This window comes from Escherichia sp. E14S1 (assembly GCF_004211995.1).
In the GTDB taxonomy this organism is placed as follows: Bacteria; Pseudomonadota; Gammaproteobacteria; order Enterobacterales; family Enterobacteriaceae; genus Escherichia.
Genome location: NZ_RHJQ01000004.1, coordinates 1 through 115,343, shown reverse-complemented (window position 1 = coordinate 115,343; position 115,343 = coordinate 1). Strand labels below are relative to the sequence as shown.

Annotated in this window: 102 protein-coding genes and 1 pseudogene (1 of these 103 running past the window's edge); 54 read left to right on the top strand and 49 right to left on the bottom strand. The window is 53.2% G+C overall.

Annotation, left to right across the window (positions count from 1 at the left end; genetic code table 11):
• The 10 genes from phnG to phnP form a co-directional block, all read left to right on the top strand.
• On the top strand, positions 1 to 196 hold the 3' portion of the coding sequence (gene phnG, locus D9734_RS05235) for a phosphonate C-P lyase system protein PhnG (protein WP_130205889.1). It extends 257 nt beyond the left edge of the window; the window shows 196 of its 453 coding nt (coding positions 258-453); its start codon lies off the left edge, out of view; the stop codon is at positions 194 to 196.
• On the top strand, positions 193 to 777 hold the full coding sequence (phnH, locus tag D9734_RS05230) for a phosphonate C-P lyase system protein PhnH (RefSeq protein WP_130205887.1): 585 nt from the start codon (positions 193 to 195) through the stop codon (positions 775 to 777). The genes phnG and phnH overlap by 4 nt, the downstream gene beginning before the upstream one ends.
• Complete coding sequence (gene phnI / locus D9734_RS05225) at positions 777 to 1,841, top strand: alpha-D-ribose 1-methylphosphonate 5-triphosphate synthase subunit PhnI (protein ID WP_130205885.1); 1,065 nt, start codon at positions 777 to 779, stop codon at positions 1,839 to 1,841. The genes phnH and phnI overlap by 1 nt, the downstream gene beginning before the upstream one ends.
• Positions 1,834 to 2,679, top strand: coding sequence for an alpha-D-ribose 1-methylphosphonate 5-phosphate C-P-lyase PhnJ (phnJ, locus tag D9734_RS05220; protein ID WP_000002284.1), 846 nt, complete (start codon positions 1,834 to 1,836; stop codon positions 2,677 to 2,679). The genes phnI and phnJ overlap by 8 nt, the downstream gene beginning before the upstream one ends.
• Positions 2,676 to 3,434 (top strand): phosphonate C-P lyase system protein PhnK, encoded by a 759-nt coding sequence (gene phnK, locus D9734_RS05215; protein ID WP_097750848.1) that lies wholly within the window; start codon positions 2,676 to 2,678, stop codon positions 3,432 to 3,434. The genes phnJ and phnK overlap by 4 nt, the downstream gene beginning before the upstream one ends.
• A gap of 110 nt (positions 3,435 to 3,544) precedes the next feature.
• Entirely contained in the window at positions 3,545 to 4,225 is a 681-nt protein-coding gene (gene phnL, locus D9734_RS05210) for a phosphonate C-P lyase system protein PhnL (protein ID WP_130205883.1), read from the top strand.
• The gene (gene phnM / locus D9734_RS05205) at positions 4,222 to 5,358 is read left to right on the top strand and encodes an alpha-D-ribose 1-methylphosphonate 5-triphosphate diphosphatase (protein WP_130205881.1); all 1,137 of its coding nucleotides are present in this window, start codon (positions 4,222 to 4,224) and stop codon (positions 5,356 to 5,358) included. Before phnL ends, phnM begins: the two co-directional genes overlap by 4 nt.
• Positions 5,358 to 5,915, top strand: coding sequence for a ribose 1,5-bisphosphokinase (gene phnN, locus D9734_RS05200; RefSeq protein WP_130205879.1), 558 nt, complete (start codon positions 5,358 to 5,360; stop codon positions 5,913 to 5,915). Before phnM ends, phnN begins: the two co-directional genes overlap by 1 nt.
• Entirely contained in the window at positions 5,902 to 6,336 is a 435-nt protein-coding gene (phnO, locus tag D9734_RS05195; protein ID WP_130205877.1) for an aminoalkylphosphonate N-acetyltransferase, read from the top strand. The genes phnN and phnO overlap by 14 nt, the downstream gene beginning before the upstream one ends.
• Position 6,337: 1 nt before the next feature.
• A complete protein-coding gene (gene phnP, locus D9734_RS05190) occupies positions 6,338 to 7,096 on the top strand; it encodes a phosphonate metabolism protein PhnP (protein ID WP_130205875.1) in 759 nt (252 codons plus the stop codon).
• A gap of 26 nt (positions 7,097 to 7,122) precedes the next feature.
• On the opposite strand, the gene yjdP is transcribed toward phnP, so the two are convergent.
• The 3 genes from yjdP to D9734_RS05175 form a co-directional block, all read right to left on the bottom strand.
• The gene (yjdP, locus tag D9734_RS05185; protein WP_130205873.1) at positions 7,123 to 7,452 is read right to left on the bottom strand and encodes a DDRRRQL repeat protein YjdP; all 330 of its coding nucleotides are present in this window, start codon (positions 7,450 to 7,452) and stop codon (positions 7,123 to 7,125) included.
• A gap of 68 nt (positions 7,453 to 7,520) precedes the next feature.
• Positions 7,521 to 8,153 carry a GNAT family N-acetyltransferase gene (locus D9734_RS05180; RefSeq protein ID WP_130206094.1) on the bottom strand — a complete coding sequence of 211 codons (633 nt, stop codon included), beginning with the start codon at positions 8,151 to 8,153 and terminating at the stop codon, positions 7,521 to 7,523.
• 112 nt (positions 8,154 to 8,265) lie between these two features.
• Positions 8,266 to 10,530 (bottom strand): hybrid sensor histidine kinase/response regulator, encoded by a 2,265-nt coding sequence (locus D9734_RS05175; protein ID WP_130205871.1) that lies wholly within the window; start codon positions 10,528 to 10,530, stop codon positions 8,266 to 8,268.
• A 113-nt stretch (positions 10,531 to 10,643) separates the two neighbouring features.
• Between D9734_RS05175 and D9734_RS05165 the strand changes: the two genes are divergently transcribed.
• From D9734_RS05165 to D9734_RS05140, 6 genes are read left to right on the top strand one after another with little or no spacing between them, the layout of a single operon-like run.
• Positions 10,644 to 12,164: a sugar ABC transporter ATP-binding protein gene (locus D9734_RS05165; RefSeq protein WP_130205869.1), complete on the top strand. Its 1,521-nt coding sequence runs from the start codon at positions 10,644 to 10,646 to the stop codon at positions 12,162 to 12,164.
• The gene (locus D9734_RS05160; RefSeq protein ID WP_021557441.1) at positions 12,161 to 13,135 is read left to right on the top strand and encodes a hypothetical protein; all 975 of its coding nucleotides are present in this window, start codon (positions 12,161 to 12,163) and stop codon (positions 13,133 to 13,135) included. The genes D9734_RS05165 and D9734_RS05160 overlap by 4 nt, the downstream gene beginning before the upstream one ends.
• A 30-nt stretch (positions 13,136 to 13,165) precedes the next feature.
• Entirely contained in the window at positions 13,166 to 14,107 is a 942-nt protein-coding gene (locus D9734_RS05155; RefSeq protein ID WP_130205867.1) for an ABC transporter substrate-binding protein, read from the top strand.
• Positions 14,108 to 14,161: 54 nt separating this feature from the next.
• Positions 14,162 to 14,845 (top strand): D-lyxose/D-mannose family sugar isomerase, encoded by a 684-nt coding sequence (locus D9734_RS05150; RefSeq protein WP_130205865.1) that lies wholly within the window; start codon positions 14,162 to 14,164, stop codon positions 14,843 to 14,845.
• A 14-nt stretch (positions 14,846 to 14,859) separates the two neighbouring features.
• On the top strand, positions 14,860 to 15,720 hold the full coding sequence (locus D9734_RS05145; RefSeq protein ID WP_130205863.1) for a ketose 1,6-bisphosphate aldolase: 861 nt from the start codon (positions 14,860 to 14,862) through the stop codon (positions 15,718 to 15,720).
• A complete protein-coding gene (locus D9734_RS05140) occupies positions 15,717 to 16,718 on the top strand; it encodes a carbohydrate kinase family protein (RefSeq protein ID WP_130205861.1) in 1,002 nt (333 codons plus the stop codon). The genes D9734_RS05145 and D9734_RS05140 overlap by 4 nt, the downstream gene beginning before the upstream one ends.
• On the opposite strand, the gene D9734_RS05135 is transcribed toward D9734_RS05140, so the two are convergent.
• Entirely contained in the window at positions 16,715 to 17,422 is a 708-nt protein-coding gene (locus D9734_RS05135; RefSeq protein ID WP_130205859.1) for a response regulator transcription factor, read from the bottom strand. The two genes, D9734_RS05140 and D9734_RS05135, sit on opposite strands and share 4 nt — an antisense overlap.
• Positions 17,423 to 17,712: 290 nt before the next feature.
• Here D9734_RS05135 and yjcS point away from each other — a divergent pair, with 290 nt between their 5' ends.
• From yjcS to yjcO, 7 genes are all read left to right on the top strand, one after another.
• Positions 17,713 to 19,698, top strand: coding sequence for an alkyl sulfatase YjcS (yjcS, locus tag D9734_RS05130; protein ID WP_130205857.1), 1,986 nt, complete (start codon positions 17,713 to 17,715; stop codon positions 19,696 to 19,698).
• A gap of 208 nt (positions 19,699 to 19,906) precedes the next feature.
• Complete coding sequence (locus D9734_RS05125) at positions 19,907 to 20,182, top strand: YtcA family lipoprotein (protein WP_001308208.1); 276 nt, start codon at positions 19,907 to 19,909, stop codon at positions 20,180 to 20,182.
• 18 nt (positions 20,183 to 20,200) lie between these two features.
• Positions 20,201 to 21,232 carry a multidrug efflux transporter periplasmic adaptor subunit MdtN gene (mdtN, locus tag D9734_RS05120; RefSeq protein WP_000446357.1) on the top strand — a complete coding sequence of 344 codons (1,032 nt, stop codon included), beginning with the start codon at positions 20,201 to 20,203 and terminating at the stop codon, positions 21,230 to 21,232.
• Positions 21,232 to 23,283 carry a multidrug efflux transporter permease subunit MdtO gene (gene mdtO, locus D9734_RS05115; protein WP_130205855.1) on the top strand — a complete coding sequence of 684 codons (2,052 nt, stop codon included), beginning with the start codon at positions 21,232 to 21,234 and terminating at the stop codon, positions 23,281 to 23,283. The genes mdtN and mdtO overlap by 1 nt, the downstream gene beginning before the upstream one ends.
• On the top strand, positions 23,280 to 24,746 hold the full coding sequence (gene mdtP, locus D9734_RS05110; protein ID WP_130205853.1) for a multidrug efflux transporter outer membrane subunit MdtP: 1,467 nt from the start codon (positions 23,280 to 23,282) through the stop codon (positions 24,744 to 24,746). Before mdtO ends, mdtP begins: the two co-directional genes overlap by 4 nt.
• A 197-nt stretch (positions 24,747 to 24,943) precedes the next feature.
• Positions 24,944 to 27,091, top strand: coding sequence for a formate dehydrogenase subunit alpha (gene fdhF, locus D9734_RS05105; protein WP_130205851.1), 2,148 nt, complete (start codon positions 24,944 to 24,946; stop codon positions 27,089 to 27,091).
• Between the two features lie 93 nt (positions 27,092 to 27,184).
• The gene (yjcO, locus tag D9734_RS05100; RefSeq protein ID WP_130205849.1) at positions 27,185 to 27,874 is read left to right on the top strand and encodes a Sel1 family TPR-like repeat protein YjcO; all 690 of its coding nucleotides are present in this window, start codon (positions 27,185 to 27,187) and stop codon (positions 27,872 to 27,874) included.
• A 192-nt stretch (positions 27,875 to 28,066) separates the two neighbouring features.
• On the opposite strand, the gene gltP is transcribed toward yjcO, so the two are convergent.
• The 8 genes from gltP to nrfA form a co-directional block, all read right to left on the bottom strand.
• Positions 28,067 to 29,380, bottom strand: coding sequence for a glutamate/aspartate:proton symporter GltP (gltP, locus tag D9734_RS05095; RefSeq protein ID WP_130205847.1), 1,314 nt, complete (start codon positions 29,378 to 29,380; stop codon positions 28,067 to 28,069).
• Between the two features lie 339 nt (positions 29,381 to 29,719).
• On the bottom strand, positions 29,720 to 30,316 hold the full coding sequence (gene nrfG, locus D9734_RS05090; protein WP_130205845.1) for a heme lyase NrfEFG subunit NrfG: 597 nt from the start codon (positions 30,314 to 30,316) through the stop codon (positions 29,720 to 29,722).
• A complete protein-coding gene (nrfF, locus tag D9734_RS05085) occupies positions 30,313 to 30,696 on the bottom strand; it encodes a heme lyase NrfEFG subunit NrfF (RefSeq protein ID WP_130205843.1) in 384 nt (127 codons plus the stop codon). The genes nrfG and nrfF overlap by 4 nt, the downstream gene beginning before the upstream one ends.
• Entirely contained in the window at positions 30,689 to 32,407 is a 1,719-nt protein-coding gene (locus D9734_RS05080; RefSeq protein ID WP_130205841.1) for a heme lyase CcmF/NrfE family subunit, read from the bottom strand. The genes nrfF and D9734_RS05080 overlap by 8 nt, the downstream gene beginning before the upstream one ends.
• A 19-nt stretch (positions 32,408 to 32,426) precedes the next feature.
• Complete coding sequence (gene nrfD, locus D9734_RS05075) at positions 32,427 to 33,383, bottom strand: cytochrome c nitrite reductase subunit NrfD (RefSeq protein ID WP_130205839.1); 957 nt, start codon at positions 33,381 to 33,383, stop codon at positions 32,427 to 32,429.
• Positions 33,380 to 34,051 (bottom strand): cytochrome c nitrite reductase Fe-S protein, encoded by a 672-nt coding sequence (nrfC, locus tag D9734_RS05070; protein ID WP_130205838.1) that lies wholly within the window; start codon positions 34,049 to 34,051, stop codon positions 33,380 to 33,382. The genes nrfD and nrfC overlap by 4 nt, the downstream gene beginning before the upstream one ends.
• Positions 34,048 to 34,614: a cytochrome c nitrite reductase pentaheme subunit gene (nrfB, locus tag D9734_RS05065; RefSeq protein ID WP_001295391.1), complete on the bottom strand. Its 567-nt coding sequence runs from the start codon at positions 34,612 to 34,614 to the stop codon at positions 34,048 to 34,050. Before nrfB ends, nrfC begins: the two co-directional genes overlap by 4 nt.
• Before the next feature lie 44 nt (positions 34,615 to 34,658).
• Positions 34,659 to 36,095 carry an ammonia-forming nitrite reductase cytochrome c552 subunit gene (gene nrfA, locus D9734_RS05060; RefSeq protein WP_130205836.1) on the bottom strand — a complete coding sequence of 479 codons (1,437 nt, stop codon included), beginning with the start codon at positions 36,093 to 36,095 and terminating at the stop codon, positions 34,659 to 34,661.
• 393 nt (positions 36,096 to 36,488) lie between these two features.
• Here nrfA and acs point away from each other — a divergent pair, with 393 nt between their 5' ends.
• The 3 genes from acs to actP all read left to right on the top strand — a co-directional run bounded on the left by acs (position 36,489) and on the right by actP (position 40,607).
• Entirely contained in the window at positions 36,489 to 38,447 is a 1,959-nt protein-coding gene (gene acs, locus D9734_RS05050) for an acetate--CoA ligase (RefSeq protein WP_130205834.1), read from the top strand.
• A gap of 199 nt (positions 38,448 to 38,646) precedes the next feature.
• Entirely contained in the window at positions 38,647 to 38,961 is a 315-nt protein-coding gene (locus tag D9734_RS05045; protein WP_001337746.1) for a DUF485 domain-containing protein, read from the top strand.
• The gene (gene actP / locus D9734_RS05040; RefSeq protein ID WP_000832550.1) at positions 38,958 to 40,607 is read left to right on the top strand and encodes a cation/acetate symporter ActP; all 1,650 of its coding nucleotides are present in this window, start codon (positions 38,958 to 38,960) and stop codon (positions 40,605 to 40,607) included. The genes D9734_RS05045 and actP overlap by 4 nt, the downstream gene beginning before the upstream one ends.
• Positions 40,608 to 40,689: 82 nt before the next feature.
• On the opposite strand, the gene D9734_RS05035 is transcribed toward actP, so the two are convergent.
• The 3 genes from D9734_RS05035 to soxR all read right to left on the bottom strand — a co-directional run bounded on the left by D9734_RS05035 (position 40,690) and on the right by soxR (position 44,847).
• Positions 40,690 to 42,339 (bottom strand): Na+/H+ antiporter, encoded by a 1,650-nt coding sequence (locus D9734_RS05035; RefSeq protein ID WP_130205832.1) that lies wholly within the window; start codon positions 42,337 to 42,339, stop codon positions 40,690 to 40,692.
• Between the two features lie 149 nt (positions 42,340 to 42,488).
• Positions 42,489 to 43,838: a guanine/hypoxanthine transporter GhxP gene (gene ghxP, locus D9734_RS05030; protein WP_130205830.1), complete on the bottom strand. Its 1,350-nt coding sequence runs from the start codon at positions 43,836 to 43,838 to the stop codon at positions 42,489 to 42,491.
• A gap of 544 nt (positions 43,839 to 44,382) precedes the next feature.
• A complete protein-coding gene (soxR, locus tag D9734_RS05025) occupies positions 44,383 to 44,847 on the bottom strand; it encodes a redox-sensitive transcriptional activator SoxR (RefSeq protein WP_000412432.1) in 465 nt (154 codons plus the stop codon).
• An 85-nt stretch (positions 44,848 to 44,932) separates the two neighbouring features.
• On the opposite strand from soxR, the gene soxS reads away from it, so the two are divergent.
• On the top strand, positions 44,933 to 45,256 hold the full coding sequence (gene soxS / locus D9734_RS05020) for a superoxide response transcriptional regulator SoxS (protein ID WP_000019357.1): 324 nt from the start codon (positions 44,933 to 44,935) through the stop codon (positions 45,254 to 45,256).
• Positions 45,257 to 45,258: 2 nt separating this feature from the next.
• Here the strand turns inward: soxS and D9734_RS05015 are convergent, their stop codons facing one another.
• Positions 45,259 to 46,845 carry an EAL domain-containing protein gene (locus D9734_RS05015; protein ID WP_130205828.1) on the bottom strand — a complete coding sequence of 529 codons (1,587 nt, stop codon included), beginning with the start codon at positions 46,843 to 46,845 and terminating at the stop codon, positions 45,259 to 45,261.
• A 439-nt stretch (positions 46,846 to 47,284) separates the two neighbouring features.
• Between D9734_RS05015 and D9734_RS05010 the strand changes: the two genes are divergently transcribed.
• Positions 47,285 to 47,566, top strand: a complete 282-nt coding sequence (locus D9734_RS05010; protein ID WP_130205826.1) for a YjcB family protein — start codon at positions 47,285 to 47,287, stop codon at positions 47,564 to 47,566.
• A gap of 99 nt (positions 47,567 to 47,665) precedes the next feature.
• Here D9734_RS05010 and ssb1 read toward each other — a convergent pair whose 3' ends face one another.
• Complete coding sequence (ssb1, locus tag D9734_RS05005; RefSeq protein WP_000168309.1) at positions 47,666 to 48,202, bottom strand: single-stranded DNA-binding protein SSB1; 537 nt, start codon at positions 48,200 to 48,202, stop codon at positions 47,666 to 47,668.
• A gap of 252 nt (positions 48,203 to 48,454) precedes the next feature.
• Between ssb1 and uvrA the strand changes: the two genes are divergently transcribed.
• Complete coding sequence (gene uvrA / locus D9734_RS04995; RefSeq protein ID WP_130205822.1) at positions 48,455 to 51,277, top strand: excinuclease ABC subunit UvrA; 2,823 nt, start codon at positions 48,455 to 48,457, stop codon at positions 51,275 to 51,277.
• A gap of 48 nt (positions 51,278 to 51,325) precedes the next feature.
• Positions 51,326 to 51,433: pseudogene (locus D9734_RS23690) on the top strand (hypothetical protein); the annotation flags it as partial.
• A gap of 51 nt (positions 51,434 to 51,484) precedes the next feature.
• On the opposite strand, the gene D9734_RS04990 reads toward D9734_RS23690, so the two are convergent.
• The 7 genes from D9734_RS04990 to D9734_RS04955 all read right to left on the bottom strand — a co-directional run bounded on the left by D9734_RS04990 (position 51,485) and on the right by D9734_RS04955 (position 58,524).
• Positions 51,485 to 51,841 carry an MmcQ/YjbR family DNA-binding protein gene (locus D9734_RS04990; RefSeq protein ID WP_130205820.1) on the bottom strand — a complete coding sequence of 119 codons (357 nt, stop codon included), beginning with the start codon at positions 51,839 to 51,841 and terminating at the stop codon, positions 51,485 to 51,487.
• A 3-nt stretch (positions 51,842 to 51,844) separates the two neighbouring features.
• Positions 51,845 to 52,261 carry a secondary thiamine-phosphate synthase enzyme YjbQ gene (locus D9734_RS04985; protein WP_130205818.1) on the bottom strand — a complete coding sequence of 139 codons (417 nt, stop codon included), beginning with the start codon at positions 52,259 to 52,261 and terminating at the stop codon, positions 51,845 to 51,847.
• Between the two features lie 110 nt (positions 52,262 to 52,371).
• The gene (aphA, locus tag D9734_RS04980; protein WP_130205816.1) at positions 52,372 to 53,085 is read right to left on the bottom strand and encodes an acid phosphatase AphA; all 714 of its coding nucleotides are present in this window, start codon (positions 53,083 to 53,085) and stop codon (positions 52,372 to 52,374) included.
• 339 nt (positions 53,086 to 53,424) lie between these two features.
• Positions 53,425 to 54,618, bottom strand: a complete 1,194-nt coding sequence (gene tyrB, locus D9734_RS04970; RefSeq protein WP_130205814.1) for an aromatic amino acid transaminase — start codon at positions 54,616 to 54,618, stop codon at positions 53,425 to 53,427.
• Between the two features lie 253 nt (positions 54,619 to 54,871).
• Positions 54,872 to 55,951: an alanine racemase gene (gene alr / locus D9734_RS04965; protein ID WP_130205812.1), complete on the bottom strand. Its 1,080-nt coding sequence runs from the start codon at positions 55,949 to 55,951 to the stop codon at positions 54,872 to 54,874.
• A 52-nt stretch (positions 55,952 to 56,003) separates the two neighbouring features.
• On the bottom strand, positions 56,004 to 57,419 hold the full coding sequence (dnaB, locus tag D9734_RS04960; RefSeq protein ID WP_130205810.1) for a replicative DNA helicase: 1,416 nt from the start codon (positions 57,417 to 57,419) through the stop codon (positions 56,004 to 56,006).
• 70 nt (positions 57,420 to 57,489) lie between these two features.
• A complete protein-coding gene (locus tag D9734_RS04955; RefSeq protein ID WP_130205808.1) occupies positions 57,490 to 58,524 on the bottom strand; it encodes a LacI family DNA-binding transcriptional regulator in 1,035 nt (344 codons plus the stop codon).
• Between the two features lie 255 nt (positions 58,525 to 58,779).
• On the opposite strand from D9734_RS04955, the gene D9734_RS04950 reads away from it, so the two are divergent.
• The 5 genes from D9734_RS04950 (at position 58,780) to D9734_RS04930 (ending at position 65,566) form a co-directional block, all read left to right on the top strand.
• A complete protein-coding gene (locus D9734_RS04950; protein WP_130205806.1) occupies positions 58,780 to 60,351 on the top strand; it encodes a CoA-transferase in 1,572 nt (523 codons plus the stop codon).
• On the top strand, positions 60,344 to 61,123 hold the full coding sequence (locus tag D9734_RS04945) for an enoyl-CoA hydratase/isomerase family protein (RefSeq protein WP_130205804.1): 780 nt from the start codon (positions 60,344 to 60,346) through the stop codon (positions 61,121 to 61,123). The genes D9734_RS04950 and D9734_RS04945 overlap by 8 nt, the downstream gene beginning before the upstream one ends.
• Positions 61,124 to 61,200: 77 nt before the next feature.
• Entirely contained in the window at positions 61,201 to 62,430 is a 1,230-nt protein-coding gene (locus tag D9734_RS04940; protein WP_165383269.1) for an Nramp family divalent metal transporter, read from the top strand.
• Positions 62,431 to 62,440: 10 nt separating this feature from the next.
• Positions 62,441 to 64,477 (top strand): FAD-binding protein, encoded by a 2,037-nt coding sequence (locus tag D9734_RS04935; protein WP_130205800.1) that lies wholly within the window; start codon positions 62,441 to 62,443, stop codon positions 64,475 to 64,477.
• Positions 64,478 to 64,582: 105 nt separating this feature from the next.
• Positions 64,583 to 65,566, top strand: a complete 984-nt coding sequence (locus D9734_RS04930) for a quinone oxidoreductase (protein WP_130205798.1) — start codon at positions 64,583 to 64,585, stop codon at positions 65,564 to 65,566.
• 163 nt (positions 65,567 to 65,729) lie between these two features.
• Here the strand turns inward: D9734_RS04930 and pspG are convergent, their stop codons facing one another.
• Positions 65,730 to 65,972 carry an envelope stress response protein PspG gene (pspG, locus tag D9734_RS04925; RefSeq protein WP_000891404.1) on the bottom strand — a complete coding sequence of 81 codons (243 nt, stop codon included), beginning with the start codon at positions 65,970 to 65,972 and terminating at the stop codon, positions 65,730 to 65,732.
• A 133-nt stretch (positions 65,973 to 66,105) separates the two neighbouring features.
• Positions 66,106 to 67,101, bottom strand: a complete 996-nt coding sequence (dusA, locus tag D9734_RS04920; protein WP_130205796.1) for a tRNA dihydrouridine(20/20a) synthase DusA — start codon at positions 67,099 to 67,101, stop codon at positions 66,106 to 66,108.
• A 155-nt stretch (positions 67,102 to 67,256) separates the two neighbouring features.
• Here dusA and zur point away from each other — a divergent pair, with 155 nt between their 5' ends.
• Positions 67,257 to 67,772 carry a zinc uptake transcriptional repressor Zur gene (zur, locus tag D9734_RS04915; protein WP_130205794.1) on the top strand — a complete coding sequence of 172 codons (516 nt, stop codon included), beginning with the start codon at positions 67,257 to 67,259 and terminating at the stop codon, positions 67,770 to 67,772.
• Positions 67,773 to 67,813: 41 nt separating this feature from the next.
• Here zur and D9734_RS04910 read toward each other — a convergent pair whose 3' ends face one another.
• From D9734_RS04910 to dgkA, 4 genes are all read right to left on the bottom strand, one after another.
• On the bottom strand, positions 67,814 to 68,023 hold the full coding sequence (locus D9734_RS04910) for a CsbD family protein (protein ID WP_001030602.1): 210 nt from the start codon (positions 68,021 to 68,023) through the stop codon (positions 67,814 to 67,816).
• A 115-nt stretch (positions 68,024 to 68,138) separates the two neighbouring features.
• Positions 68,139 to 69,464, bottom strand: coding sequence for an MATE family efflux transporter DinF (gene dinF / locus D9734_RS04905; protein ID WP_130205792.1), 1,326 nt, complete (start codon positions 69,462 to 69,464; stop codon positions 68,139 to 68,141).
• Between the two features lie 72 nt (positions 69,465 to 69,536).
• Positions 69,537 to 70,145: a transcriptional repressor LexA gene (gene lexA, locus D9734_RS04900; protein WP_130205789.1), complete on the bottom strand. Its 609-nt coding sequence runs from the start codon at positions 70,143 to 70,145 to the stop codon at positions 69,537 to 69,539.
• 109 nt (positions 70,146 to 70,254) lie between these two features.
• On the bottom strand, positions 70,255 to 70,623 hold the full coding sequence (gene dgkA, locus D9734_RS04895; protein ID WP_000002907.1) for a diacylglycerol kinase: 369 nt from the start codon (positions 70,621 to 70,623) through the stop codon (positions 70,255 to 70,257).
• 170 nt (positions 70,624 to 70,793) lie between these two features.
• On the opposite strand from dgkA, the gene plsB reads away from it, so the two are divergent.
• Positions 70,794 to 73,217, top strand: coding sequence for a glycerol-3-phosphate 1-O-acyltransferase PlsB (gene plsB, locus D9734_RS04890; RefSeq protein WP_130206092.1), 2,424 nt, complete (start codon positions 70,794 to 70,796; stop codon positions 73,215 to 73,217).
• Positions 73,218 to 73,371: 154 nt separating this feature from the next.
• On the opposite strand, the gene ubiA is transcribed toward plsB, so the two are convergent.
• The 5 genes from ubiA to malK form a co-directional block, all read right to left on the bottom strand.
• Positions 73,372 to 74,244 (bottom strand): 4-hydroxybenzoate octaprenyltransferase, encoded by an 873-nt coding sequence (ubiA, locus tag D9734_RS04885; RefSeq protein WP_130205787.1) that lies wholly within the window; start codon positions 74,242 to 74,244, stop codon positions 73,372 to 73,374.
• Between the two features lie 12 nt (positions 74,245 to 74,256).
• On the bottom strand, positions 74,257 to 74,754 hold the full coding sequence (gene ubiC, locus D9734_RS04880) for a chorismate lyase (RefSeq protein ID WP_064525550.1): 498 nt from the start codon (positions 74,752 to 74,754) through the stop codon (positions 74,257 to 74,259).
• 178 nt (positions 74,755 to 74,932) lie between these two features.
• The gene (malM, locus tag D9734_RS04875) at positions 74,933 to 75,853 is read right to left on the bottom strand and encodes a maltose operon protein MalM (RefSeq protein ID WP_130205785.1); all 921 of its coding nucleotides are present in this window, start codon (positions 75,851 to 75,853) and stop codon (positions 74,933 to 74,935) included.
• Positions 75,854 to 76,094: 241 nt separating this feature from the next.
• On the bottom strand, positions 76,095 to 77,435 hold the full coding sequence (gene lamB / locus D9734_RS04870) for a maltoporin LamB (protein WP_130205783.1): 1,341 nt from the start codon (positions 77,433 to 77,435) through the stop codon (positions 76,095 to 76,097).
• Positions 77,436 to 77,506: 71 nt separating this feature from the next.
• On the bottom strand, positions 77,507 to 78,622 hold the full coding sequence (gene malK / locus D9734_RS04865; RefSeq protein ID WP_130205781.1) for a maltose/maltodextrin ABC transporter ATP-binding protein MalK: 1,116 nt from the start codon (positions 78,620 to 78,622) through the stop codon (positions 77,507 to 77,509).
• 364 nt (positions 78,623 to 78,986) lie between these two features.
• Between malK and malE the strand changes: the two genes are divergently transcribed.
• The 3 genes from malE (at position 78,987) to malG (ending at position 82,870) form a co-directional block, all read left to right on the top strand.
• Positions 78,987 to 80,177: a maltose/maltodextrin ABC transporter substrate-binding protein MalE gene (malE, locus tag D9734_RS04860; protein ID WP_130205779.1), complete on the top strand. Its 1,191-nt coding sequence runs from the start codon at positions 78,987 to 78,989 to the stop codon at positions 80,175 to 80,177.
• A 244-nt stretch (positions 80,178 to 80,421) separates the two neighbouring features.
• The gene (gene malF / locus D9734_RS04855) at positions 80,422 to 81,966 is read left to right on the top strand and encodes a maltose ABC transporter permease MalF (RefSeq protein WP_130205777.1); all 1,545 of its coding nucleotides are present in this window, start codon (positions 80,422 to 80,424) and stop codon (positions 81,964 to 81,966) included.
• Between the two features lie 13 nt (positions 81,967 to 81,979).
• Positions 81,980 to 82,870 (top strand): maltose ABC transporter permease MalG, encoded by an 891-nt coding sequence (gene malG / locus D9734_RS04850; RefSeq protein WP_001252058.1) that lies wholly within the window; start codon positions 81,980 to 81,982, stop codon positions 82,868 to 82,870.
• Positions 82,871 to 82,975: 105 nt separating this feature from the next.
• Here malG and psiE read toward each other — a convergent pair whose 3' ends face one another.
• Complete coding sequence (psiE, locus tag D9734_RS04845; protein WP_000202902.1) at positions 82,976 to 83,386, bottom strand: phosphate-starvation-inducible protein PsiE; 411 nt, start codon at positions 83,384 to 83,386, stop codon at positions 82,976 to 82,978.
• Positions 83,387 to 83,598: 212 nt separating this feature from the next.
• On the opposite strand from psiE, the gene D9734_RS04840 reads away from it, so the two are divergent.
• A complete protein-coding gene (locus D9734_RS04840) occupies positions 83,599 to 83,877 on the top strand; it encodes a hypothetical protein (protein ID WP_024212568.1) in 279 nt (92 codons plus the stop codon).
• A 46-nt stretch (positions 83,878 to 83,923) separates the two neighbouring features.
• Here the strand turns inward: D9734_RS04840 and D9734_RS04835 are convergent, their stop codons facing one another.
• From D9734_RS04835 to pgi, 5 genes are all read right to left on the bottom strand, one after another.
• Positions 83,924 to 86,020 carry a YjbH domain-containing protein gene (locus tag D9734_RS04835; RefSeq protein WP_130205775.1) on the bottom strand — a complete coding sequence of 699 codons (2,097 nt, stop codon included), beginning with the start codon at positions 86,018 to 86,020 and terminating at the stop codon, positions 83,924 to 83,926.
• Positions 86,020 to 86,757, bottom strand: a complete 738-nt coding sequence (locus tag D9734_RS04830) for a capsule biosynthesis GfcC family protein (protein ID WP_130205773.1) — start codon at positions 86,755 to 86,757, stop codon at positions 86,020 to 86,022. Before D9734_RS04830 ends, D9734_RS04835 begins: the two co-directional genes overlap by 1 nt.
• Entirely contained in the window at positions 86,754 to 87,392 is a 639-nt protein-coding gene (locus tag D9734_RS04825) for a YjbF family lipoprotein (protein ID WP_130205771.1), read from the bottom strand. The genes D9734_RS04830 and D9734_RS04825 overlap by 4 nt, the downstream gene beginning before the upstream one ends.
• Positions 87,393 to 87,483: 91 nt before the next feature.
• Complete coding sequence (gene yjbE, locus D9734_RS04820) at positions 87,484 to 87,726, bottom strand: exopolysaccharide production protein YjbE (RefSeq protein ID WP_000757333.1); 243 nt, start codon at positions 87,724 to 87,726, stop codon at positions 87,484 to 87,486.
• Positions 87,727 to 88,223: 497 nt separating this feature from the next.
• Positions 88,224 to 89,873, bottom strand: a complete 1,650-nt coding sequence (gene pgi, locus D9734_RS04815) for a glucose-6-phosphate isomerase (RefSeq protein ID WP_000789986.1) — start codon at positions 89,871 to 89,873, stop codon at positions 88,224 to 88,226.
• 293 nt (positions 89,874 to 90,166) lie between these two features.
• On the opposite strand from pgi, the gene lysC reads away from it, so the two are divergent.
• A complete protein-coding gene (lysC, locus tag D9734_RS04810; RefSeq protein WP_130205769.1) occupies positions 90,167 to 91,516 on the top strand; it encodes a lysine-sensitive aspartokinase 3 in 1,350 nt (449 codons plus the stop codon).
• Positions 91,517 to 91,553: 37 nt separating this feature from the next.
• Here the strand turns inward: lysC and D9734_RS04805 are convergent, their stop codons facing one another.
• Positions 91,554 to 92,342: a nucleotidyltransferase domain-containing protein gene (locus D9734_RS04805; protein WP_130205767.1), complete on the bottom strand. Its 789-nt coding sequence runs from the start codon at positions 92,340 to 92,342 to the stop codon at positions 91,554 to 91,556.
• A 303-nt stretch (positions 92,343 to 92,645) separates the two neighbouring features.
• Here D9734_RS04805 and D9734_RS04800 point away from each other — a divergent pair, with 303 nt between their 5' ends.
• Positions 92,646 to 92,918 (top strand): DUF3811 domain-containing protein, encoded by a 273-nt coding sequence (locus tag D9734_RS04800; RefSeq protein WP_001207629.1) that lies wholly within the window; start codon positions 92,646 to 92,648, stop codon positions 92,916 to 92,918.
• On the opposite strand, the gene rluF is transcribed toward D9734_RS04800, so the two are convergent.
• A complete protein-coding gene (gene rluF / locus D9734_RS04795) occupies positions 92,919 to 93,791 on the bottom strand; it encodes a 23S rRNA pseudouridine(2604) synthase RluF (RefSeq protein WP_130205765.1) in 873 nt (290 codons plus the stop codon). It abuts the gene before it with no gap.
• 348 nt (positions 93,792 to 94,139) lie between these two features.
• Here rluF and D9734_RS04790 point away from each other — a divergent pair, with 348 nt between their 5' ends.
• The 9 genes from D9734_RS04790 to pepE all read left to right on the top strand — a co-directional run bounded on the left by D9734_RS04790 (position 94,140) and on the right by pepE (position 101,654).
• The gene (locus D9734_RS04790) at positions 94,140 to 95,087 is read left to right on the top strand and encodes a sugar-binding transcriptional regulator (protein WP_130205763.1); all 948 of its coding nucleotides are present in this window, start codon (positions 94,140 to 94,142) and stop codon (positions 95,085 to 95,087) included.
• 70 nt (positions 95,088 to 95,157) lie between these two features.
• A complete protein-coding gene (locus D9734_RS04785; protein WP_130205761.1) occupies positions 95,158 to 95,964 on the top strand; it encodes an SDR family oxidoreductase in 807 nt (268 codons plus the stop codon).
• Between the two features lie 9 nt (positions 95,965 to 95,973).
• Positions 95,974 to 96,381 (top strand): mannose/fructose/sorbose PTS transporter subunit IIA, encoded by a 408-nt coding sequence (locus tag D9734_RS04780; protein ID WP_130205759.1) that lies wholly within the window; start codon positions 95,974 to 95,976, stop codon positions 96,379 to 96,381.
• Complete coding sequence (locus tag D9734_RS04775; protein WP_130205757.1) at positions 96,381 to 96,875, top strand: PTS system mannose/fructose/N-acetylgalactosamine-transporter subunit IIB; 495 nt, start codon at positions 96,381 to 96,383, stop codon at positions 96,873 to 96,875. Before D9734_RS04780 ends, D9734_RS04775 begins: the two co-directional genes overlap by 1 nt.
• Before the next feature lie 65 nt (positions 96,876 to 96,940).
• Positions 96,941 to 97,738, top strand: a complete 798-nt coding sequence (locus tag D9734_RS04770; protein ID WP_000406332.1) for a PTS mannose/fructose/sorbose transporter subunit IIC — start codon at positions 96,941 to 96,943, stop codon at positions 97,736 to 97,738.
• Positions 97,739 to 97,748: 10 nt separating this feature from the next.
• Positions 97,749 to 98,573 (top strand): PTS system mannose/fructose/sorbose family transporter subunit IID, encoded by an 825-nt coding sequence (locus D9734_RS04765; RefSeq protein ID WP_130205755.1) that lies wholly within the window; start codon positions 97,749 to 97,751, stop codon positions 98,571 to 98,573.
• A 51-nt stretch (positions 98,574 to 98,624) separates the two neighbouring features.
• Positions 98,625 to 99,854, top strand: coding sequence for an L-sorbose 1-phosphate reductase (sorE, locus tag D9734_RS04760; protein ID WP_130205753.1), 1,230 nt, complete (start codon positions 98,625 to 98,627; stop codon positions 99,852 to 99,854).
• Positions 99,847 to 100,659 carry a shikimate 5-dehydrogenase gene (locus tag D9734_RS04755; protein WP_130205751.1) on the top strand — a complete coding sequence of 271 codons (813 nt, stop codon included), beginning with the start codon at positions 99,847 to 99,849 and terminating at the stop codon, positions 100,657 to 100,659. Before sorE ends, D9734_RS04755 begins: the two co-directional genes overlap by 8 nt.
• 305 nt (positions 100,660 to 100,964) lie before the next feature.
• Positions 100,965 to 101,654, top strand: coding sequence for a dipeptidase PepE (gene pepE, locus D9734_RS04750; protein WP_097752848.1), 690 nt, complete (start codon positions 100,965 to 100,967; stop codon positions 101,652 to 101,654).
• A 76-nt stretch (positions 101,655 to 101,730) separates the two neighbouring features.
• Here pepE and D9734_RS04745 read toward each other — a convergent pair whose 3' ends face one another.
• Together D9734_RS04745 and metH are read right to left on the bottom strand one after the other, a co-directional pair.
• The gene (locus tag D9734_RS04745) at positions 101,731 to 103,362 is read right to left on the bottom strand and encodes a Na/Pi cotransporter family protein (protein ID WP_130205749.1); all 1,632 of its coding nucleotides are present in this window, start codon (positions 103,360 to 103,362) and stop codon (positions 101,731 to 101,733) included.
• A gap of 219 nt (positions 103,363 to 103,581) precedes the next feature.
• Positions 103,582 to 107,265 carry a methionine synthase gene (gene metH / locus D9734_RS04740; RefSeq protein ID WP_130205747.1) on the bottom strand — a complete coding sequence of 1,228 codons (3,684 nt, stop codon included), beginning with the start codon at positions 107,263 to 107,265 and terminating at the stop codon, positions 103,582 to 103,584.
• Positions 107,266 to 107,464: 199 nt separating this feature from the next.
• Here metH and iclR point away from each other — a divergent pair, with 199 nt between their 5' ends.
• A complete protein-coding gene (gene iclR, locus D9734_RS04735; protein ID WP_000226403.1) occupies positions 107,465 to 108,289 on the top strand; it encodes a glyoxylate bypass operon transcriptional repressor IclR in 825 nt (274 codons plus the stop codon).
• 15 nt (positions 108,290 to 108,304) lie between these two features.
• Here the strand turns inward: iclR and aceK are convergent, their stop codons facing one another.
• The 4 genes from aceK to metA form a co-directional block, all read right to left on the bottom strand.
• A complete protein-coding gene (gene aceK, locus D9734_RS04730) occupies positions 108,305 to 110,029 on the bottom strand; it encodes a bifunctional isocitrate dehydrogenase kinase/phosphatase (RefSeq protein ID WP_130206090.1) in 1,725 nt (574 codons plus the stop codon).
• Between the two features lie 488 nt (positions 110,030 to 110,517).
• Positions 110,518 to 111,822: an isocitrate lyase gene (gene aceA, locus D9734_RS04725; protein ID WP_000857847.1), complete on the bottom strand. Its 1,305-nt coding sequence runs from the start codon at positions 111,820 to 111,822 to the stop codon at positions 110,518 to 110,520.
• 29 nt (positions 111,823 to 111,851) lie between these two features.
• Entirely contained in the window at positions 111,852 to 113,453 is a 1,602-nt protein-coding gene (gene aceB, locus D9734_RS04720; protein WP_130205745.1) for a malate synthase A, read from the bottom strand.
• A 268-nt stretch (positions 113,454 to 113,721) separates the two neighbouring features.
• Entirely contained in the window at positions 113,722 to 114,651 is a 930-nt protein-coding gene (gene metA, locus D9734_RS04715) for a homoserine O-succinyltransferase (protein WP_130205743.1), read from the bottom strand.
• Between the two features lie 156 nt (positions 114,652 to 114,807).
• Here metA and D9734_RS04710 point away from each other — a divergent pair, with 156 nt between their 5' ends.
• Positions 114,808 to 115,251, top strand: a complete 444-nt coding sequence (locus D9734_RS04710) for an acetyltransferase (protein ID WP_130205741.1) — start codon at positions 114,808 to 114,810, stop codon at positions 115,249 to 115,251.
• Positions 115,252 to 115,343 lie beyond the last annotated feature (92 nt).

Genomic DNA, 115,343 nt, shown 5'->3' with positions numbered 1-115,343 from the left:
GCGTGATAAACAGCATGCCGAACGCTGCGCGCTGATTGACGCGCTGATGCAGCAATCTCGCCACTTTCAAAACTTATCAGAAACCCTTATTGCCCCGCTGGACGCTGACCGTATGGCACGCATTGCCGCACGCCAGGCCGAAGTGAACGCCAGCCGGGTCGACTTCTTTACGATGGTTCGCGGAGACAACGCATGACCCTGGAAACCGCTTTTATTCTTCCTGTGCAGGATGCCCAGCACAGTTTTCGTCGCCTGTTAAAGGCCATGAGCGAGCCGGGCGTGATTGTCGCCCTGCATCAGCTCAAACGCGGCTGGCAACCGCTGAATATCGCCACCACCAGCGTGCTGCTGACGCTGGCCGATAACGACACGCCGGTGTGGCTTTCCCAGCCATTAAGTAACGATATCGTCAGCCAGAGCCTGCGTTTTCATACCAACGCGCCGCTGGTCAATCAGCCGGAACAGGCGACCTTTGCGGTGACGGATGAGGCGATTTCCAGCGAACAGCTCAACGCCCTTTCCACCGGCACCGCCGTTGCACCAGAAGCGGGCGCGACGCTGATTTTACAGGTCGCCAGCCTGAGCGGCGGGCGCATGTTGCGTCTCACCGGCGCGGGCATTGCCGAAGAACGGATGATTGCCCCGCAGCTGCCGGAGTGCATTCTGCACGAACTCACCGAGCGCCCGCACCCGTTCCCGCTCGGCATCGACCTGATCCTGACCTGCGGCGAGCGCCTGCTGGCTATTCCGCGAACCACTCATGTGGAGGTGTGCTGATGTACGTTGCCGTGAAAGGGGGCGAAAAGGCGATCGACGCCGCCCACGCCCTGCAAGAAAGCCGACGCCGGGGCAATACCGATTTGCCTGAACTGAGCGTCGCCCAGATTGAACAGCAGCTTAACCTTGCGGTGGATCGCGTGATGACCGAAGGCGGCATTGCCGACCGCGAACTGGCGGCGCTGGCGCTGAAACAGGCCAGCGGCGATAACGTTGAAGCGATTTTCCTGCTGCGCGCCTACCGTACGACGCTGGCAAAGCTGGCGGTAAGCGAGCCGCTCGACACCACCGAGATACGCCTCGAACGGCGTATTTCGGCGGTTTATAAAGACATTCCCGGCGGCCAGCTGCTTGGCCCAACCTACGACTACACCCATCGCCTGCTCGATTTCACTCTGCTGGCAAACGGTGAAGCGCCGACGCTAACCACCGCCGACAGCGAACAACAACCGTCGCCGCACGTTTTCAGCCTGCTGGCGCGTCAGGGGCTGGCGAAGTTTGAAGAAGATAGCGGCGCACAGCCGGACGACATCACCCGCACGCCGCCGGTTTACCCCTGCTCGCGTTCTTCCCGTTTGCAGCAGTTAATGCGCGGCGACGAAGGCTATTTGCTGGCGCTGGCCTACTCCACCCAGCGCGGTTACGGGCGCAATCACCCGTTCGCAGGCGAAATCCGCAGCGGCTATATCGACGTGTCGATTGTGCCGGAAGAGCTGGGATTTGCGGTGAACGTCGGCGAACTGCTGATGACTGAGTGTGAAATGGTCAACGGTTTTATCGACCCGCCGGATGAGCCGCCGCATTTTACACGCGGCTATGGGCTGGTGTTCGGCATGAGCGAGCGCAAAGCGATGGCAATGGCGCTGGTTGACCGCGCTCTGCAAGCCCCGGAATACGGCGAGCACGCGACAGGCCCGGCGCAGGATGAAGAGTTCGTGCTGGCGCATGCCGATAACGTCGAAGCCGCAGGCTTTGTCTCGCACCTCAAACTTCCGCACTACGTCGATTTCCAGGCCGAACTGGAGCTACTCAAACGTCTGCAACAGGAGCAGAACCATGGCTAATCTGAGCGGCTACAACTTTGCGTACCTCGACGAGCAGACCAAACGCATGATCCGCCGCGCCATCTTAAAAGCGGTGGCGATCCCCGGTTATCAGGTGCCGTTTGGCGGGCGCGAAATGCCGATGCCGTACGGCTGGGGAACCGGCGGCATTCAGCTCACCGCCAGCGTGATTGGCGAAAGCGACGTGTTGAAGGTGATTGACCAGGGCGCAGACGACACCACCAACGCCGTGTCGATCCGCAACTTCTTTAAGCGCGTGACCGGGGTAAACACCACCGAGCGCACGGACGATGCGACGCTTATCCAGACGCGCCATCGCATCCCCGAAACGCCGCTGACCGAAGATCAGATCATTATTTTCCAGGTGCCGATCCCGGAACCGCTGCGCTTTATCGAGCCGCGCGAAACGGAGACCCGCACCATGCACGCGCTGGAGGAGTACGGCGTGATGCAGGTGAAGCTGTATGAAGATATCGCCCGCTTCGGTCATATCGCCACCACCTATGCCTATCCGGTGAAAGTGAACGGACGCTACGTGATGGACCCGTCGCCGATCCCGAAATTCGATAACCCAAAAATGGACATGATGCCCGCCCTGCAACTGTTCGGCGCGGGGCGCGAAAAGCGCATCTATGCGGTGCCGCCGTTTACCCGCGTGGAAAGCCTCGATTTCGACGATCACCCGTTCACCGTCCAGCAGTGGGATGAGCCATGCGCCATCTGCGGATCGACCCACAGCTATCTTGATGAAGTGGTGCTGGATGACGCCGGAAACCGCATGTTTGTCTGCTCCGATACCGATTATTGCCGCCAACAGAGCGAGGCGAAAAGCCAATGAATCAACCGTTACTTTCGGTCAATAACCTGACTCATCTTTACGCGCCGGGCAAAGGCTTCAGCGATGTCTCTTTTGATTTATGGCCGGGGGAAGTGCTGGGCATTGTCGGGGAATCCGGCTCCGGGAAGACCACGCTGCTGAAATCAATCTCCGCCCGCCTGACGCCGCAACAGGGGGAGATTTACTACGAGAACCGTTCCCTCTATGGCATGAGCGAAGCCGACCGCCGCCGCCTGCTGCGCACCGAATGGGGCGTGGTGCATCAGCATCCGCTCGACGGCCTGCGCCGCCAGGTCTCGGCGGGCGGCAATATCGGCGAGCGGCTGATGGCGACCGGGGCGCGTCATTACGGCGACATTCGCGCCACCGCGCAGAAGTGGCTGGAAGAGGTGGAAATTCCCGCCAACCGGATCGACGACCTGCCGACCACCTTTTCCGGCGGCATGCAGCAACGTTTGCAGATCGCCCGCAACCTGGTGACGCATCCGAAGCTGGTGTTTATGGACGAGCCAACCGGCGGGCTGGATGTGTCAGTGCAGGCACGCCTGCTCGACCTGCTGCGCGGCCTGGTGGTGGAGCTGAATCTGGCAGTGGTAATTGTTACCCACGATTTAGGCGTCGCCCGCCTGCTGGCGGACCGTTTGCTGGTGATGAAACAGGGGCAAGTGGTGGAGAGTGGGTTAACCGACCGCGTGCTCGACGACCCGCATCACCCGTATACCCAATTGCTGGTGTCATCGGTTTTGCAGAATTGAGCCGGTGCCGGATGCGGCGTAAACGCCTTATCTGGCCTACAAATGCGCTCCCAGTAGGTCGGATAAGACGCATCAGCGTCGCATCCGACACCCGAACCACGAGGCGAAAAATGATTAACGTACAAAACGTCAGTAAAACCTTCATCCTGCACCAGCAAAACGGCGTGCGCCTGCCCGTCTTACAACGCGCCTCGCTCACCGTCAACACGGGCGAATGCGTGGTGCTCCACGGCCACTCCGGCAGCGGCAAATCAACCCTGCTGCGCTCGCTGTACGCCAACTATCTACCCGACGAAGGGCAAATCCAGATCAAACACGGTGACGAATGGGTAGACCTGGTCACTGCACCAGCGCGCAAAGTGGTGGAAATCCGCAAAACCACCGTCGGCTGGGTGAGCCAGTTTCTGCGCGTCATCCCGCGTATTTCGGCGCTGGAAGTGGTGATGCAGCCGCTGCTCGATACTGGCGTTCCGCGTGAAGCCTGCGCCGCTAAAGCCGCGCGTCTGCTCACGCGCCTGAACGTACCGGAACGCCTGTGGCACCTTGCGCCATCAACCTTCTCCGGCGGCGAACAGCAGCGCGTCAACATTGCCCGTGGCTTTATCGTCGACTACCCCATTCTGCTGCTCGACGAACCCACCGCCTCGCTGGACGCCAAAAACAGCGCCGCCGTAGTCGAGCTGATTCGCGAAGCCAAAGCCCGTGGCGCGGCCATCGTCGGCATCTTCCATGATGAAGCCGTACGCAATGACGTCGCCGACCGCCTGCACCCAATGGGAGCCTCTGCATGATTATCAATAACGTCAAACTGGTGCTGGAAAACGAGGTGGTGCACGGTTCGCTGGAGATGCAGGACGGCGAAATCCGCGCCTTTGCCGAAAGCCAGAGCCGCCTGCCAGAAGCGATGGACGGCGAAGGCGGCTGGCTGCTGCCGGGGCTGATTGAGCTGCATACCGACAACCTCGATAAATTCTTCACCCCGCGCCCGAAAGTTGACTGGCCTGCCCACTCGGCGATGAGCAGCCACGACGCGCTGATGGTGGCGAGCGGCATCACCACCGTGCTGGACGCCGTGGCGATTGGTGATGTGCGCGACGGCGGCGATCGGCTGGAGAATCTGGAGAAGATGATCAACGCCATCGAAGAGACGCAGAAACGCGGCGTCAACCGCGCCGAGCACCGTCTGCACCTGCGCTGCGAACTGCCGCATCACACCACGCTGCCGCTGTTTGAAAAACTGGTGCAGCGCGAGCCAGTCACGCTGGTGTCGTTGATGGACCACTCACCCGGCCAGCGCCAGTTCGCCAACCGCGAGAAGTATCGCGAATATTATCAGGGCAAATACTCGCTCACCGATGCGCAGATGCAGCAGTACGAAGAGGAACAACTGGCGCTCGCCGCACGCTGGTCGCAGCCGAATCGCGAAACCATTGCCGCGATCTGCCGCACACGCCAGATTGCGCTTGCCAGCCACGATGACGCCACGCACGCCCACGTCGCCGAATCCCACCAGCTTGGCAGCGTGATCGCCGAATTTCCCACCACCTTCGAAGCAGCGGAAGCTTCGCGTAAGCATGGCATGAACGTGCTGATGGGTGCGCCGAATATCGTGCGAGGCGGTTCGCACTCCGGCAACGTGGCGGCAAGTGAACTGGCGCAGCTTGACCTGCTGGATATCCTCTCTTCCGACTACTACCCCGCCAGCCTGCTGGATGCGGCGTTCCGCGTCGCCGATGACCAGAGCAACCGCTTTACGCTGCCGCAGGCGGTGAAGCTGGTGACCAAAAATCCGGCCCAGGCGCTGAATCTTCAGGATCGCGGGGTGATTGGCGAGGGCAAACGCGCCGACCTGGTGCTGGCGCATCGCAAGGGCAATCATATTCATATCGACCACGTCTGGCGTCAGGGTAAAAGGGTGTTCTGATGATGGGAAAGCTAATCTGGTTGATGGGGCCTTCCGGCTCCGGGAAAGACAGCCTGCTGGCGGCGCTGCGCCAGCGGGAACAGGCGCAGTTACTGGTGGCACATCGCTACATCACGCGCGATGCCAGTGCCGGAAGCGAAAACCATATCGCCCTGAGCGAGCAGGAGTTTTTTACCCGCGCGGGGCAAAATCTGTTGGCCTTAAGCTGGCACGCTAACGGTCTGTATTATGGCGTCGGCATCGAGATTGACCTCTGGCTGCACGCTGGATTCGACGTGGTAGTCAACGGCTCACGCGCGCATTTGCCGCAGGCGCGGGCGCGCTATCAATCGGCGCTGCTGCCCATTTGTTTACAGGTTTCGCCGGAGATCCTCCGCCAGCGCCTGGAAAACCGTGGGCGTGAAAACGCCAGTGAAATTAACGCCCGGCTGGCGCGCGCCGCCCGCTATACTCCGCAGGATTGCCATACGCTCAACAATGACGGCAGCCTGCGCCAGTCGGTCGACACGCTGCTGACGCTGATCCATCAGAAGGAGAAACACCATGCCTGCTTGTGAGCTTCGCCCGGCCACGCAGTACGATACCGACGCGGTTTACGCGCTGATTTGTGAGCTAAAACAGGCGGAGTTTGACCATCACGCGTTTCGCGTGGGCTTTAACGCCAACCAGCACGACCCGAATATGCGCTACCATCTGGCGCTGCTGGATAGCGAAGTTGTCGGCATGATCGGCCTGCATTTGCAGTTTCATCTGCATCATGTCAACTGGATCGGCGAAATTCAGGAACTGGTGGTGATGCCGCAGGCGCGCGGCCTGAACGTCGGTAGCAAGTTGCTGGCATGGGCAGAAGAAGAAGCCCGCCAGGCCGGGGCAGAAATGACCGAACTTTCGACCAACGTGAAGCGCCACGACGCGCACCGTTTCTACCTGCGCGAAGGCTACGAGCAGAGCCATTTCCGCTTCACGAAGGCGCTGTAACATGAGCCTGACCCTCACGCTCACCGGCACTGGCGGCGCACAGGGCGTTCCGGCATGGGGCTGTGAGTGCGCGGCCTGTGTAAGAGCGCGACGCTCGCCGCAGTATCGCCGCCAGCCATGCAGCGGCGTGGTGAAGTTTAACGAGGCTGTCACCCTGATCGACGCCGGGCGGCACGATCTCTCCGATCGCTGGTCGCCCGGATCGTTCCAGCAGTTTTTGCTGACGCATTACCATATGGATCACGTGCAGGGGCTGTTTCCACTGCGCTGGGGCGTGGGCGATACGATCCCGGTCTACGGCCCACCGGATGAACAGGGCTGCGACGATCTGTTTAAACATCCGGGCCTGCTTGATTTCAGTCACACGGTAGACCCGTTTGTGGTGTTTGATTTGCAGGGGTTGCAGGTCACACCGCTGCCGCTCAACCACTCAAAACTGACCTTCGGTTATCTGCTGGAAACGTCGCACAGCCGTGTGGCGTGGCTGTCTGACACCGCCGGTCTGCCGGAAAAAACGCTGAAATTTTTACGCAATAACCAGCCGCAAGTGATGGTGATTGATTGCAGCCACCCGCCGCGCGAGGATGCGCCGCGTAATCACTGCGATTTAAACACCGTGCTGGCGCTGAATGAAGTTATCCGCTCGCCGCGCGTGATTCTGACGCACATCAGCCACCAGTTTGATGCGTGGCTGATGGAGAACGCGCTGCCGTCGGGATTTGAGGCGGGGTTTGATGGGATGGAGATTGGGGTAGCGTGATGGGGAGAATGTGCGCACTGGCCCCCTCACCGCCCATACTCATCTTCCATTCTCCGCTCTTCATCTTCCAGTTGCCGACGCTCCCGATCAAGCTGGCGCTGGCGATCGTCCAGCTGCCTGCGGCGATCTTCAAACTGGCGGTGGCGGTCGTCATATTGTCTGCGACGATCGTCGCTCACTTGACGCTGCCAGCCGTCGTCGCGCGAATCTTCATAGTCTCGCCCACGGTCAGGGTTATAAGCGTCGTTAATCGCCTGCTGAATATTGCCAATGGTATCGTCGATAATATCGGCCTGGGCCGGAACGGTGGACAGCGTGAGCAGGGTGAAAAGAAAGAGCGTGGAGTAAGGTTTCATAAGCCAGTCTCTGCAATGGACTGGCTTAACGTTAGTTGAGTGTGAATGAGCGGAGTAGCGGAGTAATCTCAAATTCGGTAAGGCGCAGACTCTTCCATTAGCTGGTTAGCTCGCTGTTTATTTTCCGCCACCAGCACAATGCCATGACATTTTTGATCCGGTGAAATACTCCAGATACGCTCTTCCGGAATGCAACCGCCATCGTAGATCACTTTCGTGCCATCGTAAGGCCAAAATGCCCCTTGTTCAGTGTCTAATACAAACACGGAAATCTGATCGGACTCGCGCGCGATCTTCTGCCAGAGCATCTTCCCGCCATCATATTGATCAAAATCGCTGATTAGCGTGATACCGCATTGCAGAATTAGCGCTTCATACAGCCGAGTTGCCAGCCCCTTATCGCGCTCACCAGGAGAGACACAAATACCTTCCACCTGTACCAGATCCGAGTCTTCCCACCAGCGTTCAACGGCAATGATATCGCTGCCGAACTCTTTTTTACGCTGCAGATCGAGAGCGGCAAGTACCCGATGACGCGGCACGCCTGCAAAAACTTCAATGTCCGCTTCAATGATGGCCGCTCTTGGCGTCTGCTTGTCATAAATTACCTGTAACAAACGTCCAGAAAGCTCGATCTCTTCCACCACGCGAAAAGAACGAGCAACCGTCATAGGGCTATAGGTGGTTGGCATCACGATCATATGTGAATCGCCTCTTGTCAGTACTGGCATAATTCCTTTTATATCCCATTCAGAACAGAATTGCTCACAATAGCAGCACGTTTGCTTCAGGCCTCTTGATAAATTCTGAAAATCATCCCTCTATTTGCCCCAGCGCCTGCGCCAACTGCGCGCGGGTAAAGGGTTTGCGCAGCAGCGCCACGTCGGGCAGCGCGGGGTTATGGCTGGGGCGTAAATCCTGACCACTGATGAGTAGCAGCGTCAGGTGCGGGTAAAGTTTGCGGGCCGCATTGACCACTTCTGCGCCGCTCATGCCGCCGGGGAGCATTAAGTCACTGATAAAAATATCGATTTCTGCTGATGCCGCCAGCAGGTCCAGCGCCTGTTCGCCGCTGCTCGCTTCCAGCGTCAAATAGCCCAGCAGGTGCAACTGCTCGCAGATGGTCTGGCGCACCGCGACTTCATCTTCCAGCACTAACACCAGTTTATCGCCGCTGACGGCTGTCTGCTCTACCACCGCTGGCGATAGGTTTTTCGCCGCCGTCAGCGCGCGGGGAAGCTGTAATCTGACCGTTGTTCCTTGCCCCGGCGCGCTTTCAATTTCCACGCGCCCGCCGGACTGGCGCACGAACCCATAGACCATCGACAAGCCCAGCCCGCTGCCACTGCCCGTCTGTTTGGTGGTAAAGAACGGCTCAAATACCTGGCTTTTCACCGCCTGCGACATGCCGCTGCCATGATCGATGACCTCCAGCGCCACCATATCCTGTCGCTGCCCACTGCTGCGAGTAACGCGCTGATTCCAGGTACGAATTTTGATGATTCCCGTCTGCCCTTCCATCGCATCGCGGGCGTTCACTACCAGGTTGATGATGGCGTTTTCCAGCTGGCTGACGTCAATCCACGCGGGCCACGCCGGAGACTGCGCTTCAATCTCCAGCGCCAGGGTTGCCGGTAAGGAGTGGCGCATTAATTCGCTTAACTCTTCCAGCAGAGTTTTCAGTTCAACGGCTTGCGGATGTAAGGACTGCTTGCGAGAAAACGCCAGTAGCCGCTGGGTCAGTAGCGCCCCACGTTCGGCGGCTTGCAGCGCCCGCTGTATTCGCGGCGCGTCGGGCGAGTCCGTGTTCACCAGCTCCAGGCTGCCAATGATCACCGCCAGCAGATTATTAAAATCATGTGCCAGCCCGCCTGTCAGTTGCCCAACCGCTTTCAACTTCTGGCTGTGCAATAGCGCCTCTTCCAGCCCCTGCCGCTCGGTTTGGGCAATCTCCATCTGCGTGGTTTTCTCTTTCAACAGCCGTGAGGTTCGGTCGAGTGACGCGGTATTGCGGGCGAAGACGTTAAAGGCACGCGCCAGTTCACCCAACTCATCGCGCCGCTGTAGCGCCGGAAAAGTGACGTCCGCTTCGCCGTGCGCCAGGCGGCTCATGGCGCGGGAAATCGCCGTCAGGTTAGAGCCGAGATTGCGATAGATATACCAGCCTGCAAACGCGGTGATCACCACCGCTAACAGAGCGAAAATCATGATCAGCCTCTCGCCGGAGCGCAGATCCTGGTAACTTTGCGCCACCCGCTGACCGGAGAGCGTCGCCACCTGTTCGGCGTAACGGTTAATGTCACTATTGAGGATCGCCACCAGCGCTTTGATGTGGAACATATACCAGCTGATCGCCAGATCGCTTTGCTCCAGAGCTTCCGAAAGTGGCGCCAGATTGCGCAGTTCACGATTAAAATCAGTGAGTAGCGTATTGACCAACGGCGTATCGCTGTGGGTCGGGAATGCAGACATCACCCCGACCAGTTGATGAATAATCGCCTGCGGCGCGGGCGTGGCAATAGCGGCAACAATCAGTCGGTTCATCTCGTTAAGCAAAATGTCATCTTCCGCGTGAGTGACTTTTTGCAAATGCCGCAGATAACTTAAGTTTTGATATAGCGAACTTAACAGCGCGTTACGCTCCAGATGCCGCCTTTGCCCGCGCTCCAGCATTCCGCCGACGCTGGTTTGCAGTTCGTTACTACGCGTGATGATGCGCGCCACTAGCCCGGCGTCCTGCTGCGCTAAAGGCGCGTCCGCCAGTTGCTCAAGCGAGCTTTTTAACGCCCGCTGTGTCTCCTGCAATCGCTCGGCTTCGCCTTTGTATTCCAGCGCACCCACCACCTGTGACAATCGCACCGCCGCCGTCGCCACGTTTGCCGTGTCGCGCGTCAGATTCAGGCTGCCGGTCATATCATCCACCGTTTGCTGCTGCACCTGCTCCTGCATCTGGCTGGCATGGCGAAAGCCCATTACCGCCACGCCGCTGACCATCAGCGTCACCGCCACCACCAGCAAATTTAAAAGCAGCAATCGCCCGCGCGCGCTGGCAAAAAAGTGACGTCCGGGGTGCGCCATATCACGCTCCGTAAAGAAAAATCGCAATATGACAAATATGAACGGCTTCTGACATTTTGCATTTACTTTCCTGTGATGGAGTGCTGATATCGACAACCTCGCAGGAGTCCGCCATGAACAGCACGCCGGTTCTGGAGATGCGCAATATTGCCAAAGCCTTCGGCAAATTTTATGCGCTCAAGGGGGTGGATTTGACGGTTTACCCTGGCGAGATCCATGCCCTGATGGGGGAAAACGGCGCGGGAAAAAGCACGCTGATGAAGGTGCTGGCGGGGGCGTATACCGCCACCAGCGGCGAGATCCTGATTGACGGCAAGCCCTTTCACATTCGCACACCAAAAGATGCCTTAAGCGCCGGTATTACGCTGATTTATCAGGAGATGCAGCTGGCACCGAATCTGACGGTAGCTGAAAACATTTTCCTCGGCAGCGAGCTTTCCCACGGCGGGTTGGTGCAGCGCAAAGAGATGCTGGTGCAGGCGCAAAAAGTGATCGACCGCCTCGGCGCGCAGTTTAACGCCAGCGATAAAGTCATGACGCTGACCATTGCCGAGCAACAACAGGTCGAAATCGCCCGCGCGCTGCATCGCAACAGCCGCATTCTGGTGATGGACGAACCCACCGCCGCCCTCTCCTCACGTGAAACTCACCGCCTGTTTGAATTGATTATGCGGCTGCGCGATGAAGGGATGGCGATTATCTATATCAGCCACCGCATGGCGGAAGTGTATGAGCTTTCCGATCGCGTCAGCGTGCTGCGCGACGGGCAATACGTTGGCAGCCTGACCCGCGATAACCTCAACGCCGCTGAACTGGTACGGATGATGGTCGGCAGGCCGCTGAGCGATCTGTTCAATAAAGAGCGCGATATCCCGCTCGGCAAAGCCCGCCTGAATGTTCACCACCTGACCGACGGTGGCAAAGTCCAGCCGAGTAGCCTGCTGGTGCGTTCCGGCGAAATTGTCGGCCTCGCCGGGCTGGTAGGAGCCGGACGTTCAGAGCTGGCGCAGTTGATCTTCGGCGTACGTAAAGCGACGGGCGGAATGATTGAAGTCGATGGCGAACCGGTGGTGATCCACTCCCCGCGCGAAGCTATCGATCTTGGCATTGGTTTTCTCACCGAAAATCGCAAAGAACAAGGTTTGTTCCTTGAAATGGCGGCAGCCGAAAACATCACCATGGCAACCCTGGAGCGCGATGCCAGCTGGGGAATGCTCAACCGCAAAAAAGCACAAACCATCTCCGATGACGCCATCAAGTTGCTCAACATTCGCGTGCCTCATGCCCAGGTGCGAGCGGGCGGACTTTCCGGCGGCAATCAGCAAAAGCTGTTGATCTCCCGCTGGGTGGCGATTGGCCCGCGTATTTTACTACTCGACGAACCCACACGCGGCGTGGACGTCGGCGCAAAAAGCGAGATCTACCGGATCATGAACGAGATGGCGCGCAAGGGCGTGGCGATCCTGATGATCTCCAGTGAACTGCCGGAGATAGTCGGCATGAGCGATCGCGTTTATGTGATGCGCGAAGGCAGCATTGCCGGTGAGTTAAACGGCAAAAACATCACCCAGGAAAACATTATGACCTTAGCGACTGGCGTCAACGACGCCCATTCCCAGGCGGTGCCCTCATGACGACATCTGCAAAGACCTCTGCCAAAAAAATGCTGATGAGCGATCTGATGCAAACGGTCGGCATTTTGCCGATTCTGATTCTGATCGTGGCGGTATTTGGCTTTATCGCGCCGAACTTTTTTACCGAAAGTAACCTGCTGAATATTACCCGCCAGGCGTCGATCAACATTGTGCTGGCGGCGGGGATGACCTTCATCATTTTGACTGGCGGGATCGACCTTTCTGTAGGTTCAATTCTCGGCACCACGGCGGTAGCGGCGATGGTCGTCTCCCTTAGCCCGGAGTTCGCCATGCTGTCGATTCCAGCGGCGCTGATGCTCGGCCTGCTGCTGGGTTTGTTCAACGGCGCGCTGGTGGCCTTTGCCGGATTGCCACCGTTTATCGTCACGCTCGGCACCTATACGGCGCTACGCGGGGCGGCGTATCTGCTGGCGGACGGCACCACGGTCATCAACTCCAATATTAATTTCGAGTGGATAGGTAATAACTATCTTGGGCCTGTCCCGTGGCTGGTGGTGATTGCCCTCGCAGTGATTGTGCTGTGCTGGTTTATTCTGCGCCGCACCACGCTTGGCGTTCATATCTACGCCGTCGGCGGCAATATGCAGGCAGCGCGTCTTACCGGCATTAAGGTCTGGCTGGTGCTGCTGTTTGTTTATGGCATGAGCGGCCTGCTTTCAGGGCTTGGCGGGATTATGAGCGCCTCGCGGCTGTACAGCGCCAACGGCAACTTAGGCATGGGGTACGAACTGGATGCCATTGCGGCGGTGATCCTCGGCGGCACCAGTTTCGTTGGCGGCATCGGCACCATTACCGGCACGCTGGTTGGGGCGCTGATTATCGCCACGCTAAACAACGGCATGACCCTAATGGGCGTCTCTTACTTCTGGCAACTGGTGATCAAAGGGGCGGTGATCATCATTGCGGTACTGATCGATAAATACCGTACCCGACATCATCAAAGCGCATAACAACAATACCCTACACATGAGGAATACAGCATGAGATTGAAGCCCTTAGTGACCGCGCTCTGTGCAGGCGCGCTGCTGGCCGCAGCACCGTTCGCCCAGGCAAAAGAATTGAAATCGATAGGCGTGACGGTAGGCGATCTGGCAAACCCATTCTTCGTGCAGATCACCAAAGGCGCGGAGCTGGAAGCGCGCAAACTGGCAGGCGATAACGTCAAAGTGACGCTGGTTTCCAGCGGCTACGATCTGGGCCAGCAGGTGTCGCAGATCGACAACTTTATCGCCGCTAACGTCGATATGATCATCCTCAACGCTGCCGATTCAAAAGGGATCGGTCCGGCGGTGAAACGGGCGAAAGATGCCGGGATCGTGGTCGTCGCAGTTGACGTAGCGGCAGAAGGCGCCGATGCCACCATCACTTCCGATAACACCCAGGCAGGCGAAATGGCCTGTAAGTACATCACCGATCGCCTGAAAGGCAAAGGCAACGTGGTGATCATCAACGGGCCTCCGGTGTCCGCCGTGCAAAACCGCGTTGAAGGCTGCCAGACTGAATTTAAACGCCATCCTGACATCAAGGTGCTCTCTGACAACCAGAACGCCAAAGGCAGTCGTGAAGGCGGGCTGGAGGTAATGACCGGACTGCTGGCGGCAAATCCGAAGATCGACGGCGTATTTGCGATTAACGATCCCACCGCGATCGGTGCCGATCTGGCAGCCAAACAGGCACAACGTAGCGAGTTCTTTATTGTCGGCGTTGACGGAAGCCCGGACGCCGAAGAGGCGCTGAAACGTGAGAACTCGTTGTTTGTCGCCACCCCTGCGCAAGATCCCCAGGTGATGGCAGCGAAAGCGGTGGAAATTGGCTACGACATTTTGCAGGGCAAACCCGCGCCGAAAGAGCCGGTGCTGATCCCGGTGACGATGATCGACAAAAACAACGTCGGCAATTACAAAGGCTGGACGGTGAAATAAGTCCACACGCCGGGCGGCGCAGCTGCCCGGCCACCGCTAAGGAGAACGCTTTCGATGAAACGCTCCGCTATAAACGACATTCTCGGCCATACACGGCAATTCTTTTCGCAACATGACGTGCATCTTCCGCCCTTTGCCAGTTTCACGCCTGCCCAATGGCAACAACTCGACTCCACTGCGTGGGAGGAAGTTTTTGAGCTCAAACTCGGCTGGGATGTTACCGCTTTTGGTGGCAACGACTTTGCTGCACAGGGGCTGACGCTGTTTACCCTGCGTAACGGCTCACCAAAAGGAATGCCGTATGTGAAATGTTACGCCGAGAAGATCATGCATGTGCGCGATGCGCAGGTAACGCCAATGCATTTTCACTGGCGTAAGCGTGAGGACATTATCAATCGCGGCGGCGGCAATTTGATTGTTGAACTGTGGAATGCCGATAGCAACGAGCAAACGGTTGATAGCGACGTTACGGTGGTGATCGACGGCTGCCGCCAGAAACATACCGCAGGCAGTCAGTTGCGCCTGTCTCCCGGCGAAAGTATCTGCCTGCCGCCTGGCCTTTATCACAGCTTTTGGGCAGAAGCCGGTTTTGGCGATGTGCTGGTTGGCGAAGTCTCTTCTGTTAATGACGACGACCACGATAACCACTTTTTACAGCCGCTGGACCGCTACAACCTGATTGACGAAGACGAACCGGCCCAGTTGGTGTTGTGTAACGAATACCGCCAGTTCCGCTGAATAAGGAGAACGTTATGCCGTTGATTTCTCTCGCTGAAGGGCTGGCTCATGCCCGCGAACATCACTATGCGTTAGGCGCGTTTAATGTGCTGGACTCACACTTTTTACGCGCGCTATTCGCTGCGGCCAGACTGGAACGCTCGCCGTTTATTATCAACATTGCCGAAGTACATTTTAAATATATCTCGCTGGATTCCCTGGTCGAAGCCGTGAAATTTGAAGCGGCGCGCCATGCCATTCCGGTGGTGCTAAATCTCGATCACGGGCTGCATTTTGAATCGGTGGTGCAAGCGTTGCGGCTGGGATTCAGCTCGGTAATGTTTGACGGCTCCACGCTGGAGTATGAAGAAAATGTCCGCCAGACGCGGGAAGTGGTGAAAATGTGCCATGCCGTTGGCGTATCGGTAGAAGCTGAACTGGGCGCGGTAGGTGGCGACGAAGGCGGTGCGCTTTACGGTCATGCCGATGAATCTCTGTTTACCGATCCGCAACTGGCGCGTGATTTTGTCGACCGTACCGGCATTGACGCGCTGGCCGTGGCGATTGGCAATGCACACGGTAAATATCGCGGCGAACCGAAACTCGATTTCCCGCGTCTCGACGCTATCCGCAAGCAGGCGGCTATCCCGCTGGTGTTACACGGCGGTTCAGGGATTAGCGATGCCGATTTCCGCCGCGCCATCGAACGGGGTATCCACAAAATCAATTTCTACACGGGTATGTCGCAAGCGGCGCTGGCAGCCGTTGAGGCCCGAATGGCGCGCCGTCTGCCGATGTATGACGAGTTTGCCGAGTTACTGCTGGCAGTGGAAGCCGCCATCAGCGATACGGTTGCACAACAGATGCGTATTTTCGGCAGTGCGGGGCAAGCATGATGGAACGTAAAGGGATTATCGCCGCAGGCAATATGCTGGTTGACCACGTCCATCAGATTATCCAGTGGCCAGAGCGCGGCTGGCTGGCGGAAATCACCCACAGCGAACGCTCAACCGGAGGCGCGCCGCTTAACGTCCTGCTGACGCTGGCGAAAATGCGCACCGGGTTGCCGTTACAGGCGGTCGGGCTAATCGGTCAGGACAGCGACGGCGATTACATCATGGCGATGCTTGAGCAATATCACGTCAATCGCCAGCATGTGCAGCGCACCACCTTTGCCCCGACGTCGATGTCGCAGGTGATGACCGACCCCGGCGGGCAGCGCACCTTTTTCCATTCGCCGGGCGCTAACCGACTGCTTGATCTTCCGGCGTTCGATCAGCTTGATAACAGCATGAAGATTTTCCATCTCGGCTATTTACTGTTGCTCGATAGCCTGGATATGCCGGACGATGTTTACGGTACTCGTAGCGCGCGTCTGCTGGCGCAAATGCGTGATAATGGCTTTGAAACCTCGCTCGACCTTGTCTCCCGCAAGGGCGATCCGCGTTATCAGCCGATGGTGCTGCCCGCGTTGCGCCATCTGGATTATCTGATAATTAACGAACTGGAGGCCGGGGAGTTTAGCGGGCTGGAAATTCGCTTACCCAACGGCGAACCGCATATCGTGCATATTGCTGCCGCCGCGCGTGAACTGTTAGATGCGGGCGTACGCCAGCGAGTGGTGATCCACTGCCCGGAAGGTGCCTGGGGAGAGACACCGGAACAGGGCGGCGTGTGGATCCCTTCGCAAAAGTTAGAACAACGGGAAATTATCGGCAGCGTCGGCGCGGGCGATGCATTTTGTGCCGGATTTTTATATGGCTGCCATGAACGCTGGACGCTTACCGAGAGCATCAAACTGGCACACGCCTGCGCGCGGGCAAGCCTGTTATGTGCCAATGCTATCGACGGGGCAAAAACGCTGGAAGAACTACAAACAGAATTGTCGGATTAGTGCACGTCGGCAGCGAAGACATACCCCAGACCGCGCAGAGTTTTAATCAACATCGGCTGATGCGGGTTTAGTTCGATTTTGCGGCGTAAGCGCATGATTAATACGTCGATGGTGCGATCAAACACCTCCACGCTGTCGCTGTGGGTGAACTCCAGCAACTGCTCGCGGCTCAATACCCGACGAGCGTTTTGCGCCAGGGCCAGTAACAAGCCATATTCGCCCTGGGTCAGCTCGACATGTTGTTGTAGCGGATTGTGCAACTGGCAGCGCGTGGTATCGAGATACCAGCCATTGAAAGACAGTCCGGCGTTTTTCTCCTCATTGACCACCAGCGCGCCAACGCGCCGTAGCACCGCTTTTAGTCGCGCGACCACGACCCGTGGGGTAAACGGCTTGCAGATGTAATCATCTGCGCCCATTTCCAGCCCGACCACCACATCAGACTCACTGCCCAGGCCGGTCAGCATCACCACCGGCAGTGCAGGACGCATTTTCTGTAATTGTTGCAATACCCTCAGGCCGTTGGTATCGGGTAGCATCATATCCAGCACCACCAGCGCGATATCAGGATCGCCCTCAACACGTGATATTGCTTCCTGCCCGGTATGGCAGACCGAAACCGTAAAGACATGTTCACTTAACACGTCCTGCAACAGTGCGCAGATAGCCGTGTCATCATCCACCACCAGCACAACAGGTTTCATGGTTATACTCCGAATTATTCACCTGATTAATCATTGTGCGGACTTCTTGCCGAAGTGAAAGAGAAAAGCAATATATATAATAAAAACATAAGTTAGGTCACATTATTGATGACAATAATAAATATGCCGTAATTTTCCCTCTTCAGCACAAATGCCTAATAAAATGGCTCGTTCCGCTCACACTTCCACTTATTAAAGTCGCAAATTCCCAATTATGATAACGCCAGCTTTAAATGACGTATTTTGCATGGATTACATATTTACGACATAAATGATAAATGGAGATTTATATGAATAACTCTCGGTTATTCCGTTTGAGCAGGATTGTTATTGCCTTAACCACCGTCAGCGGCATGATGATAAATACCGCTTACGCAACAGATGAAGCGAAAGGCGCCACTCAATATACCCAGCAGGTTAATCAGAATTACGCCAAATCATTACCGTTTAGCGATCGTCAGGATTTTGACGATGCCCTGCGTGGATTTATCGCCCCGCTGCTGGATGAAGGTATTCTGCGTGATGCGAACGGTAAAGTTTACTACCGCGCGAATGATTACAAATTTGATATTAATGCCGCTGCGCCGGAAACTGTAAACCCCAGCCTGTGGCGTCAGTCGCAAATCAACGGTATTTCTGGCCTGTTCAAAGTCACCGATAAAATGTATCAGGTGCGCGGCCAGGATATCTCTAACATTACGTTCGTTGAGGGCGAGAAAGGCATTATTGTTATCGACCCGCTGGTGACGCCGCCTGCCGCAAAAGCCGCACTTGACCTTTACTTCCAGCATCGTCCGCAAAAACCGATTGTTGCCGTTATCTACACTCACAGCCACGCCGACCACTATGGTGGCGTGAAAGGTATTATCTCTGAAGCCGATGTGAAATCCGGCAAAGTTCAGGTGATTGCCCCAGCTGGTTTTATGGACGAAGCCATCAGCGAAAACGTGCTGGCGGGGAACATCATGAGCCGCCGTGCGCTCTACTCTTACGGTCTGTTACTGCCGCACAACGCGCAAGGCAACGTAGGCAACGGCCTCGGTGTGACGCTGGCAACGGGCGACCCGAGCATTATTGCACCGACTAAAACTATCGTCAGAACTGGCGAGAAGATGATTATCGACGGCCTGGAGTTTGACTTCCTGATGACCCCAGGCAGCGAAGCGCCAGCCGAAATGCACTTCTATATTCCGGCCCTGAAAGCCCTGTGTACCGCCGAAAACGCCACGCATACCCTGCACAACTTCTACACTCTGCGCGGCGCAAAAACTCGCGATACCAGCAAGTGGACCGAGTACCTGAACGAAACGTTGGATATGTGGGGTAACGACGCGGAAGTACTGTTTATGCCGCACACCTGGCCGGTCTGGGGCAATAAGCATATCAATGATTATATTGGTAAATATCGCGATACTATCAAGTACATTCACGACCAGACCCTGCACCTGGCAAACCAGGGCTACACCATGAATGAAATCGGCGACATGATTAAGCTGCCGCCTGCGCTTGCCAATAACTGGGCCAGCCGCGGCTATTACGGTTCTGTCAGCCACAACGCCCGCGCGGTGTATAACTTCTATCTTGGCTATTACGACGGTAACCCGGCTAACCTGCATCCGTATGGTCAGGTGGAGATGGGTAAACGTTATGTGCAGGCGCTGGGCGGTTCTGCCCGTGTCATCAACCTGGCGAAAGAAGCGAACAAGCAAGGTGATTATCGCTGGTCCGCAGAGTTGCTGAAACAGGTGATCGCCGCCAACCCGGGTGACCAGGTCGCGAAGAATCTGCAAGCGAATAACTTTGAACAGCTGGGCTATCAGGCCGAGTCCGCCACCTGGCGCGGTTTCTACCTGACCGGCGCGAAGGAGCTGCGCGAAGGGGTGCATAAGTTCAGCCACGGCACCACCGGTTCCCCGGACACCATTCGCGGGATGTCGGTCGAAATGCTGTTCGACTTTATGTCCGTTCGCCTCGATAGCGCGAAAGCCGCGGGTAAAAATATCAGCCTGAACTTCAATATGAGCAACGGCGATAACCTCAACCTGACGCTGAACGATAGCGTGCTTAACTACCGTAAAACACTGCAACCGCAAGCCAACGCCTCTTTCTACATCAGCCGTGAAGATCTTCACGCCGTGCTGACCGGGCAAGCCAAAATGGCGGATCTGGTAAAAGCGAAGAAAGCCAAAATTATTGGCAATGGCGCGAAACTGGAAGAAATTATTGCCTGTCTGGATAATTTCGATTTGTGGGTGAATATCGTAACTCCAAATTAATGCCACTCGCTTTTGGGGGCGCGTAAGCCCCCAAAAGTATTTATTTTAAAAATACATACAACCAATTAATACATAAAATATATAAGTTATGAATGCGGTGGCTGAATAAAGCTATTTTTATTCATCGAGAAAATAGCCATACTGACGCCTTCAATGGATATTGATATTCACTACAGATATTGTTCGCAGCAGACAGGATGTATTTAATATGCCAACAGTTCTCTCTCGCATGGCGATGCAACTCAAAAAAACAGCCTGGATAATTCCCGTCTTCATGGTTTCGGGATGTTCATTATCTCCGGCAATCCCGGTGATCGGCGCTTATTATCCCAGCTGGTTTTTCTGCGCTATTGCCAGCCTTATTTTGACGCTCATCACGAGGCGAATTATTCAGCGGACAAATATCAATCTGGCATTTGTCGGAATTATTTATACCGCCCTTTTTGCTCTCTACGCCATGCTGTTCTGGCTGGCATTTTTCTAATCTATTTGAGACGCGCTCATGGAAAGTACGCCGAAAAAAGCTCCTCGCAGTAAATTCCCTGCTCTGTTAGTGGTTGCGCTGGCGCTGGTTGCCCTTGTTTTCGTTATCTGGCGCGTAGACAGTGCGCCATCAACTAATGACGCTTACGCGTCAGCAGATACCATTGATGTGGTGCCGGAAGTCAGCGGTCGCATTGTAGAACTGGCGGTCACCGACAACCAGGCGGTGAAACAGGGCGATTTGCTGTTCCGCATCGACCCGCGCCCGTACGAAGCCAATCTGGCGAAAGCTGAAGCCTCCCTCGCGGCGCTGGATAAGCAAATTATGCTCACCCAGCGTAGCGTTGACGCGCAACAGTTTGGTGCCGACTCGGTTAATGCCACGGTAGAAAAAGCCCGTGCCGCTGCAAAACAGGCCAGCGATACATTACGCCGCACCGAGCCATTACTGAAAGAAGGTTTTGTCTCAGCGGAAGACGTTGACCGTGCAAGAACTGCGCAGCGCGCCGCAGAAGCGGATCTTAATGCCGTATTGTTGCAGGCGCAGTCAGCCGCCAGCGCCGTCAGCGGCGTCGATGCATTAGTTGCCCAGCGTGCGGCAGTCGAAGCGGATATCGCGCTGACCAAACTGCATCTGGAAATGGCAACCGTTCGCGCGCCGTTTGATGGCCGGGTCATTTCCCTCAAAACCTCCGTCGGGCAATTTGCTTCTGCCATGCGCCCTATTTTCACCCTAATCGACACTCGTCACTGGTACGTTATCGCCAACTTCCGCGAAACCGATTTGAAAAACATTCATGCCGGTACACCCGCAACGATTCGCCTGATGAGCGACAGCGGCAAAACCTTCGAGGGTAAAGTGGATTCGATTGGCTACGGCGTGCTACCGGATGACGGCGGCCTGGTGCTGGGCGGCCTGCCGAAAGTGTCTCGGTCTATTAACTGGGTCCGCGTCGCCCAGCGTTTTCCGGTCAAAATCATGGTTGATAAACCCGATCCGGAAATGTTCCGCATCGGTGCTTCGGCAGTCGCTAATCTTGAGCCGCAATAATGAGCGCGCTCAACTCCCTGCCATTACCGGTGGTCAGGCTGCTGGCGTTCTTTCATGAAGAGTTAAGCGAGCGGCGACCTGGCCGCGTGCCGCAGACCGTGCAACTCTGGGTAGGCTGCCTGCTGGTGATTCTGATCTCGATGACCTTTGAGATCCCTTTTGTGGCGTTATCGCTGGCAGTGCTGTTTTACGGTATTCAGTCGAACGCGTTTTACACCAAATTTGTGGCGATCTTGTTTGTGGTCGCCACGGTGCTGGAGATCGCCAGCCTGTTTTTGATCTACAAATGGTCCTACGGCGAACCGTTGATCCGATTGATCATCGCCGGACCGATCCTGATGGGCTGCATGTTTTTGATGCGCACCCATCGGCTGGGGCTGGTCTTTTTCGCCGTCGCCATTGTCGCTATTTACGGGCAAACCTTCCCCGCCATGCTCGACTATCCGGAAGTGGTCGTGCGCTTAACGCTGTGGTGTATCGTTGTTGGCCTCTATCCAACCTTGCTGATGACGTTAATCGGCGTGCTGTGGTTTCCCAGTCGTGCCATTACACAAATGCATCAGGCGCTTAATGATCGGCTTGATGATGCCATTGGTCACCTGACAGACAGCCTCGCACCGCTACCCGAAACGCGGATTGAAAGAGAGGCGCTGGCGCTGCAAAAACTCAATGTCTTTTGTCTCGCGGACGATGCCAACTGGCGAACTCAAAGCGCATGGTGGCAAAGCTGCGTGGCAACGGTAACCTACATTTACTCGACGCTGAATCGCTACGATCCCACCTCTTTTGCTGATTCTCAGGCAATCATTGAATTTCGGCAAAAATTAGCCTCAGAAATCAACAAGCTGAAGCATGCCATTGCCAAAGGTCAGTGCTGGCAAAGCGACTGGCGACTTAGTGAAGATGAAGCGATGGCGGCACGGGAATGTAACCTGGAGAATATCTGCCAGACGTTATTGCAACTGGGTCAGATGGACCCGAATACGCCGCCAACGCCCGCAGCCAAACCGCCGTCAATGGTCGCCGATGCTTTTACCAATCCAGACTATATGCGCTACGCGGTAAAAACGCTGCTCGCCTGTTTGATCTGTTACACCTTCTACAGCGGCGTGGACTGGGAAGGCATTCACACCTGTATGCTGACCTGCGTGATCGTCGCTAATCCAAATGTCGGTTCGTCGTACCAGAAGATGGTGCTGCGTTTTGGCGGGGCTTTTTGCGGCGCGATTCTGGCGCTGTTATTTACACTACTGGTCATGCCCTGGCTGGACAATATTGTCGAATTGCTGTTTGTGCTGGCACCGATTTTCCTGTTGGGCGCATGGATTGCCACCAGCTCCGAACGTTCTTCTTATATCGGCACACAGATGGTGGTCACCTTCGCGCTCGCCACGCTCGAAAACGTTTTTGGCCCGGTGTACGACCTGGTGGAAATTCGCGATCGCGCCCTGGGTATCATCATTGGTACCGTGGTGTCCGCGGTGATTTACACCTTTGTCTGGCCCGAAAGTGAAGCGCGCACGCTGCCGCAAAAACTGGCTGGTGCGCTGGGTATGTTAAGTAAGGTAATGCGGATCCCACGCCAGCAGGAAGCCACGGCTCTGCGCACTTATCTGCAAATTCGCATAGGACTGCATGCGGCGTTTAATGCCTGTGAAGAGATGTGCCAACGCGTGGCGCTGGAGCGTCAACTGGACAGCGAAGAACGCGCATTACTGATTGAACGTTCGCAAACGGTTATTCGTCAGGGACGCGACATTCTTCACGCCTGGGATGCGACCTGGAACTCGGCGCAGGCGCTGGATAACGCACTACAGCCGGACAGAGCAGGCCAGTTTGCCGACGCACTGGAGAAATACGCCGCCGGTCTGGCAACTGCACTCAGCCGTTCTCCTCAAATAACGCTTGAAGAAACACCCGCCTCGCAGGCCATCCTGCCCACCTTATTAAAACAGGAGCAACGCGTCTGCCAGCTTTTCGCCCGCTTGCCAGACTGGACAGCCCCGGCATTAACGCCCGCCACGGAACAGGCACAAGGAGCCACACAATGATCAATCGTCAACTTTCACGTCTGCTGTTGTGCAGCATTCTCGGCAGCACGACGCTGATTTCCGGCTGTGCCCTGGTACGCAAGGATTCTGCGCCTCATCAACAGCTCAAACCGGAACAAATCAAACTTGCCGATGATATTCATCTGGCCAGTTCCGGCTGGCCGCAGGCGCAGTGGTGGAAACAATTTAACGACCCGCAACTGGATGCCCTGATCCAGCACACGTTGCAAGGTTCACACACGCTTGCCGAAGCGAAACTGCGGGAAGAAAAAGCGCAATCACAGGCCGACCTGTTAGATGCCGGTTCACAATTGCAGGTGGCGGCGATAGGGATGCTCAACCGCCAACGCGTCTCGGCGAACGGTTTTTTAAGCCCTTATTCAATGGATGCGCCAGCACTGGGTATGGACGGGCCGTACTATACGGAAGCCACAGTAGGTTTGTTTGCCGGACTGGATCTTGATTTGTGGGGTGTGCATCGCTCGGCGGTTGCCGCCGCCATTGGCGCGCATAATGCCGCGCTGGCAGAAACCGCAGCAGTAGAGCTATCGCTGACCACTGGCGTAGCGCAGCTTTATTACAGCATGCAGGCCAGCTACCAGATGCTTGATCTGTTAGAGCAAACTCGCGATGTGATTGATTACGCGGTGAGAGCGCACCAGAGCAAAGTGGCGCACGGTCTGGAAGCGCAAGTGCCTTTCCACGGCGCGCGGGCGCAGATTCTGGCCGTCGATAAACAAATTGCTGCCGTCAAAGGGCAAATCACCGAAACGCGAGAATCTCTGCGTGCATTGATTGGCGCGGGAGCCAGCGATATGCCGGAGATCAAGTCGGTGGCATTACCGCAAGTACAGACCGGTATTCCGGCGACACTCTCTTATGAGTTGCTCGCCAGGCGCCCGGATCTGCAAGCCATGCGTTGGTATGTTCAGGCGTCATTAGATCAGGTAGATTCCGCGCGGGCGTTGTTCTATCCGAGCTTTGATATCAAAGCGTTTTTCGGTCTGGACTCCATCCACCTGGATACCTTATTCAAAAAAACCAGTCGCCAGTTCAACTTCATCCCGGGTCTGAAATTGCCGCTGTTTGACGGTGGACGGTTGAATGCCAATCTCGAAGGCACTCGCGCCGCCAGCAACATGATGATTGAACGTTACAACCAGTCAGTACTGAACGCGGTGCGCGACGTTGCAGTCAATGGCACACGTCTGCAAACGCTCAACGACGAGCGGGAGATGCAGGCAGAACGCGTAGAAGCAACCCGCTTCACCCAGCGTGCCGCCGACGCCGCCTACCAACGCGGTCTAACCAGCCGTTTACTGGCCACCGAAGCTCAGTTGCCGGTTCTTTCCGAAGAGATGTCATTACTGATGCTGGACAGCCGCCGGGTGATTCAAAGTATTCAGTTGATGAAATCGCTGGGCGGCGGGTATCAGGCGGCTCCCGTCGTTGAGAAAAAATAAAATGTCTGCCGCGTGATGGCTGTCACGCGGTATTTCGTTTCGTCACGTCAAAACTGACGACAGCCTGTTTTTCGTCAGAGTTTTGAATAAATAGTGCCCGTAATATCAGGGAATAGCCTCAAATAAAATGTGGCATAAAAGATGCATACTGTGGTCGAGAGCGCGTATGCGTGATTTGATTAACTGGAGCGAGACTGATGAAAAAAGTCGTCACGGTTTGCCCATATTGCGCATCAGGTTGCAAAATCAACCTGGTCGTCGATAACGGCAAAATCGTCCGGGCGGAGGCAGCACAGGGGAAAACCAACCAGGGTACTCTGTGTCTGAAGGGTTATTATGGCTGGGATTTTATTAACGATACCCAGATCCTGACCCCGCGCCTGAAAACCCCCATGATCCGTCGCCAGCGTGGCGGCACACTCGAACCTGTTTCCTGGGATGAGGCACTGAATTACGTTGCCGAGCGCCTGAGCGCCATCAAAGAGAAGTACGGTCCGGATGCCATCCAGACGACAGGCTCCTCGCGTGGTACGGGTAACGAAACCAACTATGTAATGCAAAAATTTGCGCGCGCCGTTATTGGTACCAATAACGTTGACTGCTGCGCTCGCGTCTGACACGGCCCATCGGTTGCAGGTCTGCACCAATCGGTCGGTAACGGCGCAATGAGCAATGCCATTAACGAAATTGATAATACCGATTTAGTGTTCGTTTTCGGGTACAACCCGGCGGATTCCCACCCTATCGTGGCGAATCACGTGATTAACGCTAAACGTAACGGGGCGAAAATTATCGTCTGCGATCCGCGCAAAATTGAAACCGCGCGCATTGCTGACATGCACATCGCACTGAAAAACGGCTCGAACATCGCGCTGTTGAATGCGATGGGCCATGTCATTATTGAAGAAAATCTGTACGACAAAGCGTTTGTCGCTTCTCGCACAGAGGGCTTTGAAGAGTATCGTAAAATCGTTGAAGGCTACACGCCGGAGTCGGTTGAAGATATCACCGGCGTTAGCGCCAGTGAGATTCGTCAGGCGGCGCGGATGTATGCCCAGGCGGAAAGCGCATCTATTCTGTGGGGCATGGGTGTGACCCAGTTCTATCAGGGCGTGGAAACCGTCCGTTCTCTGACCAGCCTCGCGATGCTGACCGGTAACCTCGGTAAGCCGCATGCGGGTGTTAACCCGGTTCGTGGTCAGAACAACGTGCAGGGCGCCTGTGATATGGGCGCGCTGCCGGATACGTATCCGGGATACCAGTACGTGAAAGATCCGGCTAACCGCGAGAAATTCGCCAAAGCCTGGGGCGTAGAAAGCCTGCCTGCTCATACCGGCTATCGCATCAGCGAGCTGCCGCACCGCGCAGCGCATGGCGAAGTGCGTGCCGCGTACATTATGGGCGAAGATCCGCTGCAAACGGATGCGGAACTGTCGGCAGTCCGTAAAGCCTTTGAAGATCTGGAACTGGTCATCGTTCAGGACATCTTTATGACCAAAACCGCGTCGGCGGCGGATGTCATTTTACCGTCAACGTCGTGGGGCGAGCATGAAGGTGTCTATACTGCGGCTGACCGTGGCTTCCAGCGTTTCTTCAAGGCGGTTGAACCGAAGTGGGATCTGAAAACGGACTGGCAGATTATCAGTGAAATCGCCACCCGTATGGGTTATCCGATGCACTACAACAACACCCAGGAGATCTGGGACGAGTTGCGTCATCTGTGCCCGGATTTCTACGGTGCAACTTACGAGAAAATGGGCGAACTGGGCTTCATCCAGTGGCCTTGCCGCGATACGTCAGATGCCGATCAGGGGACTTCTTATCTGTTTAAAGAGAAGTTTGATACCCCGAACGGTCTGGCGCAGTTCTTCACCTGCGACTGGGTAGCGCCAATCGACAAACTCACCGACGAGTACCCGATGGTACTGTCAACGGTGCGTGAAGTTGGCCACTACTCTTGCCGTTCGATGACCGGTAACTGTGCGGCACTGGCAGCGCTGGCTGATGAACCTGGCTACGCACAAATCAATACCGAAGACGCCAAACGTCTGGGTATTGAAGATGAGGCATTGGTTTGGGTGCACTCGCGTAAAGGCAAAATTATCACCCGTGCGCAGGTCAGCGATCGTCCTAACAAAGGGGCGATTTACATGACCTACCAGTGGTGGATTGGCGCCTGTAACGAGCTGGTTACCGAGAACTTAAGCCCGATTACCAAAACGCCGGAATACAAATACTGCGCCGTGCGCGTCGAGCCGATCGCCGATCAGCGCGCCGCCGAGCAGTACGTGATTGACGAGTACAACAAGTTGAAAACTCGCCTGCGCGAAGCGGCACTGGCGTAAATAAGTCCCTTCTACAGCCTCCTCTGGGAGGCTGTTTTTTTATCCATTCGAACTCTTTATACTGGATACACCCTACCCAATCGTATTATCAAAATGAAAAAAATTATCGCATTGATGTTGTTTTTGACATTCTTTGCCCACGCGAATGACTCTGAGCCTGGCAGCCAGTATGTAAAGGCGGCAGAGGCCGGAGACAGACGCGCACAATATTTTCTTGCCGACAGCTGGTTTAGCTCCGGCGATTTGAGCAAAGCCGAATATTGGGCACAGAAAGCCGCCGACAGTGGTGATGCCGATGCCTGCGCGCTGTTGGCGCAGATTAAAATCACCAATCCGGTCAGTCTGGACTATCCACAAGCAAAAATTCTCGCCGAAAAAGCAGCGCAAGCGGGCAGTAAAGAAGGTGAAGTGACGCTGGCACATATTCTGGTGAATACTCAGGCAGGTAAACCGGATTATCCGAAGGCGATTTCGCTGTTAGAAAACGCCTCGGAAGATCTGGAGAACGACTCCGCCGTCGATGCCCAGATGCTGCTTGGTTTGATTTACGCCAACGGCATAGGCATTAAGGCCGATGATGCGAAAGCGACCTGGTATTTCAAGCGTAGCTCTGCGATTTCCCGTACCGGTTATTCCGAGTACTGGGCAGGAATGATGTTCTTAAACGGTGAAGAAGGTTTTATCGAGAAGAACAAACAGAAGGCGCTGCACTGGTTGAACCTGAGCTGTATGGAAGGGTTTGATACCGGGTGTGAAGAGTTTGAAAAATTAACCAATGGTTAAGGTAGCCCTGATAAAACGCGTTAAACGTCGCATCAGGCATTGATGGCGGATGCGGCGTAAACGCCTTATCCGACCTACAAAAATCACGCTAAATCAGGCTATTGCGCAATCTGGCGTAGGCCTGATAAGACGCGGTAAGCGTCGCATCAGGCATCCACACATTGCCGGGTGGATGTCCCCGGCAATCTTCAATTACTGATCCGCAGTCTTATCAAATTTGCCCAGCACTTCACGCTCGTAGGCCATCGCTTTTTTGTGGTCAAATTTGTGTTCCCACTTGGCAATCACCAGCACCGCCAGCGCATTACCCACTACGTTCAGCGCGGTACGTGCCATGTCGAGGATACGGTCAACACCAGCAATAAACGCCAGACCTTCCAGCGGAATACCTACGCTGCCCAGCGTCGCCAGCAGCACCACAAACGACACGCCCGGCACGCCAGCAATCCCTTTCGAGGTCACCATCAGCGTCAGCACCAGAATAATTTCCTGCCAGATGGACAGGTCAATGCCATACAACTGCGCGATGAAGATAGCCGCAATACTTTGATACAGCGTCGAACCATCGAGGTTAAAAGAGTAACCGGTCGGCACCACGAAACTGGTGATCGATGCCGGGGCGCCGTAGGCTTCCATCTTCTCAATAATTCGCGGCAGTACGCTTTCTGAGCTGGCAGTGGAGTACGCCAGAATCAACTCATCTTTCAGAATACGAATCAAGATCCAGACACTTAACCCGCACAGGCGCGCCACAATTCCCAACACCGCCAGCGCGAAGAACAGAATGGCGAAATGCACCAGCAGCACCAGTTTCGCCAGTGGCCACAGAGAAGAGAAACCAAAGTTAGCCACCGTCACCGCAATCAGCGCGAACACCCCCACTGGGGCATAGCGCATCACCATGTGCGTCACTTTAAACATGGTTTCAGAGATGGAGCGGAACACAGTCACCAGCGGTTCGCGATGCGCCGCGGGCAGGGAGGAAAGCCCCAGACCAAACAGCACCGAGAAGAAGATGATTGGCAGCATTTCGCCTTTCGCCATCGATGCCACAATGTTCGTCGGCACCAGCGACAAAATCGTCCCCATAATACCGTGAGAACTGCTTTGTACCGCTTCCGTGGTGCTCTGATATTTCGAGATATCGACAGTCGCCAGCTGTGACATATCGACCCCTGCTCCAGGCTGGAAGACGTTCGCCAGGGTGATCCCCAGGATGATGGCGACAGTGGTGATCGCCTCAAAGTAGATAATGGTTTTCGCGCCAATTCGCCCAAGCTGCTTGGCATCGCCGACACCCGCGATACCGACCACCAGCGTGGAAATCACGATCGGCACAACGATCATTTTAATCAGGTGGATAAAGATATCACCTGCCGGGGAGAGAAAATTAACGACTAACCAGTCACGGCTGTCGCTGTGATAATGCAGGTAACTTCCCAGGAGAATGCCCAGCACCATAGCAATGAGTATCTGCCAGGCAAGGCTGATTTTTATATTTTTCATACGATTGACTTCCTCAGTGGAACGCCGTTCCCCGTTCAAAAACGCAAGAACGTTATAAACTGCAGGGTATGGATTGTGTTGCGTTGGTTTGTGGATTTTTTAACGCTTATGATCAGTATCATTTGCGCGGTATGTCGCGCAACCCTTTAACAACAGAGCTTTTCGCTGCATTAATGCATAATAACGCGACTTTATGGCAAAATTAATGAATAACTATTTGTTATGAAAAGATTTTTATTTGTTTAATTTGCAATAATACTGATTGGTGATTATTTTTTGCATGTGTTCATTCGATTATTTTTTACACATCTCAATAACATAATCTTCAACACTGAATGATTAATCCGCTCGCCGCTGCAGCAGTTTTGCCATATTAATCGACTCAACCAGCTGTGTTCGGTTAACTCGTGGTGAGTTTAGATCCATCACTTTTTGCCATAGTTCGATGGCTTGCGCGTAATTCGCCTGCATAAACGCATCTGAAGCCAGCAGCATCAGGGCGGTGATTTCATTACTGTCCAGCGCGAGGGCTTTGTCGATCATTGCGCGAGTCTGGGCGGTCATATGCTGGCTGGCCTGGTAATAAAGCACCGTCGCCAGCGCCGCATACAGTTCAGCGTTCTCACCACGTAGTTGCAACGCCTGACGGTACGCCAGCAGCGAATTGCTGTAATCGTTTTGCCACAGATAGTACTCGCCCAGCAACGCCCACTGTTCACTGTTTTGTGGATTGGCGCGGATTTTATCCTGCAATGCCTGAAGCTGCGCTTCCGGGGTTTGCTGGCTGGCAAACTGATGTAGCGGATCGCGCTGACGCTGATACTCCGCACGTACCGCCTGCCATTTTGGGCTTAACAGATAACTGCCGAGACAGAGAAATACCATCAAAATCGTGAGTGTTGTCAGCATTTTCACCGGTATTTGAGGCTGTTTCATCGCTTCGCCCTTACTCGCCAGAGGATCAGTGCCATCAGCAGTAACAACACCACTGGCAGCGCCCACAACACCAGCGTCTGACCAGTTAACGGTGGGTTATAGCGAACAAAATCTCCGTAGCGTTCGGTCATCCAGCCAATGATTTCGACTTCACTTTTCCCCTCCTCCACCATGCTGTAAACCTGATGGCGCATACTGACTGCAACCGGCGCATTGGATTCCAGTAAGTTCTGATTCTGGCACTGCGGACAACGTAACTGGCTGGCAATATTTAACGCCTGTTGCTGTTGTTGCGGATTGGCGAATTGCCAGGTGTCTACGACCTGAGCGTGCGCAAAACAGGTAAATAGCAGCAGCAAAGTGAGAAGCCCTTTATTCATCGCGCTTCCTCCCCCGCCATCCGCTTAACAATGCGCCTGCAATCATCAACAATCCTCCCCCCCAGATCCAGCGCACACCGCTTTGTACATACAAACGAAAAGCGTAACGATCCGCTCCGGTTTTCTCGCCCATGACCACATACCAGTCATGGATGCCGTTCCAGCGAATTGACGGCTCCATCATTTGCTGACGGCGTGCTTCATAGAAACGCCGCTCCGGCGTTAATTCACCAATACGTTGCTGATGGTCAAACAGTGCCACTATCGCTTTTTCGCTGGTGTAATTGCCTTTGGCTTGCAGATCGAGGCGCTCAAACCGGAAGGTGTATCCTGCCAGTTTTACCTGCTGCCCCGGCTGTAAATTCAGGCTGATCTCCTGACGGCTGACGCTGGAAACCACGATCCCCGCGGCAAATAACAGCACGCCCGCATGCGCCAGCAGCGCCGGAAGCTGCGCGCGTTTGCCAGAGACAAACGTCGCCAGCACAATCACCACCAACATCAACAGACCAAACGGTAACGTCGCGCGGTTAAAATACGGTGCGCCAACGGAGAGGCGTCCCCAGCCCAGCAAGCCGTAAATCATCGGATAAAGCGTTCCCACCAGCACGATCAGTAGCACCGCGCAAAACAGCAACAGCGTAGCGAGGATTAACATTTCTCGCGATAACCCCGCAAAACGCACCGCCGGGCCACCGTCCCGCGCTCGCCAGCCATACAAAGCCAGAGACGCAAGGCTAATCAGCGCAAACAGGCTGAACAACGGCACGGCGCGGACGTTATCCAGCGCGAACGCATGAACCGAAACCAGAATGCCAGAACGGACAATCAACGTCCCCAGCAGCGACAGCATCAGAGTAACGATCGCCAGCAGCAGCGACCAGTGGCGGAAAATCCCCCGCTGGCGTGTCAGGGATAAACTGTGCAGCAGCGCAGTGGCAGAAAGCCAGGGTAATAAAGAGGCGTTTTCCACCGGATCCCAGAACCACCAGCCGCCCCAGCCGAGTTCGCAATAGGCCCACCAGGAACCGAGGATGATCCCCGCCGTTAATGCGCTCCAGCCAGGTAACGCCCAGCGCCAACAAATTCGGGCGCTGGCCGCATCAAACTCGCCGTGCAGTAAACTCGCCAGCGCCACGCTCGCCGCCACCATCAAACCGCCATAGCCAAGGTAAAGCAGCGGTGGATGAAAGATAAGACCGGGATGTTGCAGCATCGGATTGAGATCGCGGCCTTCGATTGCTGGGGGGAATATCCGCACGAAGGGATCGGACCACAGCACCACAAACAGTAGCAGTGCGGCGATCATGAGAGATAAAACGGCTAGCGTCAGCGGAAATAGCGGATCGGTTTGCTGCCGATAATGCCAGGCAAACAGCGCGCTCCAGGCGGAAAGCAACAGCCCCCAAAGTAGCAACGAACCTTCATGACCACCCCACACCGCCGCCAGTTTGAGTTCCAACGACAGCAGGCTGTAGCTATGTTGTGCGACATAAATGACCGAGAAATCGCTGATGAGAAAACAATACGTCAGTACGCCAAAGGCGAGCAGCAGGAGTGTGAACTGCGCCAGAATGCCAATGCTGGTGAGCCGCATCATGGCAGGCCAGCGCAACCGCACTCCCACGAAGCTCATCAACGGGGTCAACACGTTGACCCCGAGACTTAACAACAACGCCAGAAAACCGACTTCAGGAAGGAATACGTCCAGAAACCACCTCTTTTCTGGCTTACGCCACCGTCAACTGTCCGGCGTAGAGAATGAAAAAGCGCAGCATCAACACGCCGACCAGGCTGGCCCCACACGCCGCCAGCACGGCAGGAATGCCGGAACTGCGATTGACCCACGGTTTGAGCAACATTGGCACAATCAGCCCCAGCCCAGCGACACCAAGCCAGAACCACCACGTCCAGAAACCGCCACCCAATGCCGCCACCAGCGCACGCACTTTACCGTCATCGCCCAGCGCCAGACCGACAAAAAACGCCACCAGCAGGAAAATTTCACCCCATACCACAGGGATTTCCATCCGGTGAACAAAGTGCGCTTCCGTGGAATGCGGGTTACTGCGTTGGCGTATCGCCATGGCGATCAGCGCCACCGCCGCACCGGACGAGATGCCGGAGAAGAGGAACAGCACAGGCAGGATCGGGTTATTGAGGAACGGATACGATTTCAGCGCCGACAGCAGAAAGCCGGTATAAGCCCCCAGCAGCACCGCCAGCACCAGCATCAACGTTTCCAGTCCGCGATGAACGGGCGTCAGCAGGCTCAAGACCTTTTGCACGCTCCCCAACTTCGGCAACCAGCGTTGTTGCAGGGCAAGCAAATCGTGTTCAAAGATTTTCGCCAGCCACAGCACCAGCACCACCATGTAGAGCTGAAACAGCATCACCCCCATCGACATCACCGAGGTAAAACTGTAGTGGAACATCAGCTTCCAGAAGGTCCACGGACGCGTCAGATGAAAGACGAGGATCAGCAGGCCGAGGATCACCGCGCCAGGCCCGACAATCAGCGTGGTGCGCAGCAACGTACTGTCTGCACCACCCGCCTGCGGGTAGAAGCGACGCAGCAACACCGCCAGCGTCACCAGTCCGGCAGAGATCCCCACCAAAAACAGATAGATGGCAATCGGCCAGTCCCACACCAGCGATTCAAAATGAAATGCGGAAGCCTGAGTCATTGGCTCACCTCCCCGTATTTAAACGGCACGCGGTACAGCTTCGGTTTGGTTCCCAGCGCCAGCTTGTAGCGGTAAGTGGGCTTCTGGCGCAGCAGTTGTGAAATCTCACTGTTGGGATCGTCCAGATTGCCAAACGTCAGCGCCTTCGTCGGGCAAGCTTCAACGCACGCGGGTAACCTACCGGCCTGCAAATTAGTCTTGCGGCAGAAATCGCATTTGTCCGCTGTCTTCGTGACCGGATGGATAAAGCGCACGCGGTACGGACAGGCGGCGATGCAATACTGACAACCGACGCAGAGATCCGGATTAACATCGACAATCCCACTGGCGGCATCGCGAAAAGACGCACCGGTCGGGCAGACGTCAACGCACGGCGCATGATCGCAGTGCTGACAAGACTTACGGAAGAAGCGATATTTCACATCAGGAAATTCGCCCTGCGGCTCGCTACGAATAATCGTCAGGCGCGAGACACCTTCCGGCACCTTGTTCACTTCTCGACAAGCATCCATACAGGCGGTACAGCCGATACATAACGACTCGTCATGCACCATGCCGTAACGCACCCCATTGATATTCAACGTTTTCGCCACCACGCGCCCCGCGGTGCCGCTAACGGCTGCCAGCACACCGACGCCGGTGAGAAACTGGCGACGTGACCAGGTCATGGCTGCTCCTTAAGCAACGGAACAGACGCCGGGTTAAAGTTCGGATTGGTGCGCTGATCGCTGTGGCAATCGACGCAAATCTTGATCCGTCCTTTGTCACTTAACGTCTGCATCGTATCTTGCTGTGGATGCAGGGAATGGCAGCTGGCGCACGCCACTTTGGTTACGTGAACATCGTGCGGCCAGAACGCTTTTTGCAACTGTTCCGGCAGATGGCAGGACATACAGACGCTGTTCTGCTCTCCAACCTTGTACATCGGCTCGTTAAAGCGCATCACATCTTTCACCCCTTCGCGGTGTTGCGGTGATGGCTGACCGTGACAGTTGGTGCAAGTGACCGGCAGTTTGTTATTCGGGTTGATAACGGAAGCATGTTTGCCATGCATACCTTCGGTATCTGGCTTATGACAGTCCAGACAGGCGGCATCCGGGTTACGCTGCTGGGTAACTTCGTAGCGATCATCAGATGCCTGCGCCGCAGGGGTAGCGGTAATTCCGTTCAGGCTCCACAACAGGCCCGACGCCAGCACCCCGGCAGTTAATAACGAACGTAATACGCTCATATTCACTCCATTGTGTTTTCCGCCCCTTGCGAGGCGGAACGGGGTTATTGGCTTAACAGACCGTTTTTACGTGCCTGATCTTCCCACTGCGGGATCACCGTTTTGATGAAATCCTGTTTCTCGGCTTTGATTTGCTCCATGTTCAGGCCAATTGCCTGCTGGGCTTTCTCTTTGGTCGAGATATCCGGGATCTGGATTTCATGGGTGATGCCTTTGGTCGCCAGCAGGCGCGCCAGTTTGGTACGCGCATCCGCCGCTTTATCCATCGCAGTACCGAGCATCCGCAGACCTTCTTCCGGTGCGTGCATATGAATGCCGTGGGAAGCGATCGCCAGATCCCAACGCCACTGGGCATGACGGATATCGTCCTGAATCGGCTTCATTTCGGCTTCCGTCGCGCCTGCGTCCAGTGCCGCTTTCGCTTCGAAGTGAGCGTGAACCAGTTGATCTTCAACCTTGATTTTCAGGTCGTTAATCGACTGCTTACGTTCCGCGACCACTTTTTGCAAGGCGGCTTTGTCCTGGGTATGGCAGTTCGCACAAGTCTGGGCGAAGTTATCAAACGGATTACCAATTTTATGGTCGGTGTAGAGTTTGCCTTCGGCGTTCTGCACTTTTGGCATATGGCAGTCGATACAGGTCACGTTGTTTTTGCCGTGAATGCCCGCTGTCCAGGTTTCATATTCCGGGTGCTGCGCTTTCAGCATTGGCGTTTTTGACAGGGAGTTAGTCCAGTCAGAGAAGGCAATTTTGTCGTAATACTGCTCCATATTTTCGACTTTCATGCCGTCATCCCACGGGAATTTAACCGCTTTGTTTTTGCCGTCGAAGTAATACTCCACATGGCACTGACCGCAAACCATCGATTGCTGGTCGAAACGTCCAGCTTTCTCAAAAGGTTTGCCAATGGCTTCCATTGCACGCGCCGCATATGGACGGGAAAGGGTTAACTCCGGCTTACCTTTGGCGAACTCTGGTGAGGCGGTGTTATGGCAGTCGGCACAACCTAAGTTGTTGACGATTTCCGGGCCGCCGCGCGCCCATTTACCGTGGAAGTAGCCATCTTCGCCGTCTTTCTGGATCAGGCGCGCCACATCCGGGCTTTTACAACTCCAGCATGCCATCGGTAGCGGACCATCTTCGGCGTTTTTCGGCGCACCGGTACGCAGAGTTTCACGCACATCGGTCACAGCAAAGGCATGTCCACGCGGCTTGTTGTAATCGCGCGAGAAGGGATACCCCGCCCACAGGATCACCAGCCGTGGATCTTCCGCCAGGGCGTCAACACGCTCTGACTGTTCCGAGGTGGCTTTCCAGGAGAGATATTGATCGGGATGCTGTGGGGCAAAGGTTTCATTCTTCGCTTCCACAGTTACAGGTTTCGCGGGAGCGGCCGTTTGTTCAGCGTGAACAGAAGTGAAAAAGAAAAAAGGAATCAACAAGCTGAAGATACGGCGTGCGTTTATTTTTATCCTTGTCATAGGGGCTTTATCCAAATTTTGCCATTGAGGCAATGGCAGTTTTTATTGTTTTTTCATGACAGTAACCGCACATACACTGTCATGACATTGCTCGCCCCTATGTGTAACAAATAACCACACTGTGAATGTTGTCTTTAATCAATTGTAAGTGCATGTGAAATACCACTTTAGAGTTAGTCGATAATTTCCTCCATTTCAAACACATGCATAACTGCATGTTCCAGAAAGAAAATGCCAACTTTTGTTGGTGTCCTTCAAAAATAATCCTGTCGTTTATTTGCACAATTCTACTTTTGCGTGATCTGCCGCCCAAATACTAAACAAAACTGCCAATACCCCTACATTTAACGCTTATGACACATATTATTAACATCCTACAAGGAGAACAAAAGCATGAGCCAAATACACAAACACACCATTCCTGCCAACATCGCAGACCATTGCCTGATAAACCCTCAGCAGTACGAAGCGATGTACCAACAATCAATTAACGCACCAGATACCTTTTGGGGCGAACAGGGAAAAATTCTCGACTGGATCAAACCGTACCAGAAGGTGAAAAACACCTCCTTTGCCCCCGGTAATGTGTCCATTAAATGGTACGAGGACGGCACGCTGAATCTGGCGGCAAACTGCCTTGACCGCCATCTGCAAGAAAACGGCGATCGTACCGCTATTATCTGGGAAGGCGATGACGCCAGTCAGAGCAAACATATTAGTTATAAAGAGCTGCACCGCGACGTCTGCCGCTTCGCCAATACCCTGCTCGAGCTGGGCATTAAAAAAGGTGATGTGGTGGCGATTTATATGCCGATGGTACCGGAAGCTGCGGTCGCGATGCTGGCCTGCGCCCGCATTGGCGCGGTGCATTCGGTAATTTTCGGCGGCTTCTCGCCGGAAGCCGTTGCCGGACGCATCATCGATTCTAACTCACGGTTGGTGATCACTTCCGACGAAGGTGTGCGCGCCGGGCGTAGTATTCCGCTGAAGAAAAACGTTGATGACGCGCTAAAAAACCCGAACGTCACCAGCATTGAACATGTGGTGGTACTGAAGCGTACTGGCGGAAAAATCGACTGGCAGGAAGGACGCGACCTGTGGTGGCACGACCTGGTTGAGCAAGCCAGCGATCAGCATCAGGCGGAAGAGATAAACGCCGAAGATCCTCTGTTTATTCTCTACACCTCCGGTTCTACCGGTAAGCCGAAAGGCGTGCTGCACACTACCGGCGGTTATCTGGTGTACGCGGCGCTGACCTTTAAATATGTCTTTGATTATCATCCGGGCGATATCTACTGGTGTACCGCTGATGTGGGCTGGGTTACCGGACACAGTTATTTGCTGTACGGCCCGCTGGCCTGCGGCGCGACCACGCTGATGTTTGAAGGTGTACCGAACTGGCCGACGCCTGCCCGTATGGCGCAGGTGGTGGATAAGCATCAGGTCAATATTCTTTACACCGCGCCAACGGCGATTCGCGCGCTGATGGCGGAAGGCGATAAAGCGATTGAAGGCACCGACCGTTCCTCGCTACGCATTCTCGGTTCCGTGGGCGAGCCAATCAATCCGGAAGCGTGGGAGTGGTACTGGAAGAAGATCGGCAACGAGAAATGCCCGGTGGTCGACACCTGGTGGCAGACCGAAACTGGCGGTTTCATGATTACGCCGCTGCCTGGGGCGACCGAACTGAAAGCCGGTTCTGCAACGCGTCCGTTCTTCGGCGTACAACCGGCGCTGGTGGATAACGAAGGTAATCCACAAGAAGGTGCCGCTGAAGGCAGTCTGGTGATCACCGATTCCTGGCCGGGTCAGGCGCGTACGCTGTTTGGCGATCACGAACGTTTTGAACAGACCTACTTCTCCACCTTCAAAAATATGTATTTCAGCGGCGACGGCGCGCGTCGCGATGAAGATGGCTATTACTGGATCACCGGGCGCGTGGACGACGTGCTGAACGTCTCTGGTCACCGTCTGGGGACGGCGGAGATTGAGTCGGCGTTGGTGGCGCATCCGAAGATTGCCGAAGCCGCCGTGGTGGGTATTCCGCACAATATTAAAGGTCAGGCGATCTACGCCTACGTCACGCTTAATCACGGGGAGGAACCGTCACCAGAACTATACGCAGAAGTCCGCAACTGGGTGCGTAAAGAGATTGGCCCGCTGGCGACGCCAGACGTGCTGCACTGGACCGACTCCCTGCCTAAAACCCGCTCCGGCAAAATTATGCGCCGTATTCTGCGCAAAATTGCGGCGGGCGATACCAGCAACCTGGGCGATACCTCGACGCTTGCCGATCCTGGCGTGGTCGAGAAGCTGCTTGAAGAGAAGCAGGCTATCGCGATGCCATCGTAACCCACAATTGCCGGATGCGAGTCGGTAACGGTTTGTAGGCCTGATAAGACGCGACAGCGACGCATCAGGCGTTGATTGCCGGATGCGGCGTAAACGCCTTATCCGGCCTACATTCGGCAAGGGTTACCCGAGCGTTAACCTTCTCCCATAAGGGAGCGGGAATTAAAACAATCCCTACATTACCTCTGGAGAATCTGTGATGAATGGTACGATTTATCAGCGGATAGAAGACAATGCGCATTTCAGGGAGTTAGTCGAAAAACGGCAACGGTTTGCCACCATCCTGTCGATTATTATGCTGGCAGTTTATATCAGCTTTATTTTACTGATCGCCTTCGCGCCCGGCTGGCTGGGCACCCCGCTGAATCCGAACACCAGCGTCACACGCGGTATTCCCGTTGGCGTTGGGGTCATTGTTATCTCCTTTGTTCTCACTGGTATCTACATCTGGCGGGCGAACGGCGAATTCGACCGTCTAAATAATGAAGTCCTGCATGAGGTACAAGCATCATGAAAAGAGTTCTGACGGCGCTTGCCGCCACACTCCCTTTCGCAGCTAACGCCGCGGATGCTATTAGCGGGGCCGTTGAGCGCCAGCCAACAAACTGGCAGGCGATTATTATGTTCCTGATTTTCGTCGTGTTCACGCTCGGCATTACCTACTGGGCGTCAAAACGCGTACGTTCTCGTAATGACTACTACACCGCAGGCGGCAATATCACTGGCTTCCAGAACGGGCTGGCGATTGCCGGGGACTATATGTCTGCCGCCTCATTTTTGGGGATCTCCGCGCTGGTGTTTACTTCCGGCTATGACGGGCTGATCTACTCGCTGGGCTTCCTGGTGGGCTGGCCAATCATTCTGTTCCTGATTGCTGAACGTCTGCGTAACCTGGGCCGCTATACCTTTGCGGATGTGGCTTCTTACCGCCTGAAACAAGGGCCGATTCGTATTCTTTCGGCTTGTGGTTCTCTGGTGGTGGTAGCACTTTACCTTATCGCCCAGATGGTCGGCGCAGGTAAATTGATTGAACTGCTGTTCGGCCTTAACTATCACATTGCGGTGGTGCTGGTTGGCGTGCTGATGATGATGTACGTCCTGTTCGGCGGCATGCTGGCGACCACCTGGGTGCAGATTATCAAAGCCGTTCTGTTGCTGTTCGGTGCCAGCTTTATGGCCTTTATGGTGATGAAACACGTCGGCTTTAGCTTCAACAATCTGTTCAGCGAAGCGATGGCGGTACACCCAAAAGGTGTCGACATCATGAAACCGGGCGGACTGGTGAAAGATCCGATCTCCGCGCTCTCTCTGGGGCTTGGGCTGATGTTTGGTACGGCTGGCTTGCCGCATATTCTGATGCGCTTCTTTACGGTCAGCGATGCACGCGAAGCGCGTAAGAGCGTGTTCTACGCTACCGGATTTATGGGCTACTTCTACATCCTGACCTTTATTATCGGCTTTGGCGCGATCATGCTGGTCGGTGCAAATCCGGAATATAAAGACGCTGCGGGCCATCTGATTGGTGGTAACAACATGGCGGCAGTTCACCTGGCCAATGCGGTGGGCGGCAACCTGTTCCTCGGCTTTATTTCAGCGGTTGCTTTCGCCACTATCCTCGCGGTAGTTGCGGGTCTGACGCTGGCGGGCGCTTCCGCGGTTTCGCATGACCTGTACGCTAACGTCTTCAAAAAAGGCGCAACCGAACGTGAAGAGCTGCGAGTCTCGAAAATCACCGTGCTGATCCTCGGCGTGATTGCCATTATCCTCGGCGTGCTGTTTGAGAATCAGAACATCGCGTTCATGGTGGGCCTGGCGTTTGCCATCGCCGCGAGCTGCAACTTCCCAATCATTCTGCTTTCCATGTACTGGTCGAAGTTGACTACTCGTGGCGCAATGATGGGCGGTTGGTTAGGGCTGATTACTGCGGTAGTACTGATGATCCTCGGCCCAACGATTTGGGTACAGATCCTCGGTCACGAAAAAGCCATCTTCCCGTACGAATACCCGGCGCTGTTCTCCATCTCCGTGGCATTCCTCGGCATCTGGTTCTTCTCGGCAACCGATAATTCAGCGGAAGGGGCGCGCGAGCGTGAACTGTTCCGTGCGCAATTTATCCGTTCCCAGACCGGCTTTGGCGTTGAGCAGGGCCGCGCGCATTAATCTCCACTAGCCTCTGGTCACCTGACCAACGGTAAAAAGGTGCGATGTACTGCACCTTTTTACCGATTACACCGCCAAAGCGTTATTGGTTCTCTTCTATTAACAACGCTTCCAGCAAATCAAGATCGTGTAGCAACTTTTGCAGCGTTTCGTTGCTGATCTCCCGCGTGGCGCGCAGGTGATAAAGTTCCGCACGTTCAGAACGCAACGCCGCCAGACGGAAGCGACGCTCCAGGTTCTCTTCCTGGACAGAACTTTCAACGTCGTTTCGGCCATCGGCACGACGACGCAGGTTACCGATGACGCGCGAGCTGACTTCGGTAAGCAGCTGGTTGTCGATATTCTCTTCAGTGTCCGCCGCCAGTCGCTCTTCCATTTTCTGGATCGCCACAATCGCCACTTCTGCCGTTGCCGCGCGCGCAATGCGTTCCTCTTTCAGCTGCTGAGAATGATCTGCGACTTCAATGTGTTGCAGCAGAACAGGCAGCATCACCACGCCAACAAACAGCGAGAAGAGAATGACGCCAGCCGCCAGGAACACCAGCTCATAACGCGCCGGGAAGACGTTGCCATCCGGCAACAGCAGCGGAATAGAGAGCACACCAGCCAGGGTGATAGCCCCGCGAACCCCGGCAAAAGACGCGATAAGAATTTCTCGTGTGGTCCACGAACCAAACTCCATCGGTTTCTTCTTCAGGAAGCGGTTACTGAACTTTTTCATCGTCCACAGCCAGCCGAAACGGACCAGCATGAGCGCTGCGTAAATCAAGATGATGTCGGTAAACAGCATCCAGATTTCGACGTTCGGGTCGATCTCTGCCGCCATCAGCGACGTCTCCAGAATGCCCGGCAGTTGCAGGCCCAACAGCAAGAACACCATGCCGTTAAAGACAAACTCCAGCATCGCCCAGGTGCTGTTCGCACGCAGACGCATCGCCAGCGGCGCACGGCGCATCACGCCTGAACGGGTAATGGTCATCCCGGCAGCAACTGCCGCAAGGATACCGGAAACGCCAATATGTTCGGCAATCAGATAAGAGGCGAACGGCAGCAGGAACAGCAGGACTATCTGTGTCGCAGGTTCATCGCCGCCCCAGCGGCTCAGGAAGCGCAGCGAGCGACCATATAGCCAGCTCACCACAAACCCCGCGAGAATACCGCCGATCGCGACTTTCATAAATTCGACCGTCGCACCGCCAACAGTGAAGATCATCGTTCCCATCGCGACTGCCACGGCAAACTTCAGCGACACCAGGCCGGAGGCGTCATTCATCAACGCTTCGCCCTGCAAAATGCCCATGATTTTTTTCGGTATTCGCCCTTCGCCAACAATCCCGGAGAGCGCCACGGCATCGGTCGGAGAGAGCACCGCCGCCAGCGCAAAGGCCGGAATTAGCGGAATGCCTGGCACCACCCAGTAAATGAGGAAGCCAATGCCGACTACGGTGACTACCACCAGCGCCAGCGCAAGACCGAAGATCTCCCGACCATGTTCGAGAAATTCACGAGTCGGCGTTTTCCAGCCATCAGCAAACAGCAGCGGCGGGATAAACAAAACTAAAAAGAGTTCAGGATCAAACTCCACATGCAAACCAAACGTCGGCCACGCCAGTAGCGCACCAATGGCGATTTGCATAAGCGGAAGCGGGATCTGAAAGGGCATGACACGAGTGACCACCCCGGACAGCGAAACCACGAGGGTCATTATCAGTATGGTAAAGAAGATTTCCATGCGTTCCCTGTTTGCGATGTTTTATGGTTTGAGAAAGGCGCTATGCCTGAATTCTCAGTTTTTTCAGAATATCGCAAAAGCTCACACAATGTACGGAGAAAATAAAAACGGGCAGCCATTGCCACCCGTTTTCAGAATCTTATTAAAGATTAGATAGCCCAGCCACCCGCGTAGAAGGTCACCAGTGCCGCGGCGATAACAACCGTACCAATGTTCAGCTTACGCCATTCGCCAGAAACCAGACGGCCAATAACCAGGGTCGCGAAACCGATCATAATGCCGGTCACGATGTTACAAGTCAGTACAATGAATACCGCCGTCACCAGCCCCGCCATCGCATCAACAAAATCAGCAAAGTCGATTTTCGCCACGTTACTCAACATCAGCAGGCCAACATACATCAACGCAGGAGCCGTTGCGTAACCTGGAACAAGGTAAGAAAGCGGAGAGAGGAACAGAATCAGCAGGAACAGCACGCCAACGGTGATTGCCGTCAGACCGGTTTTACCACCCGCTGCCGTACCCGCCGCAGACTCAATGTATACCGCGGCCGGAGCCGCCCCCACCAGGCCTGAGAAAACGCTGCTCAGGGAGTCGGTGGTCAGCGCTTTACCGCCATCAATGATCTGCCCGTCTTTATCCAGCAGGTTCGCCTGACCGGCGACTGCACGGATGGTTCCGGTCGCATCAAAGACCGCCGTCATCACCAGCGCCAGTACGCTCGGCAGTACCACCGGATTCAGCGCGCCCATAATATCCAGGCTACCAATCAGCGAGTTACCATTTTCATCGCTCAGAGACGGCATAGCGAAAACGCCGGAGAAATGAACGTTAGGATCGAAGATCAGGCCCACAATCGAGATACCGATAATGGTCAGCAGAATGCCGCCCGGCACTTTCAGTTTTTCCAGACCGACGATCACCGCCAGACCTACCAGCGACATAATAACCGGGAAGGTGGCGAAATCACCCAGCGCAACCGGCAGACCGTCGAGCGGATTTTTAATGACCAGGCCAACACCATTCGCAGCAATCAGCAGCAGGAACAGGCCGATACCAATCCCCGTACCGTGCGCCACACCGTGCGGCAAGTTGCGCAAAATCCAGCTACGGATACCCGTTGCAGAAATGACTGTAAACAGCACCCCCATCAGGAACACGGCGCCCAGCGCGACCGGAACGCTAATATGCTGCCCCAGCACCAGGCTGAATGCAGTAAACGCGGTCAGGGAGATAGCGCAACCGATAGCCAGCGGCAAATTGGCCCACAGCCCCATCGCGATAGACCCAATCCCGGCAACCAGACAGGTCGCAACAAAAACTGCTGCTGGTGGGAAGCCTGCTTTACCCAGCATGCCCGGAACGACGATGACCGAGTAGACCATCGCCAGAAACGTTGTTAACCCGGCAACCACTTCCTGACGGACAGTGCTTCCACGTTGTGAAATTTTAAACCAGGCGTCGAGTGAACCGCCGGTACGCGCTGATGGCGTAGACATAGAAAACATCCCCTGAGAGTTTATTTTTCGTCAAGATGCGTGGCGGACAATCCCCTGCCAGCGAAACGTTATCTTCCTGCTTCAGGTTTGCGACAATGTGGGGCGTCGCAAAAAAGCAAACGTTTAGCTCCGCGCATACAAAACGGGTGGTAAAAAAAAGCAAACGATTATCCGGCGATCATAGCGGCTTTTTCAACCGAAGTTTGCTGCTTTTTTCCCTTTTCTTGTATTGACGATGAAAAACCAGGCAATTGATGCGCAAACGTTATCGTCGATGCGCAAAATTACGGCATTTGTAGGTAGCTTGTAGCGAAGGGTTGCAGTAAAAAATCGTGCAAGATGGCAAAAACATTGCGTCTAAAAAACGTCTTTTTGCACTGGCGAAGATACGGAGGCGGCATACAATTAAAGTATCAACACCAACCGGAACCTCCACCACGTGCTCGAATGAGGTGTGTTGACGTCGGGGGAAACCCTCCTGTGTACCAGCGGGATAGAGTGAAAGACAAAGACCGGAAACAAACTAAAGCGCCCTTGTGGCGCTTTAGTTTTGCTCGTCTTCCAGCAAACGCGCGCCAGTACCTTCTTCCCCTAAGCGGTCGCCCGGGTTACGCAACGGGCAGTCGCTACGCGAAAGGCAGCCGCAGCCAATACAACCGTCCAGTTCATCTCGCAGAGCCACTAAGGTATGAATGCGCCGATCTAATTCTTCTCGCCATTGCGAAGAAAGCTGCTTCCACTCTTTGGCGCTTAATGTATGCCCTTCAGGCAACACACCAAATGCTTCACTAATAGTCGCCAATGGAATGCCAATACGTTGAGCAATCTTGATAATCGCCACATATCGCAGCACATCACGCTTATATCGTCGCTGATTGCCGCTATTTCGAATACTGGTAATCAGCCCTTTGCTCTCATAGAAATGCAGTGCAGATACCGCTACCCCACTGCGTTTCGCCACTTCGCCTGGGGTGAGCAAGGCTTTAATGCGGGGTAATTTCTTTTCCATAAATCGCTTTACCTCAAGTTAACTTGAGGAATTATACTCCCCAACAGATGAATTAACGAACTGAACACTGAAAAGAGGCAGATTTATGTCCCATCAGAAAATTATTCAGGATCTTATCGCATGGATTGACGAGCATATTGACCAGCCACTGAACATTGATGTCGTCGCAAAAAAATCAGGTTATTCAAAGTGGTACTTACAGCGGATGTTCCGCACGGTAACGCATCAGACACTTGGTGATTACATTCGTCAACGCCGCCTGTTACTGGCTGCCGTTGAGTTGCGCACCACCGAGCGCCCTATTTTTGATATCGCAATGGATCTTGGGTATGTCTCGCAGCAGACCTTTTCCCGCGTTTTCCGTCGGCAGTTTGATCGCACTCCCAGCGATTATCGCCACCGTATCTAGAATTATTGCCCGCACATTAACTCATGTGCGGGTAATTTCCCTGTCCATTCCATAAACATTTGCGGCGGCATCGCCTTTGCAAAATACCAGCCCTGACAATAACGCACGCCGCGTTTGCGCAGCCAATTAACCTGTTCTGACGTTTCTACCCCTTCCGCTATCGTTTTTAGCCCCAGACTGTGCGCCAGTTCAATGATGTGTTCCGCAATCAAATGGCTGGTTTTGTGCGTGGTCGGCGTCTCAACAAACGATTTATCGATTTTCAAAATATCGATATTCAATGAATTAAGGTTGTGTAAGTTGGAGTAGCCAATACCGAAGTCATCAATCGCAACTTCATAACCGGCCTGGCGGAAAGCATGAATAATCGGCGTCATTTTGGTGACATCAAGAAACGCATGTTCAGTAACTTCAAATTTAATTTGCTGCGGACGCACCGCGTATTGCTCTATTTTCTGATTGGTTCGCGCAATTAAACGCGATGTATGAAAGTCGGAGGCCGACAGGTTAATAGAAACATAGCGATCGGCATGTGTTGCCAGATACGCCCCCAGATCGCTGAATACATTATCAATAACATAATCAGTGACTAACTCAATCATCCCCTCTTTTTCCGCCAATGGGATAAACTCTGCCGGACTCATCACTTGCCCCTGACCACCTGGCCAACGTAGCAACGCTTCAGCGCCAATACATTTTTCTGTTTTGATATCGATAATTGGCTGGTAATAAAGACAAAGCTGTCTTTTTTCGAGGGCGCGTTGCAATTTGCGTTTGGGTGACTGGTACTCCTGGCTAATCCGCAACCAGAGTAACAGGAGTACCAGACTGCAAAAAATACCTGCGGGCAAAGCAAAAATAAGATGATTATAAAAATGAGCGATAAGACGTTTATTTGAAGTGGCAACAATGGCCGCTATTGGGCGTTTTGTCGAATGTACCATTGCATACAAATGACCATTTCGTTGCACCGTTAAATCATTCAGATGAATTAACGGAGTAAACGTTTCAGCCGAGGCCTGGTTGCTTAACGAAAAAAAGGTTTTCGTCACCGTATCATACACGCCCCATTGTAGCGTCGGATCGTCAGATATCACCTCACTCCAGAATAAAGGATTGATGACCGCCACATAATTACCCCGCTGCATATAAGTCATTTTATAACCGGAGAAAAAAGGGGTATCGCGATAATAATAGATAGAAATGTCAGGGTCACGCTTATAATCCGCGGGGGCGATCATATATCCGTCAGCAGGGGCGATAAGTGAAGAACATAAAAAATGGTTATCCTGGGCATATATCAGTTCATTGATATAAAGATAGCCACGAATAATATTCAACATTCGCTTTTGATGATCCGGTGTACAAACTTGCCCCTGATAGCGTTTCGCTTCATCGCTCGCTGAATCTGCCTGTTGAATGACCAGCTCGGATTTATCCAGCGCCAGTTGGGCAAAGACACGAAGCTGATTGTTCACTTCTGATTTTGCCCAAATGAAGGCAATCCATAGTGACAGGATGATGGGGAGGAGTGCTACAAAGATAATGCCCGGCAACGCCAGCAATTTGTGTCGTGCACGATGACTCATTTCTATCAATTCCCTGTCTGGTTATAGCTGGTCATTGCAAGGTGAAAACCCTGGCCACCGACGACGTTAGATAAATCTTACGGTATAAATAGCACTTTTGCCTGATTTGAAATTGATACCTTTATAATCGTTGTTTTATTAAAAATAACACGCTGATATCAAAAAGAATTTACTAAAAAATGCGAGTCAGTCAGGAAGATACGATATTTTGTATTTCCGCGACGCCACTGAAAAACCACAAAATAAGCATGCTAATAAAAATAGCGACTCTATCTGGCTAACAAACAACCAATTGTGATATAGTTCACAAAAATAATGAAACGCACTAATTGTTTCATTTTGGTATTTTGCAAGCCCCATGATAGCCAGAGTGCATCACGCCTCCCGTGAACAACACCGTGCTGTCCAGGGCATCGGTTATTTTCAGAGGAAATGTTCGATGGCTACCCTCACCACTGGCGTGGTTCTTCTTCGCTGGCAGCTTCTTAGCGCCGTACTGATGTTTCTGGCAAGTACGCTCAACATCCGTTTTCGTCGGTCTGATTACATAGGACTCGCGGTGATCAGTAGTGGCCTGGGCGTTGTTTCCGCCTGCTGGTTCGCGATGGGACTGCTCGGAATCACCATGATGGATATTGCCGCAATCTGGCACAATATTGAGTCGGTAATGGTCGAAGCCACAAATCAGGCACCGCCACAATGGCCGATGATTTTGGTGTGATATGCAGAAGCCTCCATTATGGAGGCTTCTTTTTTTATCCCTGGCAGATGCGCTAATCACCTACCTTAAAACAATATAATCTATTGTTTTAAAACAAAATCAGAATGGGATATCGTCATCGAAATCCATCGGCGGCTCGTTAGACGGCGCTGCCGGAGCGGACTGCTGCGGGCGAGACTGTGCGCCGCCGCTGAACTGATTGCCACCCTGCGGCTGCTGAGGCTGACCCCAACCGCCCTGCGGCTGACCGCCACCGACGTTACCGCCAGCCGGAGCGCCACCGCCCTGACGGCCACCCAGCATCTGCATGGTGCCGCCAACGTTCACCACCACTTCCGTGGTGTAGCGATCCTGACCGGATTGATCGGTCCATTTGCGGGTACGCAGCTGACCTTCGATATAAACCTGGGAACCTTTGCGCAGATATTCGCTGGCCACTTCAGCCAGTTTGCCGAACAGCACAACGCGGTGCCATTCAGTCTGCTCTTTCATCTCGCCGGTCGCTTTATCACGCCAGGATTCGGAAGTAGCCAGCGTAATGTTGGCAACTGCGCCACCATTTGGCATGTAGCGTACTTCCGGGTCCTGACCCAGATTACCAACGAGAATAACCTTGTTTACGCCTCTGCTGGCCATGTTCATGTCTCCTGAAAAAAAACGTTCTAATAAGTGTAAACGCGCGATTGTAGCATTACCAATAGCGGTTTTACTATGTTGTGACCTCGGTTCCGCTAAACAATTCTGGTCAAACATTGTTACATCGCGCTCTGGGTTTCACATTCCAACACTGTATATTCATTCAGGTCATTCTGTGTCATAATTAACCGTTTGTGATCGCCGGTAGCACCATGCCACCGGGCAAAAAAGCGTTTAATCCGGGAAAGGTGAATGGATAAGATCGAAGTTCGGGGCGCCCGCACCCATAATCTAAAAAACATCAACCTCGTTATCCCCCGCGACAAACTCATTGTCGTGACCGGGCTTTCGGGTTCTGGCAAATCCTCGCTCGCTTTCGACACCTTATATGCCGAAGGGCAGCGTCGTTACGTTGAATCCCTTTCCGCCTATGCGCGGCAGTTTCTGTCACTGATGGAAAAGCCGGACGTCGACCATATTGAGGGGCTTTCACCCGCCATCTCAATTGAACAGAAATCGACGTCTCATAACCCGCGCTCTACGGTGGGGACAATCACCGAAATCCACGACTATTTGCGTCTGCTGTACGCTCGCGTCGGTGAGCCGCGCTGCCCGGACCACGATGTTCCGCTGGCGGCGCAAACTGTCAGCCAGATGGTGGATAACGTGCTGTCGCAGCCGGAAGGTAAACGTCTGATGCTGCTGGCGCCGATTATTAAAGAGCGCAAAGGCGAACACACGAAAACGCTGGAGAATCTGGCAAGTCAAGGCTACATCCGTGCGCGCATAGATGGCGAAGTCTGCGATCTTTCCGATCCACCGAAACTGGAACTGCAAAAGAAACACACCATTGAAGTGGTTATTGATCGTTTCAAAGTGCGCGACGATCTCACCCAACGTCTGGCTGAGTCGTTTGAAACGGCGCTGGAGCTTTCTGGCGGTACAGCGGTCGTCGCTGATATGGACGATCCAAAAGCGGAAGAGCTGCTTTTCTCCGCCAACTTCGCCTGTCCGATTTGCGGCTACAGTATGCGTGAACTGGAACCGCGTCTGTTTTCGTTTAACAACCCGGCGGGGGCCTGCCCGACCTGTGACGGCCTCGGCGTACAGCAATATTTCGATCCTGACCGCGTGATCCAGAATCCGGAACTGTCGCTGGCTGGCGGTGCGATCCGTGGCTGGGATCGCCGCAACTTCTATTACTTCCAGATGCTGAAATCGCTGGCAGATCACTATAAGTTCGACGTCGAAGCGCCGTGGGGCAGCCTGAGCGCGAACGTGCATAAAGTGGTGCTTTACGGTTCTGGCAAAGAAAACATTGAATTCAAATACATGAACGATCGCGGCGATACCTCCATTCGTCGTCATCCGTTCGAAGGCGTGCTGCACAATATGGAGCGCCGTTATAAAGAGACGGAATCCAGCGCGGTACGCGAAGAGTTAGCCAAGTTTATCAGCAATCGCCCGTGTACCAGCTGCGACGGAACACGTCTGCGTCGGGAAGCACGCCACGTGTATGTCGAGAATACGCCGCTGCCAGCTATCTCCGACATGAGCATTGGTCATGCGATGGAGTTTTTCAACAATCTCAAACTCGCTGGTCAGCGGGCGAAGATTGCAGAAAAAATCCTCAAAGAGATTGGCGATCGTCTGAAATTCCTCGTTAACGTCGGTCTGAACTATCTGACACTTTCCCGCTCGGCAGAAACGCTTTCCGGCGGTGAAGCCCAGCGTATCCGTCTGGCGAGCCAGATTGGCGCGGGGCTGGTTGGCGTGATGTATGTACTGGATGAGCCGTCTATCGGCCTGCACCAGCGCGATAACGAACGCCTGCTGGGTACGCTTATCCACCTGCGCGATCTCGGTAATACCGTGATTGTGGTGGAGCACGACGAAGACGCGATTCGCGCCGCTGACCACGTTATCGACATTGGTCCAGGCGCGGGTGTACACGGCGGTGAAGTGGTCGCGGAAGGTCCACTGGAAGCGATTATGGCCGTGCCGGAGTCGTTGACCGGGCAGTACATGAGCGGTAAACGCAAGATTGAAGTGCCGAAGAAACGCGTTCCGGCGGATCCGGAAAAAGTGTTGAAGCTGACAGGCGCGCGTGGCAACAACCTGAAAGACGTAACGCTGACGCTGCCGGTCGGTCTGTTTACCTGCATTACAGGTGTTTCAGGTTCCGGTAAATCGACGCTGATTAACGACACGCTGTTCCCGATTGCCCAACGCCAGTTGAACGGCGCGACCATCGCCGAACCGGCACCGTATCGCGATATTCAGGGACTTGAGCATTTCGATAAAGTCATCGATATCGACCAAAGCCCGATTGGTCGTACTCCGCGTTCTAACCCGGCGACCTATACTGGCGTGTTTACGCCTGTGCGCGAACTGTTTGCGGGCGTACCGGAATCTCGTGCGCGCGGCTATACACCGGGGCGTTTCAGCTTTAACGTCCGTGGCGGACGCTGCGAAGCCTGTCAGGGCGATGGCGTAATCAAAGTGGAGATGCACTTCCTGCCGGATATTTACGTACCGTGCGACCAGTGCAAAGGTAAACGCTATAACCGTGAAACGCTGGAGATTAAGTACAAAGGCAAAACCATCCACGAAGTGTTGGATATGACCATCGAAGAGGCGCGAGAGTTCTTCGATGCCGTACCTGCACTGGCGCGTAAGCTGCAAACGTTGATGGATGTTGGCCTGACGTATATCCGCCTCGGGCAGTCCGCAACCACGCTTTCCGGCGGTGAAGCCCAGCGTGTGAAGCTGGCGCGTGAGCTGTCAAAACGCGGCACCGGGCAGACGCTGTATATTCTCGACGAGCCGACTACCGGCCTGCACTTCGCCGATATTCAGCAACTGCTCGACGTGCTGCATAAACTGCGCGATCAGGGCAACACCATTGTGGTGATTGAGCACAATCTCGACGTAATCAAAACCGCAGACTGGATTGTCGACCTGGGGCCGGAAGGTGGTAGCGGCGGCGGCGAGATCCTCGTCTCCGGTACGCCAGAAACCGTCGCGGAGTGTGAAGCATCACACACGGCACGCTTCCTCAAGCCGATGCTGTAATCGTTAAGGCCGCTTTCTGAGCGACCTCAGATTATTGACAAAGTGCGCTTTGTTCTTGCCGGATGCGGTGTGAACGCCTTATCCGGCCTACAAAAACATGCAATTTCAATATATTGCATGGGTTACGTAGGCCTGATAAGCGTAGCGCATCAGGCAATTTTGCGTTTGTCATCATTCTCAGGCCGCTTGCTGAACGGTCTTTTCCTTTCAGAATTGCACCAGCAATTTACGTTTTTCTTCCGGCAGCAAATTCACCGCCTGCTGATACGACGCATCGACCAGATAATAGATTTGCGAATCCGGCAACGAGCCGTCGAGATATACGGTGCTCCAGTGCGCTTTGTTCAGATGCCGACTGGGACGAACATCGCTATGCTGCTGTCGCAAAAGCTCGGCCAGCGCAGGGCTGGTTTTCAGCGAAACCGCTGGGCGATTTTCCACTTCTTTCACCATCGCAAACAGCACATCTTCCACTTTGATTTGCGTTGCTTTCCAGTCACTATGCACACTCTGTTCTGCGCCTGGTTTTGCCATGCAATATTGTAGCAACTCCGAAATGGTCATTTTTTACTCCCCTTGTAGTGTCGCGATAATGCGACGCGAACCGCCGTGGATGCGATGTTCCCCAAGCCATATTCCCTGCCAGGTGCCGGTCTGAATACGCCCCTGATGCACTGGCAATACGAGCGATACCCCCAGCATCGAGGATTTGATATGAGAAGGCATATCGTCTGCCCCTTCATAGTCATGCTCATAGTTTCCGTTGTCGGGAACGGTGCGGAGAAAAAAACGCTCCATGTCATAGCGTACTGTGGGGTCGCAATTCTCATTAAGTGTCAGAGAGGCGGAAGTGTGTTGCAGCAACAGGTGCAGTAAACCGACATTAACACGCGGCATATCAGCTAGTTGAGTCAGGATTTCATCCGTTACCAAATGAAACCCACGAGATTTAGCGCTAAGCGTGAGCGTCTTTTGAAACCACATGTGCTGCTCCTTGATAAAACTCTCTTAATCAGTTTGCAGCAAGACAGCGAAAGGATAAAGGTGCGATTAAAAAAACAGCATTCGGGAGAGTCAGGCGCTCTCCCGACTTATCAGTATTCTGAATTGATGATCACCTCTTCATCGAATGCACCCGCTTGTGGCAAGGGTTTGTAGGTGGAGTTGGAGGCTCGCAGAATGCGGATGCCACGGATGCCAACATCACGTGCAGCGGTAATATCGTTATCGGAATCACCATAAAAAATTCGGATATTTTTATCCTGTAGCCACTGCGTTTTTGTATTTTGTCCTGCTTTATCGCCCGCAAAAATCACCGGGTTCATACTGGTTGCAGGAATGTGAAAGTCATCAGCCAGCGTTTTTGACACTGTTTCAGTTTTCGTAGGGCTACGACCTGTCACAAAGAAAATGGTGTCGCCACGGCGGACATGCATATCAATCAGCTGACGCGCGACCTCTTTTGGAATACTAAATTCATCCCAACCGTTGTTCATCTTTTCCCAGAATGCTGGGTTTTTTAGATAATCTTCGCTTTCTGGCGAGAACGTTTTTTTGCCGCGCCAGAATCCAGGGCTGGAAAACAGAACAGTGTCATCAATATCAAACCCAACAGCCATCTGTGGGCGTCCTGCCAGACTGTTCTCAATTTGGGCGACTGAAACCCAATGAATTGGTGCCTGTTCAGCGAGTTTGGCTACGTTAGTACCCGGATTAAGCGGTGAAGGTGATGAGGCCAGGGCAACAGCGGAACTGTTTAGAGCGAACAATAAGCAAACGGCACTCAATGCCTGTGTGATCTTGCGCATATTTTTCCCTAAATAGTCAGTAAGTTAAAACTTTTTATTGTGAGATTTGTTGAAAAAACCATCTGACCATAACGCCAGCAGCGGAGGAAAGGAAGGATTATCTGCGGTTTTGTTAGAGAAAGGGAGCAGGATCACATGAGAGAAGTTCGTGTTTTTTAATAGCTTAATGTCTATCCATGGAGTAGGTATATCCATTTAGTCCGTGGTTAATATCGCTTACCAGAAGTGAGCGGCTTTATATGAGGGGCAGAATATTTCTTTCTCTCTATTCTCAATGATACTAATTATATCAACAAGTTAAAATTGAGCAGGCGGCTGTTCAACCACCTGCTAACGACATTACATCACTGCTGCAAACGCCTTCGCCACGCGATGCACATTTTGCGCATTAAGTCCGGCAACACACATGCGGCCGCTGGCAATCAGGTAAACACCAAACTCTTCACGCAGTCGGTCAACCTGAGCAGCGCTTAAACCGGTATAACTGAACATGCCGCGCTGCTTCAGCAGATAACCAAAATTGCGTTCTGGCATCTCTTTACTCAATACCTTCACCAGTTCCTGACGCATCGCCAGAATACGGGTACGCATTTCTTCCACTTCTGCCAACCAGCTAGCTTTTAACGCCGCATCATTCAGCACCGTAGCCACCACCTGCGCACCAAAATTCGGCGGGCTGGAGTAGTTGCGGCGAACAGTTGCTTTCAACTGCCCCAGTACGCGACCTGCGGCTTCGGCATCTTCACACACCACAGAAAGACCGCCGACACGCTCACCGTAGAGGGAGAAAATTTTCGAGAATGAATTGCTCACCAGAGCAGGTAATCCGACGCTGGCGATCGCGCGAATGGCATAGGCATCTTCTTCCATACCGGTACCAAATCCTTGATAGGCAATATCGAGGAATGGGATAAGCTCGCGTGCTTTGAGAATTTCAATCACCGCATCCCACTGGTCGTTGGTGAGATCGGCGCCCGTTGGGTTATGGCAGCACGGATGCAGCAGCACAATGCTGCGGGCAGGTAATGTTTTCAGCGTCGCCAACAGGTCATTAAAACGCACGCCGTTAGTCGCTTCGTCATACCAGGGGTAAGTATTCACTTCGAATCCAGCCCCAGCGAATATTGCTACGTGGTTTTCCCAGGTAGGATCGCTGACCCAGACGCCTGATTCCGGGAAGTAGCGTTTCAGGAAGTCAGCGCCTACTTTTAATGCTCCCGAACCACCGAGCGTCTGAATGGTCGCCACACGCTGTTGTTGTAGCACCGGATGGTCAGCGCCAAACAGCAGCGGCGAAATGGCATGGCGATAGCTGTTCAGCCCTTCCATCGGTAAATAAAGCGAAGCGCCATGAGGTTGTGCATTCAGACGCGCTTCCGCTTCCGCGACAGCTTTTAGTTGCGGAATAATCCCGTCTTCGTTGTAGTACAGACCGATACTCAAATTCACTTTGTCGCTGCGAGTGTCTTCTTTAAAACGCTCCATAAGCGAAAGAATCGGGTCGCCAGCATAGGCGTCAACTTTTTGAAACACGCGATGGTTCTCCAGGTTTACGGGCAGGTGGTTAAAACACAATAAACCGGAAGATGGCGAAGATCGAGAGGATGTTCAGCGACGAACGGCAATTAACCAGAGGGTAAGACTGATGACAAACGCAAAACCACCAGAAGCATGACGTTTATCAGGCCTATGCGAGAATATCAATTTATTGAATTTACAAGATATTACGTGCCGGATAAGGCATTCACGCCGCATCCGGCACAGACAATCAACTATTACAGAACGATTAATCCACGTATTTCATCGCGACCCTTGACGTCAGGCGCGTGATAAGTTCGTAAGCACTCACTTTTGTTATTTCTGCGATACGCTCTACGGGCAAACCTTCACCCCATAAAATGACCTGGTCCCCGGCTTTATCCTGCGCCTGTGGACCTAAATCTACGCAAATCATATCCATCGCCACGCGACCAACAATCGGCACTTCACGACCATTAACCAGCACTGGCGTACCGGACGGCGCGGCGCGCGGGTAGCCATCGCCATAGCCCATCGCCACCACGCCAAGGCGGGTATCGCGCTCGCTAATCCAGGTGCCGCCATAGCCTACCGGTTCACCCGCTTTATGCTCACGCACGGCAATCAGGCTGGAGGTCAGAGACATCACTGGCTGGCAACCGAAATCAGCACCGGTGGAGCCATCTTCCAGCGGTGACACGCCGTAAAGAATGATGCCCGGGCGCACCCAATCAAAATGCGACTGCGGCCATAACAAAATTCCACCCGATGCGGCGATTGAACGCTTGCCGGGTTTGCCTTCGCAAAAGGTATTGAAGATATCGAGTTGTTTCTCAGTCGAGCCGCATTTTGGCTCATCAGCGCGAGCAAAGTGGCTGACAATATTCACCGGCTGACGGACGTTTTTACATTGCGTAAGACGTTGATAAAACGCCTCAGCTTGTTCCGGTAAAACGCCCAGTCGGTGCATACCGGTGTCGAGTTTCATCCAGACGGTAACTGGCTCCTCCAGACTGGCCTCTTCCAGAGCAGCAAGCTGTTCTTCGTTATGCACGGCGGTATGCAGATGTTCAGCGGAGATCGTCGGCAGATCGTCTGCTTCAAAAAAGCCTTCCAGTAACAATATAGGTTGCGTGATGCCCCCTGCTCTAAGCCGCAGGGCTTCTTCGAGACGGGCTACGCCAAAGGCGTCGGCATCAGGAAGCGTTCGCGCGGTTTCAAGAAGACCGTGACCATAAGCGTTCGCTTTCACCACCGCAACCAGTTTACTGGCGGGGGCCAGTTCACGCAGACGTTGCAAGTTGTGTCGCAGAGCGCGGCGGTTAATCACTACAGTTGCCGCTTGCATTTGTATTCCTTGATAAGTGTTTGCTTTAATTACCTAATACATAAAATAATTATTATTCGTCATCGTACTGCGGCCCCGCGTAGTTGTCGAAGCGCGACCATTGACCGTTAAAGGTCAGGCGTACCGTCCCGATTGGGCCGTTACGTTGTTTACCGATAATAATTTCCGCGATGCCTTTCAAATCACTGTTCTCGTGATAAACCTCATCACGATAGATAAACATGATCAAGTCCGCATCCTGCTCGATGGAGCCGGATTCACGCAAGTCGGAGTTGACCGGACGTTTGTCGGCACGTTGTTCCAGAGAACGGTTCAACTGGGACAGGGCCACCACCGGCACATTCAGTTCTTTTGCCAGCGCTTTCAGCGAGCGGGAGATTTCCGCAATTTCCAGCGTACGGTTGTCGGAAAGTGACGGCACACGCATCAGCTGCAGGTAGTCGATCATGATAAGCCCGATGCCGCCGTGCTCACGGGCAATACGACGCGCGCGCGAGCGCACTTCCGTTGGCGTCAGACCGGAGGAGTCATCAATATAGATGTTACGTTTCTCGAGCAAAATGCCCATCGTGCCGGAAATACGCGCCCAGTCTTCATCATCCAGTTGCCCGGTACGGATTTTGGTCTGGTCAACGCGCGACAGCGATGCCAGAGAACGCATCATAATCTGTTCCGATGGCATCTCCAGCGAGAAGATAAGCACCGGTTTATCCTGCAACATCGCCGCATTTTCGACGAGGTTCATCGCAAATGTCGTTTTACCCATCGACGGACGCGCCGCGACGATAATCAAGTCCGACGGCTGCAAACCGGCGGTTTTTTTGTTGAGATCGTCATAGCCGGTGTTTACCCCGGTGACGCCATCGTGCGGCTGCTGGAACAGTTGCTCAATACGCGCCACGGTAGCGTCGAGCACATCGGCGATGTTCTTCGGCCCTTCGTCTTTATTGGCGCGACTTTCGGCAATTTTAAAGACGCGGGATTCAGCAAGGTCCAGCAAGTCTTCACTGGTGCGCCCTTGCGGATCAAAACCAGCTTCGGCAATCTCGTTAGCAACTGAGATCATCTCACGGACAACAGCACGTTCCCGCACGATGTCAGCATAAGCGCTGATGTTCGCCGCACTTGGCGTATTTTTTGACAGCTCTGCCAGATAAGCGAAACCACCGACGCTATCAAGTTGCCCCTGGCGCTCCAGCGATTCCGCCAGAGTTATCAGGTCTATCGGGCTACCACCTTCCTGCAAACGCGCCATTTCGGTAAAGATATGGCGGTGCGGACGGGTGTAGAAATCGTCTGCCACTACACGCTCGGCCACATCGTCCCAGCGTTCGTTATCCAGCATTAAACCGCCCAACACCGACTGCTCCGCTTCGATCGAGTGCGGAGGCACTTTCAGCCCGGCAACTTGTGGATCGCGTTCGCGAAGCTCAGCCTGCTGTTTGTTGAAGGGTTTATTTCCAGCCATAGTGAATGGAGTTACCTGCTGTTAAAAAGGGATAGAGAGTATAGCGAGAAACAGTTTCTCGCTACAGCATTTAACGCCCCCGTCTTCCGGTAGAAGCGCGAATTTGCAGGGTTGGGCGATAGACGTAATGGCTGAGCGGTGCGTCTGGCTGCGCAATACGCCGTAAAATTTGCTGCGCCGCCTGTTTCCCCAGAGCCAATGGCTCTACCGCAATTGTGGTTAACGGCGGGTTACTGTAAGCACAAGCCGCCACGCCATCATTACCAATCAACGAAATATCTTCCCCGGCAAATAATCCTCTTTCGCCCAGTGCCGACTCCGCGCCAAAAGCCATTAAATCGTTATAACAAATCACCGCTGTGGGTGGCGAAGGCATATCCAACAGTTGTTGCATCAACTGGTAACCGTTGGCCTGAGTCGGTTCAGCGCGAAGCGAAAAAGCATCAGTGCTCCACGGCTGTAAATCATGATGGTTCATCGCCTCCAGGTATCCCTGATAACGCATATGGTGCGTAAGTCCCCCAATAAACACGATGTCTCTGTGCCCTTGTTGAATGAGATATTCCGTAGCTTCCCGGACGCCTGCGTGGCTGTCCACGCCAACGTAATCGACGGGCAATTGTTGCCAGTCCAGAGGGCGCATTGTGATTAATAAGGGTGTGGAACTGTTGGCATAACGCTGTAAATCGGCTTCTGAGGTGCTGTTTACTGGACAGAGGACAATGCCCGCGACGTGGTGTTCCAGCAAGGTATCAAGTACCTGTTTTTGCCGATCGCTACGCTGGGAGGTATTGGACATTACGGTGATAAAACCGTGCTCCGCCAGCGTGATCTCAAGGCCCATTGTAAATTCAGCGAAAAAAGGGTTGGTCAAATCATCAATCACCACGCCGATAGTCAGCGATTTTTGCGAACGCAGATTGGCAGCAAAACGGTTATAGACATAGCCTAATTGCTCAATGGCTTGCTGGACTTTTTGTTGCGTCTCTTTTTTGATAAGCGGACTGTCGTTGAGTACCAGCGACACGGTCGATTTCGAAACGCCAGCCGCACGTGCAACATCGGTTAATGTTACCCGCTTTCTTCCTGTATCCGACTTCGCCATGACTACTCCAACCCCCCATAAGATCAAGGCATTTACTTTATCATAATCTCCTTTTACTCATGCGATCCGTTAACGCCATGGATCGCAGGAGATCGTCGTTTCGATCACAGATTCATACTTCCCTTGTTGTATTTTTTGCACGCCAATCGTACAAATTACGCATAAATTAGATCGTTCCAATTAATTTATAATCACTATTATGTTGTTTTACATTGATATTTTTAATTATTTTTATATCGAAATAAGGAAATTATTATGTGCTCTGTACGCACGATCACTGCATCGGAAGCTGCAGATTTGATTGCTGATGGCGCAGTTGTCACCGTCTCCTCCTCCAGTGGAATGGGGTGTCCTGATGCCGTGCTGGCAGCAATAGGTGAACGCTTTCAACATGCCGGACATCCGCAAAACATCACCAGCATCCACCCTATCGCCGCAGGTGATATGTATGGCGTAAAAGGCATCGATCATCTGGCGCAATCGGGTTTACTGGCAAAAGTGATCGCTGGCTCCTACCCCTCCGGGCCATCATCAATGACGCCTCCGTTAATCTGGCAAATGATCAATGACAACGCGATCCCCGCCTGGAATCTGCCTTCCGGGATCTTATTTGATATGCACCGGGAAGCGGCGGCTCATCGTCCTGGCGTGCTGACACAAACAGGCATGGATACCTATGTGGATCCCCTGTTGCAGGGCGGCGCAATGAATGAAAAAGCGGCGCAACAATCTCTGGTTGAACGTGTTCGATTTGCTAACGACGACTGGCTGTTTTTCCCCAGCATCGTGCCCCAGGTAGCGATCATTCGCGCTACCACTGCCGATGAACGCGGCAACCTGACTTATGAACATGAAGGGGCTTATCTTGGGCCACTGGAACAGGCCACCGCCGTTCGCAATAACGGTGGCATCGTAATTGCGCAGGTAAAACGGCAGGTTGCCGCCGGAAGTCTGAAACCAAAAGAGGTGCGTATTCCGGGTGTACTGGTGGATTACATCGTGATTGAGCCGGAACAAACACAAACCACGCAAACACAATACGAACCTGCCATTTCCGGCGAAATCAGTCGTCCGCTGTCCGCCTTTCGTTATATGGAACATGGCCCGGCGCGGGTTATTGCCCAGCGAGTCGCGCAAGAACTACAAAGTGGAGATGCGGTAAATATTGGCTTTGGTATTTCTGCCAATGTACCGCGTATTTTACTGGAACAAGGTCGCCACGGTGATGTCACCTGGCTGCTGGAACAGGGCGCAATTGGCGGAGTTCCACTACTGGAATTTCAATTCGGCTGCGCCTCTAATGCAGAAGCATTTTTGCCCTCTCCCCAGCAGTTCACCTATTTCCAGGGCGGGGGTTTTGATCTCACTCTGATGTCATTTTTACAAATCGGCGCAGATGGCTCAGTAAACGTCTCGCATCTGCCTGCCCGTCCACATGTCACTGCCGGATGCGGTGGGTTTATTGATATCACTTCACATGCGAAGCGAATTATTTTCTCTGGCTTTTTCAATGCTGGTGCCCAGCTGCAACTGGATGATGGTCAGCTGCGTATCATTAAAGAAGGCAAAGCCAAAAAGCTGGTGCAAGAAGTCGCCCACGTGACGTTCTCCGGCAAACGCGCAATAAGACTCGGGCAGCAAGTGCAGTACATCACTGAACGCTGCGTTCTGGAATTAACACCAGACGGGCTACTGCTCACAGAAATTGCCCCTGGTATTGATCCTGAACGCGACATTCTCGCCCAAAGCGATACCCCACTCCGTCTGGCAGACGATCTCAAGCTAATGAATCCCCACTATTTTCAACAAGGACGTCACCATGAATAACGGCACTATTGACCTCCAGCGCAACGGTTTCATTGCCACTCTGGTGATTAATCGTCCGGCGAAACTCAACGCATTAACCCCGGAGATGCTTGAACAGCTGCTGACACATTGCCACACGCTGGAAACGGATTCGGAGATCCGCGTGGTTCTGCTGACCAGCGCCAGTGAAAAAGCGTTTTGTGTCGGTGCGGATATTCATCGCTGGACCTCTCTTTCTGCACTTGATATGTGGCGCAACTGGATCCGCCGCGGTCATCAGGCATTTGACGCTCTGGCACAACTGCCACAACCCGTAATCGCCCTGGTGCACGGACTGGCTTATGGCGGTGGTCTGGAACTGGCTGCTACCGCCGATATCCGTATTTGTAGCGCCGAGGCTCGGATGGCGCTACCAGAAACCGGACTGGCGACAGTGCCTGGCTGGTCAGGAACGCAGCGGCTGACGGCACTACTTGGGCGTTCACTGGTGAAAGAACTGGTATTTACCGGCGAACCACTAGATGCACAGCGTGCGCTGTCCTGCGGGCTGGTGAATCGTGTTGTCGCCAGGGAAACGTTACACGACGCCGGGCTGCAACTGGCACAACGTATCGCCCAACGTGCTCCGGTTGCTGTGCAGATCGCCAAGCAAGTTATCGATGCCGGAGAAGGTATTGCTGTGGCCTCGACGCTTGAAGCGCTTGCTGGCGCTTTTTCCGCCACTACTGAAGATGCTCGTGAAGGAAGTCAGGCATTCGCCGAGAAGCGTCTCCCGCACTTTCAGGCGCGCTGAAAGCCTCTTACAAGGAAAGAAAGATAATGAATATGACAACCTCTGTTCCCCAAACGCCTTCTTTATTCCGGCGAATAATGACAAAACTTGCGGCCTTTGCGCCTGGCATCTTTCTTATTGGCTACAGCATTGGGACAGGCAGTATCACCACTATGGCGAAAGCGGGTGCAAACTATGGCGTCTCGCTGATGTGGGCCGTGGCGCTTTCTTGCATTGTTACCTGGTTTTTAATCCGTATTTATGGTCGTTATGCTTCCGTCACAGGTGAACGCGCGCTGACTGCATTTCGTCGCCATATCCATCCTGGCGTTGCTATGTTGTTTCTGATCGGGTTAACCGTTGCCGTGAGTGGTTCCATTATGGGGGTAATGGGCATTCTGGCGGATGTAATGGCAACATGGTCCACGACCTGGTTTAGTGGCGGTATCTCAGCACTCGCCTGGGCTATCGCGATGGTCATTATGATTAACGTGATGCTCTGGACCAACAGCAACGCCGGGTTCGACAAAATCCTCTCCGCGCTGGTTGGCATTATGGGGCTGGCGTTTGTGATTAATTTTTTCATTATGATGCCGCCGGTCGCAGATCTGCTGGCCGGATTTATTCCGTCTGTTCCCGATCCTGTCGCTGGCGATAACAGTACGCCATTTCTGATAATTTCTGGCATGGTGGGTACAACCGTAGCGCCAGCAATGTTTCTTATGCGCACGACTCTGGTAAAAAGTAATGGTTGGGGTGTGGACAATCTGCCTCATCAAAATCGTGATGCCATTGTCAGTGCAGGAATGATGTTCATCATCAGTGCGGCGGTGATGGCTGCGGCTGCGGGTACGTTGTATCAAACTGGCACAGGTTTAAATAACGCCTCGCAAATGGTCATTATTCTCGAACCTATTGCTGGCTCGGCTGCCGTGGGACTATTTGTTATTGGTATTGTTGCTGCCGGGCTTTCCAGTCAGTTCCCGAATTTACTGTTAACGCCCTGGCTGCTGGCTGACTGGCGTGATACCAGCAACGAAGTTAGCCCAGGTTACCGTATCCTGATGACGGTTATGTCTCTGCTTTGTCTGGTTGTGCCGCTGTTCCACGCACGCCCGGTATTGGTGATGATTGCCAGCCAGGCCTTTAACGCCATTATTCTGCCGCTGACTGTTTTATGTATGTTCTGGCTGGCGAACAAGCCTTCGTTAATGGGCGAATATCGTTGCTCACGCTGGGAAAACGTCATGTTTATTGCCATAAGCGTATTTACGCTAATCATGGGCTATATGGCAATGAGCGGCTTAATCGAAAGTCTGATGAAATAGGTGGGACGCAATGATTGACGAAACGCTAACGGCGCTCACTGATATCAAAATGCCCCATTACGCACCGCTGGCTCAAGCCAGCGGTAGTATCGACCTTAACGGCGCCATTTTACCTGAGTACCGCTGCAACACGCTGGTGCTAGGCAGTGGTGCTGCCGGATGGCGAGCTGCCGTCGAGCTGAAACGGCAAAATATCGATGTCATGGTCGCTTCCAGCAAAGTTTTCTGGGGCACTTCCGCCTGTTCTGGTTCTGATAAACAAACTCTCCACACCGCCAATACCCGTGCAAATGGTGACCATTTTCTGGCATTAAGTGACACTCTGGCGGCGGGCGGTTCGATGGATCATGACACTGCCTATGTTGAAGCCGTCGGCTCAGTGAACACCTGTGAAGTACTGAAATATCTGGGTCTGGATCTGCCAGAAGATCTCTTTGGCGCAACGTTGCGTTATCAAACCGATCACGATGAGTTCGGTCGCGCCACCAGTTGCGGCCCACGAACTTCTCGCCTGATGGTTAAAGTTCTGGCTCTGGAGGCAATGCGCCTTAATATTCCTCTGCGCGATCACACAACGGCGATTCGTATCCTGACCCGCGGTGAAGGAGAAAACAGACGAGTCGTAGGGGTGATCGCTATCGATAAAGCCTGTCGGGATAATCCCTGGCGAATGATAGTGATTCGCTGCCAACATCTGGTTTTAGCCACGGGCGGGCCAGGTGAACTTTATCGTGACAGTGTCTATCCGGTGAACTGTTTTAGTGCGTTGGGCATGGCGTTGGAAGCAGGTATAAGCCTGGTGAATCTTACGGAGAGTCAGTTTGGTATCGGTACACCGCGCAGCCAATTTCCGTGGAATCTTTCCGGTACTTACATGCAAGCGATGCCGCGCATCTACTCGCAGGACCACTCCGGACGTCAGTATAATTTTCTGGCAGCTTATTACCCCACGACTCGTATGCTGGCCTCCGCGATATTTCGCAAAGGTTACCAGTGGCCGTTTCACGCGGAACGAATGCTGGAATATGGCTCCAGCCTGCTGGATGTCGCGGTGTATGAGGAGACACAAAAAGGGCGCGATGTTTTCCTCGATTTTCTGCGGGAACCCGAACCCGCAGCGGACGGAACGCCATTCAACCTGCGGGAACTGGATGATGATGTCATCGACTATCTGCAACAAAATCACGCCCTGCTGGCGCAACCGCTGGCGCGATTAACACAGATGAATCCTCTGGCTATTCGTTTGTATCAGATGCATGGTCATGATCTCACAGCCTCACCGCTAAAATTTACGCTAAACAATCAACATCTTAATGGCGGAATTGATGTTGATATTTGGGGGCGTACATCGCTAACTGGTTGTTATGCTGCCGGAGAAAATGCCGGAACACATGGTGTGACGCGTCCTGGTGGGTCGGCGCTCAATGCCGGGCAAGTTTTCGCCCGCCGCTGTGCATTGCATATTGCTCATCAGAAAAGTCTGGACCTCCCTCTCGAGAGGCAACAAATTCTCAGCACGATTAATGAGGCGCAACAGTTCCTGAATCAGGGGCTGCTGCGCGACGACGTGCGAGAAACGATACAAAATACCATGAGCCACCATGCTGCAATTTTGTGTCATACGCAGGGGATCAACACTGCCGCGCAAACCATAGCAACACTTTGTGAAGATATTCGCCGGGAAGGCATTCAAAGCGATGAAAACAGCCTCGCCCAATCTTTCCAGTGGCGGCAAAGTGCGCAACTGGCGCTGGCTGTACTGCGCTCTTTACAATGCTATATCGAAAATGGTGGCGGGAGCCGTGGCGCCAGGGCTGTCTATGATGGCGAAGCCGGTATCGCACCGCAAACGCCAGGTGGGCCACTCCTGACCTGGCGTTTTCGACCAGAAAATCAGGATGCCCGGCAATACATGATTTGTGTTTGTCTGGAGGCTAATGATTGCCATGCCTGGATTCGCTTGTGCCGTGAGCGGGGCGTATTAACGCTAACCAACTTTGAGCGCCAGTGGCAAAACTGGATTGCGGCGACGCTGTTTCAATACTGACCAGAGATATTCCGGGTTGTGACCACAGCCCGGAAAAAATCCCCGCGCGGCCCGGCGACTACTGTTAGGCTTAAAACAGATATGTCGCTCAGTAAAGGAGTTTAAATGGCAACACGCATCGAATTTCACAAGCACGGTGGCCCGGAAGTTCTGCAAGCCGTGGAGTTCACGCCTGCCGATCCGGCGGAGAATGAAATCCAGGTCGAAAATAAAGCCATTGGCATTAATTTTATCGACACGTATATCCGCAGCGGCCTTTATCCGCCGCCATCGCTGCCCAGTGGATTAGGCACAGAAGCGGCTGGCATCGTGAGCAAAGTCGGTAGCGGCGTGAAGCATATTAAAGCAGGCGATCGCGTGGTTTATGCACAGTCAACGTTAGGGGCTTACAGCTCTGTGCATAACGTCAATGCCGATAAAGCCGCAATTCTGCCCGCGGCGATCTCTTTTGAGCAAGCCGCCGCATCATTCCTGAAAGGCTTAACGGTTTATTATCTGCTACGCAAAACGTATGAAATCAAACCTGACGAACAGTTCCTGTTCCATGCGGCTGCTGGCGGCGTGGGCTTAATTGCCTGTCAGTGGGCAAAAGCCTTAGGGGCAAAACTTATCGGCACCGTGGGAACGGCGCAAAAAGCGCAAAGCGCCTTAAAAGCCGGGGCATGGCAGGTCATTAACTATCGCGAAGAGAATCTGGTCGAGCGGTTAAAAGAGATTACCGACGGCAAGAAAGTGCGCGTAGTGTACGATTCCGTGGGTAGAGACACCTGGGAACGCTCGCTGGATTGCCTGCAACGTCGCGGTTTAATGGTCAGTTTTGGCAACTCATCAGGCGCGGTGACGGGTGTGAACTTAGGCATTCTCAATCAGAAAGGCTCGCTGTATGTGACACGCCCTTCCCTGCAAGGCTATATCACCACGCGGGAAGAGTTAACTGAAGCCAGTAATGAACTGTTTTCTTTGATTGCCAGCGGCGTAATTAAAGTGGATGTCGCAGAACATCAGAAGTACCCGCTGAAGGATGCGCGGCGTGCGCATGAGATTCTGGAAAGCCGGGCGACGCAGGGTTCCAGCTTACTGATTCCATAAAGAAATTGGGCTTCCACCTGGGAAGCCCTTTCTTTTATAGTTCGGCTGTATGTAGGGTACAGCTCGATGAATTTGTTTGACGCGCAATAGTGACAGATTTGATTATCAATTCCTATTTTGTTCTAAGGATAAAACCTGAGGTTGTGATCATCCGCACAATCCCTTAGTAACGCCAGCGGTCATAACGCTGATATTTCGGCACTTTTGGTGCTTTAATCGCCTTGATCACCCACACTACCGCAATCGCCAACAGCAGCCACGGCAGCAACTTAATCATCAATGCCAGCATCCCACCGAGGAACATAATGGCCGTCGCCACAACCAGCGCAGCGATAATGCCCAGCAATGAAACGCCGGTGACCATCAACATGACAAAAAAGCCAATCACAAAAAGTAGTTCCAGCATGATGTTCTCCCAAAAATGAAATCTCTTGCTGGCTTTACAAGAATCATGCCAGAAATAACATATTGATTTATCAACAAAACGCCCCGCGTCGAAGCGCAGGGCGTGGTGAATTTGACTACTTTGTGGTGAAAAATTAACGCTTATCCGCTACCAGTTTGAGCGCATGTTCCAGCACGTTAATGTCAGCGCCCGCTTTATGGGCATTTTCACTTAAATACCGCCGCCACTGCCGCGCACCAGGAATCCCCTGGAACAGCCCCAGCATATGCCGGGTGATATGACCGAGATACGTCCCCTGGCTGAGTTCACGCTCAATGTACGGATACATAGCTCGTACCACCGCCACCGGATCGGCATCGGTATCCGAGGAACCAAATATCTCTCGATCCACCGCCGCCAGAATACCTGGGTTTTGATACGCTTCACGCCCGACCATCACGCCATCCATATGTTGCAGGTGTGCTTTAGCCTCTTCCAGTGACTTGATGCCGCCGTTAATCGACATAGTCAGATGCGGGAAATCACGCTTCAGTTGATAGACACGCGGGTAATCGAGCGGCGGGATCTCACGGTTTTCTTTCGGACTTAAACCAGAAAGCCAGGCTTTGCGCGCATGGATAATAAACATCTCGCATTCGCCTTTGCCGGAAACAGTGTCGATAAAATCACAGAGAAATTCATAGCTGTCCTGGTCGTCAATGCCAATACGCGTTTTCACCGTCACTGGAATCGACACAACATCGCGCATCGCTTTTACGCAGTCAGCCACCAGTTGCGCATTCCCCATCAGGCACGCGCCAAACATGCCGTTCTGTACCCGGTCTGACGGGCAGCCGACATTCAGGTTGATCTCATCATATCCGCGCGCTTCTGCCAGCTTTGCACACTGCGCCAGCGCCGCCGGATCGCTACCGCCCAACTGCAACGCCACCGGATGCTCTTCTTCACTGTATGCCAGGTAATCACCTTTACCGTGAATAATCGCCCCTGTGGTCACCATTTCGGTATAGAGCAGCGTATTACGGGAGAGCAGACGCAGGAAATAACGGCAGTGTCTGTCCGTCCAGTCGAGCATAGGAGCAATAGAGAAACGGTATGCGGGATAAGCGGTTTGTGATTCTGCTGACATGGCGATTTTTTAAGCATCTGGTGAATTGGGGGCGCTACTATAGCATAACGAATATGCGATCAGGCAATGTGGCAGCTTCGATGCCCGGTTGTCGGCGTTTAAGTGAGAATTATGGTAAAGTAAGGACATTCTTAACCCCACTTTCGAGGTGCACAATGGAAAAGACCACAACGCAGGAGTTATTGGCGCAGGCTGAAAAACTCTGCGCGCAGCGTAATGTGCGCCTGACACCGCAACGTCTCGAAGTGCTGCGCCTGATGAGCCTGCAAGAAGGGGCTATCAGCGCCTACGATCTACTTGATTTGCTGCGCGAAGCCGAGCCGCAAGCCAAGCCGCCGACGGTTTATCGCGCGCTCGATTTTCTGCTTGAACAAGGTTTTGTGCATAAGGTGGAATCCACCAACAGTTATGTGCTCTGTCATCTGTTCGATCAGCCTACGCATACTTCAGCCATGTTTATTTGCGATCGCTGCGGCGCAGTGAAAGAAGAGTGTGCAGAAGGCGTGGAAGACATTATGCATACGCTGGCGGCAAAAATGGGTTTTGCCCTGCGGCATAATGTGATTGAAGCACATGGTCTCTGTGCGGCATGTGTGGAAGTTGAAGCGTGTCGTCATCCTGAACAGTGCCAGCATGATCACTCTGTGCAGGTTAAAAAGAAACCGCGTTAAGAGGGCGTACATCCTTGTACACGTCGGGCAGGAGGGATTAATTACCAACGGTAATCATGGCGTTTTTCCCAGCTATCAACCTCTTTTTCTGCCTGATCTTTCTGGTAACCGTAACGTTCCTGGATTTTACCCACTAACTGGTCACGCTTACCTTCAATGACCGTCATGTCATCATCGGTCAGTTTGCCCCATTGCTCTTTCACTTTACCTTTGAACTGTTTCCAGTTACCGCCGACTTCGTCTTTATTCATATTCAAATCCTCATCGTTAGGTGGTGAATGAGTGTACGCTCACTTTTCTTCTGAACGTGGGATTAAGTGTAGTCAGGAATTTGGCTTAGGATTATTTATTCAGAACTTTTAACCGTCATGTTGCGGCAAACCAGGTACCGTTGCGCCAGTGACGCCGCCAGATAGCTGCCAGAGAAAGCCCGCGCAACGCCAGAAAGACGGTTAACGCCAGCCATAAACCATGGTTACCCAACCACGGCAACGTCAGTAGCGTCAAAGCGAACCCTGCTGCTGCGACTGCCATACTATTGCGCATTTCGGCAGCGCGCGTTGCGCCAATAAACATACCATCCAGCAGATAACACCAGACTCCTACCAGCGGTAAAATAACCTGCCAGATTAGGTAGCGATCGGCCAGATTCTGGATCTGCGTTAACGACGTTAGCAACGCGATGATATGTTCACCCGCCAGCAAATAAACCACCGAAAACAACAATGCCACGATCCCCGACTGGCGGCACGCTGCGCGCCAGACATCCAGTAACTGGCTACCGTCGCGCGCACCATACGCCTGACCGGAGTGGGCTTCAACCGCGTAGGCAAAACCATCCAGCGCATAGGCTGTAAAGGTGAGTAACGTCATCAGGACTGCGTTGACGGCGATAATATCGCTCCCCAGTCGCGCGCCAAGTACGGTGATCGCGCCGAAACAGAGTTGCAACAACAGCGAGCGCAGCATGATATCGCGGTTAAGCGCCAGCAAGCGACGGAAGTTTCCTCGCCAGGCAGTTTTCAGCATTTCGCCGGAGATGCCACGTAGTTTGAGGATTTTACGCACCATTAGCAGACCAATCAGCAATGTTGCATATTCCGCAATAACCGTCGCCAGCGCCGCGCCCTGCACGTTCATATGCAGCCCCATCACCAGCCAGACATCCAGCACAATGTTGAGGATATTGCCAACCACTAACAAAATCACTGGCGCGCGGGCATATTGCACGCCGAGCAACCAGCCGAGCAGCACCAGATTCGCCAGCGACGCCGGTGCGCTTAACCAGCGGATTGCAAGAAAGCGCCGCGCCTGTTCCAGAACCGCTTCGCTACCACCAACAATATGCAGCGCCAGCTCGATAATCGGCGTACGCAGTAAGGCAATCAACGCTCCGGCCCCCAGTGCCAGCAGCAACGGCTGCACCAGTGCACGCGCCAATGCCTGAGGATTTTTGGCACCATAAGCCTGTGCAGTAAGCCCGGTAGTGCTCATACGCAAAAACAGCAACAGCATAAAGAGAAAACTGGTCGCCGTTGCGCCAACCGCCACGCCGCCCAGATAAACCGGACTATCAAGATGACCAATGACCGCCGTATCAACCAGTCCCAGCAAGGGAACGGTGATATTGGAGAAAATCATGGGTAAAGCCAGATGCCAGAGTGCCTTATCAGATGAAGTGAGGAATGCCATGCAGACAAGCCTGATGAAGAGAGATTAAAAACAAACCGCGATGCCAGGCGGCATCGCGGTATCAGAGATAGATTACAGCCAGTCGCCGTTGCGAATAACACCAACCGCCAGCCCTTCAATGCTGAAGCTCTGCTGACGAAGGTCAACGACAATGGGTTTAAACTCGCTATTTTCTGGCAGAAGTTCGACTTTATTACCCTGTTTTTTCAGACGCTTAACGGTAACTTCGTCATCTATACGCGCGACAACGACCTGACCATTACGCACATCCTGGGTTTTATGCACTGCCAGCAAGTCGCCGTCCATAATGCCGATATCTTTCATCGACATCCCACTGACGCGCAGCAGGAAATCGGCATTCGGTTTGAACAGGGAAGGATCGACCTGATAATGACCTTCAATATGCTGCTGCGCCAGAAGCGGTTCACCGGCAGCCACACGGCCCACCAGCGGCACCCCTTCTTCCTCTTCCTGCAACAGACGAATCCCGCGCGATGCGCCGGAAACAATTTCAATAACGCCTTTGCGTGCCAGCGCCTTCAGATGTTCTTCTGCCGCATTTGGGGAACGGAACCCCAAACGCTGCGCGATTTCCGCACGCGTCGGCGGCATACCTGTCTGGCTGATGTGATCACGGATGAGATCAAACACCTCTTGTTGCCTGGCCGTTAACGCTTTCATTCCGCCCCCTGGGTGTATATACAGTTATGCTGTGAGTATATACAGCAAAAGGTGATTTTGGAACCATAAACTACACAATAAACCAGAGATTTATCGAATTCTGGAAGGGTTATCCAAAATGCGACCATAACAGAATGCACCAGGTAATCACGGCGACGATAATGGCGATCAGCACCGCGGCAGAGCCCATATCTTTCGCCCGCCCGGAAAGCTCATGGTATTCAGAGCCAATACGGTCAACCACCGCTTCGATGGCACTATTGAGAATTTCCACAATCATCACCAGCATGACAGAACTAATAAGCAATACTCGGGTTATTGCATCCACATCCAGCCAACAGGCAATAACAACTGCCAACAATACCGCGACACCTTCCTGACGGAATGCCGCTTCGTTGATCCATGCGGCACGTAAACCTTTCCAGGAATAGCCAGCAGCTTTGATAATTCGGGTGAATCCAGTGGTATTATTGGCCATCGAAAGAACCTTTTTACATTATGAGCGTCAATATCAGTGTACCGTTGAATCCGAAGATTACGGTTAGCGTAACGTCGCGCGAAACATGAGCGGATACCACAGAATTTCCCATGACTTTCTGCTATCCTTCCCGCGCATTTGCATTATTAACCAGAGGCTTTACATCGTTTATGTCCGGCTGGCCACGAATTTACTACAAATTACTGAATTTACCATTAAGCATCCTGGTAAAAAGCAAGTCTATTCCGGCAGATCCTGCCCCGGAATTGGGACTGGATACCTCTCGTCCAATTATGTACGTTTTACCGTACAACTCAAAAGCGGATTTGCTGACGTTGCGCGCCCAGTGCCTGGCGCACGACCTGCCTGACCCATTAGAGCCGCTGGAAATAGACGGCACGTTACTACCGCGCTATGTGTTTATTCATGGCGGGCCGCGTGTTTTCACCTATTACACACCGAAAGAAGAGTCTATTAAGCTGTTCCACGACTATCTCGATCTGCACCGCAGCAACCCAAATCTGGATGTGCAGATGGTGCCGGTATCGGTGATGTTTGGTCGTGCGCCGGGGCGCGAAAAAGGTGAAGTTAACCCGCCACTGCGCATGCTCAACGGCGTACAGAAATTTTTCGCCGTGCTATGGCTCGGTCGCGACAGCTTTGTGCGTTTTTCTCCGTCAGTTTCGCTGCGCCGTATGGCGGATGAACACGGCACGGATAAAACCATCGCCCAAAAACTGGCGCGCGTGGCGCGTATGCACTTTGCCCGCCAGCGTCTGGCTGCCGTGGGGCCGCGCCTGCCAGCTCGTCAGGATCTGTTTAACAAACTGCTCGCCTCCCGCGCCATTGCCAAAGCGGTAGAAGACGAAGCGCGGAGCAAAAAAATCTCCCATGAAAAAGCGCAGCAGAATGCTATTGCACTGATGGAAGAGATTGCGGCGAACTTCTCTTACGAGATGATCCGCCTGACTGACCGCATTCTGGGCTTCACCTGGAACCGACTTTACCAGGGCATCAACGTCCATAATGCCGAGCGCGTTCGCCAGCTGGCCCACGACGGTCATGAGCTGGTGTATGTGCCTTGCCACCGCAGCCACATGGACTACCTGCTGCTTTCTTACGTTCTGTATCACCAGGGGCTGGTGCCGCCGCATATCGCCGCCGGGATCAACCTGAATTTCTGGCCTGCCGGGCCGATTTTCCGCCGTCTGGGTGCGTTCTTTATTCGCCGCACGTTTAAAGGCAATAAGCTCTATTCTACGGTTTTCCGTGAGTATCTCGGCGAACTGTTCAGCCGTGGTTATTCCGTCGAGTACTTTGTGGAAGGCGGTCGTTCGCGTACAGGCCGTTTGCTGGACCCGAAAACCGGTACGCTGTCGATGACCATTCAGGCGATGCTGCGTGGCGGCACACGTCCGATTACGCTGATTCCGATCTACATCGGTTATGAGCACGTCATGGAAGTGGGTACTTACGCCAAAGAACTGCGCGGGGCAACGAAAGAGAAAGAGAGCCTGCTGCAGATGCTGCGCGGTTTAAGCAAGCTGCGTAATCTCGGTCAGGGCTATGTCAACTTCGGTGAACCAATGCCGTTGATGACCTACCTTAACCAGCACGTGCCAGACTGGCGTGAATCTATCGATCCCATCGAAGCGGTGCGTCCGGCCTGGTTAACGCCGACGGTCAATAACATTGCTGCCGATCTGATGGTACGCATTAACAACGCGGGCGCGGCTAACGCCATGAACCTGTGCTGTACTGCACTTCTGGCGTCACGTCAGCGCTCACTCACCCGCGAGCAGTTAACCGAGCAACTCAACTGCTATCTGGATTTGATGCGCAACGTGCCTTACTCCACGGACTCTACCGTTCCTTCAGCCAGTGCCAGCGAGCTTATCGATCACGCGCTGCAGATGAACAAGTTTGAAGTTGAGAAGGATACGATCGGCGACATCATCATTCTGCCGCGCGAGCAAGCAGTGCTGATGACCTACTATCGCAACAACATCGCGCATATGTTGGTGCTGCCTTCGCTGATGGCGGCAATTGTCACCCAGCATCGCCACATCTCTCGCGACGTTTTGATGGAGCACGTCAATGTGCTGTATCCGATGCTGAAAGCGGAGCTGTTCCTGCGCTGGGAGCGCGACGAGTTGCCGGGCGTTATTGATGCGCTGGCGAATGAAATGCAACGTCAGGGGCTGATTACGCTGCAAGATGATGAATTGCATATCAACCCAGCGCATTCCCGCACGCTTCAGTTGCTGGCCGCAGGCGCGCGCGAAACGCTGCAACGTTATGCCATCACTTTCTGGCTGCTGAGCGCCAACCCGTCGATCAACCGCGGTACGCTGGAGAAAGAGAGCCGCACCGTGGCGCAACGTCTCTCCGTGCTGCACGGCATCAACGCGCCAGAGTTCTTCGACAAAGCAGTATTCAGTTCTCTGGTACTGACGCTGCGTGATGAAGGGTATATCAGCGACAGCGGCGACGCCGAACCGGCAGAGACGATGAAGGTCTATCAGTTGCTGGCGGAGTTGATTACGTCAGATGTACGTTTGACGATTGAGAGTGCGACGCAAAGCGAAGGGTAATCGGTGAGAGTTGCCGGATGCGGCGCAAACGCCTTATCCGGCCGACCATAATCTGCAAATTCAATAAATTGCGATTTATTGTGTAGGTCTGATAAGCACAGCGCATCAGGCAGCCCAGAAGAAAGCCGGATGATCATCCGGCTTTTTTACATCATCAGAAATGCCAGTAACTCATTGCCAGCCCTAAAAACAGCACCAGGCCAACATAGTTATTATTCATAAATGCTTTAAAGCAGGCTTCACGCTCGCGGTTGGCAATCAGTTTTTGTTGATAAACAAACAGCGCGCCAGCCACCAGAATTGACCAGTAATATCCCCAGCCTAAGCCATTTAACTCACCGATGATTGCCATCAGCGCCAGTACGCCAATCTGCAAAATACCGATAATCAACTTATCGTATTGGCCGAACAGAATTGCGGTGGATTTAATGCCAATCTTCACGTCATCGTCACGGTCGACCATCGCATATTGCGTGTCGTAAGCCACCGCCCACAGAATATTGGCAAGGAACATCAGCCAGCAGCTTAACGGCACCGATTCACTCACAGCGGCAAAAGCCATTGGAATCGACCAACCAAACGCCGCACCCAGCACCACTTGCGGTAAATGGGTATACCGCTTCATAAACGGGTAAACCCACGCCAGCGCCAGTCCGGCAATCGACAACAGAATGGTCATCGTGTTCAGTGTCAATACCAGTAAGAACGAAAGCAGCACCAGCACCACAAATAGCGTTCGCGCCTCTTTCTCCGTAACCGCACCGCTGGGAAGTGGTCGGTTTGCCGTGCGCTTAACATGGCCGTCAAACTTACGGTCAGCATAGTCATTCACCACGCAACCGGCGGCGCGCATCAGCCAGACGCCTGCGACAAACACCGCCAGGATCCAGAGTTGGGGAACACCTGGGGTCGCCACCCACAGCGCCCACAACGTTGGCCAGAGCAGCAGTAACGCGCCAATTGGCTTATCCGTTCGCATTAAGCGGTGAAACGCCAGCAGCTTATTTTGCGTCAGACTCCACTCCATATTTTTTTCCTCTTAGTACAACGGTGACGCCGGTAAAAACAGCTCAGTCAGCAGCAGTGGCTTACCGCTTAATCGCAGGCGGGAACGTCGCCCCCACAATCCGGCATCACGGCCTATCTCAATAAAGTCCCGGGTTAATGTCGATGATGTGAACAGATAGCGGCCTAACGGCGTTTTACCTAATTTTTGTAACGCCAGCTCGGGGCCACTTAACGTTGACACAGGAACGACGGTACGTCCGGCGAGCCAGGGTTCACCATCAGCACATAACAATATTTCTCGTAACCAGTAACGGGGCTCTTTCGGCAGCAGCGGTAATTCTTCGGGGATTTCATTCTGCTCGACAAACCCTTCGCGGATCATCGTTACGCTCACCGTTTTTCCCTGCTGTTCAAAACGTTTAGTCATGGAATCTTCCAGCAACAACCAGTCGAGCAGTTGCGGTTCCAGCGCAGGAATCTCTGCAAAATAGCGCAGCGCACGCAGTTGCGTTAACGCGGGGTGTGACATGCCGAACTCTCCGTTACATAACGTAAAGGCATTGTATCGCAGAAAAGCGATAACGGGAGATGTAAAGCATATTAAGTGATCTAATACGCAACAAAAACGCAACAATCACTGGGAGGGAGAAAAAAAGGTGCGCCCGAAGACGCACCAGTTGTTGCAAAATCAGCACTGTGGGGCGTACTTACCCCTTGCCTTTTACACTGCTGATAAAGGTGGAACGGGCAGATGTCGATCCCAGGCGTTCAGCTTCATCAAGCAGTTTTAACGCCTTATCAACATCACCTTTCGCGACAGCGTTTTTGATCGCGGTATTAAAATAACTTTCCGTGTCGTTGAGCATCGGTTCGCTTTTCTTCACCGGTGCCGGAGCGGGTGCAGCCACGGCGGGTGCCGTCGTGTTACCTACCGTAACCGGAGCTGGAGCGGAAGAACCAAATAACGGCCCCACCAACACGCTGGAGCTGGAGTTGGTTTTCACTTTCAGTTTCAGCAGGCCATCAGTGGTATGACGGGCAACCGGATCTGGAATATCTGGCACCGAGTTACCAACACCTTTGGCATAGGCTTTTGCCGGGTCGAGCAGTTGCGTCGTCTGCTGGAGATCTTTTTCCGTGGTAAAGACCAGAACATACAGTTTTTGCTGCCCCAACGCTGGTGTCAGGCGCATCACCCCTTCCAGACGATCGGCGCTCATGACGCCAGGTTCCTGGTAAGTGAAATAACTGCTGGGGAAGAAGGCAGATGGCGTCATGTTTTGATCAAGAATCAGCACGTTCGGCGCAAATACACTGGTTTGTTTGTTCACTTCGCTGGTCAGCGTAAGGGTCAGTTCGCCAATGTTTGCCGGAACGCTGTATGCCGCAACCGGGCCACTGATACCAGGAACGTTCAACCGTTGGCCGCCAGTCGCTAACTGGGTAGTCTGAGTTTTGGATTGATCGACGGGTGTCCAGGTTAATTGTTGCAGCGCAGCAGATGGAATGGCAGGCGCGTCACTGGTGTTTTGCGGTACGTAGTTGACGTCGGCGAGGCTAATTCCAGGCGCGCTCGCCAGCAACCCTGCTGATAAACAGAGGGCGATGAGACTTTTATTCATTTTCATTGTTTTCACCTCAAAATCTGGAGTTCAGCGGTAGCCAGGCAATAGCGCGCTAAACCGATAATCAGAGGGGCTTGCGCCCCTTATAGATAATGGCAACGTGTTTTTATGCCGGATGCGGCGTAAACGCCTTATCCGGCCTACATTCGGCCGCTGTTGTAGGCCTGATAAGACGCGACAGCGTCGCATCAGGCGTTGGTTGCCGGATGCGGCGCAAGCACCTTATCCGGCATGCACATTGCTATTACCACCAGATTTCCATCTGGGCGCCGAAGGTCCACTCGTCGCTATCACCGCGACCGAAGCTACCACCTTCGAAGCTCGCCGGAACGGCTTTACCGTAGTTCGGGTTGGAAGAGGAACTACCGTTGTAGTCATAGCCCCATTTCTCATCCCACTTGGCGTAGGTTGCGAAGACACGAATAGCCGGGCGTGACCAGATGCTGTCGCCAGCCTGCCATTGTTGTGCGAGGGTAATTTTGTACTGATTGTTTTTGTCGCCAGTGCGCTGGGATTCGACGTTGTCGTAGCCGATCTCCATCAAGGTACTCATGATTGGCGTCCACTTGTACATCGGGCGAATACCGACGGTCCACCACTTGGTGCCGTTATCGTTATCCCAGTTGATATCCTGATACATACCCACGTACATCATGTCCCAGTTGTCACCCATCGAGATCGCACCGTGATCAAGAATACGCAGCATGTGACCGTTGTTGTTGATGTTGTAGGCAAAGTGTTCGTTATCAAACGCGACGCCAGAGCCCTGCGACAGACCTTTACCCTGCGAGGTCATCGAGTCAGTTGCGTACTGAACAACAAACTTGTTGAAGCCCTTCAGGATGCTCTGAGTATGTTCAGCAGTGAATAACCAACCGTCTTTCGATGCGCCATCAACCAGACGATAGTTATCACGCAGGTTAGCGCGACCGTAGTCGACACCCAGTTCTAACGTACCGCCTGGGTTGATTTCCATCTGCGCTAAACGCACGTCGAAGACATCGTTCGCAGTTTCGTTGGTGTAGTCATAGATATTGTTGCTGGCGAACGAGGAAGAACCACCTGCTTCAGAAGAGCGGGTTGCAGCCAAAGAGAGCTTACCGAAGCCAACATCGATGTTTTCCAGACCGGCACCAGGACCAGAAATATCCCAGTAGTAGAAGTCGATCATATGAACGTCATGACGTTGATAGAAACGCTTACCCGCCCAGATGGTGGAACCAGGCAGCCATTCAATCAGGTTTTTACCCTGCACGTTCGCTTCACGGAAGGCCGGATCAGTGGCTTCCCAGTCATTCTGTTGCGCGACGGAATAGGCCACGTTAGTGTCGAAATAGAAGCTCTTATCGCCCTCTTTCCACACTTCCTGACCCAATTTTAATTCAGCATAAGTTTCACATTCGTTGCCAAGACGGTATTTACTTTGAGCACCAGTGGTCTGGAAACACTGTTGTTCACCGCCACTCCCTGTCCAGCCGATACCGGAACGAGCGTAACCGTGGAAATCCACAGCCATTGCCTGAGCAGACATTACGCCCGCTGCGACGGCAACCGCCAGAGGAAGTTTGCGCAGAGTAATCATCATTCTATCTCCTGAGTCATTGCTTTTCTTTTTTCACATCACCTGTCACAGGTTTTGTGTCTTTTGTAGGGTGCTTAAACGCCCGGCTCCTGATGCAGTCGACGACATGCAGTGCCATCCTCACGGAACAGATGGCAACGCTCTGGCGGCAGGCCGATAGCGAATGTGGCACCTTCTTCTACCAACACCACGTCAGACTGGCGGTACACCAGGTTTTGACGAATGGAAGGGATCTGGATATGAATTTGGGTTTCGTTGCCGAGTTGCTCGACGACCTGAACTTCACCTTCAAGGATGACGTCGGCGATATCACTTGGCAGTAGATGTTCCGGGCGAATGCCCAGTGACATGTTGGCTCCGACCTGAACGTTGTGGCTTTCAACCGGAAGCCAGACTTGCTGGAGGTTTGGCATCGGCAGCTCAACCTGGACTTGATCGATTGCAACGGCGGTCACTTTTACCGGCAGGAAGTTCATTTTCGGCGAACCAATAAAACCTGCGACAAAGCGGTCTGCCGGATAGTGATACAGTTCGAGAGGTTTCCCGACCTGCGCCACGCGCCCGGCATCCAGCACCACGATTTTATCGGCCAGCGTCATCGCTTCGACCTGATCGTGGGTGACGTAAATCATCGTGCGGCCCAGACGTTTATGCAGGCGGGAGATTTCGATACGCATCTGCACACGCAGCGCAGCGTCAAGGTTGGATAGCGGTTCATCAAGTAAAAACACGCTTGGCTCTGCCACCAGCGTTCGACCAATCGCCACTCGCTGACGCTGCCCGCCGGAGAGTGCCTTCGGTTTGCGATCAAGCAAGTGCGCCAGTTGCAGTACTTCCGCCACCTGGTTAACGCGCTGGTTGATCACCTCTTTCTTCGCGCCCGCCAGTTTCAGGCCAAAGGACATGTTTTCTGCCACTGACAGATGGGGATAGAGCGCATAGGACTGGAACACCATGCCGACGCCGCGTTCTGCTGGCGGGGTATCGTTCATTCGTTTCTCACCGATGAACAGGTCGCCGCTGGTGATCGTCTCAAGACCGGCAATCATGCGCAGTAACGTTGATTTACCGCAGCCAGATGGCCCGACAAACACCACGAACTCACCTTCGTGGATCTCGAGGTTGATATCTTTCGATACCACCACATCCCCCCAGGCCTTCGTTACATTTTGCAGCTGTACGCTCGCCATGCCCTTCTCCCTTCGTTACAACCTGTCATCGACAGCAACATTCATGATGCGGTGACTATGCTTGATCGACAGATAGCTTAAATCCTCCACCCCCAGGCTTTTTTATGGGGGAGGAGGCGGGAGGATGAGAAGGTGGTGTCTGCGTACTAATCCGAAGGAAAGTAAGGAAATTCGTGATGTTGCTTGCAAAAAACATGGCGATTTTGTGTGCGCCCTCCCGCAATACTGCCGTTTCTGCGACATAGATCACACAAAACGAAGGTGGGGCGTAGGGGCAAGGAGGATGGAAAGAGGTTGCCGTATAAAGAAACTAGAGTCCGTTTAGGCGTTTTCACAAGCACTTCACCAACAAGGACCAGAGATTATGAAAATAAAAACAGGTGCACGCATCCTCGCATTATCTGTTTTAACGACGATGATGTTTTCCGCCTCGGCTCTCGCCAAAATCGAAGAAGGTAAGCTGGTAATCTGGATCAACGGCGATAAAGGCTACAACGGCCTTGCTGAAGTCGGTAAGAAATTCGAGAAAGATACCGGAATTAAAGTCACCGTTGAGCATCCGGATAAGCTGGAAGAGAAATTCCCCCAGGTTGCGGCAACTGGCGATGGTCCGGACATCATCTTCTGGGCGCACGACCGCTTTGGCGGCTATGCCCAGTCTGGTCTGTTAGCTGAAATCTCTCCGGACAAAGCGCTCCAGGACAAGATTTATCCATTCACCTGGGATGCCGTGCGTTTTAACGGCAAACTCATTGCTTACCCGGTTGCAGTTGAAGCGTTATCGCTGATTTATAACAAAGATCTGCTGCCGAACCCGCCAAAAACCTGGGAAGAGATCCCGGCGCTGGATAAAGAACTGAAAGCGAAAGGTAAGAGCGCGCTGATGTTCAACCTGCAAGAACCGTACTTTACCTGGCCGCTGATTGCTGCCGACGGTGGTTATGCGTTCAAGTATGAAAACGACAAATACAACGTGAAAGACGTTGGCGTGGATAACGCTGGCGCGAAAGCGGGTCTGACCTTCCTGGTTGATCTGATTAAAAACAAACACATGAATGCGGATACTGACTACTCCATTGCAGAGGCAGCCTTTAACAAAGGTGAAACTGCGATGACCATTAATGGTCCGTGGGCATGGTCTAACATCGACACCAGCAAAGTGAACTACGGTGTGACGATGCTGCCAACCTTCAAGGGACAACCGTCCAAACCGTTCGTTGGCGTGCTGAGCGCAGGCATTAACGCGGCCAGTCCGAACAAAGAGCTGGCGAAAGAGTTCCTCGAAAACTACCTGCTGACCGACGAAGGTCTGGAAGCGGTGAATAAAGACAAACCGCTGGGTGCCGTGGCGCTGAAGTCTTACCAGGATCAGCTGGCGAAAGATCAACGCATCGCTGCCACTATGGATAACGCCAAGAACGGTGAAATCATGCCGAACATCCCGCAGATGTCCGCCTTCTGGTATGCCGTGCGTACCGCAGTAATCAACGCAGCCAGTGGTCGTCAGACCGTTGATGCCGCGCTGAAAGATGCACAGGGTCGTATCACTAAGTAATGCCTGAAATGCCGGATGCGGCGTAAACGCCTTATCCGGCCTACGAAGCCGAAACGTATGTAGGCCTGATAAGACGCGTCAGCGACGCATCAGGCAGTTGTTGCCGGATGCGGCGTAAACGCCTTATCCGGCCTACGAAAACGAAACGTATGTAGGCCTGATAAGACGCACTAGCGTCGCATCAGGCAGTTGTTGTCGGATGCGGCGTAAACGCCTTATCTGTCCTGGAATGAGGAAGAACCCCATGGATGTCATTAAAAAGAAACATTGGTGGCAAAGCGACGCGCTGAAATGGTCAGTGTTAGGTCTGCTCGGCCTGCTGGTGGGTTACCTTGTTGTTTTAATGTACGCACAAGGGGAATACCTGTTCGCCATTACCACGCTAATTTTGAGCTCAGCGGGGCTCTATATTTTCGCCAATCGTAAAGCCTACGCCTGGCGCTATGTCTACCCGGGAATGGCCGGGATGGGGCTATTCGTTCTCTTCCCTCTGGTCTGCACCATCGCCATCGCCTTCACCAACTACAGCAGCACCAACCAGCTTACCTTTGAACGCGCTCAGGAAGTTCTGTTGGACCGCGCCTGGCAGGCAGGGAAAACCTATAACTTTGGTCTTTATCCCGCTGGTGATGAGTGGCAACTAGCGCTCACCGACGGCGAAACCGGCAAAAATTATCTCTCCGACGCCTTTAAATTTGGCGGCGAGCAAAAACTGCAACTGAAAGAAAGCGCCACGCAGCCTGAAGGCGAGCGTGCGAATCTGCGCGTGATTACCCAGAATCGTCAAGCCCTGAGCAACATTACCGCCATTCTGCCGGATGGCAACAAAGTGATGATGAGCTCCCTGCGCCAGTTCTCCGGCACTCAGCCGCTGTACACATTAGGCGATGACGGTACGCTGACCAATAACCAGAGTGGCGTAAAATATCGTCCAAACGACCAGATTGGTTTTTACCAGTCCATCACTGCTGACGGCAACTGGGGTGACGAAAAACTCAGCCCGGGTTATACCGTGACTACTGGCTGGAAAAACTTTACCCGCGTCTTCACCGACGAAGGGATCCAAAAACCGTTCCTTGCAATTTTCGTCTGGACCGTAGTGTTCTCACTTATCACCGTCTTTTTAACGGTGGCGGTCGGCATGGTGCTGGCGTGTCTGGTGCAGTGGGAAGCGTTACGCGGCAAAGCTGTCTATCGCGTCCTGCTGATTCTGCCCTACGCGGTGCCATCGTTTATTTCAATTTTGATTTTCAAAGGATTGTTCAACCAGAGCTTTGGTGAAATCAACATGATGTTGAGCGCGCTGTTTGGTGTGAAGCCCGCCTGGTTCAGCGATCCAACCACCGCCAGAACGATGCTGATTATCGTCAACACCTGGCTGGGTTATCCGTACATGATGATCCTCTGCATGGGCTTGCTGAAAGCGATTCCGGACGATCTGTATGAGGCCTCAGCGATGGATGGCGCAGGTCCGTTGCAGAACTTCTTCAAAATTACGCTACCGCTGCTGATTAAGCCGCTGACGCCGCTAATGATCGCCAGCTTTGCCTTTAACTTTAATAACTTCGTGCTGATTCAACTGTTGACCAACGGCGGCCCGGATCGTCTTGGCACGACCACGCCAGCCGGTTATACCGACCTGCTCGTTAACTACACCTACCGTATCGCCTTTGAAGGCGGCGGGGGTCAGGACTTCGGTCTGGCGGCGGCGATTGCCACGCTGATCTTCCTGCTGGTCGGTGCGCTGGCGATAGTGAACCTGAAAGCCACGCGAATGAAGTTTGATTAAGGGAGATAACAAAATGGCAATGGTCCAACCGAAATCGCAAAAAGCACGTTTGTTTATTACTCACCTGCTACTACTACTTTTTATCGCGGCAATTATGTTCCCGCTGCTGATGGTCGTCGCCATCTCGCTGCGCCAGGGGAACTTCGCGACCGGTAGCCTGATCCCGGAGCAAATCTCGTGGGATCACTGGAAACTGGCGTTAGGTTTTAGCGTTGAACAGGCGGATGGCCGCATTACGCCACCGCCATTCCCGGTACTGCTGTGGCTGTGGAACTCGGTAAAGGTCGCCGGTATTTCCGCGATTGGTATTGTGGCGCTCTCCACCACCTGCGCCTACGCCTTCGCCCGTATGCGCTTCCCTGGCAAAGCGACGCTGCTGAAAGGGATGCTGATTTTCCAGATGTTCCCGGCAGTACTCTCACTGGTGGCGTTGTATGCGTTGTTTGATCGTCTGGGTGAGTACATTCCGTTCATCGGCCTGAATACTCACGGCGGCGTGATCTTCGCGTACCTGGGGGGGATTGCGCTGCACGTCTGGACGATTAAAGGCTATTTCGAAACCATCGACAGCTCGCTGGAAGAAGCGGCGGCGCTGGATGGTGCGACACCGTGGCAAGCTTTCCGCCTCGTCCTGTTGCCATTATCTGTACCGATTCTGGCGGTGGTGTTCATCCTGTCGTTTATCGCTGCCATTACCGAAGTTCCGGTCGCGTCGTTGTTACTGCGTGACGTGAACAGTTACACCCTGGCCGTGGGTATGCAGCAATACCTCAACCCGCAAAACTACCTGTGGGGCGACTTTGCTGCCGCTGCCGTGATGTCTGCATTACCCATCACCATCGTCTTCTTGCTGGCTCAACGCTGGCTGGTTAACGGCCTGACGGCAGGTGGTGTGAAAGGTTAAAGATGTTGTTCTGCCAATGTTCTGCCAATGTTATGCCGCTAGACCCTCAACTTACGTTATCCTAACTTGTGACTGTTATTCGGCGCTCTTCGGAGCGCCTCTTTTTTACTCCCGCTTCAGCCGTTTCGAATTACATAACCACAGGGTGATCACCAGCAACAGGATCGCTGCTGAGTAGATCAACACATCCAGTGGCGATTTATGATCGACGATGATCAAGCGCACAATGGCGGTGATCCCGATATAGACAAAGTAACGTAGCGGGAAGTGAAAACCGGACTGAAAGTACTTCACAATCAGCGCGATAAATTCGAAATAGAGAAAGTAAACCACCAGTCCTTCCACCAGCTCATATTTGCTGGTTTGTTCTGGCGCGAACAGCACATCAGCCAGATGCACCGTTTCTTTGCCGAGGAAGACAACCAAAATCAGGCCGAGACACAACAGACCCAGATTGAGTACGGTCTGCAAAATGGTGGAGATAAACTCCACGCGCGGACGAGAGAGTGACGTCATAGCTGTACCTCCTTCACAGTGGCGAGCTTCCTGTATAACGTAAAAATGTGACGGAGATCTATATTTTTTGTGTATGTTTTGTTCAACCTGGATTTGGCGCGCACATCCGGCAAGGCAAACCGCACCAAAGCCGGTAATGCAAAAATCACCCATTCAGGTGATTCTCAGCCACCAGTAATGCGCGAAAAATCGACAATGTTCCTCTGGAACAAATGAAACGTAACCTGATAAAGGTGGTAAAAATGAAGCCTTATTTTGCTGCTTTGTTGTTATCAGTCTCTGTTCTTCCTGCTTATGCTGGTCCGCTCGGTACTGCTGATAAAGCCGACCTACCGCAAAGCAATGTCTCAAGCCCAATGATGGCCCAGTCGCTCAGGCAACCAGACCTGCAACCCATATCGACGGACAGGAAGACAGAATGTTTTCGCCTTTACACACCAGATCGCAAACCGGGGGTGAACTGCGTTCCTGATGGCTCAACAGGCCATTAAGAATGAGGGTGCCAGTGATTGCGAAAACTGGCACCTTTCCCATGACTTAGCGGAAATTCACGCTACGGTCGCTGGTCATATCATACAACTGGAACTTACGCCCAAGTTGCTGACCCCCGTCACGCGTCAGCGGCGTCCAGCCAATTGCCGCACGGCTACGTGTCGGGCCAGACGAGAAGAGATCCAGCGGTACAGAGACATACACACCTTTGGTGAAGTCCCCTTCGCCGTACTCCTCTTTCGAAACATTAGTGATCGTGGCATAGCCACCCACCACCACGCCGCTATCAAAGCGTTTGGCGATCTCCAGCGTGCCACCTTTATCCCCTGCCAGATACTGCCCGACACTCGCTTTCACCAACACGTCCTGGGCGAAAGATGGCGTCCAGTACGCGGTCAGATGTCCGGTTTTCACACTGTAATCGGTGAATTTCATCATATCTTTTGCGCTACGCCAGTCGCGCTGTTTAACGTAGTTGGCATCCAGACCAAACGCCCAGTTCCTGTCCAGGGGGCGATACAACACCTCTGCCCCCGCACCGCCAAACATGGTTTCGAGATAGCCGCCGTAGACCTGACCGTAGAAGCCGTTGCCCAGATGCTGGAAGTAGTTGGCTTGCAGGTTATTCACATAGACATCGTTCTGCACATACTCGCGCACATGGGTACGAACACGCGGTAAGTGTGAGTCCTGCGGTGGATTGGTGTAGTTAAACTTGTCGTAATTGTTGGCAAGGTTAGCAAACAGGCTACCGGTGGTGAGCAGATGGTCCGTCAGCCACAAATCCGCCGTTCCCATCACGCCCAGCTGATACATGTAAAAGTTTTCCGGGCCACCGACCGACTGGTTCAGCACCGGATCGATATGGAAATCAAAGCGCGATTTGTCGATATACCAGCCCTGCTCGGTGGACTGCGGAACCACTGGCTCGACGCGTTTTTGCGCCAGCTTCGTTTCGTGGCCCAGCGGCTCTCCGGCGAGATGATTTTTCAAGCTGGCGACATCGGTTTCCGTCGTCACCTGCGGCATGTTAAGGCGATTTTCCGTAACGCGGATCGTCTTGATCCCCTCCGGCAGATCGTTCATCACGATCCGATTAGCACGAATGATCCCTTCGCGCGAATCACGATACTTCACCTGCTCGCCAGTAACATACAGTGTATCGCCTTTCGCCTGGATCTGCGGATCGGCCAGTCCGGCGTTGTATTTCAACAGCGTTAACTGATTCGCCACCACCGAATGCTGCAAAATGGCATCCTGTGGCTGCGGTTGATATTGCGGGCGGGCGTTATCGTTGTACGAAGGACGTAAATCATTAAAGTTGGTGCGCAGCGTGACGCCAAACATGAAGGTGTTGCCACGTTCATAGCTAAGGTTAACGTCGGCCCAATCGGTAACGCGATAAATCGCCCCGACGTTAAACTTACTTTTTTGCTCCAGCTTTCCGGCAAAATCCTGCTGATAATTATTGCCTTCATACTCCAGTTTCAGACGCAGCGGTTGCCAGGGCGTCTGGTATTCCACGCCGCCAAACAGTGAGGCCGGGCCGTGGAACATCTGGCTGCCGTCGATAGATCCCGCCTGTTTGTAGCTGTTATCGCGATAGCAATATTTATCACTGGCTGAACAGAGCGGATTTTTCACGTTACCGCTGGTACCCAGATATCCCCAGCCCAGACCGAGCGTAAAATCGAACGGCCCCCAGGCTTTGCTGGCGACAAGATATTCTGCATCGAACAGCCCCGTACCGCCGATATCCCGCGCGCCAACCGCCACTTGCGGCATCCAGTAACTCTCTTCCCACAAACGCAGTTTGAGATCGAAGGCTTTATCTTTATACGTTTGATCACCAGAGAACGCTTCGACGCTGCTGTACTGCCGGGTGCGCACATCGGTATAACGCAGCGTTGTTTCCAGCCACGGGAAGAGTTGCACTGACGCTGAGTAATAACGGTACTGATCGTTATCGCGATAGTTCAGGCTCAACTCCCCTTCCCGCGCCATGCGGGCGGTGGGCGTTTGTAACAGTCCTACGCCACCGAAATCCGATTGCGACGGGCCAATGGGCGCAGGATACGTTTCGCCGTAGCAAGCCGTGCTAATGCCCAGCGCCAGTAAGCTAAGCAGATGTCTTTTTTTCATTATTGGGGTATCCGCTGCGTCAGGGTCTGAAGAATGTCGGCGTTAAGGGCATCAGGTGTCTCACTCCAGACGGAGTCCGCGAGGCCAACATAAATAATGCTGCCGGGCATCGGCTCTACGTGACGCTTGTTCCAGTAAGCCACCGGCGCTTTTTGCGTGCGTCCGTCCGGGTAAACCACCCACGCGTAGCTGCGATCCGCACCGCTAAGCAGACTTTGCCCGGAGAGATAGCTCGCCACGTCGCGACCGGGAGTGAATGGCTGATTGCCAGGACAGCTGATAAGCCCGAACAACGTGACCGTGGACGGCGGCGTTCCGACCCACAGCGTGTAGTTGCCCTGCAACGGCGGGTTACCGCGTTCGGCAACGCGGACGATGTCGGGATCAAGATTGATTTTTTGCCTGCCCGTCACCTTCAACGCCTGAATTTGCTGGCGTAAGGCGTTAATCGCGGCGGCATCGTCGGCGCTGGAATCTGCAGCCAGTTCTGCCAGCCGTGTCAGCAACGCCTGCTGCTGACGCAATGCTGCCGCCGTTGCCAGCTCTTCGCTAATCACCGCACCGGGCCACCAGCTGTTTGCCAGTCGAGATTGGCCTACCAGATCGATTAAATGCTCTGCACCCGTCAGCGTTTTGGCCTCACTGCTGCCATTGCTGAATACCTTGACGGTTCCCGCCGCGAAGACCGATGACGCCCCCACACTCAAAAGCAACGCGACAATAGTTTTTTTAATCATTGTTTTGCCGCCTTGATGAGAGTGGTTTTCACCGGGAAATAATCCGCGCCGAGATACTGTTCCGACTGGCGAATTTGCCCTTCGCTGTCGATCCAGTAGCGGTTATGCCAGCGCGCCTGGTCGGTGGAGACTTCTTCGTCCAGCACGCGAACCGGAGTTTCATCGCTGCCGACTTTCACGGTATCGGTGCCATCCCATTTGAAGACTGAGCGTGCGGTGGCGTAGCGTACCTGCTGGTACTCGGTCCAGCCCATCGTGCGCGTCCAGGTTGCGCCATCAACGATTTGTGCGGGTTTGATCAGCGGGTCAGTGGCAAGGTTATTCACTTCAATCAGGTTGTCGCCGCCAAGCAAAGTTTTCACCAGACGCCCATGTTGTGTAACGAGAGTGGCCTGATCCTGAGTAACCCATTTTTGTTGTCCGTCTTCAGCGAAGGCCAAAACGACAAATAATTGTGGACCGCCATTTAGCCGCATGTACTGGCTGGCGTAGGGCATATTTTGAATATCATCGTCCGTCAGCTGTACGCCTGGCGTACCGAACAGACTGTCCCACAGTGAATTGCCCAGCTCTTTAGTCGTGGCTGAACAGGCCTGTAATAACAGGCAGATAAGAATGAGTGCAGGTCGCTTCACGACTCTTCTCCAGAGGGGCAGAATAACCACACCGGAGTGTGGTTATGGTTAATCCCCGTCATACTGAATTATTTTGGGGATACATACGTTATTACTGGGTACTGGTGGTCGTGGTTGTGGTGGTCCCGGTATTAGAACCATCACCCCCACCGGTTGCCGCGAGCGCGACACCCACCGCCGAGCTTACGGTGCTGACGCTGGTCGCGGAGGAACTACCCGCTGAAACCGACGTTGCTGCCGACCCTGCCGCTTCGCCCACCTGTACAGGTGCAGCCCACGCAGAAGTCGCCGCAAGCGCAGATATGGCAAAAATGCCATACAGAACTTTTTTCATAACAATTTCCCTTCATTGAATGAATGGAGATTTACCCAAAAACATTTCGGGCGGGATCGAGTATACACAACTAAAGCATGCGAATTACGGCGCGGGGAATTAGTGAAGGTGTTTTAGGACAATTGGAATGAATATCAAATATAAGCTTTAACTTATATATAAATAAGATTAAAATCATTAAGTTAAAATAAAACAAAAAGTGATTGATCTGCGTATTTTCCGAAATCATTACAGACTAAAAATCTATTTTAGGATTAACCTCACGGTATGATTTTCGTTAAATCTCCGACAAGGGGATTTATCTGATAAAACAATGCCGACTTATAGTCGGCATTGTTATTAAGGTTATTTAATCAATCGTGCTATGTATTAATTGCCGAATACGATGTACATATCGGCATCGACCTGTAGGCCTGATAAGACGCGACCGCGTCGCATCAGGCACTGGTTGCCGGATGCGGCGTGAACGCCTTATCCGGCCTACATATCGACGATGATTAACCGCGCCACGCTTTATAGCGGTTAATCAGACCATTGGTCGAGCTATCGTGGCTGCTGATTTCTTTATCATCTTTCAGCTCTGGCAGAATACGGTTCGCCAGCTGTTTACCCAGTTCAACGCCCCACTGGTCGAAGGTGAAGATGTTCAGGATCACGCCCTGAGTAAAGATTTTGTGCTCATACAGCGCAATCAACGCACCCAGGCTGAACGGAGTGATTTCACGCAGCAGGATGGAGTTGGTCGGGCGGTTACCTTCGAACACTTTGAACGGCACCACGTAGTCAAGCGTTGCCGGATCTTTACCCTGATCGCGATATTCCTGCTCAACCACTTCACGGGATTTACCAAACGCCAGAGCCTCGGTCTGAGCGAAGAAGTTAGACAGCAGTTTCTGGTGATGATCAGAGAGTGGGTTATGGGTGATAGCCGGAGCGATGAAATCGCACGGTACCATTTTGGTTCCCTGGTGGATCAGCTGGTAGAACGCATGCTGACCGTTAGTGCCTGGTTCACCCCAGATAATCGGGCCAGTCTGGTAATCCACCACGTTACCGTTACGGTCAACATACTTACCGTTGGATTCCATATTGCCCTGCTGGAAGTACGCCGCGAAACGGTGCATATACTGGTCGTACGGCAGAATCGCTTCAGTTTCCGCGCCAAAGAAATTGTTGTACCAGATGCCAATCAGCGCCAGCAGTACAGGCAGGTTTTTCTCGGCAGGCGTAGTGGAGAAATGCTTGTCCATCGCGTGTGCGCCAGAAAGCAGTTCAACGAAGTTATCAAAGCCGATGGAGAGAACAATCGACAGGCCAATCGCTGACCACAAAGAGTAACGGCCGCCGACCCAGTCCCAGAACTCGAACATGTTGGCGGTATCAATACCAAACTCGCCAACGGCTTTGGCATTGGTGGAGAGCGCCGCAAAGTGTTTCGCAACGTGTTTTTCATCACCTGCCGCTTTCAGGAACCAGTCACGCGCGCTATGGGCGTTGGTCATAGTTTCCTGAGTGGTGAAGGTTTTAGATGCTACCAGGAACAGCGTGGTTTCCGGGTTTACTTTTTTCAGCACTTCCGCGATGTGAGTACCATCAACGTTAGAAACAAAGTGCATGTTCAGGTGGTTTTTGTAAGGGCGCAGTGCTTCGGTCACCATGTACGGGCCGAGGTCAGAACCGCCGATCCCAATGTTCACCACGTCGGTGATGGCTTTGCCGGTATAGCCTTTCCACTCACCAGAAATAATCGCTTCTGAGAAGGTTTTCATCTTCTCCAGCACCGCGTTGACTTCCGGCATAACATCTTTGCCATCAACCAGAATCGGGGTATTGCTACGGTTACGCAGCGCCACGTGCAGTACGGCACGGTTTTCGGTGCGGTTGATCTTCTCGCCAGAGAACATCGACTTAATCGCGCCCGCCAGATCGCACTCTTTCGCCAGATCCTGTAATTTCGCCAGCGTCTCTTCAGTGATGCGGTTTTTGGAGTAATCCACCAGCATCTGATCGTCGAAGGTTGCGGAGAACTTAGAAAAACGATCGCCGTCTTTAGCAAAAAGATCGGCGATCGTAACGTCTTTCATTTCATCGAAGTGTTTCTGTAGTGCCTGCCAGGCCGCGGTCTGCGTTGGATTGATGTTTTTCATTAGCAATACTCTTCTGATATTGAGAATTGTGACTGTGGAAGATTGTAGCGCCAGTCACAGAAAAATGTGATGGTTTTAGTGCCGTTAGCTCAGCTAACCACTGAAGAGGATAAAAAGTGTAGACGTTATAAGCACAATTTCTGACCACGCCCGCTGCATGAATAATCCGCATAATCCCAGCGTTGACACACTCCCCTACACCTTTTATTTATAAATACGGTCTGCGCCTGCACCGGTTTCTGTTTTGCCTTTGTGCCAAGGTCGCTTCTTTCATTCCCTGACACGAGGTTGTTATGCCCGATATTGTTGTCTCCAAATTTGGTGGTACTAGCGTGGCTGATTTCGACGCCATGAACCGCAGCGCCGACATTGTGCTTTCTGATGTGAATGTGCGTTTAGTTGTGCTTTCTGCTTCTGCGGGCATTACCAATCTGTTGGTTGCACTGGCTGAAGGTCTGGAACCGGTTGAGCGTTTCGAAAAACTCGATGCCATTCGCAATATTCAGTTCGCCATTCTGGAGCGCCTGCGTTACCCGAACGTCATCCGTGAAGAGATTGAACGTTTGCTGGAGAACATTACCGTCCTGGCCGAAGCTGCTGCACTGGCAACCTCTCCAGCACTAACTGATGAACTGGTCAGCCACGGCGAACTGATGTCTACCCTGCTGTTTGTGGAGATTCTGCGTGAACGCAATGTTCAGGCCCAGTGGTTTGATGTGCGTAAAGTGATGCGCACAAACGATCGCTTTGGCCGCGCGGAGCCAGATATTGCTGCGCTGGCAGAACTGTCTGCGCTGCAACTAACCCCACGTCTCAGCGAAGGTTTAGTCATCACCCAGGGCTTTATTGGCAGTGAAAGTAAAGGGCGCACCACAACGCTTGGTCGCGGCGGTAGTGACTACACGGCGGCACTATTGGCAGAAGCGTTAAACGCTGCTCGCGTCGATATCTGGACAGATGTGCCGGGGATTTATACTACCGACCCACGCATCGTGCCTGATGCCAAACGAATTGATGAAATCGCCTTTGAAGAAGCAGCTGAAATGGCAACCTTTGGTGCCAAAGTACTTCATCCGGCAACCTTACTGCCTGCAGTTCGCAGCGATATCCCGGTGTTTGTCGGTTCAAGCAAAGATCCGCGTGCTGGCGGTACTTTGGTGTGTAATAAAACCGAGAATCCGCCGTTGTTTCGTGCGCTGGCTCTGCGTCGCAAACAAACGCTATTAACCCTGCATAGCCTGAATATGCTGCATTCTCGCGGCTTCCTCGCGGAGGTTTTCGGCATTCTCGCACGGCATAATATTTCGGTGGATTTAATTACTACGTCAGAAGTGAGCGTGGCGTTAACCCTCGACACTACCGGTTCAACGTCAACTGGCGATACGTTGCTGACACAATCGCTGCTGATGGAGCTTTCAGCCCTGTGCCGGGTAGAAGTGGAAGAAGGCCTGGCGCTGGTGGCTCTGATTGGTAACGATCTGTCAAAAGCCTGTGGTGTTGGCAAAGAGGTGTTTGGCGTACTTGAACCGTTCAACATTCGCATGATTTGCTACGGCGCTTCCAGCCATAACCTGTGCTTCCTGGTGCCAGGCGAAGATGCAGAACAGGTGGTGCAGAAACTGCATAGTAATTTGTTTGAGTAAAAACAGTGCGGCCCGGATGATACTTGCCGGGCCGAATTTATTCTCCCATCACTGTCGTCATCAACAACCTATCCAGCTCCCTGGCATCACCATCCCTACTATCCGGTAACACAGGCGGAATTTCCCCACGCGCCAGTTCCGCATGGATAAACGCATGTAGCAATGGACGGCGTGGGCCATATTCCGCTTCACCTGCACGCTGTTTACGTTCCAGCAACTCATCTATTTCTGCGCGTAAGGCCGCATCCAACTCACTTCCCGCCAGCAATTCGGAAAAACGCATTGGCGGTACGCCTTTTCCCGCTTCGACCCAGCGCACGGCCAGCAGCGGACGCAGCACATAAAAGTATTTTTTCAGCCGCACTTCGTCGCCTTGTAAATAACCGCGAAAATTTTTCCGCGCCATCGAATAGTAATGCCAGCGCGCACGCAACGGAGAAAACCACGTTGGGACCATTGCCTTAAGCGCCGTTATCGTTTCTTCATCTTGTTGATAGACCACCGGTGAATCCAGCCATTCAATTAGCGTCGGGTTCGCACCTTTCAGCAATCCCAGCGCTTTGCGCCATTCCCAACCGGAAACATCAAGTTCGTCGTCGATAGGCAGTTCGATAACATCGCGTGGTGACTCTACCCGCAGATACCATTCCAGCGGATGAACATACAAAAAACGCACATCGTAATCGCTGTCGGGCGAAGCAAATCCCCAGCCGCGACTCCCCGATTCGCAGGCGTACAGCACTTTCACGCCATAGCGACGTTCAATTTCCTTTAACTGCTGCGATACCCGTTCGCGCATCGCAGCACTGACTCCATTTAATGGCATTTGACTCATCCTTTGATATTAACTACCCCGAACAAGACCACTGAAAACAGAGATGTTATCAATGAGATAGCGTTATTGCGAGAAACAGGCCAGAAGTAAAATTACAACTTTAACGTATTGAATAACAAAGAATTAATTAAATTTTATAAGTTAGCGGTCATTTATTTTCGTTAAATTTTTATCTGTATTTATCGCCAATTATCTAAGCAGATAAAAATAAAGAGAAGGCAAATGAATCTTATCAGTTCTGCTTGCAAATAAATTCCCGTACACTGAACTATCCGATTAACTGAGGGCACCATCATGGCACTCCCCCGTATTACTCAAAAAGAGATGACTGAGCGTGAACAGCGCGAACTGAAGACGCTGCTGGATCGCGCGCGTATTGCACATGGTCGCGTGCTGACCAACGCCGAAACCAACAGCATTAAGAAAGAGTACATCGATAAATTAATGGTTGAGCGTGAGGCTGAAGCGAAAAAAGCCCGCCAGTTGAAGAAAAAGCAGGCTTATAAACCGGATCCTGAAGCGTCATTCAGTTGGTCGGCAAATACGTCGACGCGCGGTAAACGCTGATTAACGACCTTTTTTCTTCCGCCCCGGCGAGGCGAAACGCTTGCCGTTTGATGCCGGGCGGCCACCTTTCTCCGCCGTTTTTTCTACCTTCACCACCAGGCGTTTGATGCCTGCCGTTTTCGGTTTGGCCTTCGCTTTGGGCTTCGCCTCGGAAGAGGAATTTTCAATGAGCTTAAAGAGATCGATAAGCTCGTCGTCGGTTAAATCGCGCCATTCTCCCAGCGGAATGCCGCTTAAGCTGACGTTCATAATGCGCGTACGTTCCAGCTTTTTCACTTCGTAGCCAAAGTGCTCGCACATGCGACGGATCTGACGGTTCAGCCCCTGCACCAGGGTAATGCGGAAGACAAACGGCGCTTCTTTTTTGACTTTGCATTTTTTAGTCACCGTCCCGAGGATTGGCACTCCCGCACTCATGCCGCGAATAAACTCCTCGGTAATCGGTTTATCGACCGTCACCAGATATTCTTTCTCATGATCGTTACCCGCGCGGAGGATCTTATTCACCAGATCGCCGTGGTTGGTGAGGAAAATCAGCCCCTGGGAATCTTTATCCAGGCGACCAATCGGGAACACGCGTTTGCTGTGGTTAACGAAATCGACAATGTTATCGCGCTCGCCATCTTCGGTGGTGCTGACAATACCGACGGGCTTGTTCAGGGCGATAAGAACCAAATCTTCGGCTTCCCGAGGCTCAATCAACTGACCGTTTACTTTCACAACGTCGCCGGGTTTCACCTGATCGCCAATGGTGGCACGCTTGCCATTAAGGAACACATTGCCTTGCTCGATATAGCGATCCGCTTCGCGGCGTGAGCAAATTCCGCTTTCGCTGATGTATTTATTTAAACGGACTGATGAGTCGGGCAGCATAAATTCTCCTGTAAAACGCGGAATATACCGTACCTCTTAGCGGGGAAAAACAGGGTTATGCGGCAACGTCGAAATTAAATGTGATCTGCCGCGCCTTTTATCACAAAAGTGTCACCAGAAGCCCGATGCAAATTTGCCTGGCGAAAACCAGGATAATCAACCTATTACGAATCTCTGCACACTTGTGCTGATGACTGCTACGCAGAGAAACAAATGTGCAAGATAAAGCGCCATTTCAGTCCAAACAAAGAGTGAAAAATCGCTTTTAAAGGTCACCATGATGGAGTTATATCAGATCAAGCGGTTAAAAAGCATATTTGCACAAATGTGCAAAATCAGGAGGCGGCGATGGAAAACAGTGACGATATCCGTTTGATTGTGAAGATTGCCCAACTCTATTACGAACAGGACATGACGCAGGCGCAAATCGCCCGCGAACTGGGTATTTATCGGACCACCATCAGCCGCTTACTTAAACGGGGCCGCGAACAGGGAATTGTCACCATCGCCATCAACTATGACTACAACGAAAATCTCTGGCTGGAGCAGCAACTGAAGCAAAAGTTTGGTCTGAAAGAAGCTGTGGTGGTATCAGGGCGCGATGAAGAGGAAGACGCTCAGTTGGCGGTAATGGGGTTACACGGCGCGCAATTGTTAGATCGTTTGCTGGAACCTGGTGATATTGTTGGTTTTTCCTGGGGCCGCGCGGTGAGCGCACTGGTTGAAAACTTGCCGCAGGCGGGGCAATCGCGGCAGTTAATTTGCGTGCCGATTATTGGCGGCCCGTCCGGTAAACTCGAAAGCCGCTATCACGTAAACACATTAACCTACAGCGCGGCGGCAAAGCTGAAAGGGGAATCGCAGCTCGCGGATTTTCCAGCTCTGCTAGATAACCCCTTAATTCGTAATGGGATCATGCAGTCTCAGCACTTTAAAACCATCTCAGCCTACTGGGATAATCTGGATGTCGCCCTCGTGGGGATTGGCTCACCGGCTATTCGCGATGGCGCCAACTGGCATGCATTTTATGGCGGCGAAGAGAGTGACGACCTGAATGCCCGTCAGGTTGCCGGTGATATTTGCTCGCGCTTTTTTGATATTCACGGCGCAATGGTTGAAACGAATATGAGCGAAAAAACGCTCTCTATCGAAATGAATAAATTAAAGCAGGCGCGGTATTCCATTGGTATTGCTATAGGTGAAGAGAAATATAGCGGAATTATTGGCGCACTGCGTGGAAAATATATTAATTGTCTGGTAACGAATAGCAACACAGCTGAACTATTACTGAAATAAAAATCTTCCCGATGTTTACCGTAATAAAAAATTACGGCGGGCCTCTATTACCTAAAATCAGGAGTCTGTTATGCAAACGTGGTTAAATTTGCAGGATAAAATCATTATTGTCACCGGTGGCGCATCCGGTATTGGTCTGGCGATTGTGGATGAATTATTAGCACAAGGCGCGAATGTACAGATGGTCGATATTCACGGTGGCGATGGTCAATATGAAAGTCATAAAGGTTATCAGTTCTGGCCGACCGATATTTCCAGCGCCAAAGAGGTAAATCATACGGTAGCGGAAATTATTCAGCGTTTTGGTCGCATCGACGGTCTGGTCAATAACGCCGGGGTCAACTTCCCGCGTCTGCTGGTCGATGAGAAAGCGCCTGCCGGACAGTATGAACTCAACGAAGCCGCATTCGAAAAAATGGTCAATATCAACCAGAAAGGCGTTTTTCTGATGTCGCAGGCAGTGGCGAGACAGATGGTCAAACAACATGATGGGGTGATTGTGAATGTCTCCTCGGAAAGTGGGCTGGAAGGCTCAGAAGGCCAAAGCTGTTACGCCGCCACTAAAGCCGCGCTCAATAGCTTCACGCGCTCCTGGTCGAAAGAGTTGGGTAAACATGGTATCCGCGTGGTGGGCATCGCGCCGGGGATTCTGGAAAAAACCGGGCTGCGCACGCCGGAATATGAAGAGGCGCTGGCGTGGACGCGCAATATCACCGTCGAACAGCTGCGTGAAGGCTATACCAAAAACGCCATTCCTATTGGGCGCGCCGGAAAATTAGCAGAAGTGGCTGATTTTGTTAGTTATCTGCTATCTGAACGCGCCAGTTATATTACCGGAGTAACCACTAACATTGCTGGCGGAAAAACGCGCGGCTAAGGAGGCTTTATGGTCAATGCCATTTTTTGCGCCCACGGCAAATTAGCTTGCGCCATGCTGGAATCGGTTCAGATGGTGTACGGCGACGCCAATGTTGAGGCAGTTGAATTTGTGCCCGGCGAGAACGCCGGAGACATCGTGGCAAAGCTGGAAAAGTTAGTGAGTATTCACAATCATGACAAGTGGTTAATCGCCGTGGACTTACAGTGCGGCAGCCCGTGGAACGCGGCGGCAACGCTTGCGATGCGTAATCCGCGCCTGCGGGTAATCAGCGGCCTTTCCCTGCCGCTGGCGCTCGAACTGGTCGATAACCAGGACAGCATGAACGTTGATGAACTGTGTGAACACCTGACGCAAATCGCAAAGCAAACCTGCGTTGTCTGGAAACAACTGGCAACGGCAGAGGAGGATTTCTGATGAACATTACGCTCGCCCGCATTGATGACCGCCTAATCCACGGCCAGGTCACTACCGTCTGGTCGAAAGTGGCTAACGCCCAGCGCATTATTATCTGCAATGACGAAGTGTATAACGATGAAGTTCGCCGGACATTATTGCGTCAGGCCGCCCCGCCAGGAATGAAAGTTAACGTGGTCAATATTGAAAAAGCCGTCGCGGTGTATCACAACCCACAATATCAGGACGAAACCGTATTTTATCTTTTTACCCGACCTCAGGATGCCTTAGCGATGGTTCGCCAGGGAGTAAAAATCGGCACCCTGAATATTGGCGGCATGGCCTGGCGACCCGGTAAAAAACAGTTAACCAAAGCAGTTTCATTAGATGACGATGATATTAACGCATTTCATGAGTTAAATAATCTTGGCGTCACGCTGGATTTACGCGTTGTAGCGTCAGATCCTTCAATCAATATTATCGACAAAATAAAAGAACAGTTAGTCGCAAATTAAATAATAGCGCCTGTGTACATATGCTTTAACAGGCAGGGATGACGACACTTAAAAGGTGACAAATCATGGAAATAAGTACCCTACAAATCATTGCCATATTTCTTTTTTCCTGTATTGCCGGAATGGGCAGCGTGCTGGATGAATTTCAGACTCATCGCCCGTTAATTGCCTGTACGGTGATTGGTTTAATTCTCGGTGATTTAAAAACCGGAATTATGCTCGGTGGTACGCTGGAATTGATAGCTCTCGGCTGGATGAACGTCGGCGCGGCGCAATCTCCGGATTCTGCACTCGCCAGCATAATCTCCGCCATTCTGGTTATCGTTGGCCAGCAAAGCATCGCCACCGGTATCGCCATCGCGTTGCCTGTGGCTGCGGCAGGCCAGGTGCTGACGGTGTTTGCCCGCACCATCACCGTTGTGTTCCAGCACGCGGCGGATAAAGCAGCGGAAGAAGCGCGGTTTCGCACTCTCGATATTCTGCATGTCTCCGCGCTTGGCGTGCAGGCACTGCGCGTTGCGATTCCGGCACTGATTGTCTCGCTGTTCGTCAGCGCCGATATGGTGAGCAATATGCTGAGCGCCATTCCCGAATTTGTGACCCGTGGATTGCAGATTGCTGGCGGTTTTATCGTGGTGGTCGGTTACGCCATGGTGCTTCGCATGATGGGCGTGAAATATTTGATGCCTTTCTTTTTCCTCGGTTTCCTCGCAGGTGGCTACCTCGATCTCAGTCTGCTGGCGTTCGGTGGCGTCGGCGTGATCATGGCCCTGCTCTACATCCAGCTAAATCCACAGTGGCGTAAAGCTGAACCACATCCCCAGACCACCACTATCACCGCCCTTGACCAACTTGATGATTAACGGAGCCATCATGGAACAGAGAAAAATTACACGCAGCGATCTGGTGAGCATGTTTCTGCGCTCCAACCTGCAACAGGCGTCCTTCAACTTTGAACGCATTCATGGGCTGGGCTTTTGTTACGACATGATCCCCGCCATCAAGCGACTCTACCCATTAAAAGAGGATCAGGTTGCGGCGCTCAGGCGACACCTGGTGTTCTTCAATACCACGCCAGCCGTATGTGGTCCGGTCATCGGCGTGACCGCCGCCATGGAAGAAGCGCGGGCCAACGGTGCAGAAATTGATGACGGCACCATTAACGGCATCAAAGTTGGCCTGATGGGACCATTGGCAGGGGTTGGCGATCCACTGGTCTGGGGAACCCTACGCCCGATTACCGCCGCGCTCGGCGCATCTCTGGCTCTTTCTGGCAACATTCTCGGCCCACTGCTGTTCTTCTTTATTTTCAATGCAGTACGTCTGGCAATGAAATGGTATGGGCTGCAACTGGGCTTTCGTAAAGGCGTGAATATCGTCAGCGATATGGGCGGTAATTTGCTGCAAAAACTGACTGAGGGCGCATCGATTCTCGGACTGTTTGTGATGGGCGTGCTGGTCACCAAATGGACGTCGATCAACGTGCCGCTGGTCGTCTCGCAAACGCCTGCCGCCGATGGCTCCACCGTCACCATGACCGTGCAGAACATTCTCGACCAACTTTGCCCTGGTTTGCTGGCGCTCGGTCTGACGCTGCTGATGGTGCGTCTGCTCAACAAAAAAATTAACCCGGTATGGCTGATTTTCGCCCTGTTTGGTTTAGGGATTATCGGCAATGCGCTGGGCTTCCTGTCCTGATTCTTCGCCCCGGCGCAACCGTCGGGGCCATCGTTCAACACGAGGTGGTTTATGAAAACAACAGCTCTGCGTCTTTATGGTAAACGTGATTTACGCCTGGAAACCTTTGATCTTCCTGAAATGCAGGAGGATGAAATCCTCGCGACGGTGGTCACCGACAGCCTGTGCCTCTCTTCCTGGAAAGAGGCCAATCTGGGTGAAAACCATAAAAAAGTACCCAACGATGTGGCGACCAATCCCATCATCATCGGCCATGAATTTTGCGGCGATATTCTGGCCGTGGGTAAAAAGTGGCAGCACAAATTTCAGCCGGGCCAGCGCTATGTGATTCAGGCCAACCTGCAATTGCCGGAAAGCCCGGACTGCCCCGGTTACTCTTTCCCGTGGGTGGGTGGTGAAGCCACACATGTGGTTATCCCAAATGAGGTTATGGAACAGGATTGCCTGCTGGCATACGACGGCGAAACCTACTTTGAAGGCTCGCTGGTTGAACCGCTTTCCTGCGTGATTGGCGCGTTCAACGCCAACTATCATCTTCAGGAAGGTAGTTATAACCACACGATGGGGATTCGCCCGCAAGGGCGCACACTGATCCTCGGCGGCACCGGACCAATGGGACTGTTAGCGATTGATTATGCGCTGCATGGGCCAGTTAACCCGTCGCTACTCGTTATTACCGATACCGACAATAACAAATTGAGTTATGCGCGACAGCACTATCCATCAGAACCGCAAACACTGATTCATTATCTCAATGCCGCCGATGCAGCATTTGATACGTTAATGGCACTGAGTGGCGGTCACGGCTTCGATGATATTTTCGTCTTTGTGCCAAATGAAGGACTGGTGACTCTCGCCTCTTCCTTGCTGGCGACAGATGGTTGTCTGAATTTCTTCGCCGGACCGCAGGATAAACACTTCAGCGCACCAATTAATTTCTACGATGTGCATTATGCCTTTACTCATTACGTTGGCACATCGGGCGGCAATACCGATGACATGCGTGCGGCGGTCAAACTGATCGAAGAGAAAAAAGTGCAGGCCGCAAAAGTGGTAACACATATTCTTGGGCTGAATGCTGCGGGCGAAACCACGCTTGAATTGCCTGCCGTCGGCGGCGGCAAAAAACTGGTGTATACCGGGAAAGACCTGCCGCTGACGTCACTCACGCAGATTCAGGATCAAGCACTGGCGGCAATTCTGACGCGTCATCAGGGAGTATGGTCCGGTGAGGCGGAGCAATATCTGCTCACTCATGCAAAGGCAATCAGCCATGATTAATCGCGATACTCAACTGTGCATGTCGCTGGCCGGTCGCCCCGGCAACTTCGGCACGCGTTTTCACAATTATCTGTATGAAAAGCTGGGGCTGAATTTCATCTACAAAGCGTTCACCACCCAGGATATTGAGGCGGCGGTGAAAGGTGTTCGCGCATTAGGTATTCGCGGCTGTGCCGTGTCGATGCCGTTTAAAGAAAGCTGTATGCCCTTTCTCGATGCGATCGATCCGTCAGCGAAAGTCATTGATTCAGTGAATACCATCGTGAATGACGACGGCAGGCTGACCGGGTTTAACACCGACTACATCGCGGTGAAAAACCTGATTATTCACCACCAGCTCAATAGCGCCGCACGCGTGATGATTCGCGGCAGCGGCGGCATGGGCAAAGCGGTGATTGCAGCCTTTCGCGACGCGGGGTTTGCCGATGTCATCATCGCCGCCCGCAACCACGAGAGCGGCCCGGCGCTGGCGAAGCAGTATGGCTTCCAGTGGCAACCGCAGCCAGAAGGAATCGACTGCGACATTCTGGTTAACGTTACCCCCGTTGGCATGGCTGGCGGTAAAGAGAGCCATGAGCTGGCCTTCAGCGAGGCAATGATCTCTACGGCAAGCGTCGTTTTTGACGTCGTGGCATTGCCACCGGAAACGCCGCTCATTCGTCTGGCGCAGCAGCTTGATAAGCAGACGATCAGCGGCGCAGAGGTGATTGCTTTACAGGCCGTCGAGCAGTTCGCGATGTATACCGGTGTGCGACCTGATGCGCGGCTGATTACTGAAGCGGCACAATTTGCACGAGAAGGATAAGAAACATCAGCGCATTAAGGGGCGCTCTGATTGGTGGCAAAGTGCACGTTGTTCATGCCGGATGCGGCGCAAACACCTTATTCGGCCTACAAAATCGCGAAAATTCAAGATATTGCGATTAGCTTGTAGGCCTGATAAGCGTAGCGCATCAGGCAATCTTACGTTTATCATCAGCCTCAGCGCCTTGTTTGCTAACCGTCTTCAGAACGCCTGGTACAATGTGTGACATCGTGAGCCACGTCAGTAAGTGGTTAAATTTGCAGTGGTAGCATTCCTTCCGTGTTTTCTTACTAACCGGAGAAGTAATGGAACTGCTTTTATTGAGTAACTCGACGCTGCCGGGTAAAGCCTGGCTGGAACATGCGCTGCCGTTGATTGCTGAACAGTTGCAAGGTCGCCGTTCCGCGGTGTTTATTCCTTTCGCTGGCGTAACGCAAACCTGGGATGATTATACGGCCAAAACGGCTGCGGTCCTTGCCCCACTTGGCGTTTCTGTCACCGGTATTCATAGCGTGGCCGATCCTGTTGCCGCGATTGAAAATGCTGAGATCGTGATTGTCGGCGGTGGCAACACTTTCCAGTTGCTGAAAGAATGCCGCGTACGCGGGCTTTTGGCACCCATTGCCGACGTAGTAAAACGTGGCGCGCTGTATATTGGCTGGAGCGCAGGCGCTAACCTGGCTTGCCCAACCATTCGTACCACCAACGATATGCCGATTGTCGATCCGCAAGGTTTCGATGCGCTGAATCTGTTCCCGCTGCAAATCAACCCGCACTTCACCAACGCGCTGCCGGAAGGCCATAAAGGGGAAACGCGCGAGCAGCGTATTCGCGAACTGCTGGTCGTCGCGCCAGAACTGACCATTATTGGCCTGCCGGAAGGTAACTGGATCACGGTGAGTAAAGGTCACGCTACGCTGGGCGGCCCGAATACCACTTATGTATTTAAAGCTGGTGAGGAAGCGGTGCCGCTGGAAGCGGGTCACCGTTTTTAAGTGAATTGCCGGATGCATGATCCGGCATCTTGTACATAGTGCCTGATGCGACGCTTGACGCGTCTTATCAGGCATATTAATACTCGTCCCGTCCCTCATCTTCATCCGGCTGTTCCAGCACACTGTAAGCCACCGAACAAAACAGCGAGTTCAGACGCTGCATATCGCCCAGTAAGCCTAAATGCAGCGAACTGGTTTCAATGCTTTGCACGTTTTGCTGATGCAGGCGATCGACGTGGGCGTGGGAATAGCGGCGATTAAGAATGCGAAAACGATGTTTACTACGGCGCAAACGACGAGCGCTGGTGACATCGCCAGAGAAGAACACTGACATTGCCAGCTTTAAATTACTGAGCAATTGCTCATAGAGCGCATCCAGTTCCTTCAACCCATCAAGCGAAAATGCCCGCCGTGCTGCCAGTGATTTGTCAGCAATTTCGCTGCCCATGCGCTCGACGATATCGGAAGCCTGCTCCAGGTTGAGAGCCATTTCGATAATCTCTGCCCAGCGGCGCGACTCTTCTTCCGCCAGCTCTTCTTTTGGCATCCTCGCCAAATAAAGTTTAATCGCGGTGTAGAGGACGTTGATATCATCCGCCAGCTTGCGCAACTCCTTCTCTTCACGCGGTTCACCGTGCATCACTTTATTCAGCCCTTCCATCATCTGTTCCATCGCGTCACCGATGCGCAGTGTTTCACGGGCGGCATTCGCCAGAGCAAGAGTCGGAGTATCCAGCGCACTAACGTCCAGATGTTTTGGTTTCAGATGGGCATCCAACTCAGGTTCATCGCGAATAATCGTTTTGCAAAATCGCGCCATTGGATCGACAAACGGCAGCATGACCAGGCAACGAACGAGGTTGTAGAAGACGTGGAAATAGATAACCAGTTCCGCTTTTGGCAAAGGCAGTTTATCCATTGATTCAGCCAGAACATGGACAAATGGCAGGATAATCAAGCTCCCCACCAGCTTAAACAACAAGCTACCCATCGCAACACGTCGAGCGGCGGCATTGGCGGCACTATTGTTGAGCATCGCCAGCAGGCCGGAACCGAGGTTGGCTCCGATTACCAGACAGAGCGCCACCGGGAAGGAGATAATGCCTGCGGCGGTCAAAGTAGCGGTCAGCAATACAGCTGCAAGGCTGGAGTAGCTGATAACGGCGAACATCGCGCCAATCAGCGCATCCAGCAGAATATCGCCAGTCAACGAAGCAAAGATCACCTGAACGCCGTTTGCCTGGGTGATCGGCGTTACGGCCTGCACAATCAACTCCAGCGCCAGCAAAATCAGCCCAAGACCAATACCGACGCGGCCCAGTTGCCCGGCGCGTGACTGTTTGCGTCCGAGGAAAAAAATAACGCCGATAAAAATGAGCAGCGGTGACAACCAGGATAAATCGAAGGTGAGGACCCGCGCCATTAGCGCCGTCCCGACATCAGCCCCCAGCACAATCACCAGCGCGGGCGCGAGAGCAACCAGATCCTGGGCGACAAACGAGGTCACCAGCATGGTGGTGGCATTACTGCTCTGTACCAGTGCGGTAACGCCGATCCCCGCGCAAAAGGCGAGCGGCTTCTTTTCGACGCTCCGGCTAAGGACTGTACGCAGGCGTGCGCCGAAGACGCGCATTACGCCTGTTCGAACAATATGCGTCCCCCAGACCAACAGGGCGACGGCAGAAAGCAGGTGAAGCAGCGTTAACACGAGTTCAGGTTCTCCTTATCGTTATATGTTCCTGAAGCAATTGAATGACCAAAGGACCGGAAACACGCTGGCTGGCATCTTTACTGTGCCTTTTGACATTCGTTTTTCCGGCTAAGATTATTCCAGCCTGATTCCAGTATAAGTGTTTCATATTAATAAAGAGACAGGGCACCCATTGAGTGCCCTGTTTGTTGTAAGGAAAAGTGACATATTTGTGAATCAGTCCGCGTCATACCCCAGATTCGGTGCCAGCCAGCGCTCAACTTCGGTAACGCTCATACCTTTACGACGGGCATAGTCTTCGACCTGATCGCGTTGAATCTGCGCCACGGCATAGTACTTGCTATCCGGATGGCTGAAGTACCAACCCGAAACCGATGCACCGGGCCACATCGCGAAAGATTCCGTGAGTTTCATGCCAGTGTGTTTTTCCACTTCCAGCAGCTCCCAGATGGTGGCTTTTTCCGTGTGTTCCGGGCAAGCCGGATAACCTGGTGCCGGGCGGATGCCCTGGTAGTTTTCGCGGATCAGCTCTTCGTTGCTGAGGTTCTCGTTCGGCGCATAGCCCCAGTAAACTTTACGCACGCGCTCATGGAGATATTCTGCAAAGGCTTCCGCCAGACGATCGGCAAGCGCTTTCACCATGATTTTGTTGTAATCATCATGCTGTGCTTCAAAGGCATCAGCCAGTGCGTCCTCTTCCAGCCCGCCAGTCACGGCAAATGCGCCGATGTAATCTGCTTTACCAGAAAGCTTCGGCGCAACGAAGTCAGCGAGACAGTAGTTAGCGAAGCCGGTTTTTTCGGTCTGTTGGCGTAGATGGTGGCTGACATTAATCACATGGGTACGCGTTTCGTCACGGTAGATTTCAATGTCATCGCCCACACGGTTTGCCGGGAACAGCCCCACCACACCACGCGGATTCAGCGTTTTCTCGGCGCTTAATTTATCCAACATGTCGTTGGCGTCTTTAAACAGCCGCTGCGCCTCAACGCCTACCACTTCATCTTCCAGAATGCGCGGATACTTCCCGGCCAGCGACCAGGTCATAAAGAACGGTGTCCAGTCGATGTAATTACGCAGCGTTTCAATGCTGGCTTCGACTTCCTGCACGCCGAGACGGTGTGCCACGGGCGGCGTGTAAGCCTGCCAGTCAAAAGCGAAGTCGTTATCGCGCGCAGCTTCCAGCGTAACTGGCGGGGTGCGCGGTTTCTTGCGTCCGTGCTGAATACGCACGGTTTCGTACTCCTTGCGGGTACGAGTGACAAAGTCATCACGCTGAGTGTCGGAAAGCAGCGCCGCCACGACGCCAACGGTGCGCGAGGCGTTCTGAACATACACCGTCGGGCCGCTGTAGTTTTGCTCGATTTTCACCGCTGTGTGCGCTTTTGAGGTGGTCGCACCGCCAATCAGTAGCGGAATGGTGAAGCCCTGACGCTCCATCTCTTTCGCCACGTTGACCATTTCGTCCAGCGATGGAGTGATCAATCCCGAAAGGCCAATCAAATCGGCATTCACTTCTCTGGCGGTACGGAGGATTTTTTCCGCAGGCACCATCACGCCGAGATCGACGATTTCATAGTTGTTGCATTGCAGCACCACGCCAACGATATTTTTACCGATATCGTGCACATCGCCCTTCACGGTGGCGATCACCATCTTGCCGTTGGTTTTGCCCTGCTCTTTGCTGGCTTCGATAAACGGTTCGAGATACGCCACCGCCTGTTTCATGACGCGCGCCGATTTCACCACCTGCGGCAGGAACATTTTCCCTTCGCCAAACAGGTCGCCGACCACGTTCATGCCGTCCATCAGCGGGCCTTCAATCACCTGAATGGGGCGCTCGGCCTGCTGGCGGGCTTCTTCGGTGTCCTGCTCGATAAACTCGGTAATGCCTTTGACCAGCGAGTATTCCAGACGTTTATTCACTTCCCACGAGCGCCACTCCGCCTGCTGGGCGTTAGCGGTATCGTCGGTTTTGCTGCCGCGATATTTCTCGGCAAGTTCCAGTAAACGCTCGGTGCCATCGTCGCGACGGTTAAGGATCACATCTTCCACCGCGTCGCGCAGTTCGGCGGGCAGGTCGTCGTAAATCGCCAGTTGCCCGGCGTTGACGATCCCCATATCCATACCGTTACGAATGGCGTAGTAGAGGAACACCGCGTGAATAGCTTCGCGCACCGGATCGTTACCACGGAACGAGAACGAGACGTTAGAGACGCCGCCGGAGATCAGCGCATGGGGCAGCTCGCGTTTGATGTCTTCACACGCGCCGATAAAGTCCTGCGCGTAGTTGTTGTGCTCTTCAATGCCAGTTGCGACCGCGAAGATGTTCGGATCAAAGATGATATCTTCCGCCGGGAAGCCGACTTCCTCGGTGAGTATTTTGTACGCCCGACGGCAAATTTCGATTTTCCGTGCACGGGTATCGGCCTGGCCCTGTTCGTCAAAGGCCATTACCACCACCGCTGCACCGTAACGACGCAACAGTTTCGCATGATGGATAAAGGCGTCGACGCCCTCTTTCATTGAGATAGAGTTAACAATGCCTTTGCCCTGAATACACTTCAGACCTTTTTCAATGACGTCCCATTTTGAGGAGTCGATCATAATCGGCACGCGGGCGATATCCGGTTCACCGGCAATCAGGCTAAGGAAACGCACCATCGCCGCTTCGGCGTCGAGCATCCCTTCATCCATGTTGATATCAATAATCTGCGCGCCGCTTTCCACCTGCTGACGCGCCACATCCAGCGCCTCGCTGTATTTCTCTTCTTTAATCAGGCGTTTGAATTTGGCAGAACCGGTGACGTTAGTCCGCTCCCCGACGTTAACAAACAGGCTGTCTTCGCCAATGTTCAGCGGCTCCAGGCCGGACAAACGACAGGCGACGGGGATCTCCGGCAGTTTGCGCGGCGCTAATCCTTCTACTGCGCGACTCATTGCCGCAATATGTCGTGGCGTGGTGCCGCAGCAACCGCCGACGATATTGAGGAATCCCGCTTCCGCCCATTCGCGGATGTGCTTTGCCATCGTGTCGGCATCGAGATCGTATTCACCAAAAGCGTTGGGCAGCCCGGCGTTCGGGTGGGCGGTGACGTAGCATTCCGCAATACGTGACAGCTCCTGCACGTACTGGCGCAGTTCATCTGGCCCCAGCGCACAGTTCAGGCCAAAGGTCAGCGCTTCGGCGTGACGCAATGAGTTGTAAAATGCTTCGGTGGTCTGCCCGGAGAGTGTGCGCCCGGAGGCGTCGGTGATAGTGCCGGAGATCATAATCGGCAGTTCAACGCCCAGCGCTTCGAACTCCGTTTTCACCGCAAAAATCGCCGCTTTGGCGTTAAGGGTGTCGAAAACGGTTTCAATCAGGATCAGATCCGCGCCACCTTCCACCAGCGCTTTGGTGGATTCGCGATAAGCCGCCACCAGCTGGTCAAAAGTGATGTTGCGGAATGCCGGATCGTTTACGTCCGGCGATATAGACGCCGTGCGGTTGGTTGGGCCGAGAACACCAGCAACGTAGCGCGGTTTCTCCGGCGTGCGCGCGGTCCACTCATCAGCACAAGCACGCGCCAGTTTCGCCGCCGCAAAGTTGATTTCCGCCGACAGGGATTCCATCTGGTAATCCGCCATCGCAATAGTCGTGGAGTTGAAGGTGTTGGTTTCGATGATATCTGCGCCCGCTTCAAAGTAAGCGTTGTGGATGGCGGAGATCACTTCCGGTTTGCTGAGAACCAGCAGGTCGTTGTTACCTTTAAGATCGCAAGGCCAGTCGGCAAAACGTTCACCGCGAAAATCTGCCTCGTTCAGTCGATAACTCTGGATCATGGTGCCCATACCGCCGTCCAGCACCAGAATACGTTCATTTAACTGCGCACGCAGTTGTTCAACTTTGCTGCTCACACTCGCTCCCGACACGCTCAACCCAGACTGTAAAAAAATTCAACAGACCATACTGGCATAAACGCATCAGTGGTAAAAGCGACCACCACGCAACATGAGATTTGTTCAACATTAACTCATCGGATCAGTGTGGCAACTATTGCATTACACCGTAATAAAAATGAAAATGATTTCCACGATACAGAAAAAGGAGACTGTCATGGTCGCACCCATTCCCGCAAAACGCGGCAGAAAACCCGCCGTTGCCACCGCACCCGCGACTGGACAGGTTCAGTCTTTAACGCGTGGGCTGAAATTACTGGAGTGGATTGCCGAATCCAATGGCAGTGTGGCACTTACGGAACTGGCACAGCAAGCCGGATTACCCAATTCCACGACTCACCGCCTGCTAACCACGATGCAACAGCAGGGTTTCGTCCGTCAGGTTGGCGAACTTGGACACTGGGCGATAGGCGCACATGCCTTTATGGTCGGCAGCAGCTTTCTCCAGAGCCGTAATTTGTTAGCCATTGTTCACCCTATCCTGCGCAATCTGATGGAAGAGTCTGGCGAAACGGTCAATATGGCGGTGCTGGATCAAAGCGATCACGAAGCGATTATTATCGACCAGGTGCAGTGTACGCATCTGATGCGTATGTCAGCCCCTATCGGCGGTAAGTTACCGATGCATGCCTCTGGTGCCGGTAAAGCTTTCTTAGCCCAACTGAGCGAAGAACAGGTGACGAAACTGCTGCATCGCAAAGGATTACATGCCTATACCCACGCGACGCTGGTGTCTCCTGTGCATCTAAAAGAGGACCTCGCCCAGACGCGTAAACGTGGCTATTCATTTGACGATGAAGAACATGCGTTGGGGCTTCGTTGCCTCGCGGCGTGTATTTTCGATGAGCACCGCGAACCATTTGCCGCAATTTCGATTTCCGGGCCGATTTCACGTATTACCGACGACCGCGTAACCGAGTTTGGCGCGATGGTGATTAAAGCGGCGAAGGAAGTGACGCTGGCGTATGGCGGAATGCGATGACTTTTCGTCTCTGATTTATACGAATCGCACGCTAAACCGCTGCCTGCGCCGATACGCATAAACATCTTCCACGTGCCCTTCACGGATACGGTTTTGTAGCGCTCGCCAGTAATCAGCGCGGAACAGGTCGGCGTGCATCTCTTCAAACAGTGGCCCAATGCGCGGGTCGGCACATAGCCAGTGGCGGAATTCTTCCGGGAAAACATCGCCCGGCGAAACGCTGTACCACGGCTCACTGGCAAGTTCGTCTTCCGGGTAGCGCGGCGGTGGGATGTCGCGGAAATTCACTTCCGTCATGTAGCAAATTTCATCGTAATCATAAAACACCACGCGCCCGTGACGGGTGACACCAAAGTTTTTAAATAGCATGTCGCCGGGGAAGATGTTGGCGGCGGCAAGCTGGCGAATAGCGTTGCCGTACTCTTCAATAGCGTCGCGCAGCTGTTGGCCCTCAACCTGTTCCAGCCAGATATTGAGCGGCACCATCCGCCGTTCGATGTAGAGATGGCGAATCACAATCTGTTCGCCGAGATCGGTGATTTTTTCCGGCGCTTCCTGGAGCAGTAATTCCATTAATGCCGGTGCGATTTGCCGCTTCTCCAGCACAAAGTTTTCAAACTCCTGGGTATCCGCCATTCGACCTACGCGATCGTGCTCTTTAACCAACTGATAGCAGGCGCGAACGTGAGCCGCAGACATCTCTTTCTGCGGCGCGAACTTGTCTTTAATCACTTTGAATACCCGATCAAAGCCCGGCAGCGTGAACACCAGCATCACCATTCCACGAATGCCCGGCGCTTCAATAAATTGCTCATTACAGCCTTGCAGATAAATCAGATATTCACGGTAACTTTCAGTTTTGGCGTGCTTCTGGCAGCCGATGGCCATGTACAGCTCTGCGGTCGTTTTGCCCGGTAGAATTTCCCGTAACCACTCGACCAGTGCGGCAGGTAGCGACGCGTAAACCATAAAATAGGAACGCGCGAAGCCAAAGACAATGCTCGCTTCGGCGGTGGTCGTCAGGCAGGTATCAATAAACAGCTCGCCGTCGTCCGCCTGGTGGATAGGCAGCAAAAAGGGCAACGTGCCGGAAGGCGTGATCAGTTTGCCCACCAGCCAGGCGGCTTTATTGCGGTAAAACAGTTCGTTCGCCACCTGTAAATGGCTTTCGGCGAGGTTATCAGTCCCCATCGTTTCCGTCAGATGGCGAATGATGTAGTTGATATCACGGCTTTTATTCTGCCAGCGCAAGCGCAGCGGCAGATCGCTGATAACACGCATTAGTAGCGACTCCCAGCCGTGATCGGGATAAAAGTCTTTTGCCAGCGGGCGGGGAATGGTACGAAAGCGACGCTCTGGCTGGGAGCTAAAGATAAAAAGCCGCTCGGGAGTCAGCGAGCGGTGGTCAAATAACCGACAGTACACGGAGTTAAAAAAGCTCTCCGCAATCTCGAAGCGCGGATAATCCGGCAACAGCCGGGTGTAATGCTCTTTGACGCGCAGTAAAAATTCCGCGTCCGTGCTTTGGCCGTTAGTGATACAGCGCAGCTGTTCCACCACCAGACCAACATGATGATCATAAAGATGGATACGGTTTTTCATCGCCTGCTGGACAGCGTGCCAGTCGGCTTGCTCGAAACGCTGCTGCGCCCCGGAGGTCACTTCGAGAAATCGACCATACTGAGCGTCGAAACCTTGCAAAATGGTTTGTGCAATCAGTAATTCCAGGCCACGCGGCATTTGTTGTCCTCGTCGGGAGCAGAGAATTGCCGGATAAGACGCGTAAGCGTCGCACCAGGCGTTGATTGCCGGATGCGGCGTGAACGGCTTATCCGGCCTACAGTTAGCAACCTTTGTAGGCATGATAAGACGCGCAAGCGTCGCATCAGATGCTCATTGCCGGATGCGGCGTGAACGCCTTATCCGGCCTACGGTCAGCAACATTTGTAGGCATGATAAGACGCGCAAGCGTCGCATCAGGCGTTGATTGCTGGATGCGGCGTGAACGCCTTATCCGGCCTACGGTCAGCAACATTTGTAGGCATGATAAGACGCGCAAGCGTCGCATCAGGCGCTCATTGCCGGATGTGGCGTAAACGCCTTATCCGGCCTACGCGTCAGCAACATTTGTAGGCATGATAAGACGCGCAAGCGTCGCATCAGGCGCTCATTGCCGGATGCGGCGTGAACGCCTTATCCGGCCTACAGTTAGCAACGTTTATCGGTTGTTAGAACTGCGATTCTTCGGTGGAGCCGGTCAGCGCGGTAACTGACGACGTGCCGCCCTGAATAATGGTCGTCACTTTATCGAAATAACCTGTACCCACTTCCTGCTGGTGAGAAACGAAGGTGTAGCCATCTTTCGCGGCGGCGAATTCCGGTTGCTGCACTTTTTCAACATAGTGCTTCATACCCTCGCCCTGGGCATAGGCGTTTGCCAGGTCGAACATGTTGAACCACATGCTGTGGATGCCTGCCAGGGTGATGAACTGGAACTTGTAACCCATATCCGACAGCTGCTGCTGGAAGCTGGCAATAGTTTTGTCGTCGAGGTTTTTCTGCCAGTTGAACGACGGCGAGCAGTTATAAGCCAGCAGTTTGCCCGGATATTTCGCGTGGATGGCTTCCGCAAAGCGACGCGCCAGTTCCAGATCCGGCGTGGAGGTTTCACACCATACCAGGTCAGCATACGGCGCATACGCCAGGCCGCGGCTGATCGCTTGTTCAATACCTGCATGAGTACGGAAGAAACCTTCGTTGGTGCGCTCGCCGGTAATAAATTCGCTATCATACGGGTCACAATCGGAGGTGATCAGATCCGCCGCATCGGCATCGGTACGTGCAACCAGCAGGGTTGGAACGCCCGTCACGTCAGCTGCCAGACGCGCCGCGACCAGTTTCTGAATAGCTTCCTGAGTTGGCACCAAAACTTTGCCGCCCATGTGACCGCATTTCTTCACTGACGCCAGCTGATCTTCGAAGTGAACTGCCGCTGCACCGGCTTCAATCATCGCTTTCATCAGTTCAAAGGCATTCAGGACACCGCCAAAACCGGCTTCCGCATCAGCAACGATCGGCAGGAAGTAATCGACATAGCGCGGATCGCCCGGCTCAATGCCCGCGGACCACTGGATCTGATCCGCACGGCGGAAAGTATTGTTGATCCGCTCCACTACGGCAGGAACCGAGTTCGCCGGATAAAGCGACTGGTCCGGGTACATGCTTGCTGCCAGGTTAGCATCCGCCGCTACCTGCCAGCCAGACAGGTAGACCGCTTCAATGCCCGCTTTCGCCTGCTGCAGCGCCTGACCGCCAGTCAGTGCACCGAGGCTGTTGATGTAGCCTTTTTTCGACTCGCCATGCAGCAGACGCCACATTTTCGCCGCGCCCAGTTGCGCCAGCGTGCATTCAGGATTGACTGAACCGCGTAATTTCACCACATCTTCCGCGCTGTATGGGCGAGTAATGCCTTCCCAACGCGGTTGAGTCCACTCTTTCTGTAATTCTTCAATTTGTTGTGTACGGGTTTTCATGTGCAGATGCTCCATAGTTATGTGGTGGTTTACGCTAACAGGCGGTAGCCTGGCAGGGTCAGGAAATCAATTAACTCATCGGAAGTGGTGATCTGTTCCATCAGGCGTGCGGCATCGTCGAAACGCCCCTGGGAGAAACGTTCTTCGCCCAGTTCGCTGGCAATGACTTTCATCTCTTCGCCCAGCATCTGGCGGAACAAGGCTTTGGTCACCGGTTTGCCATTGCTCAACGTTTTTTGATGATGGATCCACTGCCAGATCGAGGTACGGGAAATTTCAGCCGTCGCCGCATCTTCCATCAGGCCATAAATCGGCACACAGCCGTTGCCAGAGATCCACGCTTCGATGTACTGCACAGCCACGCGAATGTTGGCGCGCATACCGTCTTCGGTGCGTTCACCATCACAAGGTGCCAGCAGCTGATCGGCAGTAATCGGCGCGTCTTGTTCGCGCATCACCTCAAGCTGGTTTTTGCGGGAGCCGAGAATGTCGTTGAATACCGCCATTGCCGTATCCGCAAGGCCTGGGTGAGCGATCCATGTGCCATCGTGACCGTTATTGGCCTCCAGCGATTTATCCGCTTTTACTTTGTTGAGCACCTGGTTATTGCGCTCTTCATCTTTGCTCGGAATAAACGCCGCCATGCCGCCCATCGCAAAAGCACCGCGTTTATGACAGGTTTTAATCAACAGGCGTGAGTAAGCATTCAGGAAGGGTTTATCCATCGTCACTGCCTGTCTGTCTGGCAGGACGCGATCGGGATAGTTTTTCAACGTTTTGATATAGCTGAAGATGTAATCCCAGCGACCGCAGTTCAGACCAACAATATGGTCACGCAGCGCGTGAAGGATTTCGTCCATCTGGAACACGGCAGGCAGCGTTTCAATCAGCAACGTCGCCTTGATAGTGCCGCGCGGCAGATTAAAGCGATCTTCTGCATAGCTGAAGACTTCGCTCCACCAGGCCGCTTCCTGCCAGGACTGGGTTTTCGGCAGATAGAAATAGGGGCCGCTGCCTTTTGCCAACAGTGCCTGGTAGTTGTGAAAGAAATAGAGCGCAAAATCAAACAGGCTGCCAGGAATCGCTTCGCCGCGCCAGGTGACATGTTTTTCCGGCAAGTGCAGACCGCGTACCCGGCAAATCAACACCGCGGGATTTGGCTTGAGCTGATAGATTTTGCCTGCTTCGTTGGTGTAACTGATGGTGCCGTTAACCGCATCGCGCAGGTTAATTTGCCCATCGATCACTTTGTTCCAGTCTGGTGCCAGTGAATCTTCGAAATCGGCCATAAACACTTTCACATTCGCGTTGAGTGCGTTGATCACCATCTTGCGCTCAACCGGGCCAGTTATCTCGACTCGACGATCTTGTAAGTCCGCAGGAATACCACGAATTTTCCAGCCTGTATCGCGAATGGAAGCTGTTTCCGAAATAAAATCAGGCAACGTTCCGTTATCGATATCTTGCTGCTGCTGAATACGCGCTGCCAGAAGTTTATTGCGTTGTGGCGTAAAATGCGTCACCAGCTCAGTCAGAAATTCTACCGCCTCGGCAGTGAGAACTTGCTTCTCCTGCTCGCCATACGGCCTTGTGAAAGCCAGTTCATCGGTTGTTGTTGCCTGTTCAGTCATCGTGCAGCTCCTCGTCATGGATCCGAAAACTTCCCCACTGTGAACGAAGGATCGTTGTGTGCTTTTCGTTCAGCACAACTAAGACTACTCATTTAAAATGCAAAATCAAAAACAATTTCCATTTTAAATAAAAATATATGATAACTTATTGATAACAATATGAATAAAATTTATTCACTTGCTGAGGTGTGTTTCGGAAATAAAAAAGGCACCCGAAGGTGCCTGAGGTAAAGTGCTGAATCGCTTAACGATCGACCGCCACAGAAGATTAATCCAGTGTAGGATTCATACGGCGTAGATCGTATGGCGTGATCTGGTAGACGTAATAGTTGAGCCAGTTGGTAAACAGCAAATTGCCATGACTGCGCCAGCTCGCTCGCGGTTTGTTTTGCGGATCGTTGTGCGGGAAATAATTATACGGTACATCCGGGTTTAGTCCGGCTTCCACATCGCGGAAATATTCCTGCGCCAGCGTTTGCGCATCATATTCGGGATGGCCCGTCACAAAGGCAATACGCTTATCTTTGCTGGCAAACAGATATGCATCCCCTTCTTCTGTCTCCGCCAGAATTTCCAGATCGGTATAATCACGAATCAACGCTGCCGGAAAGTCAGCATAGCGCGAATGTGGTGCCAGAAATGAATCATCAAAGCCACGCGTCAGAAGCGCATGAGGATGGAGAATATGATGCTCGTAAACACCAGAGAGTTTGTCGGTGCGGGTTTGCTTAGGAATGCCGTAGAGGATATTGAGCGCGGCCTGTACCGCCCAGCAGACAAACAGCGTCGAGGTGACGTGATCTTTCGACCACTCCAGCACCTGTTTGATCTGCGGCCAGTAAGCGACATCATTAAACTCCACCAGACCCAGCGGCGCACCGGTGACTATCAGACCGTCAAAGTTCTGTTCCTGAATATCTTCAAAGTTGCAATAGAAGTTGTTTAGATGCTCTGCGGGCGTGTTGCGCGATTCACGGGAATCAATGCGCAACAGCTGAATATCGACCTGCAAAGGTGAGTTTGAAAGCAGGCGCAGAAACTGATTTTCAGTTTCGATCTTCTTCGGCATCAGGTTAAGGATAAGCACCTTTAGCGGACGAATTTCCTGACCAGACGCGCGAGAAGTTGTCATCACAAAGACGTTTTCTTCACGCAAGAAATTGACGGCGGGTAGCTCGTCCGGCACACGAATCGGCATAACCTGATTACCTCACTACATACGCTTATACGTTTAGACATCCAGATAGCTGAAGATAACCAGAAAATTTACCAATGTCGAGCCTGCATGTTGAAGGTGAGAAAGTTTCAAGGAAAAGGCTACGTTAGAATATAAGAATGACTAAAAGGAGAGAAAATGGTTATTAGTATTCGCCGCTCACGGCATGAGGAAGGGGAGGAACTCGTTGCGATTTGGTGTCGTTCTGTCGATGCCACCCACGATTTTTTATCAGCAGAGTATAGGGCCGAACTGGAAGAGCTGGTGCGTTCCTTTCTGCCGGAAGCACCGTTGTGGGTCGCGGTTAATGAGCGGGATCAGCCGGTTGGGTTTATGTTGTTAAGTGGGCAGCATATGGATGCGCTGTTTATCGATCCTGATGTGCGCGGCTGCGGCGTGGGTCGGATGCTGGTGGAGCATGCGCTCTCGATGGCACCGGAACTGACAACCAACGTTAATGAGCAAAATGAGCAGGCGGTTGGGTTCTATAAGAAGATGGGCTTTAAGGTTACGGGACGTTCTGAGGTGGACGATTTGGGGAAACCGTATCCGTTGCTGAATCTGGCGTATGTGGGGGAATAAGCTGCCCCCCTACCGTGCCTGCGTAGGCTGGATAAGACGCGCCAGCGTCGCATCCGGCATTTTTTTTGCACCAACGCAAAAAGGCCATCCTG

Coding starts and splice junctions, on each gene's coding strand:
- phnO (WP_130205877.1), top strand. CDS start 5,902: ATGCCTGCTTGTGAGCTTCGCCCGGCCACGCAGTACGATACCGACGCG.
- nrfF (WP_130205843.1), bottom strand. CDS start 30,696: ATGAATAAAGGGCTTCTCACTTTGCTGCTGCTATTTACCTGTTTTGCG.
- malK (WP_130205781.1), bottom strand. CDS start 78,622: ATGGCGAGCGTACAGCTGCAAAATGTAACGAAGGCCTGGGGGGATGTG.
- D9734_RS04710 (WP_130205741.1), top strand. CDS start 114,808: ATGGTTATTAGTATTCGCCGCTCACGGCATGAGGAAGGGGAGGAACTC.
- acs (WP_130205834.1), top strand. CDS start 36,489: ATGAGCCAAATACACAAACACACCATTCCTGCCAACATCGCAGACCAT.
- actP (WP_000832550.1), top strand. CDS start 38,958: ATGAAAAGAGTTCTGACGGCGCTTGCCGCCACACTCCCTTTCGCAGCT.
- malE (WP_130205779.1), top strand. CDS start 78,987: ATGAAAATAAAAACAGGTGCACGCATCCTCGCATTATCTGTTTTAACG.
- D9734_RS04930 (WP_130205798.1), top strand. CDS start 64,583: ATGGCAACACGCATCGAATTTCACAAGCACGGTGGCCCGGAAGTTCTG.
- lysC (WP_130205769.1), top strand. CDS start 90,167: ATGCCCGATATTGTTGTCTCCAAATTTGGTGGTACTAGCGTGGCTGAT.
- phnP (WP_130205875.1), top strand. CDS start 6,338: ATGAGCCTGACCCTCACGCTCACCGGCACTGGCGGCGCACAGGGCGTT.
- malG (WP_001252058.1), top strand. CDS start 81,980: ATGGCAATGGTCCAACCGAAATCGCAAAAAGCACGTTTGTTTATTACT.
- soxR (WP_000412432.1), bottom strand. CDS start 44,847: ATGGAAAAGAAATTACCCCGCATTAAAGCCTTGCTCACCCCAGGCGAA.
- D9734_RS05035 (WP_130205832.1), bottom strand. CDS start 42,339: ATGGAAATCTTCTTTACCATACTGATAATGACCCTCGTGGTTTCGCTG.
- D9734_RS05150 (WP_130205865.1), top strand. CDS start 14,162: ATGAAACGCTCCGCTATAAACGACATTCTCGGCCATACACGGCAATTC.
- malF (WP_130205777.1), top strand. CDS start 80,422: ATGGATGTCATTAAAAAGAAACATTGGTGGCAAAGCGACGCGCTGAAA.
- rluF (WP_130205765.1), bottom strand. CDS start 93,791: ATGCTGCCCGACTCATCAGTCCGTTTAAATAAATACATCAGCGAAAGC.
- yjdP (WP_130205873.1), bottom strand. CDS start 7,452: ATGAAACCTTACTCCACGCTCTTTCTTTTCACCCTGCTCACGCTGTCC.
- ssb1 (WP_000168309.1), bottom strand. CDS start 48,202: ATGGCCAGCAGAGGCGTAAACAAGGTTATTCTCGTTGGTAATCTGGGT.
- lamB (WP_130205783.1), bottom strand. CDS start 77,435: ATGATGATTACTCTGCGCAAACTTCCTCTGGCGGTTGCCGTCGCAGCG.
- D9734_RS05175 (WP_130205871.1), bottom strand. CDS start 10,530: ATGGCGCACCCCGGACGTCACTTTTTTGCCAGCGCGCGCGGGCGATTG.
- D9734_RS05015 (WP_130205828.1), bottom strand. CDS start 46,845: ATGAGTCATCGTGCACGACACAAATTGCTGGCGTTGCCGGGCATTATC.
- gltP (WP_130205847.1), bottom strand. CDS start 29,380: ATGAAAAATATAAAAATCAGCCTTGCCTGGCAGATACTCATTGCTATG.
- D9734_RS04990 (WP_130205820.1), bottom strand. CDS start 51,841: ATGACCATTTCGGAGTTGCTACAATATTGCATGGCAAAACCAGGCGCA.
- aphA (WP_130205816.1), bottom strand. CDS start 53,085: ATGCGCAAGATCACACAGGCATTGAGTGCCGTTTGCTTATTGTTCGCT.
- phnJ (WP_000002284.1), top strand. CDS start 1,834: ATGGCTAATCTGAGCGGCTACAACTTTGCGTACCTCGACGAGCAGACC.
- D9734_RS05140 (WP_130205861.1), top strand. CDS start 15,717: ATGATGGAACGTAAAGGGATTATCGCCGCAGGCAATATGCTGGTTGAC.
- D9734_RS04765 (WP_130205755.1), top strand. CDS start 97,749: ATGGAACAGAGAAAAATTACACGCAGCGATCTGGTGAGCATGTTTCTG.
- D9734_RS04950 (WP_130205806.1), top strand. CDS start 58,780: ATGTGCTCTGTACGCACGATCACTGCATCGGAAGCTGCAGATTTGATT.
- pgi (WP_000789986.1), bottom strand. CDS start 89,873: ATGAAAAACATCAATCCAACGCAGACCGCGGCCTGGCAGGCACTACAG.
- aceB (WP_130205745.1), bottom strand. CDS start 113,453: ATGACTGAACAGGCAACAACAACCGATGAACTGGCTTTCACAAGGCCG.
- soxS (WP_000019357.1), top strand. CDS start 44,933: ATGTCCCATCAGAAAATTATTCAGGATCTTATCGCATGGATTGACGAG.
- D9734_RS04775 (WP_130205757.1), top strand. CDS start 96,381: ATGAACATTACGCTCGCCCGCATTGATGACCGCCTAATCCACGGCCAG.
- D9734_RS04785 (WP_130205761.1), top strand. CDS start 95,158: ATGCAAACGTGGTTAAATTTGCAGGATAAAATCATTATTGTCACCGGT.
- D9734_RS04800 (WP_001207629.1), top strand. CDS start 92,646: ATGGCACTCCCCCGTATTACTCAAAAAGAGATGACTGAGCGTGAACAG.
- D9734_RS04910 (WP_001030602.1), bottom strand. CDS start 68,023: ATGAATAAAGACGAAGTCGGCGGTAACTGGAAACAGTTCAAAGGTAAA.
- nrfA (WP_130205836.1), bottom strand. CDS start 36,095: ATGACAAGGATAAAAATAAACGCACGCCGTATCTTCAGCTTGTTGATT.
- mdtP (WP_130205853.1), top strand. CDS start 23,280: ATGATCAATCGTCAACTTTCACGTCTGCTGTTGTGCAGCATTCTCGGC.
- mdtO (WP_130205855.1), top strand. CDS start 21,232: ATGAGCGCGCTCAACTCCCTGCCATTACCGGTGGTCAGGCTGCTGGCG.
- alr (WP_130205812.1), bottom strand. CDS start 55,951: ATGCAAGCGGCAACTGTAGTGATTAACCGCCGCGCTCTGCGACACAAC.
- dusA (WP_130205796.1), bottom strand. CDS start 67,101: ATGTCAGCAGAATCACAAACCGCTTATCCCGCATACCGTTTCTCTATT.
- D9734_RS04830 (WP_130205773.1), bottom strand. CDS start 86,757: ATGATTAAAAAAACTATTGTCGCGTTGCTTTTGAGTGTGGGGGCGTCA.
- D9734_RS04840 (WP_024212568.1), top strand. CDS start 83,599: ATGAAACGTAACCTGATAAAGGTGGTAAAAATGAAGCCTTATTTTGCT.
- malM (WP_130205785.1), bottom strand. CDS start 75,853: ATGAAAATGAATAAAAGTCTCATCGCCCTCTGTTTATCAGCAGGGTTG.
- D9734_RS05045 (WP_001337746.1), top strand. CDS start 38,647: ATGAATGGTACGATTTATCAGCGGATAGAAGACAATGCGCATTTCAGG.
- D9734_RS05145 (WP_130205863.1), top strand. CDS start 14,860: ATGCCGTTGATTTCTCTCGCTGAAGGGCTGGCTCATGCCCGCGAACAT.
- dinF (WP_130205792.1), bottom strand. CDS start 69,464: ATGGCATTCCTCACTTCATCTGATAAGGCACTCTGGCATCTGGCTTTA.
- ubiA (WP_130205787.1), bottom strand. CDS start 74,244: ATGGAGTGGAGTCTGACGCAAAATAAGCTGCTGGCGTTTCACCGCTTA.
- sorE (WP_130205753.1), top strand. CDS start 98,625: ATGAAAACAACAGCTCTGCGTCTTTATGGTAAACGTGATTTACGCCTG.
- phnK (WP_097750848.1), top strand. CDS start 2,676: ATGAATCAACCGTTACTTTCGGTCAATAACCTGACTCATCTTTACGCG.
- phnI (WP_130205885.1), top strand. CDS start 777: ATGTACGTTGCCGTGAAAGGGGGCGAAAAGGCGATCGACGCCGCCCAC.
- metA (WP_130205743.1), bottom strand. CDS start 114,651: ATGCCGATTCGTGTGCCGGACGAGCTACCCGCCGTCAATTTCTTGCGT.
- dnaB (WP_130205810.1), bottom strand. CDS start 57,419: ATGGCTGGAAATAAACCCTTCAACAAACAGCAGGCTGAGCTTCGCGAA.
- D9734_RS04945 (WP_130205804.1), top strand. CDS start 60,344: ATGAATAACGGCACTATTGACCTCCAGCGCAACGGTTTCATTGCCACT.
- D9734_RS04940 (WP_165383269.1), top strand. CDS start 61,201: ATGACAAAACTTGCGGCCTTTGCGCCTGGCATCTTTCTTATTGGCTAC.
- phnM (WP_130205881.1), top strand. CDS start 4,222: ATGATTATCAATAACGTCAAACTGGTGCTGGAAAACGAGGTGGTGCAC.
- D9734_RS05180 (WP_130206094.1), bottom strand. CDS start 8,153: ATGATCGTGATGCCAACCACCTATAGCCCTATGACGGTTGCTCGTTCT.
- phnH (WP_130205887.1), top strand. CDS start 193: ATGACCCTGGAAACCGCTTTTATTCTTCCTGTGCAGGATGCCCAGCAC.
- D9734_RS04835 (WP_130205775.1), bottom strand. CDS start 86,020: ATGAAAAAAAGACATCTGCTTAGCTTACTGGCGCTGGGCATTAGCACG.
- D9734_RS05135 (WP_130205859.1), bottom strand. CDS start 17,422: ATGAAACCTGTTGTGCTGGTGGTGGATGATGACACGGCTATCTGCGCA.
- yjcO (WP_130205849.1), top strand. CDS start 27,185: ATGAAAAAAATTATCGCATTGATGTTGTTTTTGACATTCTTTGCCCAC.
- yjcS (WP_130205857.1), top strand. CDS start 17,713: ATGAATAACTCTCGGTTATTCCGTTTGAGCAGGATTGTTATTGCCTTA.
- D9734_RS05165 (WP_130205869.1), top strand. CDS start 10,644: ATGAACAGCACGCCGGTTCTGGAGATGCGCAATATTGCCAAAGCCTTC.
- zur (WP_130205794.1), top strand. CDS start 67,257: ATGGAAAAGACCACAACGCAGGAGTTATTGGCGCAGGCTGAAAAACTC.
- D9734_RS05155 (WP_130205867.1), top strand. CDS start 13,166: ATGAGATTGAAGCCCTTAGTGACCGCGCTCTGTGCAGGCGCGCTGCTG.
- D9734_RS04780 (WP_130205759.1), top strand. CDS start 95,974: ATGGTCAATGCCATTTTTTGCGCCCACGGCAAATTAGCTTGCGCCATG.
- yjbE (WP_000757333.1), bottom strand. CDS start 87,726: ATGAAAAAAGTTCTGTATGGCATTTTTGCCATATCTGCGCTTGCGGCG.
- D9734_RS04755 (WP_130205751.1), top strand. CDS start 99,847: ATGATTAATCGCGATACTCAACTGTGCATGTCGCTGGCCGGTCGCCCC.
- uvrA (WP_130205822.1), top strand. CDS start 48,455: ATGGATAAGATCGAAGTTCGGGGCGCCCGCACCCATAATCTAAAAAAC.
- pepE (WP_097752848.1), top strand. CDS start 100,965: ATGGAACTGCTTTTATTGAGTAACTCGACGCTGCCGGGTAAAGCCTGG.
- nrfG (WP_130205845.1), bottom strand. CDS start 30,316: ATGAAACAGCCTCAAATACCGGTGAAAATGCTGACAACACTCACGATT.
- lexA (WP_130205789.1), bottom strand. CDS start 70,145: ATGAAAGCGTTAACGGCCAGGCAACAAGAGGTGTTTGATCTCATCCGT.
- D9734_RS04935 (WP_130205800.1), top strand. CDS start 62,441: ATGATTGACGAAACGCTAACGGCGCTCACTGATATCAAAATGCCCCAT.
- psiE (WP_000202902.1), bottom strand. CDS start 83,386: ATGACGTCACTCTCTCGTCCGCGCGTGGAGTTTATCTCCACCATTTTG.
- D9734_RS04985 (WP_130205818.1), bottom strand. CDS start 52,261: ATGTGGTTTCAAAAGACGCTCACGCTTAGCGCTAAATCTCGTGGGTTT.
- ubiC (WP_064525550.1), bottom strand. CDS start 74,754: ATGTCACACCCCGCGTTAACGCAACTGCGTGCGCTGCGCTATTTTGCA.
- ghxP (WP_130205830.1), bottom strand. CDS start 43,838: ATGTCTACGCCATCAGCGCGTACCGGCGGTTCACTCGACGCCTGGTTT.
- D9734_RS04805 (WP_130205767.1), bottom strand. CDS start 92,342: ATGCCATTAAATGGAGTCAGTGCTGCGATGCGCGAACGGGTATCGCAG.
- pspG (WP_000891404.1), bottom strand. CDS start 65,972: ATGCTGGAACTACTTTTTGTGATTGGCTTTTTTGTCATGTTGATGGTC.
- D9734_RS04790 (WP_130205763.1), top strand. CDS start 94,140: ATGGAAAACAGTGACGATATCCGTTTGATTGTGAAGATTGCCCAACTC.
- plsB (WP_130206092.1), top strand. CDS start 70,794: ATGTCCGGCTGGCCACGAATTTACTACAAATTACTGAATTTACCATTA.
- D9734_RS05010 (WP_130205826.1), top strand. CDS start 47,285: ATGGCTACCCTCACCACTGGCGTGGTTCTTCTTCGCTGGCAGCTTCTT.
- aceA (WP_000857847.1), bottom strand. CDS start 111,822: ATGAAAACCCGTACACAACAAATTGAAGAATTACAGAAAGAGTGGACT.
- aceK (WP_130206090.1), bottom strand. CDS start 110,029: ATGCCGCGTGGCCTGGAATTACTGATTGCACAAACCATTTTGCAAGGT.
- nrfD (WP_130205839.1), bottom strand. CDS start 33,383: ATGACTCAGGCTTCCGCATTTCATTTTGAATCGCTGGTGTGGGACTGG.
- phnL (WP_130205883.1), top strand. CDS start 3,545: ATGATTAACGTACAAAACGTCAGTAAAACCTTCATCCTGCACCAGCAA.
- D9734_RS05125 (WP_001308208.1), top strand. CDS start 19,907: ATGCCAACAGTTCTCTCTCGCATGGCGATGCAACTCAAAAAAACAGCC.
- D9734_RS04770 (WP_000406332.1), top strand. CDS start 96,941: ATGGAAATAAGTACCCTACAAATCATTGCCATATTTCTTTTTTCCTGT.
- mdtN (WP_000446357.1), top strand. CDS start 20,201: ATGGAAAGTACGCCGAAAAAAGCTCCTCGCAGTAAATTCCCTGCTCTG.
- nrfC (WP_130205838.1), bottom strand. CDS start 34,051: ATGACCTGGTCACGTCGCCAGTTTCTCACCGGCGTCGGTGTGCTGGCA.
- D9734_RS04955 (WP_130205808.1), bottom strand. CDS start 58,524: ATGGCGAAGTCGGATACAGGAAGAAAGCGGGTAACATTAACCGATGTT.
- nrfB (WP_001295391.1), bottom strand. CDS start 34,614: ATGAGCGTATTACGTTCGTTATTAACTGCCGGGGTGCTGGCGTCGGGC.
- iclR (WP_000226403.1), top strand. CDS start 107,465: ATGGTCGCACCCATTCCCGCAAAACGCGGCAGAAAACCCGCCGTTGCC.
- phnN (WP_130205879.1), top strand. CDS start 5,358: ATGATGGGAAAGCTAATCTGGTTGATGGGGCCTTCCGGCTCCGGGAAA.
- D9734_RS05160 (WP_021557441.1), top strand. CDS start 12,161: ATGACGACATCTGCAAAGACCTCTGCCAAAAAAATGCTGATGAGCGAT.
- dgkA (WP_000002907.1), bottom strand. CDS start 70,623: ATGGCCAATAATACCACTGGATTCACCCGAATTATCAAAGCTGCTGGC.